Source organism: Azohydromonas caseinilytica (assembly GCF_012927045.1).
Lineage (GTDB): Bacteria > Pseudomonadota > Gammaproteobacteria > Burkholderiales > Burkholderiaceae_C > Azohydromonas > Azohydromonas caseinilytica.
The window spans coordinates 167612-281455 of record NZ_JABBFW010000004.1 but is presented as its reverse complement, the minus strand read 5'-3'; the positions used below and the strand labels follow the sequence as shown (position 1 = coordinate 281455).

Genomic DNA, 113844 nt, shown 5'->3' with positions numbered 1-113844 from the left:
CTGACGCTGAGCTACGAGGCGCTGGCCGAGGGCGTGACGGCGGACCAGATCATCGGGCGGCTGATGCAGAAGCTGCCCGCCCCCGACAAGCCGCTGGAAGCCCGCGTCCAGCTCGCCGCCAATGGCTGATCGCCCCGCCGCCACCCCGCCGCGGGCCGCCGGCGCGCCGGGCACGCTCGGCCTGCCCGGCGAGAACGCCGAGGCGCTGCTGCGGCGCCTGGAATGGAGCACCATCCGCCGCCTCGACGGCTGGCTGCAGGGCGACTACCGCACGCTGTTCCGCGGCGAGGGCCTGGACCTGGCCGACCTGCGCGAGTACCAGCACCACGACGACGTGCGCCGCATCGACTGGAACGTCACCGCGCGGCTGCAGGAACCCTACGTGCGCGAGTACACCGAGGACCGCGACATCGCCGCCTGGTTCCTGCTCGACCTCAGCCCCTCGGTGCACTTCGGCTCGCGCCGGCGCAGCAAGGCGCAGGTGGGCATCGAGTTCACCGCCGTGATCGCGCGGCTGCTGGCGCGCCGGGGCAACCGCGTCGGCGCCCTGCTCTACGGCAGCCGCGTGGACACCGTGATGCCCGCGCGCGGCGGCAAGCTGCAGGTGCTGGAGCTGCTGCAGCGGCTGATGAACCGCCCCGCGCCCACGGCCATGCCGCAGGGCACGCGGCTGAGCGAGCTGCTGCGCACCGCGCAGCAGCAGCTGCGCCGGCGCAGCCTGGTGTTCGTGCTGTCGGACTTCTTCAGCCAGCCCGGCTGGAGCGAGCCGCTGGCGATGCTGGCGCTGCGCCACGAGGTGATCGCGGTGCGGCTGTACGACCCGCTGGAGATGGAGCTGCCCGACCTGGGCATGGTCTACATCCAGGACGCCGAGACCGGCGAGCAGCTGATGGTGGACACCCATTCCGCCGCGTTCCGCAAGCGCTTCGCCGGCGCGGCGCGGCGGCGCGAGGCCGAGCTGCGCGACGGGCTGGCCCAGGCCGGGGTGGACACGCTGGAGCTGGCCAGCGACGAGGACCTGGCCACCTCCATCGTCCGCTTCGTGCACCTGCGACGCCAGCGCAGCCGCCTCACCGCGGGCAGCGTGGCGCCACGCGCCCATTACTAGAACCGCAAGGGACTGCTGGGAGCATTGATGATGAATTTCCTGTGGCCCTCGCTGCTGTGGACGCTGCTGCTGCTGCCGCTGCTGGTGCTGCTCTACCTGTGGCTGCTGCGCCGGCGCAAGCAAACCGTGCTGCCCTATGCCGACCTGGGGCTGGTGAAACAAGCCATGGGCCGTGGCGGGCGCTGGAAGCGCCACGTGCCGCCGCTGCTGCTGCTGCTGGCGCTGACCTCGCTGCTGCTGGCCTCGGCGCGGCCCACCGCCGTGATGACGCTGCCGCTGGCCGAGCAGACCATCATCCTGGCCATGGACGTCTCGGGCTCCATGCGCGCCGCCGACGTGCAGCCCACGCGGCTGGTGGCGGCGCAGAACGCGGCCAAGGCCTTCCTGTCGGACCTGCCGCGCGACGTGCGCGTGGGCGTGGTCAGCTTCGCCGGCACGGCCGCGGTGGTGCAGGCCCCCACCTTCAGCCGCGAGGACGTGGTCGCGGCCATCGACCGCTTCCAGCTCCAGCGCGCCACGGCCATCGGCAGCGGCATCGTGCTGTCTCTGGCCACCATCTTCCCTGACGCCGGCATCGACCTCAGCCAGGTCACGGGGCAGCGGGCCATGCCGCAGCCGCTGGGCGAGAACAACGGCAGCGACAACGGCAAGCCGCGCGACTTCAAGCCGGTGGAGCCGGGCAGCTACGCCTCGGCGGCCGTCATCCTGCTCACCGACGGCCAGCGCACCACGGGCCCCGACCCGATCGAGTCCGCGCGCATGGCCGCCGAGCGCGGGGTGCGCGTCTACACCGTGGGCATCGGCACCAAGGAGGGCGACACCATCGGCTTCGAGGGCTGGAGCATGCGCGTGCGCCTGGACGAGGAAACGCTCAAGACCATCGCCGACCTCACCCGCGCCGAGTACTTCTATGCCGGCACTGCCGCCGACCTCAAGAAGGTCTACCAGACGCTGTCCTCGCGCCTGGTGATGGAGAAGAAGGAAACCGAGATCAGCGCCCTCTTCGCCGCCGTCGGCGCCGCCCTGGCCGTGCTCGCGGCCGGGCTGTCGCTGTGGTGGTTCGGCAGGGTGATGTAGGCCCGGCTGCGGTTTCCCGGCTCCTTGAATGACGACGCGCCCCGAGGGGCGCGTCGGCGTTTTTGCAGGATTGCCCGGGAGAGGCAACGGCCTTACTGGCACTCGATTGTTCAGATGAACTGGACAACAGCTTCAAGCATTGCCGCGTTTATCCAATTTTCCTGACCAATCCGGGCGCAGCACCTGCGGAAAGCTCCCCGAACTCCTCAGCGCGGCAGCGTTTCCCGGTACGCCTTGGCCGCCTCGAAGTAGCGCTGCAGGTAGCCCTGCGTCTGCGCCTCCGACAGCGGCGGTGCGCAGCTCAGCAGCTGTCGGCAGTAGCTGAGCCAGTCGGGGCTGCGCAGCGCGCGCGCCAGCGCCTGGCGCAGCGCCTGCACCCGCTGCGGCGGCATGCCGGCCTGGGCCACCAGCGCGCGGAAGCTGCCGAAGGGCCGCAGGTCGAAGCCCAGCTCCTGCGCCGCGGGCACCTCCGGGAAAGCCGGATCGCGCTGCGCGGCCAGCACCGCCAGCGGACGCAGCTTGCCCTGCTCCAGCAGCTCGGCCACGTCGCCGGGCTCCTCGAACAGCAGTTCGGCGCGCTGGTTCAGCACCGCCGCCACGCGCTCGTCATGCTTGGACACCGGCAGGTTCAGCAGCCTCGCCCCGCGCGCGCCCAGGGCGCGGATCGCCAGCTCGTCACGCCCGCCCGCGCCGGAGCTGGCCACGCGCAGCCGGTACGGATTCGCCTGGGCGAAGCTCAGCACGTCCTGCAGCGTGCGGAAGGGGCTGTCGGCCGGCACGAACAGGAAAGACTCGAAGGTGGACACCACGCCCAGCACCTCGAACAGCCGCGGCTCCACCATGCCCGCGCCGCCGGCCCACACCCACACCGTGTTGCCGGCGATGATGGCCAGCGCGTTGGTCGGGTCGCCGCTGGCCAGCAGCCGCGTCAGCCCGGTGTTGCCCGAGGCGCCGGGCACGTTGGCCAGCTCGATGCCCGTGCCCAGCTCCGGCTCCAGCAGCCGCGCCAGCAGCCGCGCGATGCCATCCGGGCCGGAATTGAGGCCGTAGGGCACGGTCAGCTCGACGCTCTTGCGCACATCGCGCGCGCCGGCGGCCGGGCCGAAGAACAGCGCCATCACGTAGCTGATGCTGTCGCGCAGCGCGGGCGGCGCGTTGTCGCGCCAGGTGCGCAGGTAGTCCTCGAAGCTGCCGCCTGGCGCGTCGAGGTTGAGGTAGCCCAGCGCCTCCCACAGCTCCGGGTTCTCCTCGAACAGCGGCAGCAGCTGCGTGGCCACCACCTCGTTGCGGTTGCGGTCGTAGGCGCTGCCGCGCAGGCGCCGGGCGTTCTCGGCGTACCAGGCCGCCAGCGTCTGTCCCGGCGGCAGCTGGCGGTGCTTCTCGGCCAGGAAGCGGTCGGCGCTGGCCTGCAGCTCCTGCGCGTAGGCCTGCAGGCGCGGGCTCGGCGGCGCGATCTCCCATTCCGCGGCAAAGCGCTGCAGCGTGTACAGCGACGACACCTCGCACAGCGCCTCCTCGAACCACTGGTGCGCGTCGGCGGCCTGGAAGTGCGGATGGCGGTCGTAGTTGGCCAGCACGTGGCAGAACTCGTGGGCGAACTCGTAGACGTAGCCGGCCCAGCGGTCCCCGCTCACGGTGAGCTGCACCTGGTACTCGCCGCGCGGGCCGCGCTCGTACAGCGACAGCGGCGCGCGCGTGGAGTGCGACACCACGATGGGCGCCAGTGGCCGGCCGGGGATGCGCTCCTGCAGCTCGCGCGCCACGGCCACCAGCACGTCGCGGATGTCGCGCGTGTTGGCTTCGCCCCAGCCGCCCTCGCGCACGGTGATGGCCACGCGCGCGGCCGGCATCTCGCCCGGGCTGCGCGCGGGCTGCGGCAAGACGCGGCCCACCGGCGCGGCCAGCCCGCGCTCGCGCAGCACGGCGGGCGCCAGCTCCGCCTCCAGCGCGCGCGGCGCCAGGGTGTCCGAAGGCACCTGCCCCGCCTCGTGCAGGTAGGCCATGGTGCCGGCGATGACGCGGCGCGCCGCTTCATCGAACACGAAAGGCAGCGTCATGCGCGGCGCGCCCGCCGGGGTGCCCTCGGGCGCGGCGTAGAGCGCGTTCCAGAGCGTGGCCGCGTCGAAGCCGGCGGTCTGCGCCAGCGCCAGGCGCACGATCTCCTCGGCGTTGGCCGGATCGGCCAGGAAGCGCTGCGCGTCCAGCTCGGCCTGCAGCCAGGCGCGCGCCACGTCGGGACGCTGCTCCAGCAGCTGCGCGCGCATCAGCAGGAAGCCGCCGTCCTCCAGCCCGGACTCGCGCCCGCTGGCGATGCGCCGCGCCACGCCCTCCTGCACCAGCCGCGTGGCCACGGGCTCCCACACCGCCGCCGCGTCGATGCGGCCCGCGCGCAGGTTGCTGCTGATGAGCTCGATGTTCTGGCCCAGGTACACCGCCGGCGCCAGGCTGCGCCGGCGCAGCAGCTCGCGCGCGAATCGGTCGGCGCAGCTGTCGCGCGGCGCGGCGAGCTGGCTGCCTTGTAAATCCTGCAGGGTGCGCGGCCCGCCCACGCGCGCCAGCAGCACATGGCACTGGTCGTGGCCCAGGCCCAGCGCGGCCACCAGCCGCAGCGCATCGGGGCTGCCTTCGGAGCGCGTGGCCGCCACCAGCGCCGACACCGGGCCCATGTAGCCCAGCTGCACGCGGCCGGACTGCATGGCGGCGGCAATTTTGCGGCCCTGCAGCGCGGGCTCGAACTCCACCGTCGAGCCCTTGGGCAGGTAACGCTCGTGGAAGCGCTTGCCGCGCATCACCAGCGCGGACCAGGTGGCGGTGAAGTAAGGCTGGTAGCCCACCACCAGGGCCACCGGCTCGCCGGGGCGACCCAATCCGGCGGGCAGGCCCGCCGTACCCGAAGCCGCCGCGGCGACCGGGGTGGCCGCAGCCGTGGGAAGAGAGGGAGAGGAAAGCGGGGGGTCCGGCGCGGCCGCGGTGGCCGGCCGCAGGGGCGCGAGCAGGAGCAGCGCCGTGAGGAGGGAAGTCAGTACCGCGGCCAGCGGGCCGCTCAGCCAAGGCGGTGTCTGCATCGCCCCGCATTGTGGAACCCTGCCGGCGGCGGGAGTCGCGGGCAGGGTTTCAGGCCGGCGGCGGCGCCCATGGGGCGGGCGCCGCCGCGCCCGGTTCGGGTATCAGGCTCAGTAGCTGTCGGCCGGACCCTTGTAGACGCGGCCGATGTGGCTGTTCCAGCCCGGCTCCAGGCGCTGCACACCGTCGGCGTCGCTGTAGATCCAGCGGTCGCTGCGCATGGCGGCGTCGCGGTCGGCGGCGACGTCGGAACGGTTGGCCGGGCCGGAGCTGGTGCTGCCGTCATAGCGGCGGCCGGCCGCGCCGCTGTCCATGCCGGTGCCGCTGGTCATGGAGCTGCTGCCCGAGCCGTAGGTCGTGGTCGTGCCCGAGGGGCTGTTCATGGTGCTGCCCTGGCTGGTGCTGGAGCCGCCCGGGGTGTTGCCCATGGTGCCGGTCGCGCCCTGGCTGCTGTCCATGCCGCTGCCCATGGAGCCGGTGCCCGCGCCCGTGGTGGCGCCCATGGAGCCGCTGGTGCCGCCCATGCCGCTGCCCGAGGCGGCGCCCGTGGAGCCGCCGCTGTAGCTCCCCGCAGCGCCGCCGCTCGTGCCCGCGGCGCCGCTTTGCGCGATGGTGGTGGAGCTGTCGCCGGCCACGCCGTCGGAGGTGCCGCTGCCGTAGGGGCGACCCGCCGCGCCGCGGCCGCTGTTGCCGCTGTCATAGCTCTGGCTGCTGCGGTCCAGGCTGCTGCCGGCCGCCACGCTGGCCGAGTCCATGCCGGAGCCGGTGGTGGAGGCCGCCATCCCGGAGCTGGCGTCCGCCGCCGAGCTGGAGGCCGCCACGCTGGCGATCGGGTCGTAGCCGCTGCTGCCGGCCACGTTCAGGTTGCTGTGCTCGCGCCCGTAGTTCTGCGAGGACGCCGAGGTGGCCCACCAGGTACCGTAGTTCTGGTCGGTGCGCTCCAGCTCGCCGCCGGACATGGCACGGGCCAGGTCGGCCTTGACCTCCTCGCGGGTGAGCGGCTGGCTCTGCGCCATGGCGGCGGTGGAACCCAGGGCGGCGGCGATCAGCGTGGCGAGTACGGAAAGCTTCTTCATTGCGTTGCTCCTTAGGCAGGTCCGTGCGAGAGGACCCGGTAAAGCCATGCAGGCAGTTCCCATGCCCAACACCTTCCGGGAAGGCTTGTGAATGGGGCTGATCCCTAGGGGCAAATTCCGGGCCGCCCAGGCGGGCCATGCGGGCCTCAGGAGGGCTGCAGCTGCCCCTGGCTCAGGCGCAGCGCCTGGTCGCAGCGTGCGGCCAGGCGCTCGTCGTGCGTGACCAGCACGAAGGCCGTGCCGCGCTCGCGCGCGAGCTCCAGCATCAGCGCGAACACCGTGTCGGCGGTGTCGCGGTCAAGGTTGCCGGTGGGTTCGTCGGCCAGCACGCAGGCCGGCTGCGCCACCAGCGCGCGCGCGATGGCCACGCGCTGGCGCTCGCCGCCGGAGAGCTCGCTGGGCCGGTGCTGCGCGCGCGGCGCCAGGCCCACGCGCGACAGCATCTGCTGCGCCTGCGCGCGCGCCTCCTCCAGGCCCATGCGGCGCACGCGCAGCGGCATGGCGACGTTGTCCAGCGCGGTGAACTCGGGCAGCAGGTGGTGGAACTGGTAAATGAAGCCCAGGTGCCGGTTGCGCCAGCGGCCCTGCTCGGCCGCGCTCATGGCGGCGAAGTCGCGGCCCAGCAGCTGCACGCGCCCGCTGCTGGGCGCGTCCAGGCCGCCCAGCAGGTGCAGCAGCGTGCTCTTGCCCGAGCCCGAGGCGCCGACGATGGCCAGCGTGCGCCCGCGCGGCACCTGCAGCGTCACGTCGCGCAGCACCTGCACGTCCAGGATGCCGTCGTGGAAGCGCTTGGCCAGCGCGGTGCAGGCCAGCACCGCGCCATGGGCATCGAGAGCCTCACTCATAGCGCAGCGCCTCCGCCGGGTTGACGCGGCTGGCGCGCCAGCTCGGGTACAGCGTGGCCAGCAGGGCCAGCAGCAGGGAGATGAGGACGATGGGGACGATGTCGCCGCGCTGCGGGTCGCTGGGCATGTGGTTGATGACGTAAATGCTGCCGGGCAGGAAGTTGACGTTGAGCGCGCGCTCAATGGCCGGGACGATGGTGCCGACGTTGAAGGCCACCAGCAGCCCGCCCAGCGTGCCGCCGAGGGTGCCGATGATCCCGGCCGCGGCGCCCTGCACCACGAAGATGCCCATGATCGAGCGCGGGCTCGCGCCCAGGGTGCGCAGGATGGCGATGTCGGCGCGCTTGTCGGTGACCGTCATCACCAGCGTGGAGACCAGGTTGAAGGCCGCCACCGCGACGATGAGCGTGAGGATGATGAACATCAGCCGCTTCTCGATCTGCACCGCGTCGAACCAGGCGGCGTTGGTGCGGGTCCAGTCGCGCACGAGCAGGTTGGGCATGGCGGCGCCGAGCTGCTGGGCCACGGCGCGCGCCTCGTTGACGTCGGCCAGGCGCAGCTGCACGCCGGTGGGCCCGTCGGTGCGGAACAGCCTCGCCGCATCCTCGATGTGGACCAGCGCCAGCGCGCTGTCGTACTCGTAGTGGCCGGAAGCGAAAGTGCCCGCCACCGTGAAGGCGCGAAAGCGCGGCACCACGCCCGCGGGCGTGACCTGCCCGCCTGGGGCCACCAGCGTGACGCTGTCGCCCGGCGCCACGCCCAGCTGCCGCGCCAGCTCCTGGCCCAGCACGATCTGCCAGGCGCCGGGCTGCAGCCTGGCCAGCGCGGTGTCGCGCAGCTGCGCCGCCAGCGGCGTGACGGCGGCTTCCTCGGCCGGGTCGATGCCGCGCACCAGCAGGCCGCGCATGTTGTCGCCGCGCGCCAGCAGCGCCTGCGTGGCGATGAAGGGCGCCGCGCCCCGCACCTGCGGCTGCTGCCTGGCCTGGGCGGCGACGGCGCGCCAGTCCGGCAGCGCCGCGCCGGTGGGCTCCAGCACCTCGACATGCGAGATGACGCTGAGCATGCGTTCGCGCACTTCCTTCTGGAAGCCGTTCATCACGGACAGCACGATGATCAGCGCCGCCACGCCCAGGCCGATGCCCAGCATCGACACGCCGGAAATGAAGGAAATGAAGCGGTTTCTCCGCCCGGCCCGACCGGCGCGCGTGTAGCGCCAGCCGATCTGCCATTCGTAAGGCATTTTCATGAGCAGCGGATGCTAACTGCGCGGACCGGCACGGCTGGAGACGCAAGACAACCCGGCGCGGCTCGCGAGCGCCCCCACACCCCCACCCCGCCGTCGCGCCTGCGCCCCCCGGGATAATCCGGCCCATGCTCTTGCTGATTCCCTTTGCCGCGCCGCTGTCCGATGCCGGCCGGCAAGCCCTGCAGTCGCTGCAGCTGCCCCACCTGGATGCCCTGCTCTCCCACTGGCGCGAGGCCGGGCGCGACGCGGGCGACGAGGCCTCGCTCTCCCCGCCGCACGAGCGCGCGCTGGCCCGGGCACTGGGCTGGAGCGTGAGCGACGGGCTCATTCCCTGGGCCGCGCAGGACGCCGCCGCCGCCGGGCTGCCCGCCGACGCCGCCTGGGGCCGCCTCACGCCCGTGCACCTGCTCATGGGCAGCGACCACATCGGCCTGACCGACCCGCAGCTGCTGGGCCTCACCGAGGCCGAGTCGCGCGAGCTCTTCGACGCCGCCGCCGAGCTGTTCACCAGCGAGGGGTTCACGCTGCACTGGCATGGGCCGCTGAACTGGCTGGTGGCGCACCCGCTGCTGGAAGAGCTGCCCACCGCGGCGCCGGACCGCCTCATCGGCCACGCGCTGCACCGCGACCTGCCCGAGCAGCCGCGGCTGCTGCGCCGGCTGCTCAACGAGGTGCAGATGCTCTTCTTCACCCATCCGCTCAACGCGACGCGCGAGATGGCCGGCGAGCTGCCCGTCAACGGGCTGTGGCTCAGCGGCTGCGGCGCGGCGCAGCCGGTCACCGGCACCGCGCCGCGCGTGGACGAGCGGCTGCGCACGCCGGCCCTGAACGAGGACTGGGACGCCTGGCGCGAGGCCTGGGCCGCGCTGGACGCCGAAGTCATCGCCCCGCTGGCCGGCGGTGGCGAGGGGGACCTGGTGCTGTGCGGCGAGCGCACGGCGCTGACGCTGGAAGCCCAGCCCAAACGCTGGTGGCAGCGCTTCGCCGGCCCGCGCGCCGGCCGCGCCGCCGCGCTGCTGGAGACGCTATGACCGAACCCGTACTGGAGCCGCGCGACGTCCCGCCGCGCGCGGTGCACGCGCTGGAGCAGGCCGGGGTGCACCCGCTGCTGGCGCGCCTGTTTGCCGCCCGCGGCGTGCGCGAAGCCGAGGAGCTGGACGACGGCCTGAACCGCCTGCTGCCACCGGCCACGCTGCGCGGCAGCGCCGAGGCCGCCACGCTGCTGGCCGACGCCATCGAGGCGGGCCGGCGCATCTGCATCGTCGCCGACTACGACTGCGACGGCGCCACCGCCTGCGCCGTGGCCCTGCGCGGCCTGCGCATGCTCGGCGCCGCGCCCGACACGCTGTGCTACGTGGTGCCGGACCGGGCCGTGCACGGCTACGGCCTGAGCCCGACCATCGTGGACCTGGCGCTCCCGCTGCGGCCGGACCTGCTCGTCACCGTGGACAACGGCATCGCCAGCCTCGCCGGCGTGGCGCATGCGCGGCAGCTGGGCATCGACGTGCTCGTCACCGACCACCACCTGCCCGCCGTCGAGGGCGAGCGTGTGCTGCTGCCCGAGGCCAACGTCATCGTCAATCCCAGCCAGCCCGGCTGCGGTTTCGAGAGCAAGTCGCTCGCGGGCGTGGGCGTGATGTTCTACGTGCTGCTGGCGCTGCGCGCCGAGCTGCGCGCGCGCGGGCGCTTCGACGCCGCCACGCAGCCGCGCCTGGACGCCCTGCTCGACCTCGTCGCCCTGGGCACCGTCGCCGACGTGGTGAAGCTGGACCCCAACAACCGCCGCCTGGTGGCGCAGGGCCTCAAGCGCATCCGCGCCGGGCGCATGCAGCCCGGCCTCCTGGCGCTGTTCACCGCCGCCGGGCGCGATCCGCAGCGCGCCAGCGCCTTCGACTTCGGCTTCGCGCTGGGCCCACGCGTCAACGCCGCCGGGCGGCTGGCCGACATGACGCTGGGCATCGAGTGCCTGCTCACCGACGACAGCGCGCGCGCCCGCGAGCTGGCGCAGCAGCTCGATGCCATCAACCGCGAGCGCCGCGAGGTCGAGGCCGGCATGCGCGAGCAGGCCGAGCACCTGCTGGTGCAGCTCGCGCCCGAAGGCGAGGAGCAGGACTCGCCCGCCGCCGTGGCGCTGTACGACCCCGAGTTCCACGAGGGCGTGGTCGGCATCGTGGCCGGCCGGCTCAAGGAGCGGCTGCACCGCCCCACCTTCGTGTTCGCGCGCGGCCAGGACGGGCTGCTCAAGGGCTCGGGCCGCTCCATCCCCGGCTTCCACCTGCGCGACGCGCTGGACCTGGTCAGCAAGCGCGCGCCGGGGCTGCTGCTGAAGTTCGGCGGCCATGCCATGGCCGCCGGCTGCACGCTGAGCGAAGCCGACTTCCCGCGCTTCGCGCAGCTGCTGGTGGCGGTGGCGCAGGAGCAGCTCGACGCCGCGGCGCTGCAGCGCCGGCTGCCCGTGGACGGGCCGCTGCCGCCGCAGTACTTCGACGCCCCCACCGTGATGGCGCTGGAGGCGCAGGTCTGGGGCCAGGCCTTCGACGCGCCGCTGTTCTGCGACGAGGTGCAGGTGGTGGCGCAGCGCCTGGTGGGCGAGCGCCACCTCAAGCTGCGGCTGCGCGTGCACGGCGTGCTGCGCGACGCCATCTGGTTCAACCACGTCACGCCGCTGCCCGACACCGCGCGCCTGGCCTACCGGCTGGCGCTGGAAACCTGGCAGGGCCAGCAGCGGCTGCAGATGGTGGTGCAGGCGCAAGGCTGAGCCGCCGCCACACCGGGGTTTTCCCCAGCCCCCCTCGGGAGAAGGGCCGGGCGCCCGCTTGCTCGCGCCGGGCACGTCGAGTGCTGAAAAACGCATATCGAGCCGCCGCCACAGCAGCGGCTGGCCGATGCAGTTGCGTTCGGAACAAAGACGTCGTTGAGGTGCGTATGCGTGTTCAGCAAGGCGCGGGGGAACCCGTGCGCGCCGCGGATCGTTCGCGGCGCGAGGTGCTCAGCCGGCTGGCCGGCTGGGCGGGTGCGGCGGGCCTCGGCGGGCTGCTGCCGGCCTGCGGCGGCGGCGGCGATGCCGGCGGCGTCGAGCAGCCCGCGGCGCTGGAGCAGGCGGCCCAGGCCGCCCCGGCCGCCGACGGCGGGGCGGTGGCCGGGGCGGCGCTGCCGGTGGCGCGCACGCTGCGCGCCGGGCTCAACCATCCCTGGGGCCTGGCCTTCCTGCCCGACGGCTCCCTGCTCGTGACCGAGCGCGCCGGCCGGCTGCGCCGCGTCAGCGCCGACGGCGCCGGCATCGCCACTATCACCGGGCTGCCGCCGCGCCTCTTCGTCGGCGGCCAGGGCGGGCTGCTGGACGTGGCGGTGGACGTGGTGGGCGGCGACACCTGGGTCTACCTCAGCTATGCCGAGCGCGGCACCGGCCGGCGCTGGAATGCCACGGGCCTGGCGGTGGCGCGCGCGCGGCTGGCCGGCGGCAGCCTGCGCGACCTGCAGGTGCTGTTCCGCGCCCATCCCAAGGTGGGGCTGGGCATCAGCGACGCCCATTACGGCGGGCGCATCGCGCTGGCGCCCAATGGCAAGCTTTTCATCGCCATGGGCGAGCGCCGCGCCGACAGCGAGCGCATCAAGGCGCAGTGGCTCAGCCACCATCACGGCAAGATCGCGCGCATCAACCGCGACGGCAGCGTGCCCGAGGACAACCCCTGGGTCGGCCATCCCAACGCCCGGCCGGAGATCTGGAGCCTGGGCCACCGCAACCCGCAGGGGCTGGCGCTCAATCCCTTCACGGGCGAGCTGTGGGAGAACGAGCACGGACCGCAGGGCGGCGACGAGGTCAACGTCATCGAGCGCGGCCACAACTACGGCTGGCCGCGCATCTCCTACGGCTGTGAGTACGGCACCCAGCCCGAGAGCTGCACCCCGGTCGGCGGCCGGACCTCGGCGCCGGGCCTGGACCAGCCGCTGACGGTGTGGCGGCCGGTGTCCATCGCGCCCAGCGGCATGGCCTTCTACGACGGCGCGATGTTCCCGGAATGGCGCGGCAACCTCTTCCTGGGCGCGCTGGCGGGCACGGCGCTGTGGCGCCTCACGCTCAGCGGCCGCAAGGTCACCGGGCGCTTCATGCTCTACCACGGCCTGGGGCGGCGCATCCGCGACGTGCGCCAGGCCCCCGACGGCGCCCTGCTGCTCCTCACCGACGAGGACAACGGCCGCATCCTGCGCATCGCCCGCTGAAGGAGGGAGCGCCATGAACACGATGCAAGCTGCTCCCTCGCCCTGTCGGGCGCCCTCGGCCCCCGTGGGCGACGCCATCCCCACTCCCTTCCAGCGCCCCCTGCCCGGCCGCGTGCGGCGGCTCTGGCACGCCGCCCTGGCCCTGGGCGTGGCCGCGGCCGTGGCGGGCTGCGGCGGCGGGGGGTGGCGGCGGCACGGAAAGCGCAGCACCGGCACCAGCACCAGCACCGGCCCCCGCTCCCGCGCCGGCCGTGGCGCCCAAGGTGGTGCCGTTCCGCGACGGGCTGGTGCGCCCGTGGAGCCTGGCCTTCCTGTCCGACGGCTCGATGCTGGTGACGGAGCGGCCGGGGCGGCTGCGCCACGTCAGCGCCGACGGCGCCACGCTGTCCGCTCCCATCGCCGGGGTGCCGGCGGACGTCTTCGCCAGCTCGCTGAAGGAGGACCCGCCGCTGCAGGCCGGGCTGTTCGACGTGGTGCTGGACCCCGCCTTCGCCACCAACCGGCGCATCTACCTCAGTTACGTGCAACGCAACAGCGACAGCGACAGCAACGGCGTGGTGGTGTGGCGCGGCGAGCTGACGCCCGACCTGCGTAGCCTGGTCAACGGGCGCGTCATCTACACCGAGTCGCCCCGCATCGGCGGCGAGCGCAACTACGGCGGCAAGCTGCTGTTCGACCGCGGCGGCTACCTGCTGGTGACACTGGGCGACCGCTTCGAGCCCGACACGCGCGACCAGGCACAGCAACCCGGCAGCGGGCTGGGCAAGATCGTGCGCCTCACCACGGACGGCGCCCCGGCGCCGGGCAACCCGGTGGTCAGCGGCGGCACGCCGGGGCTCTGGAGCCTGGGCCACCGCAACCCGCAGGGCCTGGCGATCCACCCCGTCACCGGGCAGCTGTGGGAGAGCGAGCACGGCCCGCAGGGCGGCGACGAGATCAACCTCGTGCTCCCGGGCGGCAACTACGGCTGGCCGCGGGTGTCCTACGGCTGCGAGTACGAAACCCCGATCGAAAACTGCAAGCCCATCGGCGGCGGTACCTCGTCGGGCGACCAGAAGGCGCCGCTGACCTGGTGGGGCCCGCCCTCCATCGCGCCGGGCGGCATCGCCTTCTATACCGGCAAGGGCTTCCCCGAATGGCAGGGCAGCCTGTTCGTGGCCGCGCTGGCGGACAAGGCGCTGTGGCGCCTGACGCTCAACGGCAGCACCGTGCTCAAGCGCGAGCGGCTGCTCGACGTGGGCCGGCGCCTGCGCGACGTGCGCCAGGGCCCGGACGGCTGGCTCTACCTGCTCACCGACGAGGACGCAGGCCAGATCCTGCGGGTGCAGCGTTGAACGGCCCGCGCCTGGATTGTGGAACTGGGGTTGCCAGTCTTCCCATTCAATGCCGGCACATGTGGAGCTCGTGAACTCACAGGACACAATCCAGGCCCGGCTTGGTGCAGCCGCCCGCGATTCCGGGCCGTCCCAACAAGCGCTCGAATGGGGGGAAAAGCCCCGCTGCCTACAATCCCGGGGTGATTGAAGCCAACGAACTCAACGCCGACCTGCACTGCCATTCGGACGTGTCGGACGGCACCCTGACCCCGGAAGGCGTCGCCGCCCGGGCCCACGCCAACGGCGTGCAGCTGTGGTCGCTGACCGACCATGACGAGATCGGCGGCCAGCACCGCGCGCGGCGCGCGGCCCTGGAGCTGGGCATGCCCTTCCTCAGCGGCGTGGAGATCTCGGTGACCTTCCTGGGCAAGACGGTGCACATCGTCGGCCTGGGCTTCGACATCGACGACGCGGGCCTGCGCCAGGGCCTGGCCGCCACGCGCGGCGGGCGCGGCCAGCGCGCGCGCGAGATGGCGCAGGCGCTGGCGGAAGTGGGCATCGAGGGCGCCTACGAGGGTGCACTGAAGTACGTGGGCAACCCGGAGCTGGTGTCGCGCACGCACTTCGCGCGCTACCTGGTCGAGGCCGGCGTGTGCGCCAACACGCCCGAGGTGTTCCGCCACTACCTGGCCGACGGCAAGCCCGGCTTCGTGCCGCACCGCTGGGCGGCGCTGGGCGACGCGCTGCGCTGGATCAAGGGCGCCGGCGGCATGGCCGTCATCGCCCATCCCGGCCGCTATGGCTTCTCGCCCATCGAGGAGCACGCTTTCTTCACCGAGTTCAAGGAGCACGGCGGCGAGGGCGTGGAGGTGGTCACCGGCAGCCACCGGCCCGAGGAGTACGGCAAGTACGCCGACATGGCGCTGGAGTACGGCCTGTACGCCTCGCGCGGCAGCGACTTCCACAGCCCCGACGAGAGCCACACCGACCTGGGCACGCTGCCGCGGCTGCCCGCCAAGCTCATCCCGGCGTGGGAGCTGCTGGCCGAGCGCGTGCACACGCCCTGAGCCAAGGCCCTCGCAACACCGGAGCGAAAGCGGGGCGCGGCGGACAATCCACGCATGTCCCAGTACTTCGAACTCCACCCCGACGATCCGCAGCCGCGCCTGCTCAAGCAGGCGGCGCAGATCCTGCACGGCGGCGGCATCTGCGCCGTGCCCACCGACTCCAGCTACGCGCTGGTGTGCCACCTCGACGACAAGGCCGCGGCCGAGCAGCTGCGCCGCATCCGGCAGGTGGACGAAAAGCACCACCTCACGCTGCTGTGCCGCGACCTCTCCGAGCTGGCCAGCTACGCGCGCGTGGACAACCGCCAGTACCGGCTGCTGAAGCTGGCCACGCCCGGGCCCTTCACCTTCATCCTGGAGGCGACCAAGGAAGTGCCGCGGCGGCTGTCGCACCCCTCGCGCCGCACCATCGGGCTGCGCGTGCCGGAGCACCGCGTGACGCAGGCGCTGCTGGAGCAGCTGGGCCAGCCGCTGCTGGCCACCACGCTGATCCTGCCCGGCGAGGAGGAGCCGCTGAACGACCCGCAGGAGATTCGCGAGCGGCTGCAGAAGCAGGTGAAGGCCGTGCTGGACGCGGGCGCCTGCCCCATGGCGCCCACCACCGTGATCGACCTCTCCGGCGACGAGCCGGCGCTGGTGCGCCAAGGGCGCGGGGATGCGTCGGCGCTGGGGCTGGAGCTGTGAGCCCGCACTGAACCGCAAAACACAACGGCCGCCCCAGGGCGGCCGTTTTCACAGGTGAAGCACGCTCACAGCGCCGCCGTCACCACGATCTCCAGCTTCCAGTCCGGATTCGCCAGCGCGGCCTGCACCGTGGCGCGCGGGGGCGCGTGGCCGTCGGCCACCCACGCGTCGTAGACGGCGTTCATGGCCGGGAACTCGGCCAGGTCCTTGATGAAGATCTGCACCATCAGCAGGCGGCTCTTGTCGGTGTGGGCGCGCGCCAGCAGCGCGTCGATCTGGTCCAGCACCTGGCGGGTCTGGCCGGCCATGTCGGCGCTGGCGTCGGTCGGCACCTGGCCGGCGAGGTACACGGTGCCGTTGTGCACCGCCATTTCCGACAGGCGTGCGCCGACGTCGAAGCGTTGAACCATCACTTTGCTCCTTTGTGCTTGCGGTGCTTGGGCTGCGCATGCGAGGGCGCATGCTTGGCCGCCGCCGCGGACGAAGCCGCCGGCGCGGCCTTCTGGCCGATGCGGCTCTCGGTACCGGCCAGCAGCTTCCTGATGTTGCCGCTGTGGCGCCAGATCAGCAGCAGGCCCATCACCGCGATGGCCAGCGCCGTCATGCTGGGGCCCCAGATCAGCAGCTCGTAGAACGGGGCGAAGGCCGCCGCGACGATGGCGGCCAGCGAGGAGTAGCGGAAGAACCAGGCGATGATCAGCCAGGTCGCCAGCGTCGCCAGGCCCAGCAGCGGGTTGAGCGCCAGCAGCACGCCCAGCGCCGTGGCCACGCCCTTGCCGCCCTTGAAGTGGAAGAACACCGGCCAGAGGTGGCCGACGAAGGCGGCCAGCCCGGCGAAGGCGACGGTGCTGTCGCCCCAGCCCAGGCGCGGCGCCAGGGCCTGGGCGATGAGCACCGCGGCGCTGCCCTTGAGCGCATCGAACAGCAGCGTCAGCGCCGCGGCCTTGCGGTTGCCCGAGCGCAGCACGTTGGTGGCGCCCGGATTCTTGGAGCCGTAGCTGCGCGGGTCCGACAGGCCCATGAGCCGGCTCACGATCACGGCAAAGGACAACGATCCCAGCAGGTAGGCCCCGAGCAGGATCAGCAGGCTCGACAGCAGCTCCATGTCCCTTGTTTGCAGTGTGCAGGCAGTTGAAAGCCCGCCAGTGTAAGCGTCGGGACAGGCGCGGCCCTTGACATGGTGCCGGGCCATGCCTGCGTTTATCGGGCGCGTCAGTGAGGGCGGCTACAGTGGCGCGCTCGAAGTCCCCGCCCGCGCATGAACACCCTCACCGAATCCCTCGCCGCCACCGCCTGGCTGCCGCGCAGCCACACCGAGCTGCACGGCGAACTGCACGCCCGCCCCGCCCTGCCGGTGCGCACGCCCTGCGTGGTGTCGTCCTGGGCACAGTGGGGCATGAGCGTGGCGCAGGCCGAGGCCGCGCTGGTGGAGCTGTGCCGCGCCAGCGGCCAGCCCGAGCCGCCGCCGCAGGCGCGCCACCATGTGCTGCACACGCCGCGTTTCGAGCTGCGCTTCGAGCGCCATGGCGAGTTCGTGAGCTGGCAGGTCAACCGCCCGCTGCACCTGCCCGGCGGCACGCCCGAGGACGGCGACCTGGACGAGCTGCTGGAGCATGCCGCCGCCACCGAGCTGCTGCCCACCGCCTTCGTGCGCGCGCTGGCGCCGCCCGAGGGCACGCCCATGATCGCCGCCGCGCACGTGCTGCTGCTGCAGGCCGACGAGGACAACCTGCCGCGGCTGCGCCGGCGCATCGCCACCGCGTTGGGCAGCGGCAGCGACGGCGCGGGCGAGGACGGCGCGCCGCTGCTGGGCGCCGTCATCGCCGACGGCCAGGGCGTGGTCTTCACCGACCTGCGCCTGCGCGGCGACGGCTTCACGCGCTTCGTGCTGCTGGACATGGGCTTGCCGCCCGACCAGGCCGCGCGCGAGGCGCAGCGCCTGTGCGAGATCGAGACCTACCGCATGCTGGCCATGCTGGGCTTCCCGGTGGCGCAGAAGGAGGCGCAGGCGCTGGGCAGCATCGAGCGCACGCTGCAGCGCACCGTGGACGCCATGGCCAACGAGGACCAGCACGACGACGCCGCGGCCTTCGAGACGCTGACCAAGCTGGCCGCCGAGATCGAGCATGGCGCCGCGCGCACCCGCTACCGCTTCTCGGCCACGCGCGCCTACCACCAGATCGTGCAGCGCCGCCTGGCCGACCTGCGCGAGCGCCGCATCGAGGGCGTGCAGACGCTGTCGGGCTTCTTCGGCCGCCGCTTCGCGCCGGCCATGGCGCTGTGCGAGAGCACCGACGCGCGGCTCACCGACGTGGCCGACCGCATCAACCGCGCCGTCAGCCTGGCGCGTGTGCGGGTGGAGGTGCAGCGCGAGGCGACCAACCAGGAAGTGTTCAAGCTCTTCGCCCACCGCCAGCAGCTGCAGCTGCGCCTGCAGCAGACGGTGGAAGGCCTGTCGGTGGTGGCCATCAGCTACTACGCGCTGGGGCTGGTGGGCTACCTGGCCAAGGCCGCCAAGGGCCTGCCGGCACTGGCCGAGGTCATGCCGCCGGCCGATGTGGTGGTGGGCCTGGCCGTGGCGCCGGTGGTGGGCGGCGTGTGGTGGTTTCTCAAGCAGCTGCACCAGCGCCTGGGCGGCCACTGATTTCAAGCAGGCACCCCGAATGCTAGGGGGTTGACAGGACGGCAGTTCGCGTCCTGGAGACCCGCCATGCACAACAACAACGACGCAACGCGCAACCCGGTCCATGTCGCCTGTGCCCTGGCCGTGCTGGCCGCGCTGGTGCTCTCGGGGCTGGAACCCTACGGCCGCCTGCTCTGGCTGACCGAGGCCGGGCTGGTGGCCACCGTCACCGCGGTGCTGTGGCTGAGCTACCGGCGCTTTCCGCTGAGTACCTTGAGTTACCTGCTGCTGACGCTGTTCGCGCTGGTGGTGCTCACCGGCGCGGCCTACAGCTTCCAGCGCGTGCCGCTGGGCTTCTGGCTGGAGCATTGGCTGCAGCTCTCGCGCAACCCCTACGACCGCATCGGCCACTTCCTGCAGGGCTTCGTGCCGGCGATGGTGCTGCGCGAGCTGCTGCTGCGCCGCGGCTGGGTCAGGCACCGGGGTGCGGCCGCAGTGCTGGCGGCCTGCGCGGCGCTGGCGCTCAGCGCCCTGTACGAGATCGCGCAGTGGCGCGCCGCGTTGCTGTTCGGCAGCTCGCCGCAGGACTTCCTGGGCATGCAGGGCGACCCCTGGGACAGCCAGGCCGACATGCTCATGGCGCTGCTGGGCGCGGTGCTGGCGCTGGCGCTGCTGTCGCGGCTGCAGGACCGGCAGATGGCGGCGCCGGCCGAGGCCGCGGCCCCGGCGCGCCGGCCGGCCCAGGCGCGCACCGGCGACCGCCGCGCCGCCACCTGATCCGGGTTGGCCCGTGCAGCCGGCAGGCGGCTTGCCCCGTAGGCTGGCCGCGCCGCCGGCGCCTGCCGTCGCAGGGCCGCCGCAGTCCAACCCCGCGGCCAGGAGAACAACCCATGTCGAACCACGTCTACAAGCTCATCGATCTGGTGGGCTCCTCCACCACCAGCACCGACGACGCCATCCGCAACGCCATCGAGACCGCCGCGCTCACGGTGCGCCACATCGACTGGTTCGAGGTGACCGAGACGCGCGGCCATGTGGTCGAGGGCCGCATCGCCCACTACCAGGTCACGCTCAAGGTCGGCTTCCGGCTGGCGCCCGACACGCCCGACGGCGGCGATGCCAGCGCGACCGGCGGCGGCGCGCAGGCCGGCGGGGTCAGCGGCATCGGCACGGCCTGAGGCCGCTCAGGCCAGCGCACGCACGGGCGGCCACGGGGCCGCCTTTTTCGTTCATGCGCGCGCGGCGGGCGCGCCCTACAGCGCCATGCCGTAGCTCAGCCCGATGACGCGCGAGTGCTGGCTGGCGCCGCGCGCATCGGCGCCAGCCTCCAGCTGCCAGCCCTTCCAGCCCACGGACGCCAGGGCGCGGCGCTCGTGGAAGCGCCAGCCCAGCCCGGTGGTGACGCCGCCGGACCAGCGCTGCTGCAGTCCCACGGCCGGCAGCACGCCGTCGAAGCCGGGCAGCGTCTGCACGGACGCGCTCAGCAGCGTGTCGGGCCGCGCCTGCCAGGTGCCGCGCAGCGCCCAGCGCGCGCGCCAGTGCGTGGTGTAGGTGGGCTGGCTGTTGCGGCCCTGGATCAGCGGCTTGTAGACGAGGAAACCGTCGGCGTCGCGCTGCTGCGCGCTGGAGGACAGCTGCGCCTCCTCCTGCGGCAGACCCTTCCAGCGCAGCCAGCCGAGGTCGCGCACCGACAGCGCCACCGCCACGCCCTCGCCCTGCCAGCCCAGCTCCGCGCCGAACAGCAGCCCGGCGCCACGGGCCGCGAAGCTCCTTTGGAACGGGAAGTCCAGCTGGTCGTAGGCGGTGTGCAGGCGCAGGTCGAAGTCGAAGCTGTCACGCGCCGCGTCGTAGCGGACGGGGCCGCTGATGTCCCGGTGCTGCAACCGTCCCAAGGCCAGCGCCTGCGCCGACCAGCCCAGGCGCCAGGGTCCGCCCAGCGCCAGGCTGTGGCCGAGCTCCACGCCGGCGCCGTTGAAACCGCGCAGCCGCGCCGAGGTCTGCCAGCGCCGGTCGCCCTCGGCCGGACGGCCGGCGATCTGGGCCACGGCCTCGACGGCGTCGCGGTTGATCACCAGGGTGGCGCTGCTGCGCCCCACCAGGGCCAGGTGCCAGCCGCCGAAGCTGCGGCCCAGGCGCACCTCGTCCTCGACATAGACCAGGTTCTGCCGCCCGCGGGCGCGGGCGCGCTCGTAGGCCTCGTCGTCCACTTCGTCGAGCGTCAGCACGTCGCTGTGGTGGTCGGTGCGCACCTGGAGCTGCCAGGCCGGCTCGGCCTCGGCCGCGGCCTGGGCGCAGGTCCAGGCCAGGCCCAGGGGCACGAGCGGGAGCAGCACGCGGCGGGTCGCGGCACGTAGAGAGCGGGAGGTCATGGGTGGGAATGAAGGCGGCCCGCCCACACGGATCGGGCCAGGCCGTGATGCAAGTAAAAAGGCCGCCGCGGCGGCCCTTCGGGATGGGCCGGGACACCGTCCCCGGCCTCCCGGCGAAACGGCCCCCGCAGGGGCCAGGCGGCTCAGTAGAGCGACTCGAAGCTGCCGTCGACGTAGGTCATGCGGCCGTTGCGCTCCAGCCGGCCGATCACGCTGCCGTTGTTCAGCTTCAGGTCGGCCGTGGCGTCGTTCTCGGTCACGCTCATCGCCAGGCCGGCGGTGGCCTCGCTCAGGTTGAGCACCAGCGCACCGGCGTCGTTGCGGCTGGCCGAGACGCTGACCGCCAGCTTCGGCTTGCCGTTGACCACGCTGCGGTAGTCCACCACCACCACCGAGGGCACGCGCAGGTGGCTCTGCACCGAGGTCGCCACGCCCAGCTCCAGCTGCGGCCGGCTCGGGGCCGTGGCCTTGCCCTGCAGGCTGCCGGTGAGCGTGACGAAGTTGTCGGCGCCGTGGGGCTGCCGCTGGTCGTAGGCGGCCAGCCCGGCGAGGCCGAGCGTGAAGCTGCCGGCGAAGAACTCGGTCTTGCTGGCGCCGTTGACGGTGCGCAGCGCGCCGGCGATCTCCAGCCGGGTGGGCGCCAGCAGCGTCTGCGACTTGTCCCAGGCCGGCTCGGTGGCCGCGACGCGGCCCTCGAACTCCGCGCCCGGCGTGGCCCAGACCACGTTGAGCGTGGCCGCGCCCACCTCGGTGCCCGCCGCCGCCACGGCGGCGGAGCTGCCCGGCGCCACGATGTTGTCGGCGGCGTCACGCGCCACCGGCAGCTGCGTCACGCTGCCCGACTTGATCTGCAGCGTCGATTGCGTGCTGCCGTCGGCGTTGCGGGCCACCACCTCGCCGGAGAGGCTGTCCGTGACCGCCTGGGTGCTGGCCAGGCTGCGCGTGCCGCTGAGGTTCCAGCGGTGCGAGGTGTTGACCAGCGTCGTGCCGCCGCTGGCGAAGGCGCCCGGGAGCTCGCCGGTGATGCTGAAGCCGGTGACGCGGCCCTGGGCGTCGGCCGTGGTGGACACGTTGCCGCCGTAGAGGGCCGTGCCGGGCATGGTGGTGCTCGACGGCGCGCCCAGGGGACGGTAGCGGGAGCGCGACTGGTACGCGAACTGGCCGGCCGTGCTGGCCGGCGTCAGCGTGAAGCCGTGCGCGAAGTCGGCATAGGCATAGCTCGGGGTGAAGGAGGACGGCCCCACGTAGTAGCTGGCGCGGCAGCTGATGAAGTTGGCGTTGGCCGCCGTGGAGGCGACGGTCGCGCCGGCGCTGTCCTGGGTGAGCTGGCAGCTCACCGCGTTGTAGCCCGCGCTGGGCGAGTAGTAGCCGTAGTAGCCCGAGGCGAAGTTGTCCACGAAGGCGCCCGCGGCGCGGCCGCGCCAGGGCTGGGTCGTGCGGCCGGCCTTGAAGTCGTTGTAGAGGTCGATGCCCATCAGGATGACGCCGGCATCCTTCACCAGCATCTCCACCGGCGCCTGCACGCCGCGCATCGACTCCTCGAAGCGGCTGGCCTGCACCTCGAAGGCGGACGGGTTCGTGGCATTGCCCGACGCGAACAGCTCGCGCCAGTCGCTGCGCAGGCTGTTGAACAGCTGCTTGGCCGCGGCGATGGCCGGGCCCGTCGGATTGGCCGGGGGAACGGTGCCGGCATCGGCCGGCGCACAGCTGCTGCCGCTGCAGTTGAGCTTGGCCAGCACGTTGGCCAGCACCACGTCCGGCACCTTGCCGCCGGGATTGAGCTGCGGGCTGGCCAGCACGGCGCGGGCGGCGCGGGCCAGCGCGGCGGAAACGTCGGTGCTGCCCTGGGTCAGCTTGAGCGTGCCCGTGGAGCTGGCGGCGCCGAGCGCCTCCACCACGCAGCGGGTCTTCTCGGCGTCCGAGCCGGTGACGCAGCCCAGCGCGCCGTCATGCGCGAGCTGGGACACCGCGGTCAGCAGCACGCCGAGCTTCTGCTGCTCGACGGTCGTCGCGGCGCCGATGGTCTTGACGTCCACGGCAGTGGGATCGAAGCCCAGCAGCTGCACCACGTTCGAGCGCGCCTGCGCCACGTTGGCGCCGTTGAGGCCGCCCTGGGCCTTGGCCGCGGCCGCCACGGCCATTTCGCTGAACGGCGTCACGTTCATGCTGGTGCTCACGGTGCCGCTGCCGCTGGGCACGAACACCGAGCGCAGCGTGAAGCCGGCCGGCAGCGGCTTCCAGTCGTTGGCCACCTCGTCGAAGTGCATCGTGCCGGCCTTGGCCGTCACCTTGATGACATAGGGCTGTGCCTGCACGCCCTGGAAGCTCAGGGTGTAGCGGCCGTTGGCGTCGGTGGTGGTGCTTGCCAGCACGGCGCTGTCCACCGTGCCGTCGGCGCGCACGGCATGCGCGGTCACGTCCGCGTTGGCCATGAGGCCCTTGGCCGCCGTGCCGCTCATCTGGACGCTGAGCCCGGAGCTTCCCGGATTCGCCGGGGCCGGCGTCGGCTCGTCTCCTCCGCTGCCGCCGCAGGCAGCCAGCAGGCCGGCGCTCACCAGCGCGGCCCACAACCATTCACGTTGCATTTGTTTTCCTTATCCCGATTGAGCAACTTCGTTAATTGCAACGAAGTGCTTCTGAATTCTTAAGCAGGCGGCCCTGGGCCACGGGCCTGCCAAGGTTGCTAAGGAAAGGAACGTGAACGATTTCACGGCGCCAAAGCGACAGCTTTGCAACTTCAACGCTGTCCGCGCCACAGCCGTCCTGCGGCGTGGAGAGCCGGGGCGGCGCGTCCTGGCGCCGCGCCTCAGAGCGCGCAGTGCACCGCCGTGGCGTCCAGCAGCTGGGGCAGCAGCTTCGGGTCGAGGCCCACCAGGTAGCCGCGCTTGCCGCCGTTGATGCGGATGCTGGGCAGCTCCAGCACCGTGGCTTCCACGAACACCGGCATCGCCTTGCGCGTGCCGAAGGGGGAGGTTCCGCCCACCAGGTAGCCGCTGTGGCGCTGCGCCACCTCGGGCTTGCAGGGCTCCACGCTCTTGACGCCGATCTCGCGCGCCAGCGCCTTGGTGCTGACCTGGCGGTCGCCGTGCATGAGGACGATCAGCGGCTGCGCGCGCTCGTCCTGCATCACCAGCGTCTTGACTACGGCGTGCTCGTCCACGCCGAGCTGGCGCGCGGACTCGGCCGTGCCGCCATGCTCGACGTAGTCGTACAGGTGCTCGGTGAAGGCCACGCCGTGGCGGCGCAGGAACTGGGTGGCGGGCGTCTCGCTGACGTGTTTCTCTTTCTTCGCCATCTGCTGCGGCTGCCTCTTACTGCGCGGGGTCGCGGTGCGTCCAGCGGAGGTCGTCGATGGCGCGCAGCAGCTGCGGCGGCAGCTCGGTGCCCCAGGCGTCCAGGTTCTCGTCGAGCTGCGCCACGCTGGTGACGCCGACGATGGTGCTGGCCACGCGCCAGTTGCGGTAGCACCAGGCCAGCGCCATGCGCGTGGGCGTGAGGCCGTTGGCGCGCGCGAAGGCGTTGTAGTGGCGCGCGGCCTGCAACGCCTCGATGCGGCCCCAACGCTGCTGCTTCATGGACTCGAACTGCGCCAGCCGCCCCGGGTTGTCCACGTCGTTGAGGCCGCGCTGGTCGTACTTGCCGGTGAGCAAACCGAAACCCAGCGGCGAATAGGCCAGCAGCGAGACCTGAGCGTGGTGCAGCGCCTCGTCCAGGCCGTTGTCCACCACGCGGTTGACCAGGCAGTACGGGTTCTGGACCGTGGCGATGCGCGGCAGCCCGGCCTGCTCGGCGATGCGCACGAACTCGGCCACGCCCCAGGGCGTCTCGTTGGACAGGCCGATGGCGCGCACCTTGCCGTCGCGCACCAGGCGGTCCAGCGCCTGCAGCTGCGCCTCGATGCCGGTCACGGGCTGGAGCTTCCCGGGCTCGAAGTACACGCCGCCGAAGGCCGGCACGTGGCGCGCGGGCCAGTGGATCTGGTAGAGGTCGATGCACTCCACGCCCAGGCGGCGCAGGCTGTCGTCGCAGGCCTGGACGATCCGTTCCGGGCGCAGGTCGGGCACGCCGCCGCCGATCCAGTCGTAGCGCGAGGGGCCGGCCACCTTGGAGGCCAGCACCACGCGCTGGCGCACGCCGGGGTGCTTCCTGAACCAGCTGCCCAGGATGCGCTCGGTGTCGCCGTAGCGCTGGGCGCTGGGCGGCACGGGGTACATCTCGGCCGTATCGATGAAGTTGACGCCGCGCTCCAGCGCGCGGTCCAGGATGCGGTGGCTGGTGGCCTCGTCCACCTGCTCGCCGAAGGTCATGGTGCCCAGGCAGATGGGCGTGACGCGCAGCTCGCTGCGCCCCAAAGTGACGGTGGTGTCAAGCATGCGCATGAGTGTGCACCATTGGATTGAGGGGTGGAGCCCGGCCGCGCTCCTGCGCGCCAGCTTGGCCAGGCCCGGCGCACGGTGTTACGGACCGATCTCGCTGCCCGCGCCGCTGGAGACACCGTTGCCCTTGGCCGAGCCGGTGCTGTCGGCCATGGCCGAGGCACCGCCGCCCTCGCCGATCGGGATCTGGCGGCTGCGGTTGTGGCGCACCGGCATGTCGAAGCTCACGTCGAGCACGCCGTTGTGGAAGCTGGCCTGGGCGGTGTCGGGGTTGACGCCCTCGGGCAGCGGGATGGCGCGGCGGAACTGCCCGTAGGTGCGCTCGCTGCGGTAGTAGCCGCCGGGCTGGGTGGTGGTGCGCGTGGTGCGGCGCTCGCCCTGGACGATCAACTGGCCGTTGTCGAAGTGGATCTGCAGGTCCTCGCGGTGCAGGCCCGGCAGGTCGGCGGAGACGTGCAATTTGCCGCCGCGCTCGCAGAGCTCGACCTGCGGCAGCCAGCCCGAGGTCGCCATCGGCGCCACGGCGGAGGCGCCGGCACTGCCGCCGGCGGCCTCGGTCTGGGTCTCGTCGGTGCCGCCGCTGCTGCCGGCGGCGGGGGACGTGGGCATGTCCATGCCTTGTTCCATGCCGCCGCGCTCGCGCATGCGGCTGCGCAGCAGCTCGCGCCCGCCGCCGATGAACTGGTGGAACAGGCGCTCCACGTCCTCATCAAGCCGCTTGAGCAGCTCGAAGGGGCTGGTGCCGCGGCGGCTGAAGAAATCGGTGTAGGGATTGCCGCCACGCGGCGGCTGCTGCTCGCCGTAGCCGCCGCCCTGCGGGCCGCCCGTGGCGCCGCCCTGCTGCCCGCCGGCGCTGCCGCCCTGGTTCATGCCCGCCGCGCCACCTTGCTGGCCGGCGGAGGCGCTGCTGAACTGCTCCTGCTGGCTGCCGGGCGTACCGCCGGCGGACGCCTGCGTACCTTGCTGTTGAGACGACGACGGGGTGCTGGTGGACCCTTGCTGCTGGGAGTTTTCCATGGCGAAGCGCTCCTCATCCGTGATGCCGGCACGGCCGCCCCCTGCGGCGGGCTGGCGCCGGAGGCGGGCAGGAGACGTGCCCGCTTCCGGTCCGCCGCATCACGAGTCCGTCGAGCCGGCCGCCCGCGCCGCCTCCCTCTCGCGCAGCACCTTCCTCTGCACCTTCCCCGTCGTCGTCATCGGCAGCTGCTCGATGAACTCGATGTCCTTGGGATATTCATAGGGCGCCAGCCGCCCGCGCACGTGCTGCTGCAACTCGTCGATCAAGGCCGCGTCGCCCTGGTAGCCGGGCGCCAGCACCACGTAGGCTTTCACGACCGCGCCGCGCTCGGGGTCGGGCTTGGGCACCACGGCGGCATTGGCCACCGCCGGGTGTTTCAGCAGGCAGTTCTCGATCTCGCCCGGGCCGATGCGGTAGCCGGCGGCCTTGAACATGTCGTCGCTGCGCCCGCGATACCAGAGGTAGCCCTCGGCATCCATCTCCGCCATGTCGCCGGTGCGGCACCAGCTGTCGTCCGGGTCACCGGTGAACTTGGCGCGCGTGGCCTCCTCGTTGCGCCAGTAGCCCAGGAAGAAGATCGGGTCCGGGTCGCCATGCACGTCGCGCCGGTGCAGCGCCACGTCGCCCACCACGCCGGGCGGACAGACCTTGCCTTCGTCGTCGATAACGGCCACGCGGTGCCCGGGATAGCCGCGGCCCATGCTGCCCGGGCACGCCGGCCAGCCCTGCGCCGGGCGGCCGTCCGGCGTGGTGGGCGTGGCGCTGTTGCCCACGATGTAGTTCACCTCGGTCTGGCCGAACATCTCGTTCACCACCACGCCCAGCTCGTCGCGGCACCAGTTGAACACCGCGTCGCCGACGGCCTCGCCCGCGCTCATCAGCCCGCGCAGGCGCAAGTTGAAACGTTCGCGCGGCTGCGGCACGGCTTTCATCATGGCTTTCAAGGCCGTGGGGAACAGGAAGCTGTGCGTGACGCCGTGGTCCTGCAGCAGCTCGAAGGCGCGCACCGGGTCGAAGCGCCCCCGGTAGGCCAGCACCTCGCGGCCGAAGAACAGCGTGGGCAGCAGCACGTCCATCAGCCCGCCGGTCCAGGCCCAGTCGGCCGGGCTCCAGAACGGGCCGGGCGCGGGCGGCGCCGTGGCTGTTTCCGCTTCAGTGCCCTGCTCCAGTGCCGGCGGTCCCCAGGGTGCGCCGAGGTCAAAACCGTTCTGGCTGGCGACGAAGCCCGTGAGGTTGCCCAGCAGCGCCCGCTGCGGCAGCAGCGCGCCCTTGGGCGCGCCGGTGGTGCCGCTGGTGTAGATGAGGATGGCCGGGTCCTCGGCAGTGGTCGGTTCGCACTCGAAGGCCTCGGGGGCGGCGGCCAGCGCGGCGTCCCAGTCCACCGTGTCCGCCTCGCCGCGGCCCTGGGCGCGGCCAGCGGCCAGCAGCGTGTGCAGCCCCGGCACGGTGGCGCGCAGGCTGCGCAGCGCCTCGATGCCGGCCTCGTCGGTGAGCGCCAGCACGGCCTCGCTGTGCCGCAGCCGGAACTCCAGCGCCTCGGGGCCGAACAGCGTGGTCAGCGGCATGGCGATGGCGCCGAGCTGGTGCACGGCCATGTGCGCCACCGCGGTCTCGATGCGCTGCGGCAGCACGATCGCCACCCGGTCGCCGCGCGCCACGCCCAGGCGGCGCAGCGCGTGCGACAGGCGGTTCGCGTCGCGCTGCAGCTGCGCGTAGCTGCAGGTCTGAACGCTGCCGTCCGCGCTCACCTGCCGGATGGCAATGGCCTCGGGCGTGTCGCGCGCCCAGCGTCCGCAGCAGGCTTCGGCGAGGTTGAAGTCGGCGGGCACGCGCCAGCGCCAGGCCTGCACGAGGGCGGCGTGGTGGTCCGGGGTGGCGGAGGCCTCGGCCTCGGCGCGGGGGGTGTCAGGGTCGATCTGCATGGCGAGGCAGCTTAGGAGCGCCCAAGGCGCCCGCCAGCCCGGCGCAACCCGGGCTTGTGTATCGGTTCGGAACAGCGGCCCGGGCGCGGCCCGGGGCCCGGCTGCCGTCTCGCCTAGAGTGCGGCGCATGACTTACCAACCCCGCGTCCCGAGCACCAGCCGCTTCCTCGACATCCGCCGCCTGCGCTACCACGTGCAGAGCTGGGGCGACCCGGCGCTGGCCACGCCGCAGCGTCCGCCCCTGGTGCTGCTGCACGGCTGGATGGACGTGGGCGCGTCCTTCCAGTTCCTGGTGGACGCGCTCACCACGCCGCGCTGGGTGATCGCGCCCGACTGGCGCGGCTTCGGCCGCACCAGCGTGCCCGGCGCCGACAGCTACTGGTTCCCCGACTACCTGGGCGACCTGGATGTACTGCTCGACGCCTTCAGCCCCGACGCACCGGTGGACCTGGTGGGCCACAGCATGGGCGGCAATGTCGCCATGGTCTATGCCGGCGTGCGCCCGCGGCGCGTGCGCCGCCTGGTCAACCTCGAAGGCTTCGGCATGCCCGACAGCCGCCCGGCCCAGGCGCCGTCCCGGCTGGAGAAGTGGCTGGACGAGCTCAAGAGCCCGCCCCGGCTCAGCCCCTACCCCAGCCTGGAAGCGGTGGCGCGCCGGCTGCAGATGAACGACCCGTTCCTGGGCGTCGACAAGGCGCAGTGGCTGGCCGCGCACTGGGCCGAGCCCGACGGCGAAGGCCGCTGGCGGCTGCGCGCCGACCCGGCGCACAAGCAGGTCAACCCGGTGCTCTACCGCAAGGAGGAGGTGCTGGCCGCGTGGCAGCGCATCCAGGCGCCGCTGCTGTGGGTCGAGGGCGAGCAGACCGAGGTGCTGCGGCGCTGGGGCGCGGCCTACCCGCGCGAGGATTTCGAAGCCCGCATGGCCACGCTGCCGCGCCTGCAGCGCGCGCTGCTGCCCGACTGCGGCCACATGCTGCACCACGACCAGCCCCAGGCCGTGGCGGCGCTGCTGGAGGAGTTCCTGGACGCCGGGAGCTGAACCCATCCCGTTCGGACTGAGCCCGCGGCGGGGCTCATGCCGAAGGGGGCCACGGCCTCACAGCAGCGCGCTGAACAGCGCCGGCACGCCGATCACGACCAGGCTCACGAGCAGCAGCTCGGCGCCGCCCAGCCGGTCCATCAACCTCTCCAGCATGCGCATGTCGGCCTCCATCCAGGGTGCTTGCGGGACGCAGCCTAGGCGGCGCCGGCGGGCCCGGACTTGACCCATCTCAATTGACGACCGTCATGTCCGGGATGCCCCGGGGTGCCGCCAATCGCTCACCGCGGCCTGCGTCCGGGCCGCCGGCGCCCGGGTCAGCAGGCTCACCACCACGATGACGACGAAGCCCACCGGCACGCCCAGCACGCCGGCGGACACCGGGTGCAACCCCCACCACAGCTGCAGCGGCGCGTCGATGTGGAACACGCGGCGCAGCCAGGGCTGGGTCAGCACCATGTACAGCCCCGCGGTGAGCAGCCCCGCCACCATGCCGGCGCAGGCGCCCGCGCGCGTGGCGCGCCGCCAGAAGATGCCCAGCACCAGCGCCGGGAAGAAGGCCGAGGCCGCCAGCGAGAAGGTGGCCGAGACCAGGAACAGGATGTCCGCGGGCTTGTGCGCCGCCACCGCCGCCGCGCCCAGCGCCACCACCAGCAGCAGCGCCTTGGAAATCGTCACGCGCCGCGTGGTGGAGGCGCCGGGGTTGATGACGCGGTAGTAGGTGTCGTGGCTGAGCGCGTTGGAGATGGTCAGCAGCAGCCCGTCGGCGGTGGACAGCGCCGCGGCCAGCCCGCCGGCGGCCACCATGCCGGCGACGACATAGGGCAGCCCGGCGATCTCGGGCGTGGCCAGCATGATGATGTCGCCGCCGATCTTCATCTCGCCGAGCTGGAAGATGCCGTCGCCGTTGACGTCGGACACCGACAGCAGCCCCGGATCGACCTTGGACCAGTTGGCGATCCACGCCGGCAGCCGGTCGAAGGGCGTGCCCACCAGCACGTTGAAGATCTCGTACTTGACCAGCACCGCCAGCGCCGGCGCCGTGACGTAGAGCAGCAGGATGAAGAACAGGCTCCATGCCACCGAGGCGCGCGCCTCGCGCACCGAGGGCGTCGTGTAGTAGCGCGTGAGCACGTGCGGCAGCGCCGCCGAGCCCACCATCAGGCAGAACACCAGCGCCAGGAAGTTGCGCCGCGAGGCCTCGGGGCTGCCGCGCGCGAGCGGGTCGCCGTCGGGCTCGCCGGCAAAGGGCACGGCGTGCTCGGGCATGCCCGCCAGCGGGCGCGCGCGCGCCTCGTTGGCCGCCTTCTCCGCCTCCCACATCTGCCGGGCCTCGGCCTCGCTGTTGGGCAGCTGCGCCAGGGCGCGCTCCGCGGCATGGATCTCGGACTGCGGCGCGTTGGTCTGCTTCAGCCGCGCCACGCGCGCCTTGGCGGCATCGACCTCGGCCACCAGCGCCGCGGGCACGTTCTCCAGGCGGCGCGCGTAGGCGTCGGCGCGGCCCTGGAAGGTGGCGATCACCTCCTTCTCGCGCGGGTCGAGCTTCAGTTGCTGCTCGCGCTCGCTGACCTTCTCCAGCTGCACGCCGTACACCAGCAGCGGCAGCGGCACGCCCGTCTGCTTGGCCGCCAGCCAGCACACCGGCACCAGGTAGGCCAGGATCAGCACGATGTACTGCGCCACCTGCGTCCACGTCACCGCGCGCATGCCGCCCAGGAACGAGCACACCAGCACCCCGCCCAGGCCCACGAACACGCCCACCTCGAAGGGCAGCCCGGTGAGGCGCGCCGTGATCAGCCCCACGCCGTAGATCTGCGCCACCAGGTACATGAAGCTCACCAGGATGGCGCAGGCCGCGCCGATGAGCCGCGGCAAGTGCCCTTCGTAGCGCGCGCCCAGGAAGTCGGGAATCGTGTACTGGCCGAACTTGCGCAGGTACGGCGCCAGCAGCAGCGCGATCAGGCAGTAGCCGCCGGTCCAGCCCATGACGTAGGCCAGCCCGCCGAAGCCGCTGAGATACAAGGTGCCGGCCATGCCGATGAACGAGGCCGCGCTCATCCAGTCCGCGGCGGTGGCCATGCCGTTGTAGAAGGCCGGCACGCGCCGGCCCGCCACGTAGTACTCGGCCGGGTCGGTGGTGCGGCTCAGGATGCCGATGCCCGCATACAGCAGCACCGTCATGAGCAGGAAGCTGAAGCCGATCCAGCGCTTGGACAGCCCCGACACCTGCTCGGCTGCGCCCAGCAGCACCACGAACACGACGAAGCTCAGCGCGAAGGCCAGGTAGATGCGGTCGAGCCGGGCGCGGAAGAAGCGCTGCGATCGGGGCGCGCCCATCTCAGGCGTCCTCGTCCACGCCGGCCGCGGCGTCGATGCGCGCCATGACCCAGGCATAGACCACCACGATCGCCAGGAACACCAGCAGCGCGCCCTGCGAGGCCATCCAGAAGCCCAGCGGCCAGCCGAAGAAGCGCTGGCGCAGCTCCGCGGCAAAGAACACGGCCACGAAGCTGGCTCCGAACCACGCCAGCAGCAGCACCATGGTCAGCGTCCGGGTATGGCGCCAGTGCCGCGCCAGCGCGGGCTCGGGCGGTGCCGGCTCGGTGGCGGCGGCGGTGGGGGTGTCGGCCTGTGCTCGGCCCTGGCTGTGCATGTCTCCTCCGTGTGCGGCGGGCTTTGCGCCGGCCGCCGGGGCGCGATTGTCTTACAACGCCCGTACCGCCCGGCGCGGCACGGCGCGCGTGCGAAAATTCGCCCTTTCCCGCATCACCAACCGTGAGTCCCCACACATGGACATCGAACGCATCAACGCCATCGGCAGCCTGCTGACCGATCTGAGCGAGCGCACCCAAGCGCTAAGGGGGTATCTTTGACTACGACCGCAAAGCGCTCCGCCTGAACGAAGTCAACGCCGCGCTGGAGAACCCCAGCGTCTGGAACGAGCCCAAGCGCGCCCAGGAGCTGGGCCGCGAGAAGAAGACGCTGGAGACGGTGGTCGAGACCATCAACCACCTCGAGCGCAACCTGGGCGACAACCTCGAGCTCTGGGAGATGAGCAAGGCCGACGAGGACGTCGCCGCGCTGGAGCACATCGAGAGCGAGGCCCAGCAGCTCCAAGGCACGGTGGAACAGCTGGAGTTCCGCCGCATGTTCAACAACCCGGCCGACCCCAGCAACTGCTTCATCGACATCCAGGCCGGCGCCGGCGGCACCGAGGCCTGCGACTGGGCCAGCATGCTGCTGCGCCAGTACCTCAAGTACTGCGAGCGCAAGGGCTTCAAGGCCGAGGTGATGGAGGAGACCGAAGGGGACGTTGCCGGAATTCGAAGCGCAACGATCAAGGTCGAGGGCGACTACGCCTTTGGTCACCTGCGCACCGAAACCGGCGTGCACCGCCTGGTGCGCAAGAGCCCCTTCGACAGCTCCGGCGGGCGCCACACCAGCTTCGCGTCGCTGTTCGTCTATCCGGAAGTCGATGACTCGATCGAGATCGACATCAACCCGGCCGACGTGCGCACCGACACCTTCCGCGCCTCGGGCGCGGGCGGCCAGCACATCAACAAGACCGACTCGGCCGTGCGCCTGACGCACATCCCCACCGGCATCGTCGTGCAGTGCCAGAACGACCGTTCGCAGCACCGCAACCGCGACGAGGCCTGGCAGATGCTGCGCTCGCGCCTGTACGAGCACGAGATGCGCAAGAAGATGGCCGAGCAGCAGAAGCTGGAGGACGCCAAGACTGACGTGGGCTGGGGCCACCAGATCCGCTCCTACGTGCTGGATCAGAGCCGCATCAAGGACCTGCGCACCAACGTCGAGATCTCCAACACCCAGAAGGTGCTGGACGGCGACCTCGACAGCTTCATCGCCGCCAGCCTCAAGCAGGGCCTGTAAAGCCCGGCCCGGCGCGGGCGGCGCCTTGTGTGCCGGCCCGCGCGTCCCGACCGATCAACCGAGCAACACCGGGAGCACCCGCACATGCGCGAAGGCACCGCCCATCTGGTCCGCCGCGAGGACTACCTCGCACCGGCATACCGCATCCGCAGCGTCGATCTGTGCTTCGACCTGGAGCCGGCCAAGACGCTGGTCAGCTCCAGGCTGCAGATCGAGCGCGACCCGCAGGCCGCGCCGCAGCCGTTGCGCCTGCACGGCGAGGGCCTGACGCTGCTGCGCGTGCTGGCCAACGGCGAGAGCGTGAGCTTCCGCCACGAGGACGGCTCGCTCGTGATCGACCATCCGCCCGAGGACGCGAGCTTCACGCTGGAGATCCGCAACAGCTGCTGCCCCGAGAAGAACACCGAGCTCTCGGGCCTCTACACCAGCGCCAGCGGCTTCTTCACGCAGTGCGAGGCCGAGGGTTTCAGACGCATCACCTACTTCCTGGACCGCCCGGACGTCATGGCCGTGTACACGGTGACGCTGCGCGCGGACAAAGCCAAGTACCCGGTGCTGCTGTCCAACGGCAACCTGGTCGAGCAGGGCGAGCTCTCCGGCGGGCGCCACTACGCCAAGTGGCACGACCCGTTTCCAAAACCCAGCTACCTGTTCGCGCTGGTGGCGGCGGACCTGGTGGCGCGCGAGCAGCGCATCCGCACCCGCAACGGCCAGGAGCACCTGCTGCAGGTGTTCGTGCGCCGCGGCGACCTGGACAAGACCGAGCACGCGATGAACTCGCTCATCGCCTCGATCGTCTGGGACGAGACGCGCTTCAAGCTGCCGCTGGACCTCGAGCGCTTCATGATCGTGGCGGTCGAGGACTTCAACATGGGGGCCATGGAGAACAAGGGCCTCAACATCTTCAACACCAAGTTCGTCCTGGCCAGCCCCGCCACCGCCACCGACGTGGACTTCTTCGGCATCGAAAGCGTGGTGGCGCACGAGTACTTCCACAACTGGACCGGCAACCGCGTCACCTGCCGCGACTGGTTCCAGTTGAGCCTCAAGGAAGGCCTGACCGTCTTCCGCGACCAGGAGTTCTCGATGGACATGAGCGGCGGCGCCAGCGCCCGCGCCGTACGCCGCATCGAGGACGTGCGCCAGCTGCGCGCCTCGCAGTTCCCCGAGGACGCCGGCCCCATGGCGCACCCGGTGCGCCCCGACAGCTACGTCGCCATCGACAACTTCTACACCGCCACCGTCTACGAGAAGGGTGCGGAAGTCGTGCGCATGATGCACACGCTGGTCGGCCGCGAGGGCTTCGCCAACGGCATGACGCTGTACTTCCAGCGCCATGACGGGCAGGCCGTGACCTGCGACGACTTCGCGCAGGCCATCGCCGACGCCAACCCCGGCAGCGCGCTGGCCGTGCGCCTGGACACCTTCAAGCGCTGGTACGCGCAGGCCGGCACGCCCACCGTGACGGCGCGCGGCCACTACGACCCCGAGACCGGCCGCTACACGCTGACGCTTCAGCAGCGCTGTGCGCCCTCCCCCGGCCAGCCGGTGAAGCAGCCTTTCGTCATCCCGGTGGCGATGGGGCTGCTGTCGCACGACGGCACACCGTTGCAGCTGCAACTCGAAGGCGAGGACGCCTCCGCGGCCAGCGCCGAGCGCGTGCTGGTGCTGGAGGAGGCCGAGCAGAGCTGGACCTTCGTCAACCTCGGCGCCGTGCCGGTGCCCTCGCTGCTGCGCGGCTTCTCCGCGCCGGTGATCCTGGACGACGGCCTGAGCGACGCCGAGCGCCTGGTGCTGCTGGCGCATGACACGGACGCCTTCAACCGCTGGGAGGCCGGCCAGCGCCTGGCGCTGTCGCGGCTGTGCGCCGCCGCCTCGGGCCAGGCCCCGGCGCACCTGGACGACGCCTTCATCGAGGCCATGCGCGCGGTGCTGCGGCACCCGACGCTGGACGCCTCGTTCAAGGAGCTGGCGCTGCAGCTGCCCAGCGAGGGCTACGTGGCCGAGCAGCTGGCGGTGGTCGATCCGCAGCGCATCCACGCGGTGCGCGAGTCGATGCGCGCACAACTGGCGCAGCACCTGCATGCCGACTGGATGTGGGCCTGGGAGCACCACCAGGTGCGCGAGGGCTACCAGCCCACGGTGGCGCAGGCCGGCCGCCGCGCGCTGGCCAACCTGGCGCTGGCCATGCTGTGCCTGCACGCGCAGCGCAGCGCCGACCCGGTGTGGCCGGGCCGCGCCTACCAGCGCTTCAAGGACGCGGGCAACATGACCGAGCGCCTGGGCGCGCTCTCCGCGCTGGTGGAGTCGCACGCCGAGCTGGCCGAGCCCGCGCTGGCGCGCTTCCACGAGCTGTTCCAGGGCGACGCGCTGGTGCTGGACAAGTGGTTCGCGCTGCAGGCGCGCGCCCCCGAGCATGAAGGCCGCGTCTTCGCGCGCGTCAAGGCGCTGCTCAAGCATCCTGACTTCTCGTTGCGCAACCCCAACCGCGCCCGCAGCCTGCTGTTCTCGCTGACGATGTTCAACCCCGCCGCCTTCCACCGCCCCGACGCCGCGGGCTACGTGTTCTGGGCCGACCGGGTGATGGAGATCGACGCCATGAACCCGCAGCTGGCGGCGCGCCTGGCGCGCGTGATGGACCGCTGGCGCAAGCTGGCCGAGCCCTACCGCGAGGCCGCGCGCGCGGCGATCCAGCGCGTGGCGGCCAAGCCCGACCTGTCCAACGACGTGCGCGAGATCGTCATGCGCGCGCTGGCCGACGACGCGAGCGCCGCCGCGGCCGAGTGAACCGAATCATTTCTTCCTGGAGGCAGCACCCATGAGCAAGCGAGTCAGTCTGACCCAATACCTGGTCGAGCAGCAGCGCGAGCACGACAACATCCCGGCGCAGCTGCGGCTGCTGATCGAGGTGGTGGCGCGCGCATGCAAGCGCATCGCCATCGCCGTCAACAAGGGCGCGCTGGGCGAGGTGCTGGGCAGCGCCGGCTCGGAGAACGTGCAGGGCGAGGTCCAGAAGAAGCTGGACATCATCAGCAACGAGGTGCTGATCGAGGCCAACGAGTGGGGCGGCCACCTCGCGGCCATGGCCAGCGAGGAGATGGATGAGATCCACATCATCCCCAACCGCTACCCGCAGGGCGAGTTCCTGCTGCTGTTCGATCCGCTGGACGGCTCCTCCAACATCGACGTCAACGTCAGCATCGGCACCATCTTCTCGGTGCTCAAGAAGCCCACCAACCACGAGGGCGTGAGCGAGGCCGACTTCCTGCAGCCCGGCAACCAGCAGGTGGCCGCGGGCTACTGCGTCTACGGGCCGCAGACCACGCTGGTGCTGACCGTGGGCGCCGGCGTGGTGATGTTCACGCTGGACCGCGAGCTCGGCGGCTGGTTCCTGGTGGAGCAGGACGTGCAGATCCCGGCCGACACCAAGGAATTCGCGATCAACATGAGCAACATGCGCCACTGGGCCCCGCCGGTGAAGCGCTACATCGACGAATGCCTGGCCGGCACCACGGGCGCGCGCGGCAAGGACTTCAACATGCGCTGGATCGCCTCCATGGTGGCCGACGTGCACCGCATCCTCAGCCGCGGCGGCATCTTCATGTACCCCTGGGACGCGCGCGAGCCTTCCAAGCCCGGCAAGCTGCGCCTGATGTACGAGGCCAACCCCATGGCCTTCCTGGTCGAGCAGGCCGGCGGCGCCGCCACCAACGGCCAGCAGCGCATCCTCGACATCCAGCCCACCAAGCTGCACGAGCGCGTCAGCGTGATCCTGGGCTCCAAGAACGAGGTCGAGCGCGTGACGGCCTACCACGAGAAAGCCGGCAAGCCCTGACGCCCTGACCCGGGGGCGGCCGCACCATCGGCACGGGGCTTGCCGCGCGATGCGCCAACCGCATCGACGCCGCATCCACCCCGTGAGCACCCACCGCCGCCACCCCCGCCAGCACGGCTTTGAAAAATTTCAAGCGAAATGCTTGCAGCGCCCCTCAAACCCGTGCCATAATCTAGGTCTTGACGGCACAGCCGGTGTAGCTCAGTTGGTAGAGCAGCGCATTCGTAATGCGAAGGTCGGGAGTTCGACTCTCTTCACCGGCACCAATCACGAAAGCCCTGGTTCCTCACGGAACCAGGGCTTTTTCGTTTGTTGCGCCGCGCAACTTGCGCGCAACCGCCTGACAGCCCGAGGCTGCTGCGTCGCGATGAGCGGCTTCGGGGTGGCGTCACCCTCACTTCTTGAGGCTTGAGCACCATGCAGCCCGGACCCGACACCCTGCGCCTCGTCGGCGACGTGGGCGGCACCAACGCCCGCTTCGCCCTGCTCGACGACTTCGGCCACCTGCAGGCCGCGCGCACGCTGCCCACCGCCGATCACGCCGACCTGGCCGCGGCGGTGCAGGCCTACCTCGCGCCGCTGGGCACGCCGCCGCTGCGCGAGGCGGCCATCGCCATCGCCAATCCCATCGAGGGCGACGAGCTGCGCATGACCAACAGCCCCTGGCGCTTCTCCATCGAGGCCACGCGGCAGCAGCTGGGCCTCAGGCGCCTGTGCATGCTCAACGACTTCGAAGCCCTGGCGCTGGCGGTGCCGGCGCTCTCCGGCGCGCAGCTGGAGCAGCTCGGCGGCGGCAGCGCGGTGGAGGGCGCGCCCAAGGTGCTGATCGGCCCGGGCACGGGCCTGGGCATGGCCTCGCTGGTGCGCGGCCACGACGGGCGCTGGGTCGCCGTGCCCGGCGAAGGCGGCCATGCCACGGCGGCGCCCACCTGCGAGCGCGAGGCCGACATCCTGCGCGTGCTGTGGCGACAGCTCGACCACGTTTCGATCGAGCGCGTCGTCTCCGGCATGGGCCTGGAAAACCTCTACCGCGCCATCGCCACGCTCGACGGCGTGCCGGTGCAGCCGCTGGGCGCCGCCGAGGTCAGCCGCCAGGCGCTGGCCCACGGCGACGCGCAGTGCGTCGAGGCGCTGCAGCGCTTCTGCGCGCTGCTGGGCAGCGCCGCCGGCAACCTGGCGCTGACGCTGGGCGCGCACGGCGGCGTGTACGTGGGCGGCGGCATCGTGCCCAGGCTGGGGCCGTACTTCGCGGCCTCGCCCTTCCGCGGCGCCTTCGAGGCCAAGGGGCGCTACCGCGACTACCTCTCGCGCATCCCCACCTTCGTCATCCGTGCCGAGGAGCCGGCGCTGCTGGGCGCGGCGCAGGCGCTGGAGCGAAGCTGAGGCGCAAGCCGGGAGCCGTTGCATGCGCATCCTGATCGGCACCGCGTCCTGGACCGACAAGTCGCTCATCGATTGCGGGCGCTTCTATCCCAGGGAGGCCAACAGCGCCGAGGCGCGGCTGCGCTTCTACGCCTCGCGCTTCCCGCTGGTGGAAGTGGATTCCTCCTACTACGCCATGCCCTCCCCGGCCACGGCGCAGCTCTGGGCCGAGCGCACGCCCGCCGACTTCACGATGAACGTGAAGGCCTTCCGGATCTTCACCGGCCACCAGACGCAGCCCAAGGTGCTGCACGAGGACCTGCGCAAGGCGCTGGCCTGGCCCGAGGGCCGCAACCTGTACTGGAAGCATGTGCCGCCCGACATCAGGGCCGAGTTCTGGCGCCGCTTCCAGCAGGCGCTGCAGCCGCTGCAGTCGGCGGGCAAGCTGGGGCTGGTGCACTTCCAGTTCGCGCCCTGGGTGGTGTGCAACAAGGCGGGCATCGAGCAGGTGCAGGACTGCGCCGGGCACATGCCCGAGCACACCCTGAGCGTCGAGTTCCGGCACAAGAGCTGGTTCGACGACAAGCACCGCGCCGACACGCTGGCGCTGCTGCGCGACCTGAAGCTGGTGCACACCGTGGTGGACGGGCCGCAGGGCTTCAGCAACAGCGTGCCGGCATTGTGGGAGGCCACGCACCCGCGCGTGGCGCTGCTACGCCTGCACGGGCGCAACACCGAGAGCTGGAACGTCTCCGGCCCCACCACCGCCGCGTCGGACCGCTTCAACTACGACTACAGCGACGCCGAGCTGGCGCAGCTTGCCAAGCCGCTGCGCGGGCTGGCTGAGCAGGTGGCCGAGTGCCACGTGGTGTTCAACAACAACCACGAGGACCAGGGCCAGCGCAACGCCGCCACGCTGATGCGGCTGCTGGACCTCGCCCGGCCCTGAGCGCCTTCGGCGCCCCGGGCAGCTTGCAAACGCTGTTTCCGCAAGCAACGCCCACCGCCCGGCCAAAGGTCTAGAACGGGAGCCGCGGCAAGGGTGCCCTTGGAGGAGCGCGGCATGTTGCATCCCTTCGATCCCGGCGGCGTGAACGAGCCTTTTCGCAGCCTGTGCGCCGACTACCCCGGCCCGGAGGCCTATCCGGAGAGCCAGTTCCGGGTCGAATGGGGCCCGATCTTCCACCGCGGGCGCCTGGACGGCTCGGCCCGGGTGCTGGTGATCGGCCAGGACCCGGCGCAGCACGAAACCATCGTGCGCCGCATCCTGGTGGGCGAGGCCGGGCGGCGGGTGCAGGGCCTGCTGGCGCGGCTGGGCATCACGCGCAGCTACGTCTGCATCAACACCTACCTCTACAGCGTCTACGGCAGCGTCAGGGCCGCCACGCGCCGGGGCGCGGGCCTCGTGAGCTACCGCCACCGCTGGCTGCAGGCCGTGCTAGGCAGCGGCCAGGTGGAGGCCGTGATCACTCTCGGACAGGCGGCCCGCGAAGCCTGGGAGCTCTGGCAGGCGACGCCCGAGGGGCAGGCGGTGGCGGTGGCCTTCGCCGCGGTGACGCATCCCACGCAGCCGGAAAGTTCCGGCCACAACGCGGCCGAGGTGGCGCAGGCCACGGCCGCCCTGCTGCAGAACTGGAACGCCGCGCTGCAGGCCCTGGCGCCGGCGCTGCAGCATCCCGACACCCCCACCCCGCTCGCGCCCTACGGCACGGCCTGGGCCGAGGGCGACCGCCTCCCCATCCCCGAGGAGGACTTTCCCGCCGGCCTGCCGGCCTGGATGCACGAGAACGACGGCTGGGCCCGGCGCGTGGGCAGCGATGCCCTGGCCAAGCGGCGCAACATCACCCTCACGGTCCCTTCGGGGGTCCTGTCGTGAACGGGCGGCGCTGGTATCCCCTGGCCGAGCGCGGCGGCGAGGCGCAGGCCGCCACCGGGCTGGCCCGGGCCGCGGCGCCGCGGCCCATCGATGCGCTGACCGGCCCGAAGCTGGCGCTGGCCGGCCGCGTGGTCACCATGGACGCCGCCTTCACGGTCCTGAACGACGGCGTGCTCTACATCGACCGCGGCGCCATCGTCGCCGTGCAGGCGCGCGCGGCGCCGCCCCCGCCCGGCTTCGAGGCCGTGGCGCCGGTGCGCACCGAGGGCACGCTGCTGCCCGGCCTGATCGAGCTGCACAACCACCTCAGCTACAACGTGCTGCCGCTGTGGAGCCCGGTGCCGCGGCGTTTCGAGCACCGCGGCCAGTGGCCCGACCATCCCGACTACCGCCGCCTCATCAGCGGCCCGATGACCATCGTCGGCACCTGGCGCGACGCCCAGGGCCGGGCCGCGCTGCTGGCGCCGCTGGTGCGCTACGTCGAGTGCAAGTGCATCGTCGCGGGCGTGACCACCAGCCAGGGCATCATGCTCAACAGCAATGCCGGCGTGCAGCGCCACTACCGCGGCATCCTGCGCAACGTCGAGCAGACCGACGACCCCGACCTGCCCGAAGCCAAGGCCCGCATCGACGATGTGGAGGCGCGCAACGCCCAGGCCTTCCTGGCCCGGCTGAACAAGCAGGGCGAAAGCGGCTGCTTCCTGCTGCACCTGAGCGAGGGCGTGACCCCGGACGGGCAGGCCGACTCGCTGGCGCGCCGGCATTTCCTGGCGCTGCGCGTGGCCGCCGACACCTGGGCCATCAACCAGCGGCTGGCCGGCATCCATGCCGCCGGCCTGCTGGCCGAGGATTTCGCGGTGCTGGGCGGGCATGGCGGCGCGATGGTCTGGTCGCCGCTGAGCAACCTGCTGCTGTACGGCGCCACCGCGCGCGTGGACGCCGCGCGCCGGGCCGGCGTGCGCATCGGGCTGGGCAGCGACTGGTCCCCGTCGGGCAGCAAGAACCTGCTGTGCGAGCTGAAGGTGGCCTGGCTGGTGTCGCAGCAGCTGCTGGGCGGCCTGTTCAGCGCGCGCGACCTGGCGGCGATGGTCACGCGCGACGCCGCCGCCATCCTGCAGTGGGAGGCGGCCCTGGGCAGCCTGGAGCCGGGCAAGCGCGCCGACCTGCTCGTCATCGACGCGCACACCGGCGACCCCTACGAGGCGCTGCTCCGCGCCCGGGAGACCGACATCCACCTGGTGATGGTCAACGGCGTGGCGCGCTACGGCGTGCCCTCGCTGATGGCGGCGCTGGGCGCCGGCGGCGGCGAGACGCTGCGCGTGGGCGGCAGGACGCGCCGGTGGTTCCTGGCGCAGGACAGCGGCGATCCCGACGTGGCCCAGGTGTCATTGGCCGAGGCCCGGCGCCAGCTGCGCGCGGCGCTCCACGACCTGCCCCGGCTGGCCCGCGAGCTGGAGCAGGCCCCGGTGCGCCGGGCCACGCTGGCGCTGGACGCACCCGAGCCCGTGGTCTGGTCGCTGGCGCTGGACGAGATCCGCCCCACCGGCAGCGAGCTGCGGCCGCGGCTGCCCTTCGAGGCGCCGGACGACTTCACCGGCCCGCAGACGGCGCTGCGCGCCGCCGCGGCGCCGCTGTCCACGGTGCTGGCGCCGGTGCGGCTGGACCCGCTGACCGTGGCCGACGACCCCGACTACCTGGCCCGCATCGCGGCGCAACCCAACGTGCCCGTGCCCATCCGCAGCGGGCTGGCGGCGTTCTACGGTGTGCAAGCCACGCCGCCGCCGCAGGTAAATACCGGCCCGGGAGCACTGCCTGCCGCGCAGCCGCATTGAGGCGCTGGGCGAAGGCAGGCCGCCGGGCCGGGGCCCGGGCTTGTGCCGAGGCGCCCCGGGCACAGCCCTTGCCAATCCCCTGAATACGGCAATTTCGCCGACCGATCCGGGGTTCCCCATGGTGAACGTAGCAGTCCTCGTCCCGTCGGCCGGTGGCCGGCATCCACCCTTCGCAGAGCCGGCCGCCAGGGCGCGCCCGGCAATCACGCCGCACGAGCGGCTGAGCTTCGTGCCCTGCCGCACCGACGCGCGCCAGCACGAGCTGGCCTCGCACCGCGGCATCGCCCGGCGGCTGGCGGCGCTGATGGGCTGTGATTTCGCCGAAGGCGATGCCGCCGCCAGTTCCGGCGCGCTGGGCTACGTGGTGCCCAACGAAACGATCTTTTCGCTGGAGGCGGCGCGGCGCCTGGGCGTCTGCGGCGAGGAGGATCTGTTTGGCGGCGTGGTGCCGGCGCCCTTCGTCGCCACCAAGGTCATCACGCATCCGCTGATTCGGCCCGATGCCCCCGCGCCTGCCGGCTGGAGCGAGTGCTTCGGCCAGCGCGTGCGCGACAGCGTGCTGCCGGGCTTCTCGGTGTTCAGCGTGGAGGACGCGCGCGAGGCCGGCCGGCAGCTGCTGCAGGACGGGCCGGTGCGGCTGAAGCTGGCCTGCGGCATCGGCGGCTCGGGGCAGTCCGTGGCGCGCGACGCGCGCGAGCTGGCGGCCCAGCTGGACGCGCTGCCGGCCGACGTGCTCAGCCGGCACGGCCTGGTGCTGGAGCGCAACTTGGCCGACGAGGTGCACACGTACAGCATCGGGCTGCTGCGCCTGGGCACACTGGTGGCGAGCTACTTCGGCACCCAGCGCAACACGCTCAATCGCCAAGGCCAGGAGGTCTACGGCGGCTCCACGCTCACGGTGGTGCGCGGCGGCTTCGAGCGGCTGGAGCAGCTGGCCGCGGACGATGCCGGCGCGCGCCGCGCCGTGGCGCTGGCGCGCACCTACCACGAGGCGGCCTGCGACTGCTTCGAGGGCTTCCTGGCCTCGCGCGCCAACTACGACGTGGTGCAGGGCCGCGACGCCGCCGGGCGGATGCTGGCCGGCGTGCTGGAGCAGTCCTGGCGCATCGGCGGCGCCAGCGGCGCCGAGGTGGCGGCGCTGCAGGCGCTGTGCGACGACCCCGCGCGCGAGACGGCGCGCGCCTCGACCGTGGAGCTGCATGGCGAGCCGGCGGAGCTGCCCGAGGGTGCCGTCCTGTACTACCAGGGCGTGGACGAGCATGTCGGCCCCATCACCAAGTACGCCCTGCTGCACAGCGACGAAACCTGAGCGACACACTCCCTGGAGGACCATGAGCACACGCGAGCAAGCTCTGACCATCGCCGTCGATGACGCGAGCATCGAGGGCACCGTCATCACCCCCGGCACGGCCATGCCCGGCGTGCTGTTCGTGCACGGCTGGGGCGGCAGCCAGGAGCAGTACCTCACGCGCGCGCGCGAGATCGCGGCGCTGGGCTGCGTGTGCCTGACCTTCGACCTGCGCGGCCATGCCGACACCCGGGAGCAGCGCGAATCGGTCTCGCGCAAGAGCAACCTGCGCGACGTGCTGGCCGCCTACGACCAGCTCGCGCGCCATCCGCACGTGGACCGCGACGCCATCGCCGTGGTGGGCAGCAGCTACGGCGGCTACCTGGCGGCGATCCTGACCACGCTGCGCAAGGTGCGCTGGCTGGCGCTGCGCGTGCCCGCGCTCTACATCGACACCGGCTGGGAAGTGCCCAAGGTGCAGCTGCACAAGGACCAGGACCTCAAGGCCTACCGGCGCAGCTTCATCAAGGCCGAGGACAACCGCGCGCTGCGCGCCTGCGCCGATTTCGAGGGCGACGTGCTCATCGTCGAGTCCGAGCACGACGACACCGTGCCGCACCCCGTGATCACCAGCTACCGCGAGGCCTGCCTGCAGGCGCGCTCGCTGACCTACCGCTGCCTGGCCGGCGCCGACCACGGCCTGACCAGCGAGGCCTCGCAGCGCGCCTACACCGCGCTGCTGACGCAGTGGCTGGGCGAGATGCTGGCCGGCGCGCGGCGCGAGGGCGACCAGCTCGCCGCCACCGCCGTCAAGGGCGTGGCCAGCCAGCAGGCGGCGGCGCAGACCGCCGTGAGCGAGACCGAGCCCGAGGCGCCGCCGATGGCGCGCTGAGCCGGCCCGGCCTTCGGGCCCGCCCGCGCCTGCCGCCGGTGCGGCCGGCGCTCAATCCTTGCGCTGCAAGGCCGAGGTCAGATGGTCGATCAGGACCCGGCACTTGGAGACCATGAAGCTGTTCGAGGGGAACAGCAGGTAGGCCTGGCCGTGGTAGTTGGCCTGGAACGCCCAGTCGCCGAGCACGGGCACGATCAGGCCCCCGTCCAGCGCGTCGCGGGCCACGAAGTCCGGCACGCAGCCCACGCCCAGGCCGCCGAGCACGGCGTCCAGCCGGATCTCGCTGTGGTTGGCGACGTAGCGGCCCTGCACGATCACGTCCACCACCTCGTCGCCCTTGCAGAAGCGCCAGCGGTTGTCGCGCTCCTGCTCGCCCAGGTACAGGCAGCTGTGCGCCAGCAGGTCGCGCGGATGCCCGATGGCGCCCTTTTCCTTCAGGTAGCGCGGCGCGGCGCACAGCAGCTGCCGCACCGCCGTCAGCGGACGCGCCACCAGCCCCTGCGGCGGGTCGCTGGTCAGCCGCACCACCAGGTCCACGCCCTCGCGGATGGGGTCGATGTCGCGATCGGCCACGATGAGCTGGATGTCCACGTTCGGATAGCGCTCCAGGAAGGCCATCAGCAGCGGATGCAGCACGTGGCGCGCGAAGGCCTTGGGCGCGCTGACCCGCACCTGGCCGCGCGGCTCGTTCACGAACTGCTGCGCCACCTGCATCGTGGCCTGGGCCGCCGCCACCAGGTCGCGGCAATGCGCGAACGCCTCGATGCCCGGCTCCGACAGACGCAGCTGCCGCGTGGTGCGCTGCATCAGCTGCACGCCGAGCTCCTTTTCCAGCCGCGTCACCTGCCGGCTGGCCGCCGACGGCGTCATGCCGAGTTCGCTGGCGGCCGCCGAGAAACTCCCCAATTCAGCCACCCGCAAGAAGGTCACCATTTCAGGCAGGATTTTCAAGAAAGCATTTGTTCCCACGGCGCAACACTGTTGTTCTGACTCGACGGCTAGTCATTATTCCATCGATCCTTAATATCTCTACGTCCGCAACCAATCTTTATTGATACTCCATGAAATTCGGAAGAATTCGTAGTTTTGATGATCTGGATGTGGTGGCGCGTCACGCGCGCCATGTCCTGACGCTGTTCAGCGGCGGGCTGGACAGCAGCTACGTGCTCAAGGAACTGGCCGAGCGAAACTGCCGCGTCACCGCGCTGGCCATGGACGTCGGCGAGGGCGTGCACCAGAAGGACCTGCAGGAGATCGCGGCCCGCTTCGGCGCGACGCTGGAGCTGGTGGACATGCGCGAGGAATTCGCGCAGCAGGCCGTGCTGCCGGCCATCCGGGCCCAGGCCAGGTACCTGGGCATTTATCCCATCAGCTCGTCGCTGTCGCGCCCGATGCTGGCGCAGTGCGCGGTGGAAACCGCCGTCCGCCTGGGCTGCGACGCCATCATCCATACCGCCAACCAGTCGCAAAATAGTTTGCGTCGCCTCAACGGCGCCATTGCGCAATTGGGTTACGAGGGCTGGTACGGCACCCCCTATGAATTCTCGGCCATGACACGGGACGAGAAAATCAAAATCCTGTCCCAGGCCGGCCTGCCGCGTTTCCAGGCCCGGGGCATCAGCGGCGACGCCAACCTGTGGTGCCGTGAGTTCGAATCCGGCGCCCTGGAAAATCCCGAGGCCTTCTGGGTGCCGGAGTCGCTTTACGAGTGGACCGCGCCGCGCGACCTCGGCGCGCTGCCCCGGGAGCTGCGCGTGAGCTTCGACGCCGGCACGCCGGTGGCGCTCAACGACGAGCGGCTGCCCCTGCAGGAGCTCATTGCCCGGCTCAACCGGCTGGCGGGCGCCTTCGGCGTCGGCCGCTACTGCGGACTGGAGCACCTGGATTTCGGCGAGAAGGTGCTGGAGGTGCGCGAGGCGCCGGCGGCGCATGTGCTGATGGACGCCTACCGGCACCTGGAGACCGCCACGCTCGACGCCGAGCTGCTGCGCGAGAAGCTGGGCCAGGAGCAGGTGTGGGTGCGCGAAGCCATCGAGGGCCGCTGGTTCGGCCACTTGCGCGACGCGGCCGAGGCCTTCATCGCCCGCACGGCGCGCCATGTCACCGGCACGGTGGCCTACACGCTGCGCCCGGGCGCGGCCGACGTGTGCTCCATCCGGGCCGACAGGCCGCTGTACCTGTGCGACCGCGACGGCTGGGAAAAGCGCGTCGCCCGTGAACGCGCCCATACCCGCCTGAGCCACGACATGACGAGCACCCAGGAGATCTACGCATGAACGACACCGCCCTGATCGAGCGCCCCACGAGCCTGCGCTGCAACGAGACCGGCCCGCGCCCGGATGCTTCCGACATGCGCCTGGTGGAGGAGCTCCAGCGCCAGCGCTACGCCCTGATGCGGGGACCGGAAACGGCGGCGTGGCTGGACTTCCCCATGCGCGAGTGGCCGCGCTTTGGCGACTACTGGAACCGCCTGACCCTGGACCGCCACATGGGCGACGGCGGCACCTACCGCTTCCGCCGCTACGGCGAGCTGGAGCTGCAGTACCCCGACCAGCTGCGCCAGCTGCCCCACGGCCCTTATGAGCAGCCGCGCTACATCAACAAGCTCAATGGCGGCATCCAGCGCTGGTTCGATCCCCTGGAGCCGGAGTTCGTGCAGGAGGAGTCGCTGACGAAGCTGCTGATGAGCCTGGCCCGGGTGCTGGACCGGGTCGAGGGCGCCCGCCAGTGCTGGAACGTGCGGCTGCACCCCTACCGCATCCGCGCCTCGTCCGACACGGCCGGCCAGCCCACGCCGGAAGGCCTGCACCGTGACGGCGTGGACTACATCGTGGTCATGATGGTGCGGCGCCACAACGTGCGCGGCGGCGAATCCACCATCACCGACGCCGAGGGCCAGCCGCTGTTCGTGTGCAAGCTGGTGGAGCCGCTGGACTTCATGGTGCTGGACGACAACCGGACCATGCATGGCGTGACGCCCGTCCTGCCCGCCCCCGATGCCCTGGAGGCCTATCGCGACGTCCTCGTCCTGGCCTTCACGAAGAACGCGGGTTGAGCATGGCCCGCGACGACGGTATCCCGGCGCAGGGCTGGCGCCCGGGGGGCGGCGCGTGGCTGCGGGCCGGCATGGGCAGCGGCGAGCTGATGCTGCTGATGGTGGCCGCCATCTGGGGCAGCAGCTACGCCCTGGCCAAGCTCGCCACGCAGCAGATGCCGGTGCCGGAATTCCTGGCGCTGCGCTTCAGCCTGACGTTCCTGGTGCTGCTGCCCGCGCTCAAGCCGCTGTGGGGCGGCCATTGGCGCCAGGGACTGCAGGTCGGAGGGCTGCTGGGGGGCAACCTGCTGGCGATCTTCGTGTGCGAGACCTACGGCGTGTCGCTGACCACGGCCACCAACGCCGCCTTCCTCATCAGCCTGTGCGTGGCCTTCACGCCGCTGGTGGAGTGGCTGGTGCTGGGGCAGCGGCCACCGGCGCGCATGTTCTGGGCCGCGGGGGTGTCGGTGCTAGGCGCGGCGCTGCTGACCGACGGCGGCAGCGGCGCGGCCGCGCTGCCCGGCGGCCTGGGCGACGGGCTGATGGTGCTGGCGGCCCTGCTGCGGGCCCTCATGGTCTGCCTGACCAAGCGCCTGGCCGGGCGCCATGCCCTGCCCGCGCTGACGCTGACGGCGCTGCAGGCCGGCGTGATGGCCCTCGGCGCGCTGCTGCTGGCGCTGCTGCTGCGGCGCGGCGCCTGGCCGCCGCTGCCGACGGACCCGATGTTCTGGTTCAGCGTCGGCTTCCTGGTGCTGTTCTGCACCGTGTTCGCGTTCTTCGCGCAGAACTACGCCGCCGTGCGCACCAGCCCCTCGCGGGTGTCGATGCTCATGGGCTGCGAGCCCGTGTTCGGCGCGCTGTTCGCGCTGCTGTGGCTGGGCGAGGCGCTGACCTGGCGGGTGTGGAGCGGCGGCTCGCTGATCGTGCTGGCGACCTGGTGGGCAACGGCCCCCCGGCCGCAGCGGCGCTGAGCCGCTTCAGGCCCAGGCCGGCGCGACACCTTCGGGCTGTCGGGCCGGCCCCGGCCGGCCTCACTTCCTCCAGAACGACCTCGTGAACAGCACCAGGATGGAGAACAGCTCCAGCCGCCCCAGCAGCATGGCGACGGTGCAGACCCAGGTCTGGAAGTCGGTGAGCGGCTGGAAGGTGCCGGCCGGGCCGACCGTGCCCAGGCCGGGGCCGGTGTTGTTGAGGCTGGACAGCACCGCCGTGAAGGCCGTCACCGCCTCCAGCCCGGAGAACAGCAGCAGCAGCGTGGCACCCACCATCACCGCGCCGTAGACCAGCATGAAGGCCAGCACCGACTGCAGCACGTTGGCGTCCACCACCGCCCCGCCCAGCGTGATCGGCGCCACCGCGCGCGGGTGCACGATGCGCTTGAACTCGCGCTGCGCGCTCTTCATCAGCAACAGCGAGCGGATGAGCTTGATGCCGCCGCCGGTGGAGCCCGCGCAGCAGGTGAAGCAGGACATGAACAGCAGCAGCAGCGGCGCGAAGGGCGGCCACTGCGCGTAGTCCTTGGTGGCGTAGCCGGTGGTGGTGGCGATGGAGACGACGTGGAAGGCGGTGTGGCGCAGCGCCTCCACGAAGTCCGGGTACACCTGGTGCGCCATCAGGAACAGCGTCAGCCCCACCGTCGCCGCCGCCATCAGGAACAGGTACAGCCGCGCCTCCATGTCGCGCCACACCACCCACGGGTTGCGCCGGCGCCAGGCCACGAAGTAGAGCGGGAAGCTGATGCCCGCCAGCAGCATGAAGACGATGGCCACCGTCTCGATGGCCGGCGAATCGAAGGCGCCGAAGCTGGCGTCGTAGGCGGCGAAGCCGCCCAGGCTCACCGTGGTGCACATGTGCATGAAGGCGTCTGCGTAACCCATGCCGGCGAGGCGGTAGCCCAGGAAGCAGGCCAGCGCCAGCGCGAAGTACACGCTCCACAGCCCGCGCGCGGTCTCGGCGATGCGCGGCGTGAGCTTCTGGTCCTTCATCGGGCCGGGCGTCTCGGCCTTGAACAGCTGCGAGCCGCCCACGCCCAGCATGGGCAGGATCGCCACCGCCAGCACCAGGATGCCCATGCCGCCGATGAACACCATCAGGCAGCGCCAGACGTTGATGGACAGCGGCAGCTTCTCCAGCCCGGTGAGCACGGTGGCGCCGGTGGTGGTCAGGCCCGAGACGGCCTCGAAGTAGGCGTCGGTGAACGAGAGGCCGTCGATGTGGAACAGCAGCGGCAGCGCGCCGAAGGCCGGCAGCACCACCCACACCAGGCTCACCAGCAGGAAGCCGTCGCGCGGCAGCAGCTCGCGGCTGGAGCGGCGGCCCACCAGGTGCAGCGCCAGGCCGCAGAAGAAGGTGACGAGGATGGCGCCGTCGTAGGCGTACAGCGCCGCGTCGTCGCCGAAAAAGGCGAAGGCCAGCGGCACCAGCATCGTGCCGGCGAACAGCATCAGCACGCCGCCGAGGACGGCCAGGACGGGGAGCAGGCTCTGCAAGCGGGCCTCGCGCTCAGAGGAACATGGGCGAGACCTGGAACAGCTTCTGCACCTGGCGCACCTGTTTCTTGTTGGGCAGGAAGACGATGAGGTGGTCGCCGGCGCGCACCAGGGTGTCGTGGTGGGCGATGACGATCTGGGCCGACGACACGTCGCCGGCGGCGCGCCGCTCGCGCAGCGCCAGCCCGTCGCCGCGCCCGCGCCGCTCGCGCCGGGTCGTGACGGCCTCGCCGCGCTCGGGCAGGCCGCGCACGATGGCGCCGATCTGCGCCCCTTCGGGCAGCGGGATCTGCTCGATGCGCCGGCCCACGAGCTTGCTGGTGGCCTCGTCGCCGCTGACCACTGCCTCCAGCACCTCGGCCGTGCCGTGGCGCAGCGAGTGCACCGCCTCGACGTTGCCCCAGCGCACATGCGCCAGCAGCTCGCCGATGACGGCCTGGGCGGGCGAGAGCGCGATGTCGATGGTGGTGCCCTGCACCAGGTCGGCGTAAGCCTTGCGGTTGATGAGCGCCAGCACGTGGCGCGCGCCCATCCGCTTGGCCAGCAGGCAGGCCATGATGTTGTCCTCGTCGTCGCTGGTCAGGGCCAGGAACAGGTCCATGTCCTGCACGTTCTCGTCGCCCATGAGCTCCTCGTCGGTGGAGTCGCCGTTGAGGACGAGCACGTCGCCCGGCAGCTGCGTGGCGAGGTAGTCGCAGCGCGAGCGGCTCATCTCCACGATCTTCACGTTCACCTCGCCGCGCAGCTGCCGCGCCAGCCGCAGCCCCACGCGCCCACCGCCGGCGATCATGACGCGCCGCACCGGGCGGTCGCGCTCGCGCAGCGCGCCCAGCACGCGGCGCAGGTGCTCGGTGGCGCTGAGCACGAACACCTCGTCGCCGGGCTCGATGCGGGTGCTGCCGCAGACGTCGGCGACGGGCTTGTCCTGGCGGTAGATGGCGACGATGCGCATGTCGGCGCCGGGCACGAGCTGCGGGATCTCGTCGAGCCGGTGCCGCACCAGCGGGCCGCCGGCCACGGCGCGCACCGCCACCAGGCTCAAGCGCCCCTGCGCCAGCTCCAGCACCTGCAACGCCTCGGGGTAGCGGATGAGCTGCCAGATCGAGCGCATCACCGACTCCTCGGGGCAGATGACGCGGTCCACGCCGAAGCCCTCGCGCTCGGTGGTCAGCGGCGTGCCCTCCTGGAACTCCGGGCTGCGCAGCCGCGCGATGGTGGTGGGCACGTTGAAGAGCTGGTGCGCCAGCTTGCAGGCCACGAGGTTGGTCTCGTCGAGCTGGGCGCAGGCGATGAAGAGGTCGGCGTCGGCGATGCCCGCGTCGCGCAGCACCGAGGGCTGGATGCCGTTGCCCGCCACGCCCTTGAGGTCGAGCCGGTCCTGCAGCTGCGACAGCCGGGCCGGATCGGTGTCGATGACGGTGATGTCGTTGGCTTCCGAGGCCAGGCTCTCGGCCACGCTCTCGCCCACGCGGCCGGCTCCAAGGATGACGATGTTCATGGCGGCGGCATCTTCATGCGGGGCCCTGGACACGGCAAGCATCGCGCCGGCAGGGCGGCTGCAAGCGGTGACCGAAACGTGAGCTTTCCTTGAAGGCGGCGTGAAACGTGGCGACCAGAGTTGTCTGCACCAGCCCCGGCCCTGAACCCTCCCGCCGCGGCGCTGGACCCCTCTGGTCACCCCGTGAAAGGTTCGTCATGAAAGCCACCCTGATCACCACCGTCCTGGCCGCGGCATCGGCGGCGCTGCTGTCTTTCAACGTGCAGGCTGCCGAGGCCTCGGTGTACCTGCGCGAGTCGGGCCCGCCGAGCTTTTCCGACGGCGCCATGGGCAAGACGCGCGCGCAGGTGCGCGCCGAGCTGGCCGAGGCCGTGGCGCGCGGCGAGGTGTCCAACGGCGGCGTGCCGCCGCTGGCGCGGCCCTACGACCACATCTGGAGCGAGTCGGGCCCGGGGCCGCTGGGCGGGCCGGGCGGCAAGACGCGCGCGCAGGTGAAGGCCGAACTGGCCGATGCCGTCTCCCGGGGCGAGCTGGTGCTCAGCGGCGGCAACGGTTACCGGCGTGGGTATGGCGACGCTGGCGGGCCCTCGGGGGCGGCGGCGATGCGTTGAGGGCAGCGCGCGGGCCGGTCACTGATTCAGGCCCGCCCGCCCTGTACCAGTACCCGCTGCGGGCCGACCAGTGCCTTGAAGGACGCGTCGGCGCTGGACCAATCCAGCACATCGACCTTGAAGGGCAGGTCCGATTCCGCGAAGGCCTCGCACAACTCGGCATGCAGCGCGGACGGCAGGCGCTGCGTGCCGCCCACGGCCAGGTCCAGGTCCGACCAGGGCTTGCAGCGGCCCGTGGCGCGCGAGCCGAAGGCCCATACCGGGCGATCGGGCACCAGGCGCGCCAGGATCGCGCGCACGATGTCCCATTCCGCCGGCCCCAGCGCCAGCGCCGGCAGGGGCGATACGTCCGCTTTCATCCGATGCGCTCCGTCAGCCGCTGCAGCAGGTGGCGGGCCTCGTCCATGCTGTTTGCCGACAGCCGCGGCGGCCCCGAGGACATGACCTCCGCCCGCGAACCGCTGGCCTTCCAGCACGGCGACGTGCAGGAGGCCGCGGACACGCTGCAGGCTTTTGACGGCTGGTGCCGCGCCTCGGTGGGCTCATTGACCACGCTGAGCTACGGCGAGGAGTTCGGCCGCAGCGTGGGCGCGAGCCTGCCCACGCGCGGACGCTTCGGCGGCCCGCAGGCCCCGAACATCGAGAGCGACGACGGCCCCGGCGCCGGTCCCTTCGCCAGCCCCGAGCACGCGCGGCGCACGCTGCGCCTGGCGCTGGAGGCCATTGAGGCGCGCCAGTCGGGCTGGGTCGGCCAGGGCTCCATCCGCAGCTTTGCGGCCGGCACGACGATCCGGCTGGCCGATGCCGTGGAGGACATCGACAGCGGCGAGCCGCTGCGCGACGCGCGCTTCCTGCTCACGCGGGTGCGGCATGTGGGCCTCAACAACCTGCCCGCCAAGCTGGCCCGCACCCTCATCGACCGCCTGGGCGACGAGCCGGTGCTGCCGGTGCACGCCATCGAGCCCGAGCTACTGGCGCTGGCGGCGCAGCGCGGCTACGCGTGCGGCTTCGAGGCCATCCGCGCGGACAAGCCTTGGCGCCCCCTGCTGCTCGATGCCGACGGCGCGCGGGTGTTTGCCAAGCCCGAGCCGGGGCTGTTGCTGGCCACCGTGGTCGGCCCGGACGGCAGCACGCAGCCCCGGGGTGCCGACGAGGTGCACACCGACCGGCTGGGCCGGGTGCGCATCCGCTACGAGTTCCAGGGCGACCCGGACAACGCCGAGGGCACCAGTCTGTCGAGCTGCTGGGTGCGCGTGCTGCAGCCGCTGGCCGGCTCGGGCGGCCAGGGCGCCATGGGCACGCAGTGGACGCCGCGCATCGGCCACGAGGTGGTGGTACAGGCGCTGGAGGGCGACATCGACCGCCCGGTGGTGCTCTGCAGCCTCTACAACGGCCGCGGCGAAGGCGGCGTGCCGGCCACCCCGGGCGGCAAGGCCGACCCGGACGGGCCGCCGACGCTCAACGTGTTCGAACTCGGCAGCGACGCCCGCCCCGCCGGCCAGGGCAACCGCCGCGGTGGCGGCGCCAGCCCGGCCTGGCATGGGGCCAGTCCCACCCTGGTGGAGCATGGCGGCCAAGCCAATGCCGCGGCGCTGTCCGGCCACAAGAGCAAGGAGTTCGGCGGCCGGGGCTTCAACCAGCTCGTCCACGACGACACCCCGGGCCAGGAGCGGCTGCAATTCGCCACCACCCAGCACGCCAGCCAGCTCAACCTGGGCCACCTCATCCACCAGGCCGACAACCACCGCGGCAGCTTCCGGGGCCTGGGCTTCGAGGCGCGGACGGACGCCTACGCGGCGATCCGCGGCGCGTGCGGGCTGCTGCTCTCCACCTATGCCGCGAGTTGGGCCGAGCCGGCGCAGGAGAACGCGGCCGGGCTGGCGATGGGCAAGCAGTTCCAGGCGCTGGCGCAGGCGCTGCACCGCGCGGCGCGGGTGCACCAGACGGTGGGGCTGTCGGGGCTGCTGGGCAGCTTCAAGGCGGGCGCGAGCGTGGCCGATCCGGACTTGGCCCCGATCCCGGCCTGGCTGGCACAGGCGGCCGGCATGGGCAGCACGCGCGGCTTCGAGCAGGCCTTGGCCGACGCCCAGTCGGGAGAGACGCAGGCCGGCGAGGACACCGTGCCGCAGAGCAACGCCCCGACGCTGAGCCTGAGCGCGCGCGCGGGCTGCGCCATCACTGCGGCGCAGGACGTGGCGGTGGCAGCCGGCGAGAACGTGCACCTGGCCAGCGGCGCCGACATGGACGTCGTGGCCGGCGGCGCGGCCCGCCTCCACGCCGGGCAGGCCATCGGCGTGCTGGGCGGCGCGATCGAGCCCGGCGGCGAGGCGGCGGGCACGGGGTTGAGCCTCATTGCCGGCAACGGCGACCTGGAGCTGCAGGCGCAGTCCGGGACCCTGCAGGTCGCGGCGATGCAGGACGTCACCTTCCAGAGCGCCCGCGGCCCCATCGACTGGGCCGCCGCCAAGCGCATCGTCGTTTCCACCGCCGGTGGGGCGGCGCTGGTGTTCGAGAACGGGAGCGTGGACTTCATTGCGCCGGGGACGTTGACGGTGCGGGCGGGGGTGAAGCAGTTTTTGGGGGCGGCTCGCCACGAATACCCCATGCCGGTATTGCCGAGCCAGATTTGCGTGGAATGCCTGCTCAAGGCCCGGGCCAGTGGTTCACCGTTCGTGCTGCGTTGAAGGGAGAGCCAGCATGATGGAATTCAAGGCTTTTCTTCAGGCGATATCCGCGGCCAGTGCGCCGACAGACAGTCGGTTATATGCCTTGGTGGATCACGCCGGAGCACCCGGCCTGCTCAAGCGTTTACGGGAGCAGCCACAAACTCGCTGGACCAGCCTGTTCTCCGGATCGACGGAAGAAACCGCCATCGAGGCGGCTCCCTTGCTTCTGGATTTGAATACTATCAATCGAGAAGCCTGGCTGCGTTGGCTCCACCTGGCATGCGGCGAAAGCACCAGCCTGACGCTTTTGCATTCCTCCCTGGCTTTTGAAGCACTTGCACAGCGATTGAAATATCGCCTTGACGTGCTTCTACCCGACGGCCTGCCGGCCATGCTGCGGTATTTCGACACCCGAATTCTGGAGTCACTGATCCAGGTGCTGGAGCCCGACCAACGCAACCATTTCCTTGGCATTGCCTATTGCTGGCAATGGTTAGATCGTGGCGGAGACATGCGGGCATTCAAGGCATTGCCAATGGCAATCCGAGGACAGGCCTCAAACAGTTTGAAGCTTGGTGACGTCAGGTTGTTTTGTTGAATACAACCCAATCTTTACCCCTCACACAATCCTCCCCCCCAGCCTTTTCTGCAGCCGCCGCAATTCGTCCAGGAAGCGCGGCACCGCCGCCACCACGTCCGGGCCCATGGGCTCGTCGTTGTCGTGGCCGGTGTGGGCACGCAGGGCGTGCCAGGTGCGCCACACCGGCCAGTCGGCCGTGACCAGGCGCTGCTGGTGCGCCAGGCCGATCAGCGCCTCGGCGTCCATCGCCGCCACCGCGGCCGCGTCGTCGGAGGCCAGCGACAGGCAGCGCCTGATGGCCTTGAGCGCCAGGTCGTAGCCCAGCTCGAAGCGCTGCACCAGGCCGTCGCGGATCAGCAGGTCGCCCGGGTCCAGCAGGCAGCGGCGCAAGGCCTCGTCCAGCCGGTCGGCGGATCGTCCCAGCGGCTCGATGTACAGCTCCATGGCACTCCTCCTGCTGCGCGTGGCCGTGCGATTGTGCCGCCGCACCCGCGCCGCCCGCGTGCACTCATGCCGCCCCGGGTCTTCCACCCCCCGCTATCCTCCCGCCCTCGCGCGCGCGTGTGATCCTTCCTCTCTTCCAGCGGCCCGGCCGGTGAGCCGCACCCTCCGCACGGCGCGCTCCGCAGTACCCGATGTTGAGCCTCTGTTTTTCCAACCGCTTCCAAGCCCTGCAGGACAGCCTGCTCCAGGCCCTGGAGGCGGACACCGGCGGCGTCTTCGAGCCCGTGCACGTGGTCGTGCCCAGCAGCGCCGTGCGCCGCACGCTGTCGCTGGCCGTCGCGCGCGCCCAGGGCGTGTGCGCCAACGTCGCCTTCAGCTTCCTGGCCGAGTGGCTGTGGACGCAATCCGCGCGGCTGCTGCCGGGCGCGCCGGGGCTCGCCCCCTTCGCGGAGCCGGTGCTGGCCTGGCGCCTGTTCGGCCTGCTGGGCGACGCCGAGTTCGTGGCCGCGCAGCCTCGGCTGCAGGGTTACCTGGACCATGCCGACGAGCTGATGCGCTGGGAGCTGGCGCAGCGCTGCGCCGCGCTGTTCGAGCAGTACCTGACGTACCGCGGCGACTGGCTCGCCGCCTGGAGCGAGGGCCGCCCGGCCGACATCGAGGCCGACGCGCCCGATGAGCCCTGGCAGGCGGCGCTGTGGCGCCGGCTGCGCGAGGAGCTGGACATCTCGGCCCGCCACCCGGTGGAGCCCTTGCTGCACGCGCTGGAGCGGCTGGACGACGATGCCCTGCACGCCGCCGGGCTGCCGCGGTGCGTGCACGTGTTCGCGCTGCCTTCGGTGGCCCCCGTCTACATCAGCGTGCTGCAGGCGCTGTCGCGGCGCATCGACGTGCGGCTCTACGTGCTCAACCCCTGCCGCGAATACTGGTTCGAGGTGGTGGACAGCCGCCGCATCGCCCGGCTGGAGCAGCAGGGCCGCGCGCTCTACCACGAGGTCGGCCAGCGCCTGCTCGCCGCCTGGGGCCGCCAGACCCAGGCGCACCTGGACCTGCTGCTCGAAGCCGCCACCGAGGCCGAGATCGACGACAGCGCTTTCATCCCGCACGGCGCGCCCACCCTGCTGGGCCGGCTGCAGGATGCCGTGCTGGAGATGCGCGAACTCGATCCCGGCAGCGTGGCCCTGGCACCGGACGACCACAGCATCGAGCTGCATGTCGCCCACTCGCGCACGCGCGAGCTGGAGGTGCTGCACGACCGGCTGCTGGCGCTGTTCGCGGCGGACGACACCTTGCAGCCGGGCGACATCCTGGTCGTCACGCCGGACCTGAACGCCGCCGCGCCACTGGTGGAGGCGGTGTTCGGCACGGCGCCAGCCGAGCGCTTCATTCCCTGGACCCTGACCGGGCGCGCGCGCAGCGGCGTCAACGCGCCGGCGCGCGCGCTGCTGTCGGCGCTGGCCCTGGTGGGCTCGCGCTTCACGGCGCTGAACGTGTTCGAGCTGCTGCAGCAGCCGCCGGTGGCCCGGCGTTTCCACCTCGACGCCGCCGCGCTGGCGCAGGTGCAGGCCTGGCTCGGCGACGCGGCCATCCGCTGGGGCCTGGACGGCGGCCGCCATTCCTTCGGCGAAGGCCTCACCCGGCTGTACCTGGGCTACGCCCTGCCTTCGGAGATCAGTGAACCCTTCGGCGAACGCCTGCCCGCGGGCGACGGCGAGGGCGGCGACGCCCAGGCGCTGGGCACCTTCTGGCGCTTCACCAGCGTGCTGCGCCGGCTGGACGAGCGGCTGTCGCGGCCGATGGCCCCGGACGCCTGGCGCGGCGCCCTGCTCGATGCGGCCGAGGCGCTGATCGACCCGGACGCGGCGGAGCTGGAGGACTGGCGCGAGCTGCAGCTGGCGCTGGCCGCGCTGCACGAGCAGCTGCTGACGGCTGGCCTGGAGCAGCCGCTGTCGCTGCCGCTGATCCGCAACGCGCTGCAGGCGCAGCTGGACGCGGGCGCGCCCGGCGGCGTGCCCACGGGCCAGCTCACCTTCACCTCCATGGGCAGCCTGCGCAACCTGCCCTTCCGCGTGGTCTGCGCCTTCGGGTTGGACGACGGGGTGTTTCCCTCGCCGCAGCGCCCGGCCGAGTTCGACCTGATGGCGCTGGCGCCGCGCCGCGGCGACCGGCAGCGCCGCCAGGATGAGAGGAACCTGTTCCTGGACCTGCTGCTGTCCGCGCGCGATCGCCTGCTGCTGAGCCACACGGGCCGCAGCGTGCGCGACAACGCCCCGCTGCCGCCCTCGGTGCTGGTGGCCGAGCTGCTGGACGTGCTCGTTCCCGCCATCGCCACGGATGCCTCCCCGGCCGCGCTGGCCGCCGCGCGCGCGCGGCTGGTGGTGGAGCACCCGCTGCAGCCCTTCTCGCTGGAGGCTTTCGATCCCGCGGCCGACCCGCGCAAGCGCAGCTTCAACGCCGAGATGGCGCGGGCGCTGCGGCGGGCGCTCACCGGGCCGGCGGTGCCGCCGGGCCTGGTGTCAGCGCCGTCCCCGGACGGGGCGGACGAGGACGCGCCGGCCGCGGAATCCGCCAGTGCCTTCTTCAGCGCCCCGCTGACGCCGCCGAGTGAGGAAGAGCGCCAGGTGACGCTGGAGCAGTTGAGCCGCTTCTTCCGCAACCCCTGCCGTTACCTGCTGTCGCAGCGCCTGGGGCTGGAGTTGCCGCGCCCGGGGCCCGCGCTGGCCGAGGACGAGGATTTCCTGCCGGACCGCGCCGGGCGCCGGGCGCTGGCGCAGCGGCTGCTGCCGGTGCTGGAGCGCGGCGGCGACGAGTCCGCGCTGCTGCGCCTGGCGCAGGCCGGCACCGAGTACCCGTCCGGGCGGCTGGGCCGGCTGCTGCTGCAGCGCGAGCTCACGGCGCTGTCGGGCTACGCCGGTGCGTTGCGTGGCGAGGAGCCCCTGCCGCCGTGGAGCTGCACGCTGGAGATCGACCTGGACGGCGAAGCCTGGAGCGTGGCCGGCGCCTGCGCCGACCTGCGCCCGGAGGGCCTGCTGCGCGGGCGCTATGGCGACGCGGGGGCGCAGGACTTCATCGAGGCCTGGCTGCTGCAGCTGTGGCTGTGCGCCAGCCGGCCGGAGGGCGTGGCGCTGCGCACGCGCTGGCAGGCACGCGACGGGCAGTTCGAATTCGGCGAGGCGGAGCAGCCGCTGCGCACGCTGGCCGGGCTGCTGCGCCTGTACCGCGAGGGGCTGACGCGTCCGCTGCACTTCTTCCCGCGCGCGGCCTGGGCTTTCATCGAGGGCAAGGAGCTGATGAGCAAGGCGCAGGCGGCCTGGTACGGCGGCCCGCAGTGGGAAGGCGAAGGGGCGGACCCGGCGTACCGGCTGGCGCTGCGCGGCTGCACGGAGCCGCTGGACGCGGAGTTCGTGCGCAGCGCGCGGGCGGTGTTCGGGCCGCTGCGGCGGTGCTTGCGGGGCGAGCGCGCATGAGCCGCCCCGAGCTCGACCTCTTCGCCTGCCCGCTCGACGGCATCAGCCTGATCGAGGCCTCGGCCGGCACGGGCAAGACATGGAACATCTGCGGGCTGGTCATGCGGCTGCTGCTGGAGCGCGGGCTGGAGTTGCCGCAGATCCTGGTCGTCACCTTCACCAATGCCGCCACCGCCGAGCTGCGCGAGCGCATCCGCGTGCGCGTGGTGGAGACCTTGAACGTGCTGCAGGGCGGCACGCCCAACCCCGGCGACCCCTTCGTGCCCGGCCTGCTGCAGAGCCTGCGCCAGCGCCACGGGCTCGACGACGCCACGCTGGTGCAGCGCCTGACGCTGGCGCTGCAGTGCTTCGACGAGGCCGCCATCTTCACCATCCACGGCTTCTGCCAGCGTGCGCTGGCGGACGTGCCCTTCGCCGCCGGGCTGCCGCTGGCGCTGACGCCGCTGCCCGACGACACCGAGCTGCTGCAGCAGGCGGTCAACGACTTCTGGCGCCGCCATGTCGCCGGGGATGCGCTCGATCCGGCCCTGGCCGCCCATCTCGCCACCGGCAAGGACACGCCTGAAAGCTGGGCGCGGCTGCTGGCGCGGCGCCTCGGGAAGCCGCTGTCGCCCTGCCTGTGGCCGGCGGCGCTGGACGCGCAGGACAACGCGTCGGAATCCGAGCTGGCCGCTGCCTACGCCGCGGCGCGCGAGTGCTGGCTCAGCGAGCACGAGGCGGTAGCCCAGGCGCTGCGCGACGCCGCCCCCACGCTGCACGCCCACAGCTACGGCGCCGAAGGCATTGCCACCGCCCTGGCCGGCTGGCGGCGCTGGCTGCAGGCCGGCGACGCGCTGGCGCCCATCGACGTGGACGGCGACAAGCTGGCGCTGATGGGCGCCGCCACGCTCGCCCGGCGCACCCGCAAGGGTTTCGAGCCGCCCTTGCACCGCTTCTTCGCCCTGGCGGAGGACCTGCTCGCTGCCCGCAGCGGCGCGGAGCAGCAGTTGACACTGGCGCGGCTGCGGCTGCTGCGCCGGCTGTTCGAGGAAGGCGGCGCGGCGCTGCGCCAGCGCAAGCGCGAGCTGCGCGTGGTGGCCTTCGACGACATGCTGTTCAACCTGCACGAGCGGCTGCAGCAGGCGCCGGGGCTGGCGGCGGCGCTGCGCGCGCGCTTCCCGGCCGCGCTGATCGACGAGTTCCAGGACACCGACCCGCTGCAATGGGCCATCTTCGAGCGCGTCTGGGGCGACGGCGCCAGCCCGCTGCTGCTGGTCGGCGACCCCAAGCAGGCCATCTACAGCTTCCGCAACGCGGACCTGCACACCTACCTGCGCGCGCGGGAAAGCGCCTCGGCGGTCTACACGCTGCGCGAGAACCAGCGTTCCAGCCCGGCGCTGATCGAGGCGCTCAATGCGCTGTTCCAGGCCCACCCGCGCAGCTTCCTGATGCCGGGGCTGGACTACGTGCCGGCCGCGGTCGGCGCCCGGCCGCGGCCGGTGTTCCGGGATCTCACCGCGCCGGACGGCGCCGATGCCGGCGCGCTGCAGCTCTGGCTGCTGCCGCGCGGCGAGGACGGAAAACCGCTGCTGCGCGAGGACGCGCTGCGCGCCAGCGTGCAGGCAACCGCCGGCGAGATCGCGCGGCTGCTGCGCGAGGGCCGCGCCGGGCGCGTCACGCTGGACGGCCGGCCGCTGGAGGGCGCGGACATCGCCGTGCTGGTGCGCAGCCATGCCCAGGGCGCGCGGGTGCGCCACGCCCTGGCCGCGCTGGGCGTGGGCAGCGTCGCGCTGTCGCAGGCCAGCGTGTTCCACACGGCCGAGGCCGAGGAGCTGGAACGTGTCCTGGCCGCCGTGCTGGAGCCGGCGCAGCCCGGGCGGCTGCGCGCGGCGCTGGCGACCGAAGCGATGGGCCTGGACGCCGTGGCCCTCGCCGCGCTAGCCGCTGACGAATGGGCACTCAGCGAGCGCATGACGCATTTCGCCGAGTTGAAAAGCTGCTGGCTGGAACACGGCGTCGCGGCGCTGCTGCGGCGCTGGCTGCAGGAGGACGCGGTGGCCGAGCGGCTGCTGGCGCGCCCGGACGGCGCGCGGCGGCTCACGAACCTGCTGCACCTGGGCGAAGCGCTGCACGAGGCTGCCGGCGCGCATCCCGCACCGGAGGCGCTGCTGCGCTGGCTGGCACTGCAGCGCCTGGGCCGCGGCGGGGACGAGACGGCGCAGCTGCGGCTGGAGTCGGACCAGCATCTGGTGCGCGTCGTCACCATCCACAAGGCCAAGGGGCTGGAGTACGGCCTGGTGTTCTGCCCCTTCCTGTGGGACGCGCAGGTGCCGCCGCCCGCGCCGGGCGGCATGGTGGAAGTGCACGACGATCAGGGCCGCCCGGTGCTGGACCTGCGCGGCGGCCTGGACCCGGACGGGGACGAGGCGGCGTTGCGCGAGCGGCAGCGCGCCGAAGGCGCGGCCGAGACGCTGCGCCTCACTTACGTGGCGCTCACCCGCGCCGTGCACCGCTGCCACGTGGTGGTCGGCCCCTACGCCGCGCGCAGCGGCAAGGGCGTCACGCAGCACACCGGCAACCGCGGCTGGCTGAACTGGCTGGCGGCGGGCGACGGCTTCAGCGATGCCGCGCAGTGGTTCGGGCACCCGCTCGGCCCGGACGAGATCGAGGCGGCGTGGCGGCGGCTGGCGGCGCGCTGCGGCGCGATCCGGCTCTCGCCGCTGCCCATGGCGCCCGGCGAGCCGCTGCCGGCGGCCGAGACGCCGCGCATTGAAAGCCTGGCGCCGCCGCGGCACATCGCGGCGGGCTGGCGGCTGGGCAGCTACAGCGCGCTGAACCTGGACACCGTCGCGCACGAGCGCGCCGGCCGGGACCACGACGCGCGCGTGCGCGGCCGCACCGCCGGCCGCGCGGACGAGGCCGGGCTGCCGCGCGACGACATCCTGCGTTTCCCGGCCGGGCCGGCGGCCGGGGACGCGGTGCACGCCGCCTTCGAGCAGGCGGATTTCACCGACCCGGCCAGCTGGGAAACGGCGGCCTGGGCGGCGCTGCGCGCGCACCCGCAACCCGGCAGCACGGGCCACGAGGGGCGCGAGCGCGCACAGGCGGCCATGCTGCAGCGCCTGCTGCAGGACGTGCTCTCCACCGAGATCGCGCCGGGGCTGCGGCTGCGGCACCTGCAGCCCGGGCGGCGGCTGACGGAGATGGAGTTCAACCTGCCCGCCCCGGCGCTCAGCGCCGCCGCGCTCGATGAGGCGCTGCGGGCCCTGGGCCTGCGCGTGCCGCCGCTGGGCGAGGAAGCGCTGGGCGGCTACCTGCGCGGCTTCATCGACCTGGTGTTCGAGCACGAGGGCCGCTTCTGGCTGCTGGACTGGAAGTCCAACCTGCTGGGCACGAATCCGGCGGACTACGCACCCGAGGCGCTGGCGCAGGCCGTGGCCGAGCAGGGCTACGGCCTGCAACTGCTGCTCTACACCCTGGCGCTGGACCGCTACCTGCACCTGCGCGTGCCCGACTACCGCTACGAGACCCACTTCGGCGGCGCGCTGCTGTTGTTCGTGCGCGGCGTGCGGCCGCCCTGGCGCAACGCGGACGGCAGCGCCACCGGGGTGTTTCGCATGCGGGCGGCGGAGGCGGACCTGAGGCGGCTGCAGGCGTTGCTGGGCGCCTGAGGGCGAGTGCCGGCGCGTCGCCGTGCGGTACGCCGCCCCGGCGGCTGGGCCGGGTTGCCGTCTCCCTGGACATGGGCGCCGGCACGGGGCCGCGTCGCCTTACAAGTGATGCACCTGAAACACAATCACACAAACAAGTGCTAAATTTCCCCTTAATAAGGGGGTTAGGCATCATGGAAGTTGCTGCCTGGATGGTCGTCCTCGTTCTCGGACCAGCCGCCGTGCTGGGTGTGTTGTGGCTGGGCTGGAAGCTGCTCCCGTACTTCGTGGCGGTGAGCTGGGGCCTGGTGGCCGTGCTGGCGCTGGCCCGGCAAGGCGGCCCGGATGAGACCGCGTTCATGGCCGGGCTGGTGAGCCTCATTGCCATGCTGTGGATCGGCAAGCGCTGGTACAGGCGCTGAGCGCCGACCCGGGCTCGGCCCGCGGTTCGCACCTGCCTCGAGCCCTGCCGCGGCACGGCTGATCCCGCATGGCCGTGGCTGCGCGGCCCGGAGGCCCGTGCGCCCGGCGGCGCACGCGAGGTTGCGGCGGGGCACCTCATTCGGCATGCCCCTTGCCAAAGCGGCGCATCTCCGACTGAACGAGGCCGCCATGACGCCGCGCATTCCTTCCACCGCCCTGCTGCTGGCCGCCCTGCTGGCCGGCTGCGGCCAGCGCACCAACACGGAGGCTCCCACGGCGCCCGCCGCCCCGGCCGCCTCCACTCCCGCTTCCGCGCCGGCCAGCGCGGCGCAGACCGGCAGCATCGGCCCGCTGCCGGCCGGGGCCAACGACTTCACGGCGCTGGTGCGCAAGGTGGGGCCGTCGGTGGTCAACGTCACCACGGTGCAGACGGTGCGCGGGCAGCCCGGGCTGGGGCTGCCGCCGGGGCATCCGCTGTCCGATTTCTTCCGCCGCTTCGGGCCGCAGGGCGGGCCGCCGCCCGAGGAGCGCAGCCAGGGCGTGGGCTCGGGCTTCGTCATCGACGCCGAGGGCCACATCCTGACCAACGCCCACGTGGTGGCCGACGCCGACGAGGTCACCGTGCGGCTGGCCGACAGCAAGCGCGAGTACAAGGCGCGCGTGGTCGGCAGCGACCGCCAGACCGACGTGGCGCTGCTCAAGGTCGATGCCCAGGGCTTGCCGGTGGCGCCCATCGGCCACTCGGCGCAATTGCAGCCGGGCGAGTGGGTGGCGGCCATCGGCTCGCCCTTCGGCTTCGCCAACACCATCACCGCCGGCATCGTCAGCGCCACGCAGCGCTCGCTGCCTGACGAGACCTACGTGCCCTTCATCCAGACCGACGTGGCCGTCAACCCCGGCAACTCCGGCGGGCCGCTGCTGAACATGCGCGGCGAGGTGGTGGGCATCAACTCGATGATCTACAGCCAGTCCGGCGGCTACATGGGCATCTCTTTCGCGATCCCCATCGACATGGCCATGGAAGTAGCCCAGCAGCTGCGCGCCAACGGCCGCGTCACGCGCGGGCGGCTGGGCATCGGCATCCAGGAGGTGAGCGAGCCGCTGGCGCAGTCCTTCAAGCTCGACGGCACGCGCGGCGCGCTGGTCACGGCCGTGGAGCCCAACAGCCCGGCCGCGCGTGCCGGGCTGACGCCGGGCGACGTGATCCTGGGCTTCAACGGCCAGGCGGTGGCCGACGCCAACGCGCTGCCGCGCCTGGTGGCGGGCACCAAGCCGGGCACCGAGGTGCCCATCGAGGTCTGGCGCAACGGCGCCGGCACCACGCTCAAGGCCACGGTGGCGGAGGCGCCCAATCCGCAGGTGGCCGAGGCGAATCCGGCCGCCCGCAGCGCCGCCCCGAAGCCCACCTCGGTGCAGCTGGGCATCGCCGTGAGCGAGCTGCCGCCCTCGGCGCGGCGCGCGCTGGGCGTGGAGTACGGGCTGGTGGTCGAGGGGCTGCAGGAGGGCGCCGCGCGCAGCGGGCTGCGGCCGGGCGACGTGATCGTGGCCGTCAACGGCCAGCGCTTCGCCAGCCTGGAGGAGTTCCAGAAGCGCGTGACGCAGGCCCCCACCGGCGGCAGCGTCGCGCTGCTGGTGCGCCGCGGCGAAGGCAGCCTGTTCGTGGCGGTGCCGGCGGGCAAGGGGTGAGCGGCACGCCCGCGGCGCCACCCGGGTTGCCAACGGCATGGCCGACCTTCCCGCCCTGGACCTGGCCGACGGCTTCGCCCACCAGGTGCAGCAGTGGGCCCTGGAAGCCGGCGCGGAGCCCGAAGACGCAGCCCTGGCGGCCCGTGCCGCGCGGGCGCTGAGCCTGGCCACCAGCGAGGGCCATGTCTGCCTGCGCCTGGACGAGCTGGACGAGGCCGAGGCGCTGCGCGCGGGGCTGCGTGCCTCGCGCATCGCCGGCACGCCGCAGGCGCCGGGCTCGCTGCCGCTGATCCTCGACGGCGAGCGCCTCTACCTGCACCGCCACTTCGACTTCGAGCGCCGCCTGGCGCGCCGGCTGGCCCGCGCCCGCATCCCGGACCAGCCGGTGACGCCCCGGGCCCGCGCGCTGCTGCGCGAGCTGTTCGCGAGCGACGCCGCGCCGCCGGGCGGCGGTGCCGACTGGCAGCAGCTCGCCGCGGCGCTGGCGCTGCGCAGCCCGCTGCTGGTGGTCAGCGGCGGCCCCGGCACGGGCAAGACCACGGCGGTGGCGAAGCTGCTGGCGGTGCTACTGGCGCAGGCGCCGCAAGCCCGCATCGCGCTGGCCGCGCCCACCGGCAAGGCCGCGGCGCGGTTGAGCGAGGCGCTGCGCGAGCGCGGCATCGACCTGCCGCCCGAGCTGCGCGCGCGGCTGCCCGCGCAGGCCTCGACCGTGCACCGGCTGCTGGGCGCGCAAGGCCCCGGCCGCTTCACGCACCACGCCGGCCACCGGCTGCCCATCGACGCGCTGGTGGTGGACGAGGCCTCGATGCTGGACCTGGCGCTGGCCACGCGGCTGCTGGAGGCGGTACCGCCCGGCGCGCGCATCGTGCTGTTGGGCGACAAGGACCAGCTCGCCGCCGTGGAGGCCGGCGCGGTGTTCGCCGAGATCAGCGCCGACCCGGGTCTGAGCGAGGGCTGCATCCGCGAGCTGGCGGCGCTGTGCGACCTGGACCCGGCCGCCATCGCGCCGCCCGAAGCGCTGCTGCGCACCGGGCTGACCGACCGCGTGGTGTGGCTGCAGCACAACTTCCGCTTCGGCGCCGGCTCGGCCATCGGCCGCCTGGCGCAGGACATCAACGCCGGCCGGGTCGAAGAGGCGCTGGCGCTGTTGCGCCGGGCGGGCACACATGCCGAGGGCGCGCTGTGCTGGCTGCCCGACGCGCAGGCCACGCCCACTGAAGGCACGCGGCAGCGGCTGCTGGCGGGCTTTGGCCCGTACATCGAGGCGCTGCGCCGCGACCCGGGCGACGTGGCGGCGGTGACGGCGGCCTTCAACCGCTTCCGCATCCTGGCCGTGCTGCGCGAGGGCCCGCGCGGCGTGGCGGCGCTGAACCCGCTGGTGGCCGGGCAGGTGCAACGGGCGCTGGGCGCGGCGCCGCAGGCGCGCGGCGGCGCCTGGTATCCGGGCCGCGCCGTGCTGGTGACGCGCAACGACGAGATGCTGCGGCTGTTCAACGGCGACGTGGGCATCGCGCTGCCCGACGCGGACGGCGCGCTGCGGGTGATGTTCCCGGACGGCGCCGGCTTGCGTGCCGTCGCGCCGGCGCGGCTGCCGCCGCACCAGGATGCCTTCGCGCTGACGGTGCACCGGGCACAGGGCTCGGAGTTCGACGAAGTGGCGCTGGTGCTGCCCGAGCACACGGGCCGGGCGCTGAGCCGCGAGCTGCTCTACACGGGCCTGACGCGCTCGCGCGGGCGCGTCACGCTGGTGGGCAGCGCCGCCGTGATCGAGGCGGCCATCGCCTCGCCCACGCGGCACCACTCGGGGCTGATCGCGCGGCTGCGCGAGGAACTGGCCTGAAAAAGACCAACCCCGCACGAGGCGGGGCTGGTAAGGGAACGCTGGCAGCCGGGGCCGCGCCGAGCGCAGCGCCGGGGGCCCGGACGATTAGAAGCGCGAAGCGCTGTAGCCCTTGGGCGGGCGGGCCTGGGACTGGTGATCCAGCCGGTAGCGGGTGACTTCAGCGTCACGCCCGCCGTAGACCTTGGAATAGAACAGATCGCGCGCGGTCACCGGGCCGCGGCGCTGGGGTGTCTCACCCTGGCTGCAACGCTGGCACAGGTCGCCGAACGTCACGAGCTCGAAACAGCCAGGGGTCGTGCACCGGTGTTGCAACATGCCGTACTCCGCTTTGGCGTGGTCAAGGCCACCGATAGTAGGGGTGCCCGCCTGGCACCAGCACCGGGCCAACCCTTACCGGAAACTTTCAAAAACATGCTGCAGCGCAACAACTTACGCGGTTGCGCGCGCACTCATATGTGCGCTGCAACATGGCTGGCGATGGCCAGGCAGGCCGTGAGGCCAGGCGATTCGATGCCGAAGAGGTTGACCAGCCCGGGCACGCCGTGCTGCGCCGCGGCATCGATGCGGAAGTCGGCCGCGGGCTGGCCCGGCGCGCTGATCTTGGGGCGGATGCCGGTGTAGGCCGGAGACAGCGCCCCCTCGGGCAGCCCGGGCCAGTAGCGGCGAATGGCAGCTCCGAAGGCCGGGATGCGGCGCTCGTCCACGCGGTAGTCGAAGCCGGCCGGGTCGGCGTCGGGCAGCCACTCGGTGTCGGGGCCGAAGCGGGCTTGGCCGGCGAGGTCCAGCGTCAAGTGCACGCCCAGGCCGGCCGAGTCGTGCAGCGGGTAGACCAGCCGCGAGAAGGGGCTGCGCCCGCGCAGGCTGAAGTAGTGGCCCTTGCAGGCCCAGGCCCGGGGCACGTGCCGCGCGTCCAGTCCCCCGATGCGCCCGGCCAGGGCCGGCGCGCCGTGGCCGGCGCTGTTGACCACGCGGCGCGCCAGCAGCGCCATGGGCTGCTCGCCGCCGACCTGCAGCTCGATGCCCTCGTTCGTGACCCGCCCCGACAGCACCGGGCTGGCCAGGGCCAGCAGCGCGCCGGCGGACTGCGCGTCGCCCAGCAGGCTCAGCATCAGCGCGTGGCTGTCCACGAGGCCGGTGGAGGGCGACAGCAGAGCGGCCACCGCGCGCAGCTGCGGCTCCAGCGCGCGCGCCTGGGCGGCGTCGAGCCACTGCACGTCGTCCACGCCGTTGGCCAGGGCCTGGGCCTGCAGCGCGCGCAGCGCGTCGAGCTGTCCCTCGTCGGTGGCGGCGATGAGCTTGCCGCAGCGCCGGTGGCCCAGGCCGCGCTCGGCGCAGTAGGCGTACAGCCGCTCGCGCCCCTGCACGCACAGCCGCGCCTTGAGCGAGCCCGTGGGGTAGTACAGCCCGGCGTGGATCACCTCGCTGTTGCGCGAGCTGGTGCCGGTGCCGATGGCGGTGGCCCCTTCCAGCACCAGCACCTCGTGCCCGCGCTGCGCCAGCTCGCGCGCCACCGCCAGGCCCACCACGCCGGCGCCCACGACGACGGTATCGACGCGCTCGGTCATGGCCGCGCCTCCCGGCCGGCGGCCGCGGCTCGGGCATTCCGGGGAAATCCCGGGGAGAAACCGGCGGAAAGGGTATTCGCCGGGCGGCGGCGGGCCGCGTCGTGCAGGGAAGCTATCGGCATGGCGGTGTGCATGGAAAAAGTTACGTCAGGCGCCGCGCCGGCCGCGGCGTGCAGCGCCGCCGCCGCCCGGTCGCATGCGCAAGCATGCACCCGCGCGCGCCGCCGCGGCGCATCCGGCCCGCGCGCGCCACTGCACGCAGACGGCAAGTGCCACCCCGGCGGGGGCCGGCCGATGGTTGCCGCCGCCACCGAGCGATAGGCCGGACACGGCCACTGCCCTGCCTGCGGGAGCCCCGCGGGCGCGCCGCTTGCCATGGTTGTGTGCGCCACGGCCTGGGGCTGCCGCGGCGGGGCGAAAGCGGTGCCGCGGCCCGGCAGGGAGGCGGCACCGGCACTGGCGGACCCTGCTGCCCACGTCGAAATGGGCGGTTGCGTGCGCAACGCCACCGCGCGCTGGCCTACACTGGCCGTCCCTTCGGTAATGAATTGCGAGCCGCCCATGTCAACCCGTTCCAAGCCTGCTGCCCGTACTCCCCCGCCGGCGCTGGATGCGTTGCTCAGTCACCGGTTGCACGAGCTCTACAAGCTCAGCGACGCCTTCGGCAGCGGCAGCGGCCTGCGCGCCAGCGGCGTCGCGCCGGGCGACGCGCGCTGCCTGGCGGCCATCGGCGCCTTCGAGCCGCTGTCGGTGGTGGAGCTTGCCGCCAAGGCGCGGCTCAACAAGGCGCAGGCCAGCCGCGCCGCGCAGTCGCTGGCCGAGCAGGGCCTGGTGCGCAAGCAGGCCAACGCCGCCGACGCGCGCGGCGTGGTGCTCACGCTCACGGCCTCGGGCCGCGCCGCCTGGCGCCGCGTGATGGCGCTCATCGAGCGCCACAACGAGCAGGTCTTCGGCGTGTTCTCGCCCAACGAGCGCAAGCAGTTCGAGAAGCTGCTGGAGCGGCTGCTGGCCCACCACCGCGAGCAGGCCTGAGCGACTGCTGAGGCAGGCGGCCTCTGCGGCAGGCCACGGTCAGCCGCGAAGCGCCAAGCCCGTCAGCCTCCCCTCTCCCGCGACGCGGGAGAGGGGCTGGGGTGAGGGCTGCAGGCACCAAGGACAACGCCGCCTGCGGCAGCGCCCCCTGTCCTTCTCCCCCACTGCGCGGTGGCGAGGGGAAAACCCTGAATCGCGGTAACTGGGCGCCGTCTCAATGCGCCGCCGCCCGCGCGGCGCGGCGCTCGGCCAGGCGGCGCAGGTGCGCCATCGAGAGCTGGTGCGCGTGGATCAGCCGCAGCAGCCCGCTGCGCTGCAGCTCGGCCAGCGTGGCGTCGGGCAGCGCCAGCAGCTTCTCCTCGTCCACGGCCAGGAAGCCGTCCACGCGCAGCGTGGGGCCGTTGTCCTGGCTGATGTCCAGCCGCATCTCGCGCAGCAGGTCCAGCTCCATCAGCCGCTCGCAGCCGCGGCGCGTGCGCTGCACTTCCGCTTCCAGCTCGGGCAGCTGCTGCTGCATGCGCTGCACCAGCTCCGAGGGGCTGCCGTCGGCCTCGAACAGCGGCTCGCCCTCGGTCTCGGACAGCCCGGCGTAGGCGCGGTCGATGCACAGCGCCGCCTGCTCGGCATCGACCTGCGCCAGCGCGAAGGGATAGACCCGCAGCGCTGCGGGCAGGTACTGCGCGGCCCAGCCGCCGTCAGGCCGCAGGTACAGGTTCTCGTCGCGCGTGAGGCCCAGCACCGCCATGGGCGCGACGGCCGAGCGGCCCTCGGCATCGGCGCCGGCGCGCACGAACACGATCGGGTACTCCAGGCAGGCCTGCGCGAACTCCGCGCCGTGCAGGAAGCAGGCGTTGAGCGTGCCGGCCGCCGCGGCGAGGTCCACGGGCAGGCGCAGCCGCAGCGTGCGGTGGTGGTTGCGGTCCAGCGCCACGGGCTGGCGATGCAGGGCGGAATGGATCATGGGCGTCCTTGGAGTTGAACGCGGCGCCGCCTGGCGAGGCGGCCGCCGCGACGATGGTTTCAAACAGGGAAATCAGGTCCGGACGCTGTCCGGCTCGGCGGCAGGCGGCAGCGGGGTGGCCAGCACCTTGTCGATGCGCTTGCCGTCGAGGTCCACCACCTCGAAGCGCCAGTCGGCCCACTCCACCGTGTCGGCGGTCTGCGGCAGCCGGCCCAGCAGCAGCAGCACCATGCCGGCCAGGGTGTTGTAGCGGCCGCGCTCCTCCTCGGGCAGCTCCTTGAGCTCCAGGCGGTCCTTGAGCTCGGGCACGGGGATCAGCCCGTCGAGCAGCCAGCTGCCGTCCTCGCGCGGCACGGCCCAGGGTTGCTCGTCGGCGCCGTTGCCGGCGCTGAACTCGCCGGTGATGGCTTCGAGCAGGTCGCGGATCGTGATCACGCCCTGCACCTCGCCGTACTCGTCCACCACGAACACCATCTCCGCGCCCGAGGCGCGGAAGTGCTCCAGCAGCTCCATGCCCGAGAGCGTCTCGGGCACGAACACCGGCGGCGTGAGGTGGTCGGCGATGTTGAGCGCCTCGCCGTTGAGCACCTGGCGCAGCAGCGCCTGCGCCGCCACCACGCCCACCACGTCGTTGAGGTCGCCGCGGCACACCGGGTAGCGCGAGTGGCCGCCCTCGGCCAGCACCTGCTGCACCTCGGTGGCGGTGGCGGCGGCGTCCAGCCACTGGATGTCGGCGCGCGGGATCATCATCGAGCCGATCTGGCGCTCGTCGAGGCGGAAGACGTTGCGCACCATCTGGTGCTCCTGGGCCTCGATCACGCCCGTCTCCAGCCCTTCCTCGAGCTGCGCGGCGATCTCCTCTTCCGTCACGCTGCGGCTCACGGCGTTGCGGATGCCCAGCAGGCGCAGCACGGCGTTGGTGCACACCGACAGCAGCCACACGATGGGCCGCGCCACGGTGCTCAAGCCCTCCATGGGCAAGGCCACCAGCCGCGCCACCTGCTCCGGGAACATCTGGCCCACGCGCTTGGGCACCAGCTCGCCGAAGATGATGGTCAGGATGGTGATGAGCACCACCACCAGCGCCGTGGCGCTGACCCTGGCGGCATCCTCGGGGACATGCAGCGTCTGGATCAGCCACTGCGACAGCGGCTGCGAGAAGGCGTTCTCGCCCACGATGCCGTTGAGCACGCCGATGGACGTGATGCCGATCTGCACCACCGACAGGAACTTGGTGGGGTTGTCGTGCAGGTCCAGCGCGGCCTGGGCGCCCGGCTCTCCCGCCTCCACCATCACCGACAACCGCGTCTTGCGGCTGGCGGTGAGCGCCATCTCCGACATGGCGAACAACCCGTTGAGCAGGATCAGGAATACCAGTAACGCAAAGTCCATCGGGCAGGCGCGGCGCACCTGGACGGGGCCCGGGCCGGGGAAGAAGTGGCGGGTGAGCGTAGCAGAATCCCCCGAATGCACTATTTGATAGGCGACCTGCAGGGCTGCTGCGACGCGTTCGAGCGGCTGCTGGCCGAAATCGGCTTTTCCCCGTCCCGCGACCGGCTCACGGTGCTGGGCGATCTCGTCAACCGCGGCCCCGAGTCGCTGCGCACGCTGCGGCGGCTGCGCGAGCTCGGCGACGCCGCCGACGCGCTGCTGGGCAACCACGACCTGCACCTGCTGGCGGTGGCGCATGGCGTGCGCCCCGAGCACCGCAGCGACACGCTGCGCGAGATCCTGGACAGCTCCGAGCGCGAGGCGTGGATCGACTGGGTGCGCCAGCGCCCGCTGGCGCTGCGGCGCGAGGGCTGGCTGTGCGTGCACGCCGGGCTGCCGCCGCAGTGGGACGCGGCCCAGGCGCTGGCGCTGGCGGCCGAGGTGGAGGCCCTGCTGCGCGGCCCGGGGCTGCGCGACTTCCTGACCGTGATGTACGGCAACGAGCCCGCGCGCTGGCGCGACGACCTGCAGGGCGCCGACCGCTGGCGCTTCGTCATCAACGTGCTCACGCGCGTGCGCTTCTGCGCCGCCGACGGCACGCTGGACTTCAAGACCAAGGACGGCGCGCTGCAAGCGCCGCCGGGGCTGATGCCGTGGTTCGAGGTGCCCGGGCGCCGCAGCGCCGGCGAGCCGGTGGCCTTCGGCCACTGGAGCACGCTGGGGCTGCTGGAGCGGCCCGACCTGCTGGCGCTGGACACCGGCTGCGTCTGGGGCGGGCAGCTCAGCGCGGTGCGGGTGGACGGCGGGCGGCGCGAGCTCACGCAGGTGCGCTGTCAGCAGGCGCAGAAGCCGGGCCCGGTATGATGCGCGCCGCTTCAGGTGCCCCCGGTTCATCCCGGGGGTTGAACGGGAAGCAGGTGAAGCGGCGCGGCGGGATGTTCACACCCGATTGACGCCGCCCAGGCCTGCGCTGCCCCCGCACCGGTAGGCAGGCATGCCGCTCATCACGAGGCCACTGCGGGCACCGCGCCCGTGGGAAGGCGATGGACGGCGCGTGCGTGATGGCACCGCACGCGGCCCGCGAGCCCGGATACCGGCCTAGCAAGCACCGCCGCCGCGGCCCGATCGTGCCGCGGCTCCTTGCCACTGCAGCCTGCGGGGACGCTGGCTGCCGGAGTCCTTCCCGATGAAGTCCCTTTCCCACCGCCCCGCCGCACTGTGCGGCCTGGCCCTGCTGGCCCTCACTCCCATCGCGCGCGCGGCCGACGCCGCGGCGCAGCCCGTGACCGTGGCGCAGGCGGATCTGTCGGCGCAGCCGGTCGTGGTCACGGCCACGCGGCTGCCGCAGCCCGTGGCCCAGACGCTGGCCGACGTGCGCGTGATCGATGCGCAGCAGATCCGCAATGCCGGCGCCATGTCGCTCACCGAAGTGCTGCAGCTCCACGGCGGCGCCGAGATCTCCAGCAACGGCGGCGCCGGCCAGAACTCCAGCGTGTTCCTGCGCGGCACCAACAGCAACCACGTGGTGGTGCTGGTGGACGGTGTGCGCATCGGCAACGTCAGTGATGGCACCACGGCCTTCGAGCACCTGCCGCTCAACCAGATCGATCGCATCGAGGTGCTGCGTGGCCCGGCCAGCAGCCTCTACGGCGCCGACGCCATCGGCGGCGTGATCCAGATCTTCACCAAGCAGGGCGAGCACACCAGCGCCCGCGTGGGCCTGGGCAGCCAGCAGACGCGCGAGGCCTCGGCCAGCGTGGGCCGCCGCTTCGGCGACACCAGCGTCTCGCTGCGCGCGGGCTACGAGAAGACCGACGGCATCAACGCCACCAACCCGGCCAGCGGCTTCTATTACAACCCTGACCGCGACGGCTATCGCAACGCCAACCTCGGCGCAACCGTGGCGCACGACTGGGCCGCCGGCCACACGCTCACGGCGCGCGCCTGGGGCAGCGAAGGCCTCGCGCGCTTCGACAACGGCCTGGGCAGCACCGACGACCGCACGAAGCGCCGCCTCTCGGGCCTCTCGCTCGAGAGCAGCGACAAGCTCTCCACCACGTGGCGCAGCCTGCTGCGCCTGGCACGCGGCACCGACCACTACCGCACCGAGGGCAGCTCCCCGAGCCTGTTCCGTACGGACCAGGACCAGTTCACCTGGCAGAACGATGTCACCCTGCCGCTGGGCGCCCTGGCCGCCGGCGTGGAGTGGCGGCGCGAACGGCTCGACAGCTCCACGCGCTACACCCAGGACGAGCGCATCCTGCGCTCGGTCTTCGGCAGCTACGCCCTGACGCAGGGTGCGCATCAGGTGGAGGCTTCACTGCGCCACGACGACGACTCGCAGTTCGGCGGCCACAACACCGGGCGCCTGGGCTACGGCTTCCAGCTGGCACCGGCGTGGCGGCTGTCGGCCGCAGCCGGCACGGCTTTCAAGACGCCCACCTTCAACCAGCTTTACTGGCCGCTGTCCTTCGGCTTCCAGGGCAACCCCAACCTGCGTCCCGAGCGCGCGCGCAACGTCGAGCTCGCGGCGCGCTATGACGACGGCGCGCTGCGCGGCGGCCTGACGCTGTTCCAGAACCGCGTGCGCGACCTGATCGCCAGCACGCCGGACTTCAGCACCGTGGTCAACGTCAATCGCGCCCGCATCCGCGGCGCCACGCTCGATGCCGGCTACGTGACCAGGCTGTGGAGCGCGCGCGCGGAGTGGACGCAGCAGTCGCCCGAGAACGCCGACAACGGGCTGCAGCTCAACCGCCGCGCCCGGCATTTCGGCAGCGCCAGCTTCGACTGGACGCCGGGCGCCTGGCGCGCGGGCGCCGAGATCGTGGGCAGCGGCGAGCGCTTCAACGACGTCGCCAACCTCACCCGCCTGGGCGGCTACGCGCTGCTGAACCTGCGCGCCGCCTACGCGCTCACGCCCGAGTGGAGCCTGTCGGCCCGCGTCAACAACGTGGCCGACAAGCGCTATGAGCTGGCCTACGGCTACAACCGCCCCGGCCGCGAAGTCTTCGTCGCGCTGGAATACGCGGCCAAGTAAGCGCACCCATGCCCCGCGCCCTGCGCATCTGGCTGCTGCTGGCGCTGCTGGCCGCCGCCGCGCTGGGCGTGGCGCTGGCCAGCGGCAGCAGCGAGATCGCGCTGGCCGAGCTGCCGCGGCTGCTGTTCGCGCCCGACGACAGCCCCGCCGCGCAGGTGCTGCACGCGCTGCGGCTGCCGCGCGCGCTGTGCGCCTTCGCCAGCGGCGCGCTGCTGGCGCTGGCCGGCGCGCTGATGCAGGTGCTGCTGCGCAACCCGCTGGCCGACCCTTATGTGCTGGGCACCTCCGGCGGCGCGGCGGTGGGCGCGCTGGGCGTGCTGATGCTGGGCGGCGGCGCGCTGGCCCTGCAGCTCGGCGCCTTCGGCGGCGCGCTGCTGTCCACGGTGCTGCTCTTCGGCCTGGCGCAGCGCGCCTGGCAGCCGCAGCTCGGCGAAAGCGAGGGCAGCGTGCCGCGGCTGCTGCTCACCGGCGTGATGCTGGCGGCGCTGTGGGCAGCCGTGACGCTGCTGCTGCTCACGCTGGCGCCCGAGGCGCAGCTGCGCGGGATGCTGTTCTGGCTCAGCGGCGACCTCTCCGGCGCCGACGCCCCGGGCTGGCCGCTGGCGGCGCTGGCGCTGCTGCTGGGGCTGTCCTGGCCGCTGGCGCGCGAGCTGAACCTTCTGCTGCGCGGCGCGGCCGGGGCGCAGGCCCTGGGCGTGGGCGTGGCCTCGCTGCGCCGGCGCCTGTACCTGCTGGCCTCACTGGCCAGCGCGGTGGCGGTGGCCAGCGCCGGCACGGTGGGCTTCGTCGGGCTGGTGGTGCCGCATGCGCTGCGCCTGCTCATCGGCAACGACCAGCGCGTGCTGCTGCCGGCCTGCGCGCTGGGCGGCGGCACGCTGCTGCTGCTGGCCGACACCCTGGCGCGCACCGCCGTCGCCCCGCAGCAGCTGCCCGTGGGCGTGGTGATGGCGCTCATCGGCGCCCCCGCCTTCATCGCGCTGCTGCTGCGCGCGGAGACGCGGCGATGAGCGCGCTGCTGGAAGCCCAGGGGCTCGCACTGCGCGCGGGCGAGCGCACGCTGCTGGCGAACTTCGACCTGCGCATCGAGCCCGGCCAGTGCTGGGCGCTGCTCGGCCCCAACGGCAGCGGCAAGAGCACGCTGCTGCATACGCTGGCCGGATTGCGGCCGGCGCAGGGCGGCCAGGTGCGCCTGGAGGGCCGGCCGCTGGCGCAGTGGCCGCCGCTTGAGGCCGCGCGGCGGCGCGGGCTGCTGCCGCAGCAGCTGCACGATGCCTTCGCCGCGCCGGTGCTGGACGTGGTGCTCACCGGGCGCCACCCGCACCTGCCGCGCTGGGGCTGGGAGGGCGAGGACGACCGCCGCATCGCCCGCGCCGCGCTGGCCGCGGTGGACCTGTACGGCTTCGAGGCGCGCGACGTGCGCGGCCTCTCCGGCGGCGAGCGCCAGCGCGTGGGCATCGCCGCGCTGCTGGCGCAGGCCCCGCGCCTGCTGATGCTCGACGAGCCGCTGGCGCACCTGGACCTGCCGCACCAGGTCGCCGTGCTGGCGCACCTGCGCGCGCTGGCGCAGCGCGAGGAGCGCGCCGTGCTGCTGTCCATCCATGACCTCAATCTCGCGCACCGCTTCGCCACCCACGCGCTGCTGCTGGGCCGGCCCGGCGTCGCGCCCAGGGCCGGCGCAGCCGACGCAGTGATGAGCGCCGCGGCGCTGTCCGAGGCCTTCGGCCACCGCGTGCGCCGCGGCGAGCTGCAAGGCCGCACCGTGTTCGTGGCGGACTGATGCCGATGCCCCGTGCTCTCCACTCGAACAAGAGGACCGCGGCAGCCTGGACATTGGCGCTGCTGGCGCTGACGGGTACGCCCGCCCTCGCCCCGGCCGCGCAGCCCGCGGCCACGGCAGCCCCCTCCTCCGCCAGCCCGCTGCGCCTCAGCGACGACGCCGGCCAGGAGCTGGTGCTGGCGCGGCCGGCGCGGCGCATCGTCAGCGTGGCGCCGCACCTGACCGAGCTGCTGTTCGCCGCGGGCGCAGGGGAGCGGGTGGTGGGCGCGGATGCCTGGAGCGACTACCCCGCCGCGGCCCGGCAGCTGCCGCGCGTCGGCGACAGCACGCAGCTGGACCTGGAGCGCATCGTGGCGCTGCGGCCGGAGCTGATCGTGGTCTGGGCCGATGGCACTTCCGCACGCCAGCTGCAGCGGCTGCAAGCCCTGAAGCTGCCCATCTACCGCAGCCGGATGCAGCGCCTGGAGGACGTGGCCGCCACGCTGCGCCGCCTGGGCACGCTGGCCGGCACGGGCGCCGAGGCCGAGGCCGCCGCGCGCCGCTACGAGAGCGGCTTGCAGGCGCTGCGCGCCCGCTACGCCGGGCGGCGCGAGCTGCGGGTCTTCTACCAGATCTGGCGGCGGCCCCTGCTCACCGTTAACGGCCGCCACTTCATCAGCCAGGCGCTGCAGTTGTGCGGCGCGCGCAACGTGTTCGGCGCGCTGGACCCGCTCACGCCCACGGTGAGCGAGGAGGCGGTGGTGCAGGCCGATCCGGACGCGATCGCCGCCTCGCGCCAGGACAGTGGCGGCCCCGACCCGCTGGCGCGCTGGCGTGGGCTCGACAGCCTGCGCGCCACGCGCCAGGGCGCGCTGCTGCTGCTCGATGCCGACACCCTGCACCGCCCCACCGACCGCCTGCTGCAAGGCACGGCCGAGCTGTGCCGGCGGCTCGATGAAGTGCGCGCCCGCATGCCGTAGCCGTCCGCGGCGGAACGGGCCTTGGAAGATGCGACAATGCGCGCCTCTTCGCGTCGGCGCCGCTGCGCCGGGCAAAGCAGCACACAGGAAGCGTGGCCGAGCGGTTTAAGGCACCGGTCTTGAAAACCGGCGAGGGTTGATCCCCTCCGTGGGTTCGAATCCCACCGCTTCCGCCACCCGGACATCCCAGGGTGTTTCACGACCTCCCGCAAGTCGTTGTCCCAGAGGAGAAAAAGCCGATTCCCGGTCCGGGAAGTGTCACCGCACCGCATCAGCTCCGACGGTGCCCTCGACTTGACCGCGCACACTGACGGGCACGAGCCGACTGCCGAGCGCAGCTTCTGGCTGCTGACCTGCCCGGCAGGCCACAACACCTTCCTGGCCGCCTACGGCGCCATCGTCCCAGTGTCCTTGCGGCTCCCCTGTCCACCGATGCTGTGGACAACCTCGTTGGCAAGCGGTGCAGGGTCGCCGCAAGTCGTTGATGCGCCAGCGACGGGCTTGGGCTGCCCATAAAAGAGGCAACCGGACCGGGCGAGGAACGCTGCACCGGCACACGGGCCCGCAGGGGACACCGGCCATTCCGGCGCCCGAACGCGCGCCGATGCGCGGGCAACCACCAGCGCGCCAGTCATGGTTTTTCCGCGCTTGCCTCGCTCTGGCTGAAGCCGCTCAATGTCCGTAACAAGATGCGACATCGAGGGAGGGCCGCCGCGCCATGGAGCACCTGCTTCCCCATTACGAGGCCGAGCTGCGCCACCTGCACGCCGCGCTCGCGCACGCGGCCCGGGAGCATCCGGCGCTGGCGCGGCGGCTGCAGATCACCGGCGAGGGCAGCAGCGGCGACGCGCAGGTCGAGCGGCTGGTGCAGGCCGCGGCGCTGCTCAACGCGCGCGTGAGCCGGCGCATCGAGGACCGCTTCCCGCGCTTCACCGCTCCCCTGCTGCAGATGCTGGCGCCGCAGTTCCTGCAGCCCTTCCCGTCGTGCTCGATCGCGGCCTTCGATGCCGAGGCAACGGCCCTGCCCTCGGGCCGGCCGGTGCTGCTGCCCCGCGGCACGCTGCTGGGCGCGCCGGCGCTGCGCGGCGTGAGATGCAGCTTCCGCACCGCCTTCGACGTCGTGCTGCAACCGCTGCGCGTGGTGGACCTGCGCTTTGGCGCCGCCAACGCGGCCCCGGGTGCGTCGCTGCCCGGCGGCGCCACCGCGCGGCTGTCGCTGCGGCTGGCGCTGACCGCCAAGGAGGCGGCCTGGTCGCTGCAGGCACCACGGCCGTTGCGGCTGCACCTGACGGGCGAACCAGCGCTGGTGGCGGCGCTGCGCGAGGCGCTGTGCGGCTGCGTCACGGCCGTGCGGCTGGACGGGGCCGGCCCCTGGCGCAGCGACGCGCAGGCGCTGCCGCGCCCGGTGGGCTTTGCCGACGACGAGGCGCTCATCGACGCCGGCCCGCAGGGCCGGGCCGCCCACCGGCTGCTGAGCGAGTACTTCGCTTTCCCCGGGAAATTCGACTTCGTTGACCTGCCCTGGCCGGCCGAGCTGTCGGCCGTAGCCACTCGCGAGATCGAGCTGCACTACGCGCTGGTCGGCATCGCCGCCGGCAGCGCACAAGCGCAGCAGCTGCAAGCGCTCACGGCGGACCACCTGGTGCCCGGCTGCACGCCGGTGGTCAACCTGTTGCGGCAGCGCGCCAAGGCGGTCCCGGCCGGCGCACCGGCGAGCTACAGGGTGCTGGTCGATGCCGGGCACCCCGACGCCGGCACGGTGTACGGCATCGACCGGGTCTGGTGCACGCAGGCGCAGCCGGGCGAGCCGGTGCCCGATATCCCGCCGCTGTTCTCGTTCCGGCATGCCAGGACGGACGCCACGGCGCGGTACTGGCTGCGGCACTACGCCGACACGCCGGCCGAGCCCAGCCCGGACCAGGAGCTGTGGATCTCGCTGGTGAACGCGCAGGGCGAGCCCGCGCCGCTGGAGGCCGCGAGCCTGGGCCTCGAGGTCACGGCCACGCATGGGGACCTGCCGCGCGAGCTGGCCATCGGCCGCCCCGGAGGCGACCTGGTGCTGCAGGGCGCCGGCGTGGTGTGCCGCGTGCGCCTGCTGTATCCGCCCACGCCGAGCCGGCGCTTCGAGCTCGACGGCGACATGCCCTGGCAGCTGATCTCGCTGCTGTCGCCCAACCACCTCTCGCTGTGCGGCCCCGGCATCGAGGCCTTCAGGGAGATGCTGTGCCTGCTCGACCCGTCGCGCAGCCCGGCGCACCGGCACCGGGTGCAGGGGCTGCTCGCTATCGAGGCCAGGCCCGTCACGGCCTGGCGGCAGGCCCCGTCGCCGCGGCTGGTGCGCGGCACCGAGGTGTGTATCCGCGTGGACGAGCCGCGCTTTGCCGCCACGGGGCTGCGCCTCTTTGCGCAGCTGCTGGAGCGCTTCCTGGCGCTGTACGTGCACGCCAACAGCTTCACGCGGCTGCGGCTGCTCTCGGCCCGGGACCAGCGCCCGCTCTTCGTCGGCGAGCCCCGCGACGGCCTGCGCCCGCTGCTGTAGCCCCCGGCTTCGCCATCTCTCCAGCGTCTGACCTTTGTACCGGCCATGAACCTTCACGACCTCGCCCGCGATCCGCTGGAGCGCTTTCTGGACCAGGGCCGGCGCCCGATCCGGCTGCGCTTCGGCCAGCCCGTGGCGCCGCACTTCAACGGCGTGCTGCTGCCGCAGCAGCTGCACGTGAGCGAAGGCCTGTGCGAGGGCCTGCGCGCCGACATCACCTGCCTGACCACGCGCGCGGACCTCGACGTGCAGGCGCTCATCGGCCTGCCCGTGGAGGTGGGGCTGGTCACCGACCGCGGCGGCCTGCGGCGCTTTAGCGTGATCGTCACCCAGGCGCGGCTGGGCCAGGGCGACGGCGCGCTCACCGCCGTGCAGCTCGGCGCTCGCGACCTGCTGGGCGTCATGGAGCAGCGGCGCGGCAACCGCGTCTTCCTCGACAAGAGCGTGCCGGAGATCGCGCGCCTGGTGCTGGAGGGCTGGCAGCGGCGCTGCCCGGCGCTGGCGCGCTGCTTCGACTGGACGCTGCTGCTCGACGAGGCGCGCTACCCGCGGCGCGCCTGCACGCTGCAGCTGCACCAGAGCGACGCGGACTTCCTGCGCGGCCTGCTCGCGCGCGAGGGCATCGGCTGGTTCTTCCGCCCCGGCGCGGACGGCCACGGCGCCACGCCGCGGCAGGAACTGGTGCTGTTCGACGACGCCGGCCGGCTTCCCGCCAACGCCGCCGGGCCGCTGCGCTACCACCACAGCCGCGGCACCGAGCAGCGCGACAGCATCGAGCTGCTGGTGCCCACGCACGAGCTGGTGGCCGGCAGCGTGCGCCGCGCCAGCTGGGACCACGAGATGGCGCGCGTGGACATCGCCGGCGCCGAGGGCGGCGTGGACCAGGGCGCGGCCGGCAACGCCCTGGCCGCGGCGCTGCACGACGCGCGCATCGAGCTGCCCCATGCCGGCGCGGACCTGGCCGACTTCGACCGCCTGACGCGCGTGGCGCTGCACCGCCACGCCGGCCGCGCGCAGCTCCTGCACGGCGTGGGCAGCGTGCGGGAGCAGGCGGTAGGCGAATACAACCGCATCGACGGCCACCCGCAGCTCGACACCCGCGAGCCGCGCCAGCGCGAACTCCTCACCGTGCGGCTGCAGCACTGGGCGCGCAGCAACCTGCCCAAGGAGCTCGACGATCGCGTGCAGGCGCTGCTGGGCGCCAGCACGGCACGAGTCCCCGGCTGGGCCGACACGCCACCGCCTTGCGACGCGGACGAGCGCTATGTCAACCGCTTCACGGCCGTGCAGCGCGACGCGCCGCTGGCGCCGGCCTGGGACCCGCGCTTCGACCTGCCTGCCATGCCGCTGATGACGGCCAGCGTGGTGGGCGTGGGCAACGTGCCGGTGTGGTGCGACGAGCTCGGCCGCGTCAAGGTGCAGTTCCATGGCCTGGACCCCGAGGACCACGAGCACGCCCAGGGCGCGGGTACCAACGGCAATGCCGGCGACAGCGCCTGGGTGCGCGTCAACGGACTGTGGTGCGGGCCGGGCTTCGGGGTGGTGTTCCCGCTGCGTCCGGGCATGGAGGTGAGCATCGGCTTCGAAATGGGCGACCCCTCGCGCCCGGTGATCATGGGCAGCCGTCACCACGCGGCCAACCCGCCGCCGCGCTTCGACGCCCTGACCGGCCTGCCGCACAACCATGCCCTGAGCGGCATCGTCACGCGCGAGCTCGAAGGCAGCCGCCAGCAGCAACTGCGCTTCAACGACACGCGGGACCACATCAGCGTGCAGCTCGCCAGCGACCATGCCGCCAGCCAGCTCAACCTCGGTGACCTGGCCACGCCCATGCGCCAGGGCCGCACGCAGCCCCGCGGCGAGGGCGCCGAGCTGCGCAGCGACGCCACCACCGCCGTGCGCGGGGCGCAGGGCGTGCTGATCTCCTCGGCGGCGCAGCCCGAGGCCGGCGGCCACCACCTGGCGCGCGAGGAGCTGCTGGGGCTGCTGCGCGCGCTGCACTCGGCCGTGGAACAGCTCGGCGCGCTGGCCGACACGCACCAGGCCGGCGCCACCGATCCCAAGCGGCTGGAGCGGCTGGTGCGGCTGCTGCAGGACTGGGACAAGGGCTCAAACATCGATCCCAAGGCCGCGGGCGGCGGCGCGGGCGTGGTGGCGGTCAGCGCCGCAGCCGGGGCGGCCATCGCCAGCCAGGACAACCTGCTGCTGGGCGCGCAGACGCACATCGACAGCGTCAGCGTGGGCCACACCCAGCTCAGCGCCGGCGGGCAGATCCGCCAGCGCGCCGTGGCCGGGCTGAGCAGCTTCGCGCACCAGGGCGGCATCGAGACAGTGGCGGCGCAGGGGCCGGTGAGCGTGCAGGCGCACGACGGCGACATCGAGCTGCTGGCCGCGCGCAGCCTCCGGCTCACGGCCGGCGCCAAGGTCGTGATCCAGGCCCCGGAGATCGAGCTGGTGAGCCAGGGCGCGGCCACGCGCTGGGGCGGCGGGGCCATCTACGAGCAGGCGCGCGAGGCGTACGTCGTGAAGTCGATGACGTTCACGCACAGCAGCGGCGGGGACGGGGTGCCGGCGGGGGTGAAGGCGCCGGGGAGCGGGCTGAAGTTCGATCAGCAGGTGGTGATGCGCTGGACCGGCACCAACGAGCCCATGGCCCACCAGCGCTACCTCGTCCGCACCGCCTCCGGCGCGACCTTCGAGGGAGTCACGGATGGCAACGGGCTGACGCAGCGCTTCCCGCTGGCCGAGCCCTACGAGTCCTACACCGTCGAGCCGCAGTACGACTGAATGGGCTTCTCTTCACTCCAGACCTCCACCACGTCCTCAAGCCATGGCGACCGGCCTTCACCTTCCCGTCGATTCCAGAACCCGGGGCAACCCCCAGCCTGCCGGCTTCGGCACGCCGCAGCAAGACCGCGCCCAGCAGGTGGCGCATTTCGCACCGCGGCGCGTGCTGCCGATCGTCTTCCTGCCCGGGATCATGGGCTCGAACCTGCGCATTACCTCCGCCGAGCGCATGCGACAACTGGGGCGCACGAATCCGGAGGACAACATTGCCTGGCGGCCTGATTCGCTTGGCGCAGGAAACGTGTATGGCGAGTCCAAGCTCAGTGCGCGTGAGCGGCAACTGCAGTTGGATCCCGATACCACGGCCGTGGACGTCTACAACCCTCAAAGCCCCAATCCAGACCTGGACGGTGACGAACGGCACGCCAACGTGGAACTGGCGGAAGGATTCCGCTCCCCTTACCTCGCCGACGATCCGCCGACCCAGCCGGGTGGCCGCACGGCCGTCCAGAAAGCACGGCAGCGCGGCTGGGGCGAGGTCTACTTCAAGAGCTATGGGGTGCTGCTCCAGTACCTGGAGGGCCGGCTCAACAACGTGTTCACCGACGGCCGGTTGCGGCCTGTCTGGCGCGATGTGGTGGGTGTTGATCCGGTACGGTGGATGGCCGACGAAAGCCTGCCTCAGAAGGCGCTGACCGAAGACGAGCTCAGGCAGGTCGTCAACGGCTGCTGGTTCCCGGTGCATGCCATTGGCTACAACTGGCTCCAATCAAACGACATCAGTGCCAAGGCTGTCGCCGAACGGATCGAAGCCATCATCAAGAGCTACGCCGAGGCGCGTGATGACAACAACCGACCCCGGTACGAATGCAAGCAGGTCATCGTGGTCACGCACAGCATGGGTGGGCTCGTTGGGCGTGCCCTGGTCCACCCGGACATCGGTGGCTTGCAGGACAAGGTCTTGGGGATCGTGCACGGGGTACAGCCGGCCATTGGCGCCCCCGCTGCCTACAAGCGCATGCGGGCCGGCTTTGAAGATCCGGGCGTCATGCATGGTCCCGAAACGAGTATTGGCGCCAAGGTGGCTGGCAACTACGGGGACGAGGTGACGGCTGTACTGGCCAACTCGCCCGGCGCACTGCAGTTGCTGCCCAGCAAGGCGTATGGCGAGGGCTGGCTGCAAATTAGACACAGAAATCGCACGCTGCTGAGCCTGCCGAAGAAAGACTTAAAGACTGGGGAGGCCGATCCCTATGAGCAAATCTACAAGTTGCGTGGCAAGTGGTATGCGTTGATCCCCAACGAGCGTTGGCTCAATCCTGCAGGTCTCACTGCGAGGCAGGGTGGTGGAACTTATGATCGGACCGCCAAATATCTGAATAAAGCTCGGCAGCTGCACACCACAATTGAAGGCACATACCATAGGTGCACTTATGTCCACTACGGCGATGATCGTGAACGCCTGAGTTTCGGTAGCGTCACATGGGAAATCAGTGCATTTTGTCCCGATCCATCAGGATGGGAATCATGGCCCATCCTTGCCGATACCCGGCAAGGACAAATCGATCTTGTGCGTTACGACACCAGCAGAACATATAAGGAGCAGGAAAAATTGTTCGGGCCAAGGGTAGGTGCCACGGTTCCTGCCCCTATCAAGGCGATCCTGCTGCCTCCGGACGAGCCCGGCGACCTGACCGTCCCGGCACGCTCGGCCGAACACCAGAAAAGCAGGGGCAAATGCAAGGCGGTATTCCGGCAAAGCGGCTACGAGCATCAGGGGAGCTATCAAGATACGCGCGCCGTTGCCTCCACGCTTTACAGCATTGTGCGCATCGCGCAGCAAGCAAAATGGGAGAAACGCACATGAATCTGTTTACACGACTGCTCGTCACCATGCGTTTGCCGACCATGTTGTTGGCCGCCACCGCCGTATTGACGGCCTGTCATGCTCACCCCGTTTCCCAAGAAAAGGCGAATATGGTCAATCTGAGCCCAAGCTTGCAGCCGCTGTTCGAGAAGACGAAAACGGTGTGCTTTGGGCGTTTCATGATTGATCTGCCGGAACAAACTCGGGTGGTCTGGGGTGATGTCGCCGTGCCGCTGAGCGTGTGGGTGGAAAAGGGCCAAGCTGACGAGATATCAAATCGCGTTGCTGAAGTCGAGGCCCACTTAAAGTCAGAAATCAGGTTTCCTAGAACAGAGAACCTGACACTCTATTTCGAAACGATTAGCGGTGCTGTGCCAGGGATGCGACACATCATCAGCCAGCGGGATGCAGGCAGCGACGGCCTGTTGCGCATCAACTCCTTTTTTGCGATGAGCAATAACCTGGTGGGAATGCAGGCGCTCCCCTTGGCCAACGACAAGGACGGAACGATCGATGAAATTAACGACATGGCGCGCCGCCTGCGCCCACGTCATGAAACCGAGGTGCCGACCGAGCCGGGGACCTGCATTGAAAATGCCTTCCTGGCGGAAGCCCCGGGCACGAAACCCGAGGACGTCAATGAGCACATCCGGGTGGGATTCCGGCTCAAGGAGTTCCCGGATGTGCATCTGTCAATTTACATTGGCCCTGCCAATGAGATGCGTTGGTCGTTGGAGCAGCAGTTGGATATTTCCGTGGAACGTGCCCGCAAGGCTGGCCGACCCGAGCCTTTCCGAATGCTCACCGTTTTCCGGCGCGCCAAGCGTGAAATCAATGAATGGAAAACGGGTTTCGAATACCTGACACGCACGCCGAACGAGGATAAATCGTATGCCCACCACGATTTCTGGATGAAGTTCACCGGAACGCCCGGAAACCCTCTGCAACCCTATGCAGATATCGATTTCAAGACTGGCGTGGGCGAAAACTCCGCAGGCGCCGTCAAGCCCAGCCTCAGCGACGAGGAAGCGATCGCGCTGTGGGACAAACTCACCGGCTCTATCCGCATTCGTCCGACCGGCAATGCCAAGACCAGCCAGACCGCGCCCGTGAAAGCGCCCCTGGGCGAACGCCACGTCACCGGCCACCGCTGCCCGCAGGCCGGCTGGTGGGAGTGCGACGACGAGCTGAACTTGGCGCAGCCCAAGGGCTTGTGGCTGAACGAGGGCGATCTCGTGCCGATGGCGCTGGTGTGGGCCCAGCCCACGCTCTGGCAGCAGTTCAGGGGCGAACGCCCGCGCGGCAAGGTGCCCGCCGTGTGGCGCTTGGCGGCGTACGAGGCGCCACCGGATACGGCGCCCGCGAAGCCGGCCCAAGCAGGAGAAGACGCATGAGCTCCAGCGCCGGAGGCTGAAGCCATGTCCAGGAAGATCATCCGGCTGGGCGACCCGACCGACCATGGCGGCAAGGTGATGAGCAGCGGGGCGCCGCAATTCACGGTGGACGGCATCGCAGTGGCGCTCCAGGGCGATGCCTGCAGCTGCCCACGGCGGGGCCACGGCGGCTGCACCATCGCCGAAGGCGACCCGAGCCACACCATCAACGGCATCCCGGTGGCCTACGAGGGCCACAAGACCACCTGCGGCGCCACGCTCATCGCCACGGCGGGGCGATTCACCAAGGGCCAGGGCTGACGGCCTGGCTCGGACCAGCGGGCTGTCCGGGCCGAACTTTCGAGCGCCGTTTCCCTGCCTCGCGGCGCAAGGCCTCGTCCAGCATGGCCTGCATCCGCGCGGCTGGTCACCACGAGGCAGGCGGGCACGACAGGAGCCGCCCGGTGCCTGGTCAACTCGGCATCAGGCCTTTGCCAGCCCGCGCAATTCCTTGAGCAGGGCACCGAAGCGCCCGGGCAGCGCGGGCGTCCAGAACGCGCTGACTTCGTAGCGCGGCAGCCCCTCGCGCAGCGGCAGCCTCACGAGCTCGGCCTGCACCGGGTCGGACAGCAGCGCCGGGTGCGGCAGCGTGCACAGCAGCTCGCTGTGTGCCACCAGGTTCAGCAGTGCGCCGTAGTCGGCGCACTGCGCCAGCACCCGCGGCAGCGGCCAACCGCGCACGCGATGCGCCTCCTCGATGGTGTTGCCGGCGGTGCCCACGCGCCCGGCCACCGCCCAGCCCGCCCGCGCGATTTGCTCCAGCGACTCGGCCTGCGCCAGCGCATGGCCACGCCGCGCCACCACGAAAGGCGCGCTGGTGTGCAACAACTGGCTGCGCAACCCGGTGGCACGCCAACCGCGCGGGCGCGGCACGATGGCCAGCTCCAGCTCCCCGCGCTCCAGCGCCGCGAACTGCTCCTGCGCCGTGCCGCCGACGATGCGCAACAAGCCGTCGGGCTCCAGCATGCGCCAGTGGCGCTCGATCGCCGGCGCGTACAGCAACGCCGCCGCCGGCGCCATCCCTACGCGCAGGCGCGGCACGCCCGGTGCCAGCAGGCTCGCGTCCCATGCGCCGGGCAGCGGCGCCGCACCGTGCTGCAGTTCGGCAGCACGCCGTGCGGCTTGCAGCGCTGCCGCCGTGGGCAGCTTGCGCCGACCGGCCGACTCGAACAGCACGCAACCCAGCTGCCGCTCCAGCGCCTGCATCGCTTGCGCGATGGCGCTCTGGCTCACGCCGGCCGCTCGGGCCGCGGCCGCTTGGCTGCCGTGCTGGATCACGAGCTGCAGGTACTGCAGGTGTTTCAGATACATCAGTTCGGCTTATACATTCGGTCCCGCGCAGGGTTGTGACGGCCACATCGCAGGCTCAGCATTTGAGCCAGCACAAGCCACGAGGCACCTCGCGGTGCCAGGAGACAAGCCATGACCCAACTCTCGCGCCGCCGCCTGCTGGCGGCCACGGCCCTGAGCCTGCTGGCCGGCGCGGCCCAGGCGCAGGCCTGGCCCTCGAAGCCGATCACGCTCGTCGCGCCCTTTCCCGCCGGCGGCCCGCTCGACGTGGTGGCCCGCGCCGTGGCCGAGCAGCTGAGCGCCGGCCTGAAGCAGACCGTGGTGGTGGACAACCGCGCCGGTGCCACCGGCAACATCGGGGCGCAGGCGGTGGCCCGCGCCCCGGCCGACGGTCACACGCTGCTGATGACCATCGACACCAGCCTCACCGCCAACCCCACGCTCTACGGCAAGCGCATGGGCTTCGACGCCGAGCGGGACCTGCGCCCCGTGGCCACGACGGCGAGCTTCAGCCAGATGCTGGTGGTCAACCCGTCCAGCGGTATCCAGGATTTCAAGGGCTTCATCGAGCGTGCCCGCAAGGGCCTGAACTACGGCTCCGCCGGCAATGCCAGCCCGGGCCACCTGACGATGGAGGCGCTGGGCTCGCTGATCGGCGGCCAACTCAACCACGTGCCCTACCGCGGCAACGCCCCGGCCGTGACGGACTTGCTCGGCGGCCAGATCCCCGCCGGTTTCGTGGCCATTCCCTCGGTGGCCCAGCACGTGGACGGCGGCAAGCTCAAGGCCCTGGCCGTCTCGGGCAGCAAGCGCTCGCCGCTGGCGCCCCAGGTGCCCACCGTGGCCGAACTCGGCCATGCCGGCGCCACCACCGACTTCAGCTTCGTGCTGATGGCGCCCGCAGGCACGCCCGACCCGGTCGTGAAGCGGCTGCACGAGGAAACCGTGCGCGCGCTGGCGCAGGAGCCGGTGGCGCAGCGGCTGCGCGCGCTGGACCTCGTACCCGTGGGCGCCGGCCCCGAGCAGACCGCCACCCTCTTGCGCGAAGGCCGCGCCCGCTGGGCCCGCGTCATCCAGGAACGCCGCATCACCGCCGACCAGTGAACCCCGCCATGACCACCAAGCGCCCCAACTTCGTCTTCATCCTGGCCGACGACCTCGGCTGCGCCGACCTGGGCTGCACCGGTGCGCGCGCACCCGTGTCGCCCCACCTGGACCGCATGGCGGCCGAGGGCCTGCTGTTCACCCACGGCTATTCCAATTCGCCCGTGTGCTCGCCCACGCGCTTCGCATTGATCACGGGCCGCTGGCAGTACCGGCTGCGCGGCGCGGCCGAGGAGCCCATGACCGGGCGCTACCGCGGCGACAAGATCGTGGGCCTGCCCCCCGAGCACCCCACGCTGCCCTCGCTGCTGCGCGACGCGGGCTACCGCACCGCGCTGGTGGGCAAGTGGCACCTGGGCTACCCGCCGCACTTCGGCCCGCTCAAGAGCGGCTACCAGGAGTTCTTCGGCCCGTTGTCGGGCGGCGTCGATTACTTCAACTACACCGACAGCATCGGCAAGCGCGACCTGTGGGAAGGCGAAACGCCGGCCGAGGACCACGGCTACCTCACCGACGCGCTCAGCGACCGCGCGGTGCGCTTCATCGAGGACATGCCCGAAGAGCAGCCCTTTTTGCTGAGCCTGCACTACACCGCGCCGCACTGGCCTTGGGAGACGCGCGAGGACCATGCCGAGTCGCAGCGCATCGGCGGGCGCATCAACCACGTGGACGGCGGCTCGCTCGCCACCTACCGCCGCATGATCCAGCAGATGGACGAAGGCATCGGCCGGGTGCTGGCGGCGCTGGAGGCCAAGGGCGTGGCCGAGGACACGCTGGTGGTCTTCACCAGCGACAACGGCGGCGAGCGCTTTTCGGACAACTGGCCCTTCGTGGGCCAGAAGATGGACCTGCTCGAAGGCGGCATCCGCGTGCCGCTGATCGCGCGCTGGCCCGCACGCATCGCACCGGGCAGCACCAGCGCCACCCCCGCGATGACCATGGACTGGTGCCCCACCATGCTCGAAGCCGCCGGCGTGGCGCCGCATCCCGAGTACCCGCTGGATGGCATCAGCCTGCTGCCGCTGTTCGCCGATCCGGCCTGGAACCCGCGGCGGCGCCTGTACTGGCGCATGCTGCACCGCCAGCAGGCGGCGCTGCGCGACGGTGCCTGGAAATACCTCGCCATGGACGGCCACGAGTACCTGTTCGACCTGGCCCTGGACGAGCGCGAGCGCGCCAACCAGGCCCGGCGCGAGCCCGAACGCCTGGCCGCGATGCGCCAAGCCTGGCAGGATTGGGCGGCGCAGCTGCCGCCCATCCCGGCCGAGGCCCGGGCCACCCTGGTGTTCGGCGACGCCGACATCCCGCGGGCTTCCCATTGAGCCCATGACGCCTTCGCGACGCTGCGCTGCCGCACAGTGGCCCGTTCCGATGCCCGGCCAGTGGCGCTCTATCGACGATCAACCAGAAATTGGCCGAAGAACGCGGCGAGCTCGTCATGCGCGTCCAGCGGCAGGATGTTGGAAACGTACTGGTCAGGACGGACCACGACCATCGCCCCGTGCGCGCGGTCGATGCAGCGCAGATCGAAGATGTCGGGGCCTTCCTTCAGGTCGGGGCAATAGGCCTTCTCGTAGTCGATGAGACCGAAGCATCCCTTGCGCGGAAGCAGGATGCTCGGCAGCTCCTCGACCCTGAGGTCGCGGTGCGACTGCTGGAAGACCGCGCGCACGTCGATGACGCTGTCGATGTCGGCCCCCGCCGGGGTGAAGCGACGAATGGGCGAATTCGGCGATTCCGCCAGGAAGGTGGCGAGCTCGCGCAGCCGCTCGCCGTTGGCATCGGCGAACGCGTAGATGCGCCAGGCACCATCGGCCCGCGCGACGTGGCCCAGGTGCATCGGCTTGGCGTCGGCCAGGCGGACAACGGGCGCCGAGTGGAAACGCATGCCGATGGTGAATCCCTTGGCGAGGTGCTGGTGGGTGGCCTGCGCTGTGAGCGCCGTCGTCGGCGTATAGCGCGTTGCCACGCCAGCCGTGTAGCGGCCCGACTTCACGAAGTACGCCTGCAGCTCCTGCGGATCGACACCGCCGAGCTCCGGTCGCTCCGGGTCCTTCGGCGCCGACGCCATGATCTTGGACCACTCCTTGTCGAAGTCGATGAGCTCCTGTGCGATCGCATGGCGCTCGACGGAGTAGGTGCGCAGCAACTCGGGCCTGGCACGGCCGTCAAGGACGGCGGCGAGTTTCCAGCCGAGGTTGAACGTGTCCTGCATCGAGACGTTCATGCCCTGGCCGGCTTTCGCGCTGTGCGTGTGGCAGGCGTCGCCTGCGATGAAGACGCGCGGCAGGCGAGTTCCGACCTGGTCCACGGGGACATCGTCGAACCGGTCGGTCACGCGCTGGCCGACCTGGTACACCGAGAACCACACCACGCTCTTCACGTCGAGCGTGTACGGGTGCAGCACACGCCGGGCGACCTCGATGACCTTCTCCTGCGTGGTGTCCCGGAAGGCTTCGCGATGGTTCGGGTCGATGTCCCCGAGGTCCACGTAGAGCCGCACCATGTAGCCGCCTTCGCGCGGAATGAGCAGGATGTTGCCTTCGTCCCCGGACTGGATCGCGGCCTTGAGCCGGATGTCCGGAAAGTCGGTGACGGCCAGCATGTCCACGACGCCCCAGGCGTGGTTGGCGAAGTCGCCGCGCGGCACGGCCCCGATCGAATCCCGCACCAGGCTGCGCGCACCATCGCAGCCGACGACGTACTTGGCGCGGACGGTGGTCTGCGAACCCCTGGCCACGTCGCGCAGCGTGACCACGACCGGATACTCACCCGCGGGCTCGACCTCCAGGGTGACGAATTCCAGGCCGTAGTTGGCCTCAAGCCGCGTCGGCGACATGCGCATGTAGTCGAGCAGGTACTGCTGCAGGCGGGCCTGGTTGACGATGAGGTGCGGGAACTCCGACAGGCCGTCCTCGGTGTCCTGGACGCGGCCGGTGCGCTCGATCCGCGTGCGGTCCTGCTTCGATGGACGCCAGAACACGGTCTCGTTGACCCAATAGGCCTCGCGAACAAGCTTGTGCGCCAAACCAAAGGCCTCGAACATTTCAACCGTGCGGCATGCGACGCCGTCCGCCTGACCGACCTGGAGCGGGCCATCGCGACGCTCGATCAGCCGTGTGCTGATGCTGGGGAAATTCGACAGCTGTGCGGCCAGCACTGCCCCGGCGGGTCCGCTGCCGATGACGAGCACATCGACGGCGTCAGGAAGCTTTTCCTTGTGAATGTCAGGATCGCCGGGCACGTAGCCATTCAGGTAGAACTGCATGTCGTCTCCTTTGCTGGGCGTACCGACCACGCTGGCGCAGCGCTGGGCGAGGGGCGCACTAACCGATGCGCGAGAGGTCGTGCCGCCGCTCCGGAGTCTGGTCCAGCAGCGGTTGACCGTGCAGCTTCGACAGCGTGGACGCCAGCGTCACGCCCAGTGCCTCGATCGTGGCGCGCTGCTTGTCGTTGACCATGCCGCCTTCCGGTGCAAAGGCCTCGTGCGCCTTGGGCACCGCCACCTGGTCGGGCAGCACGATCGCCCCGATGCCCGACAGCACGGTGCGCAGGTGCGGCAGCGCGCGCAATCCGCCAAAGCCGCCGGGCGAGGCGCTCATGAGCACGACGACCTTGTTGCGGTAGGGCGCCAGTCCGTCCTGGCCGTCCACGGGGCGGGAGCACCAGTCGATGACGTTCTTGAGCAGCGGCGACACCGAGCCGTTGTACTCGGGCGAGGCGATGAGAAAGCCCTGGTGACCCAGCAGCAGCTCGCGCAGCCGCCGCACGTTGTCGGGGAATCCTGCGGCCTCGATGTCGCCGTCGTAGATGGGCAGCGGGTAGTCCTTGAGATCGATGAGCGTCACCTCGGCGCCGGCTTGGCGTGCCCCTTGGGCCGCCACCTGCACCAGCTTCCTGTTCAGCGACTGCTGCCGGGCGCTGCCGGCAAACGCCAGGATCTTCGGACGTTGGTCCATGCGCGACTCCTTCGGAGGTACGGGAAACGATTCCCGATACCGCAATGCAGCAACGCGCGGTCCCATGGCGTAAGTACCCGTGTTCCGGCCGCCGCGACACCAGCCTTGTTCGAGGACACCTCTTTCCGCCGGCCGGGCACCCCGGATTGCGTCAAGGGGTGAACCGCCTCTGCCCCCGCGAATCCCCTGCCCCGCCCCGTCTGAACCCTCCCTTCGTCACGGGCTCCGGACCAATGCCGTGTTCCGGCCTGGCTTGGTCATGCCACGATGGTTTGGACCGCCGCACCACAAGGCGGTAAAGGGAGAAGCATGAGACACCCAGCTCAAGACGTACGCCCGGCACGGCGGCGCGCTCACGACGACCCCGCCGTGGGGATCGTGTTGTGGCTGTACCTGGCGGTGATGCTGATGCCGGTCGTGCACTTTCTGTGGAGAGGCTTCACATGACCCATCCGCGTTGAGCCTCGCCGCCGGGCCGTCCGCCGGCCCGGCAGGCCCGCCGCGCTTGCCTGTCGCGGCGGGTCCTTGAAGGCCGCGCTCAGCCCGCCGCGGCGTGCGGCGAGGACGCGGCGGCGTTGCCCGCCACGCCCATCCACGCCGCCTTGCGCGGCAGCACGATCTGCTGCAGCCAGCGCTCCAGCTCGCTGGCCAGGCAGGGACGGCTGAACAGGTAGCCCTGCATGATGCTGCAGCCCAGCCGGTTGAGCACCTCCATCTGGCGCAGCGTCTCCACCCCTTCGGCCACCACGCGCAGCTTGAGCGTGCGCGCCAGCGCGATGATGGCCGTCACCACCGCCGAGCTCTGCGGCGTGATGCCCAGGTCACGCACGAAGCTGCGGTCGATCTTGAGCTCCGAGATCGGCAGCGTCGTCAGGTAGGCCAGCGAGGAATAGCCGGTGCCGAAATCGTCGATGGCGATCTGCACGCCGATCTCGTTGAGGCGGTGCAGCGAGGGAATCACCTCCTGCAGGTCCTTCATCAGCCCGGTCTCGGTGATCTCCAGCTGGATGGCGTCGGTCTTGACACCGAACTCGGCCACCGCGCGCTCGATGTGCTGCACCAGGTCGGAGCGCTCGAACAGCCGGTTGGGCAGGTTCACGGCGATGGCGTCGCTGAAGCCGAAGCTCAGCTCCCAGCGCTTGGCCTGGCGCGCCGCCTCGTGCAGCGCCCATTCGGACATCGGCACGATCAGCCCGGTTTCCTCGGCCAGCGGAATGAACTCCGCCGGCGACACCAGCGTGCGCCCGCGCTGCCAGCGCATGAGCGCCTCCACGCCCACCATGGCCGCGTTGCGCACGTCCACCTTGGGCTGGTAGTACATCACCAGCTCGTCGCGCTCAATGGCCTTGTGCAGCGCGCTCTCCAGCTCCAGCTTCTCGCGCCCGCGCCCGGCCAGCATGGGGCTGTAGCTCGACGCGGCGTTGCGCCCCTGCGCCTTGACCGCGTACATCGCCACGTCGGAGTTGCGCATCAGGTCGGCCACCGTGGCGCCGTCGCGCGGGTACATGGCGATGCCCACGCTGGCGGTGACGAAGCACTCCTGGCCGCCGACGAAGATGGGCTCGCGCATCACCTCCAGGATGCGGTCGGCCACGCGCTGCGCGTCGCTCTCGTCGAGCACCTCCGGCAGCAGCGCGATGAACTCGTCGCCGCCCAGCCGCCCCACGGCCTCCAGCGAGCGGTGCGAGCGCGAGCCCACGGCCTCCAGCGTGCCTTCCTGCACGGTGTCGCAATGGCGCACGCAGGCCTTCAGGCGGCGGCCCACTTCCACCAGCAGCTCGTCGCCGGCGGCATGGCCCAGGGTGTCGTTGATGACCTTGAAGCGGTCCAGGTCGATGAGCAGCAGCGCCGCCGCGTGCCCCAGGCGGCGGCCGTGCTCGATGGCCCGGTCGGCCCGCCACAGCAGCTGGCGCCGGTTGGGCAGCCCGGTGAGCGCGTCGAAATTGGCGAGATGGCGGATCTTGTCCTCGGCCTGGCGGCGGTCCGTCACGTCCTGGACGATGCCGGTATAGCCCGTGGACACGCCATGCTCGTTGAACTCCGGCTCGGCCTCGATGTGCAGCACGCGCGGGCGCCCGTCGGGCAGCGTCACCGACACGTCGGTGGTCAGCACCTTGCCGTGCGCCGTCACGTCGCGCAGCAGCCGCAGCAGCCCGGCCCGGTCGGCGCGCTGGGCCAGGCGCAGCAGCTGCAGCAGGCCCGGCCGGTCGCCGTGCGCGTAGCCGAACACGCGCAGCCCCTCGGGCGAGAGCAGCAGCGCACCGGGCTGGCCCTCGACCGGGTGCTTCCAGTCGAAGCTGCCCATGCGGGCGATGTCCTGCGCGCGCGCCAGCCGCGCCTGGCTGCGCTCCAGCGCGCGCCGGGTGCGGGCGCTGCGCAGCAGGTACTGCAGCCGCCCGGCCAGCAGGCTCCATTGCCCGCTCTTGACGTAGAAGTCAGTGGCGCCGGCCTGGTAGGCGCGGCTGATGGAGGCATCATCGTTGAGCCCGGTGAGCATGAGCACGGGCATGTGCTCGAAGCCCGGGATGGCGCGCAGCCGGTGGCAGGTCTCGAAACCGTCGATGTCGGGCATCAGCGCGTCCAGCACCACGATGTCGAACGGCACCTCGGTCAGCATGCGCAGCGCCGCGGCGCCGCCGTCGGCCTCGGTCACGGCAAAGCCGCGCTGGCGCAGTGCCGCGCCGGTGAGCATGAGCTGCACCTTGTCGTCGTCCACCAGCAGCACCCGGGGCTGCTCAGGGCCTTCGTCCGCGTCCAGCGGCAGCGGCAGGCTCATCGGCTCAGGCGTCAGGCAGCAGCGGCTGCAAGGTGTTCAGCAGCTGCCGGCACTCGGATTCCAGGTCGTCGAGCAGCGCCGGCAGGCCCTCGGTGCGCTGCTCGCGCAGGCGCTGCTCGGCGTCGGCGCACAGCTGCGACAGCCGCAGCGCGCCCACGCTCATCGAGGAGGACTTCAGCGTATGCGCCACCATGCGCTGCCCGTCCAGGTCGCCCGCGGCGCGCGCGGCCACCAGCTGCTCCAGCAGCCGCCGCGAGGAGCTGTCGAAGGTCCGCAGCACCTTGGGCAGCAGGCCATGGCGACCGCCGGGATCGAGTTCGTTGAGCCGCTGCAGGGCCTGGGCGTCCAGCGGTGGGCTCAGCGCGGCCAGCAGGGCCTGCGAGGGATCGTTTTCGGTCATGTCGGGCGCTTGCTTGGCGTGTTGCACTGCATTCTGCCGTGCCGGGCGGCAAAGCAGGCAACGGCAAGATTGCGGCCTACTCCGCGGCGCGCCGGGCCACCGGCCGCCACGCGCCGCGCCGCGCCCGGGATCAGCCGCCGATGTAGTTGAACAGCGAGAGCTTCTGCACCGCCGCGTAGGTCTGCAGCGCCATCTCGTAGTTGGTCTTCTGCAGCTGCAGGTCCGCGATGGCCTGGACCGGGTCCAGGTCTTCCGCGACGCTGCGCTGATCCTCGGCCTGGAGCTTGAGGTCGGCGCTGCGATCCTCGGCCGCGTCGGCACGGTTGAGCGCCAGGCCCACGCGGCTGCGCAGCCCGCTCAGCGCGTTCTCCGAGGCCGTGAGCCCCGTGAGCGCGTCGCCCAGCGTCTGGCTCACCTGGGCGTTGGTGCGCCCCGTGGTCTTGAGCTCGGCGATGGCGCGGTCCAGCGTGTCGAAGATGCTCTGCGAGGGCTGCGACATGCGCACGTCGAAGGTGTCGCCGTCGGCGGGCGTGCCGCCGATGCCCAGGCTCATGCCGTCGAACTCGATGCTCTTGGCACCGGAGCCGCTGCCGGTCCAGGTCTGCGCCGGCCCCATGGCCGCGCCGTCCTTGGACACGGTGTAGGTGGTGACGCCACCGACGACGCTGAACTGCACCTGGTAGGTCGTCGTCGGCGCGGTCTGGGCGAAGAAGGTGGACGGGTCGGTGACACGGCCGCCATCGGACGAGGCGGTGGTGCTGTTGGCGTTGGTGGCCTTGAAGAACCCGTTGCCGTCCGGCGCCCGCAGCCAGGCCGACTGCCCGTCCAGGCTCAGCGGCAGGCCCTCGGTGGCGGTGGTCTGGCTGCCGGCCGTGCCGTGGAAGACCACGCCCGCGGCGCCGTCCGTGAACGGCGGCGTGCTCGAGCCCTGGCCGCCGAACAGGAAGTTGCCCGCGCCGTCGTCGCTGTTGGCCAGCGCCAGCAGCTGGTCGCGCAGCGATTGCAGCTGCTGTGCCGTGACGGCGCGCTCGGCGTCGCTGTGGATGCCGTTGCCCGCGCCCACCAGCGTCTCGCGCACCTGGGTCAGCAGCTCGGTGACGTTGCCCAGCGCCGAGTCGGCCTGGTTCATGGCGGCGCGGCTGGCGTTCACGGCACGCTGCTGCGACTCGCTTAGCGCCGCGCGCGCGCGGGCCCGCTCGGCCTGCGCGGCGGCCACCGGATCGTCGCTGGCGCGCAGCACGCGCTTCTGGCTGTCGAGGTGCTCCTGCGCCTCGTTCAGGCGGCGCTTGCGCTCCTGCAGCGAGTTGACGCTGCTCTGGTGGGCGGTAAGGGTGGCGATCCTCATGGCTGGCTCCTGGCCGCGCGGCCGGCGGCGCGGGTGTCGTGGTTCATGTCGAAGTCAAGGGCGATACGGTGGGCGCGAGCGAGGCGGCGCGTCAGCGTCCCGAGGTGGCGTCCAACAGCGCGTCGAACACCGCCTGCGCCGTCTGCAGCACCTTGGCCGCGGCCTGGTAGCTCTTCTGGAATTCCAGCAGCCGCGCCGCCTCCTCGTCGAGATCGACGCCGCTGACCGAATCGCGCCGCTCCAGCGCGGCCGTGGCCGCGGCGGAGGAGATGTCGCTGGCGAACTCCGCGCTCTGCACCCGCGTGCCCACGTCCGCCAGCGCCGCGGCGTAGGCGTCCGTGGCCGTGGCGCCGCCGGTGTTGCCGCCGCTGGTCCAGTCGCGGCCCACCAGCGTTTCGGTGCGCAGCGCGGTCAGCGCCTGCGCGTTGCCGTTGTTCCTGCCGGGGTAGGGGGTGGTCGCGATGCCGATGGTGTCGCCGGCCTTGGGGCTGCCCGAGAGCTTGAGCTCGGCGAAGCCGTCCAGGTCCACGGCCTTGCCGCTGGCCCAGGTGCCCGAGGCCGTGCCGCTGGCCACCACCGTGTTGCTCGCATCCAGCTGCTGCCAGTCGTAGGTGTAGCCGCCGCTGTCGTCGGTGAAGGTCACGGTGCCCTGCAGCTTGCGCGTCGGGTCGAAGCTGCTGGCGGTCACGGTGAGCGAGCCCACCGTGGCGGTGCCGGTGTTGCCGGCCGTGGCCGTGGCCGTGATGGGCGCGGACGCGGCCAGGCCGCGCGGGTTGTCGAGCACGCGGCGGATGTTCAGGGCCGACTGCCCCACGGGCTGCAGCAGGAAGCGGTCGCCCGGCGCCGGAGGGCCGCTGATGGCCAGCGTGAAGCCGGGGTGGAAGTCCGAGGTCGCCGGCGGCGTGACCGTCGCGCGCGTGAAGCTGGAGCCGTCGGCGGAGAGGAAGCGCTCGCCGTCGCTGCCGCGGGTCATGACGAAGCTGCCGTCCGCCTGCGTCTCCAGCGTGTACTCCGCGGCCTCCAGCAGCGAGGCGTCGTCGATGTGGATCTCGACCGTGGCAACGGGGTTGCCCGAGGCGTCGCGGCTGTTGCGCGTGTCGGGCCGGCCCGTCAGCGCGCCGCTCTGCGACTGCTGTACGAAGTCGGTGAACAGCGCCTGCCCGGCGCCGGAGGGGCTGCCCAGGTCCAGGCCGCGGGCCTGCTGCTGGTTCATGCGCGCCGACAGCGCCGTGGCCATCTGGCCCAGGCTGTTGCGCGCGGCCACCAGGTCCTGGTTCTGGAAGCGCAGCATCGCGCCCACGGAGCCGCCGGCCGACAGCGCCGTGCTGTCGAGCCGGATCACGGTGCCGTTGGCCTCGCGCAGTCCCAGCGTGGCGCGCGAGGGGTCCAGGCTGTCGGACTGCACTTCCAGCTTGGCGGCCTCCTTGCCCAGCACCAGGCGCTGGCCGCCGGCGGTGAACACGCCCACCGAGCCGTCGTCCGCGGCGATGGTGGTGATCGGCAGGAAGCCGCTGAGCTCCTGGAGCATCTGGTCGCGCTTGTCCAGCAGGTCATTGGGCGCCTGGCCCTGCGCCTGCAGCCCGGCAATTTCCTGGTTGAGCCGGGCGATGTTGCCGCTGAGCTGGTTGATGCTGCTCACCGAGTTGCGCAGGTCCGTCACCACGCCGGACTGCAGCGCGTCGATGTGCTCGCCGGCGGTGGCGAAGCGCTGGGCCAGCTCGTCCGCGCGCGCCAGCACTGCCTCGCGCGCGCTGGTGTCGGCGGGATAGCTCGCCAGGTCGGAGAAGGCGCTGAAGAGATCGGTCACGGCCTGGCCCACGCCGCCTTCGCCGGTGGGGAAGGCATCCTCCAGGCTCGACAGCAGCTCCAGGTGCGTGCTGTCCAGCGCGGCCAGCGAGGTCGAGGACCGGGCCTCGCGCGTGAGGAACTCGCTGTGCGCGCGGCTGACGGTCGTGACGTTGACGCCCGCGCCGATGAAGCCCGCGCCGGCGCGCCTGCCCATCACGGCCTCCTGTTCCACCCGCTGGCGCGAATACCCCTGCACGCTGGCGTTGGCGACGTTGTGGCTGGTGGTCTGGAGGGCGGCGTAGCTGGCGCTCATCGCGCGCCCGGCAATGGAGAACAGGGAGATGGCCATGCGGGGGTTCCGTTCTTGTTCGGTTGTGCTGTCAGATCAGCGCGCGCTGCAGCCGCAGCGTGGTGTTGATGACGCGGCCGAGCTTGTCGGCGTAGGCCGGGTCGGTGGCGTAGCCCGCGCGCTGCAATCCCTGCGCGAAGCCCTGGGCGCTGCCGGCATTGGCCAGCACCGGCGCGTAGCGCGGGCTCGTCTTCATCAGGCGCGCGTAGTCGGCGAAGGACTCCTCGCGGCTGGCGTAGGCGCGGAAGCGCGCCACCACCGAGCGCGGCTGCCCGTCCACGTATTCCGTGGTGCGCACTTCGGCCACCGCACCCTTCCAGCCCGGGCCGGCCTTGATGCCGAACAGGTTGTTCGAGGCGCTGCCGTCGGCCATGCGGATGTCGCGCCGGCCCCAGCCGGTCTCGTGCGCGGCCTGCGCGATCATGAACGCCGCCGGGATGCCGGTGCTGGCCTCGGCCGCGCGCGCGGCGTTGAGGTTGGCGGCCACGAACTCCTGCGCCTTGGCGTTACCGGACACGGCGTCGCCCGGCGTCGCGGCGGCGGCGTTGCCGTCGCGCACTGGCGCGCCGGCCGCCCGCGCGGGCAGCGGCGCGGCCACGGCGCCGCTGGCGTCCTGCGCACGCGACAGTCCCATGCCGCGCTCGATCTGGCGCGCGATGGCGTCGGCCAGCCCGCCGGGCAGCCCGCTGACCTGGGTCGCGATCTGCTTGTCCAGCAGCTCGTTGCCGAGCTGCGTGCCCTCGTTGTCGAGCAGCCCGCTGGCCTCGGTCGAGGCGCGCATGCTCTTCATGAGCTCCTGCATGAACAGGGCCTCGAACTGCTTGGCCACCGCCTTGGCCGCGCCGCGCGGGTCGCGCGCGGCGCTGCTGCGCAGCGAGTCCAGGGAGCGCGAGTCGGCGGCCAGCCCCACGGGCGCGGCGCTGCTGGGCGGAAGGGCCATCAGGCGTTCCCCCCGGCGACGGATGCGCGGCTCGGATGCATCAGATCACCTCCAGTTCGGCATTGAGGGCGCCGGCCGTCTTCATGGCCTGCAGGATGGCCAGCAGGTCCTGCGGCGTGGCGCCGAGCAGGTTGAGGGCCTTGACCACGTCGGCCAGCCGCGCCCCCGCGGGCAGCTCCACCAGCGCCCCGCCCTGCTGCGTGATGGAGATGTCGGACTTCTGCGTCACCACCGTCTGGCCCTGCCCGAACGGGTTGGGCTGGCTCACCTGGGGCGTGGTGTTGATGGTCACCGACAGGCTGCCGTGCGCCACGGCGCAGGCGCCCAGCGTCACGGCCTCGTTCATCACCACCGAGCCGGTGCGCGCGTTGAGCACCACCTTGGCCGCCGGCCGCGCCAGCTCGACCTGCAGGTTCTCGATGTCGGCCAGGAAGGCCACGCGCGCGTCGGGGCTCACGGGCATGCGCACGCGCACCACGCGGCCGTCCAGCGCCTGCGCCGTGCCCTCGCCCTTGGCGCGGTTGATGCTGCGCGCCACCTGGCGCGCGGTGTCGAAATCGGCCGCATTGAGGCCCAGGTGCAGCGCGTCGCCCTGCTGCAGCGGCGTGGCCACCTCGCGCTCGACGGTGGCGCCCTCGGGGATGCGCCCGGCGCTGAGGTGGTTGATCTGCACCTTGGAGCCGTTGGCCGAGGCGCCGGCGCCGCCCACCACCAGGTTGCCCTGCGCCAGGGCGTAGATCTGGCCGTCGGCGCCCTTGAGCGGCGTGGCCACCAGCGTGCCGCCGCGCAGGCTCTTGGCGTTGCCCATCGAGGAGACGTTGACGTCGATGGCCTGGCCCGGCAGCGCGAACGGCGGCAGCACCGCCGTCACCATCACCGCCGCCACGTTGCGCAGCTGCATGTTGGTGCCCGGGGGCACCGTCACGCCCATCTGCTGCAGCATGGCGTTGAGGCTCTGCGTGGTGAACGGCGTCTGCGTGGTCTGGTCGCCGGTGCCGTCCAGGCCCACCACCAGGCCGTAGCCCACGAGCTGGTTGTTGCGCACGCCCTGCACGGCGGCGATTTCCTTCAGGCGCACGGCCTGGGCCGCGTGCGGCAGCGCCAGCAGCAGCGCGCCCAGCAGGGCCGTGGCGGGCAGCAGGCGCTGCAGCGGGCGGAAGAGGTGGAACATCACGACAAGGCTCAGAAAGGCAGCACGCTGAGGAAGAAGCGACCCAGCAGCCCCATGAGCTGCGCGTCGGCCTGCTGGCCGCGGCTGCGGTGCTCCAGGCGCACGTTGGCGATGCGCGAGCTGGGCACGACGTTGCCGGCCAGGATGGCGCGCGGATCGACCTGGCCCGAGAAGCGCAGCACGTCCACGTTGGCATTGACGCCGATCTGCTTCTCGCCCGTGATCAGCAGGTGCCCGTTGGGCAGCACGCCCGTGACCATGGCGGTGATGGTCCCGGAGAAGTCGTTGCTGCTCTCGGTGGCGCCCTGGCCGGCGAAGGTGTTGCTGGAGTTGGCCCCGGCGCCCAGCCGGCCCAGCAGCGGCGAGTCGCGGTTGATCAGCGGCAGCGAGCTCACGCCGGCGCTGACCTGCCCGCTCTTGTCCACGGAGCTGGTGGACTTCTGGCTGGCGCTGACGGCCTCGACGATCTGCACCGTCAGCGTGTCGCCGGGCAGCCGCGCGCGGTGGTCCTCGAACAGCGGCCGGTAGGCGCCGGCCTGGAAGATGGCGCCGTTGGCGGTGGCCGGCGGCGGCGCCACCTGGGGCAGCACCGGGTGGGTGTCGGGCATGTCCACGCGCGGGGCGCGGTACTCGTCCACCGAAGCGCAGCCCGCCAGCGCCAGCAGCGCGACACCGGGCCAGTGGCGCAGGTACTTCATGAATCGGCCTCGTGCGGACAGGCGCATCAGCTTCAGAGCTGGGACAGCTTGGCCAGCATCTGGTCCGAGGTCGAGACCGCCTTGGAGTTGATCTCGTAGGCGCGCTGGGTCTGGATCATCGTCACCAGCTCCTCCACCACGCTGACGTTGGAGGTCTCGACGAAGCCCTGCTGCAGCCCGCCCAGGCCGTTGCCGTTGGGCGCGCCGGTGGTGGGCGTGCCCGAGGCGGCCGTCTCGACGAAGAGGTTCTGGCCCTGCGGCTCCAGTCCCGGCGGGTTGACGAACTGCGCCAGCTGCAGCTGCCCCAGCTGCTGCGGCGCGGCCTGGCCCGGGATGGTGGCGCTGACGATGCCGTCGGCCGAGATCGAAACCTTGGTGGCGTTGGCCGGCACGGTGATGCCGGGCTGCACCGGGTAGCCGTCGTTGGTGACGATCTGGCCGTTGGCGTCGAGCTGGAAGGCGCCGTCGCGCGTGTAGGCCGTGGTGCCGTCAGGCATCTGGATCTGGAAGAAGCCCCGGCCCTTGATGGCGATGTCCAGGTCCCGGCCGGTGTCCTGCAGGTTGCCCGTGGTGAAGTTGCGCACCGTGGCCACCGGGCGCACGCCCAGGCCGAGCTGCAGCCCCGTGGGCAGCTGCGTCTGCTCGGTGCTGGCCGCGCCGCTCTGGCGCAGGTTCTGGTACATCAGGTCCTCGAACACGGCGCTGGTGCGCTTGTAGCCGTTGGTCGAGACGTTGGCCAAGTTGTGCGTGATGACGTCCAGCCGGGTCTGCTGGGCTTCCATACCGGTCTTGGCGATCCACAGCGAACGGATCATGGGAAGTTCTCCTCGAAGGTGCGGGCGATCTTCCCGCGCCGGCGGCCCCGGGCAGCGTGCGAAAAGGGCCGTGTTTGCTCTGCATATCGGCCGCGCCGCGCCCTTCTTGAGCCGGGGCGTGAACTGCGCACGCCTACGAAGCGCGAACGCCGCCCGGCGGGGGCGGCGTGGCGGCGCGCGGCGCGGCGCGGCGCGGGTCGGACGGCGCTCAGCCGCCGCTGCTGGACAGCAGCTTCTGCGCCGTCTGCTCCTGGCGCTCGATGGTCTGCATCAGCTTGAGCTGCTGCTCGAACTGGCGCGAGGCGGCGATCATGGCCACCATGGTCTCCACCGGGCTGACGTTGCTGCCCTCCAGCGCCCCGTCGGCGAGCCGCGCGCCGGGGTCGGCGGGTAGGTCGCCGGCGGCGCCGCGGAACAGCCCGTCGGTGCCGCGCACCAGCGGCGCATCGGGCGTGACCAGCTTGAGCCGGCCCACCGTGGTGGTGCGCCCGTCGGTGCCGGTGGCGCTGATCGTGCCGTCGCTGCCGATGGCCAGCGTGGTGTCGGGCGGCACCGTCACCGGGCCGCCGTCACCCAGCACGGGCAGGCCGTTGCGGGTGACGAGCGTGCCCTGCGCATCCACCTCCAGCGAGCCCGCGCGGGTGTAGGCCTCGGTGCCGTCCAGGCCCTGCACCGCCAGCCAGGACTGGCCCACCATGGCCACGTCCAGGTTGCGCCCGGTGGTCTGCACCGGGCCCGGCTCGGGGTTGTAGCCCACGGTGGTCTCCAGCGCCGGCACGCGGGTGCTGGCGCCGTCGCCGTTGATGGGCACCGCGCGGAAGGCGGCCATTTCGGCGCGGAAGCCGTTGGTCGAGACGTTGGCCAGGTTGTTGGCCAGCACCTCGTGGCGCTGCAGCGCCGCCTTGGCTCCGGACATGGAGAGATAGATCACGCGGTCCATGCCGGCGCCTTCCTTTGTGTTGCTGTGCTTGCGGTGCGGGCTTCAGCGCTCAGCGCAGGTTGACCAGCGTCTGCATGATCTGGTCCTGCGTCTTGATCGTCTGGGCGTTGGCCTGGTAGGCGCGCTGCGCCGTGATCATGTTGACCAGCTCGTTGGCGATGTCCACGTTGGACTCCTCCAGCGCGCTGGCGCGCAGCTTGCCCACCACGCCGTTGCCCGGCACGCCGCGCACGGGGTCGCCCGCGGCCGGGGCCGCGGCCCACAGGTTGCCCGACATCGGCTGCAGGCCCTGCGGGTTGCGGAACTTGGCCAGCTCCAGCTGCCCCACGGCCAGGCTCTTGCCGTTGGTGTACTGCGCCAGCACCGTGCCGTCGGCCTGGAAGCTCACGCCCGAGAGGCTGCCCGGGGCGTAGCCGTCCTGCACCGGGTCGTTGACCGAGAAGCTGGAGGACTGCTGCCGGAAGCCCGAGAGATCGAACTTGCTCAGGTCGATCTGCATCGTCGCCGGCGTCGTGCCGCTGGCGGGCACGGCAGCGATGGTCAGCGGGGTCGCGGCCGTGACGGCGGGCCAGCTGGTGCTGGCGACCGCGGTGCCGTCGGCGGTGAACGTCATCGTCCCCAGCTGCCCCGTCCCCGCCGCGCCGTCGAATTTCTGGCCGTTGGCGGTCAGGTACACATCCCACTCGTTGGCCACGGGCGTCTTGCGGAAGTAGTAGTTCAGCGAAACGGCCTCGCCCTTGGCGTCGTAGATCGTCTGCGAGGTGGCGTTGGTGTAGGTGCTGGGATCGGTGGGATCGAAGGTCGTGGCGGCCGGGACCGCGGTCGCGCCCGACTTCAGGTTGCCCGCCAGCGTGATCTCGGTCGTGGCGCGGGCCGCCAGGGGGGCCGTGGGCAGGCGCAGGGCCTGGAGCGCGCCGGGCACGATCTGGCCGGTGGCGTTGGCCGGGTAGCCCAGCAGGTTCAGGCCGTCGTTGTTGACGATCTCGCCGTTGTCGTTGACCTTGAACTGGCCGTTGCGGGTGTACATCACCGGGTTGACGCCGTCGCTGACCTGGAAGAAGCCCTCGCCGCTGATGGCCAGGTCGGTCGGCACGCCGGTGTCGGAGATGTTGCCCTGCGTGAACTGCTGCGACACGGTGTCCACGCTCACGCCGGCGCCCACCTGCGTCATCACGGCACTGCCCAGCGCCGAGGTGTACATGTGCGAGAACTCGGCACGCGAGGTCTTGGCCCCGTAGGTGCCGGCGTTGGCAATGTTGTTGCCGATGACTTCCAGGTTCTTGCTGGAGGCATTGAGGCCGGAGAGGCCCTGTTGGAAGCTGCTCATGGCGTTTCCTTGTTCTTCAGTTGAAGGCCTTGACGGCGTCGTAGTTCACGGTCCCGCTGCGGGTGAGCTGGAGCTGCAGCGTCTGTCCGCTGGTGCTGACCGACTCCACCAGGTCGCTCATGAGCGCCGTGGTGGTCACGTTGGCGGCACCGCTGGTGGCGGTGACGCGGAAGCTCTCGGCACCGACGATGCCGGCGGTATTGGCCCACTGGAAGGTGTGGCGCCCGGCGGCCTGCGTGCCCAGCTGCATCGTCGCCAGCACATGGCCGGCGCCATTGAGGATGTCCACCTTCACCTGGTCGGCCGCGCTGCCTATTTCGAAGCCGCCTTCGAACTGGGTGCGCTCGGTGTTGACGGCGGTGAGCTTGTTGCCCGCCACCACCACGGTGTTGCCCACCAGGCTGGCGCCCTGCAGCGCCTGCATGCGCATGAACTGCGCATTCAGCGCGGCAATGGAGTCGTTGACCTTCTCCAGCCCCGTGACGGTGTTGATCTGCGCCATCTGGCTGGTGATCTGCGCGTTGTCCGTCGGGTTGAGCGGGTCCTGGTTCTGCATCTGCGCCACCAGCAGCGTCAGGAAGCGGTCCTGGCTGCCGGCTTCCATGTTCTTCTTGGTGGAGGAGCTGGAGCTGGTGCTGCTCTGGGACAGGGCCGCGAACGGGTTGGTGGCGGTGGTGGTGGCGGTGGTGCTCATGCGGGGCGGGCCTCGGGCGTTGCCGGTGGCGAAGGTGGCGGGGTCAGGACTGGCCCAGCTGCAGCGTCTTGAGCAGCAGGCTCTTGGCGGTGTTCATGACCTCGATGTTGTTCTGGTAGGAACGCGAGGCCGAGATCATGTTGACCATCTCCTCCACCGGGTTGACGTTGCTGAAGGTCACGTAGCCCTCGCCATCGGCGGCCGGATGCTTGGGGTCGTAGACGCGGCGCCCGGGCGTGTCGTCCTCGGTGACGGAGCTCACGCGCACGCCGGCGTTGCCCTGCGCGCCCAGCAGCTCGGTCTGGAACGTCACCATGCGCGCCTTGTAGGCCTTGCCGTCGGGGCCGGCCACGGTGTCGGCGTTGGCCAGGTTGGAGGAGACGACGTTCAGGCGCTGGCTCTGCGCACTCACGGCGCTGCCGGCCACGTTGAGGATGTTGAGCAGGCTCATGCGACGGTTCTTGCGGCGATGTGGAAAGGATGCGGACGCAGCGGGCAGGAGCCGCTCACTGGCCCTTGATGGCGTCGAGCGTGGTGCGCACGCTGGAGTTGATGAAGCGCAGCGTCGCCTCGTACTTGATGCTGTTGTCGGCGAAGGCCGCGCGCTCGCGGTCCATGTCCACGGTGTTGCCGTCCAGGCTGGTCTGCGAGGGCGTGGCATAGCCGAGCCGGCCTTCGCGGCCCAGGGTGCTGGTGACGACGTCGCCACGCAGGTGCCCCAGCGCCGTGGTGCTCAGCTGCAGCGTGGAGAAGGTGGTGGACGCGCCCTGGCCGGTGGCTTCGCGCAGCGCCTGCGCGAAGTTCATCTCGCGCGCCTGGTAGCCGGGGGTGTCGGCATTGGCAATGTTGCTGGCCAGCACGCGCTGGCGCTCGGAACGCAGCACCAGGGCCTCGGATTGGAAATTGAGGGTGTCGGTGAGGCGGTTGAGCATGGGCGGGCGCGGGTCTTCGAGTGCGTCGCATTGTGGGCAGCCCCTTCGTGGCCCACCGGCGGAATAAGCGGCAGGAACCGGGCGCAATTCCGGCTCATGTTTTCGGCGAGGCGGCCATACAGTGGCTTCGTGAACATGCTGCGCCCCCTCCTGCTCGTCGCCTTCGGCCTGTCGGCCGCGGCCGGGGCCTGGGCGCAAGTGCCCGCGCCGGCCACGGCGTCGGTGCTGGACCCGGCGCTGCTGGAGCGCGTGCGCGGCCTGGCGCAACAGGGGGCGCAGGCCGGCGCGGCCGAGGTGCCCGGCGCGCGCGTGGTGGTGGAGCTGGGCACGCTCGATCCGCGCCTGCGCCTGGCGCCCTGCGCCCAGGTGCAGCCCTACCTGCCCAACGGCCAGCGCATGTGGGGCCGCGCCCGCATCGGGCTGCGCTGCACGCAGGGCGCGGCGTGGAACGTGTTCCTGCCAGTGAGCGTCAAGGTGTTCATGCCCTCGCTGGTGCTGACCCAGTCGCTGCCCGCGGGCACGCTGCTGGACGCCACGCACCTGGGCAGCGAGGAGGTGGACGTGGCCGCCGGCAGCAGCCCCGCCGTGACGCGGGCCGAGCAGGCGCTGGGGCGCACCCTCACCCGCGCCATGGGCGCCGGGGACGCGCTGCGCCGCGCCGACCTGCGCGCGCGCCAGTGGTTCGCCGCCGGCGACACGGTGCGCGTGGTGGCCCAGGGCGACGGCTACAGCGTCAGCGGCGAGGCCCAGGCCATGGGCCCCGGCCTGGAAGGCCAGGCCGTGCGGCTGCGCACCGACAGCGGCCGCATCGTCAGCGCCATGCCCGTGGCGCCGCGCCAGGCCGAGGTGACGCCATGAGCCGGCCCGCATCCGCCACCCTCTTGCGTCCTGGTGGCGCGCCCGGCGCATTGGCCCTGCTGCAGCGGGCCATGGCCGAGCCACCTAAAGTTCTCCGGGTTGAATCCGATACAACGGATATGTTGTATGGGCCCACCCTGGCCCGTACCCGGAGACGCACCATGAAAATCGGCCCTTTCGCTAACTCGTCCGCCCGTTCCGTCACGACCGGCGAGCGCCCGGCTGCGCGTCCGACCTCCGCAGCCAAGTCCTCCGATCCCACATCCGGCAGCACCCAGGTGGCGTTGTCCGAGTCCGCCGCCTCGCTGCTCGACGTGGCGGACACCAGCTTCGACGCCGAGAAGGTGGAGCGCATCGCGCAGGCCATCCGCGACGGCTCCTTCCGCATCAACGCCGGCGCGATCGCCGACAAGCTCCTCGACAACGCCCAGGAACTACTGGTGCGTTCCCAGCACTGACCCACCTCCGCAGCACCCATGAACAGCCCCATCGCCGACCACACGTCCACCGCCGCTGAGCTTGAAGGCACGCTGGCCGTGCTGGAGGCGAACCTGATGGGGTTGAGCGACTCCCTGCGCGACCACGACGCCGCCGCGATGGAGCGCCAGGCCGAGCAGCTGCACCAGGCGCTGGCCACCGCCGTGCATCGCTTCGCCCAGGCCGCGCGCAGCGGCGCCAGCGTGCCCCCGGCCCTGCGGCTGCGTCTGGCGCGCGCGGGCAGCCAGGTGGCGGCGCAGCGCGAAGCGCTGGCGCGTGCCACCGCCGCGCTGGACCGGGCCATCGACGTGCTGCTGCCCGGGCTCAACACCGGCTCCGTGTACGGCACCAGCGGCAGCGCCGACCGTCCCGGGCGCAGCGGCATGGTCCAGGCCTGAGCCGCCGCGGGCCGCCCGGCCCGGCTCTGCTTCCACGAGAAAGGCCCGCATCCGCGGGCCTTTTTCATGGCGGGCCCGGGCGACCCGACACCCCGACTTCCCGGCGGCCTCATTCCAGCCCTTCTTTGCTTGTGAAATGACCCGTTCGTCCTGAGGTATCGAAGGACGAATCCGACAGGCTGCGATGGCGGCACCACGGTAGGGGCCGTTCATCCTTCGATACCTCAGGACGAACGGAATACTTCACTGACAAGCGAAAGTTCATTCACTGCGACGGCGGCACCAGCCGCCAGACCTGCGTGCGCACGTCGTTGTGGTTGTTGTCGCTGGAGGTGCTGATGTAGAGCGCGCCGTCGCTGCCCTGTGCCAGGTTGCGCAGCCGCACGTCGAGGCCCTCCAGCAGCGGCGTGACCGCGCGCACGGCGTTGCCCGTGCCGGTGAGCTGCAGCACCAGCAGACGCCGCCCCGACAGCTGCCCGATCACCAGCGCGCCGCGCCAGTCCTTCCAGGCCGCTCCGGTGAGGAAGGCGCCGCCGCCCGTGCCGCGCGCGGGCAGGCCCGAGCGCCAGGCCGGGCGCAAGGCCTCGGGGTAGAGCCGGGTGTCGGTCATGTTGGTGCCGGCGTAACCACAGTAGGTGAGCACCTGGCCGTCGGGACAGCGCGCGTCCGGGCTGTCCAGCGGGCGCGGGCGCGGGTCCCAGCCGCCGTTGCCCGCACGCAGCGGCGTGACCTCGTCGTTGCTGCCCGGGCCATGCTCGATCAGGTAGGGACGCGCCGTGCCCGGCTGCACCGCCAGGCCCTGCGGGTTGCGCAGGCCCAGCACCCAGATGCGCGGATCGGCCCCGGCCGGCGCCTGGCCGGCCGCCGCCGGGCGCCCTTCGCGATCCACGCGCAGCACCTTGCCGCCCAGCGAGCCCGGGTCCTGCGGCACCGGGCCCGCGCGCAGGTCGCCCGTGGAGATGAGCAGGTCGGTGCCGCTGAAGGCCAGCGCGCCGCCCGAGTGCTGGCCCACCAGCCCGGGCTCGCTCTGGAACGGGATGCCGGTGACGATGTCCTTGCGCGACTCCACGCCGCTCCAGTCCGGCTTGACGCGCAGGCGCACCACGCGGTTGTCGCGCGTGCCGCCGGCATCGGAGGCCATGAACACGTAGAGCCGGCGGTTGCGGACGAAATCCGGGTCCAGCGCCAGTCCCAGCATGCCGCTGTTGGTGGCGCTCACGAAATCGCGCGGCGCGAACAGCCTGCGGCGCTGGCCATCGGGCATGCGCGCCCACAGGCCATGGCCACGCTCGGTGTAGAGCAGCACGCCCTCGGGGGCGAAGGCCATGGCCCAGACCTCGAAGACGCCGCGCATGAACACCTCGCGCACCAGCGCCGGCGCGCCCGGCGGCAGCGCCTGGGCGGACAGCTGCAGCCCGGCGAAGCCCGTGGCCTGCACGTCCATCGTCTGCTCGCCTTCGGCCGGGCCCAGGGTCCAGCGCCCCGGGCTGGCGCGGCCCTTGGCGTCGCTGACGGCGCTGGCGCGCTCGATGCGCCCGCCGTCCTGGACCGTGAAGCTCACCGGCACGCCGGCCACCGGCCGGCCGTCGGCGTCGAGCACGTACACCGCGGGCGGCCTCGGCAGCGCGGAGGACACCGGCGCCATCTGGTGGTCGTTGGCCTCGGGCACTTCGAGCCGGGCGCCGTCGGACAGCGCGGTGGCCCGGATCACGGCCTCGGGCAGGCCCGGCGTGCTGGCCGACAGGCGCTGGCGTCCGGGCAGCGGCCCCAGCGTCCAGCTGCCCAGCCGGGCATTGCCCTGGTCGTTCGTGCGCACGTAGGCGCCGGTGATCGTGCCCCCGCCGTCCACCACCCGGAAGCGCACGGGCACGCCCACCACGGCCACGCCGGCGCTGTCCACCACCCGCACCATCGGCGCCACGGGCAGCCGGGTGTTCACCGGCGCGCCCTGGCCCTGGCCCTGCACCACGCGCAGCAGCGCCGGCACGCCGGCGGCCTCGGCCACCAGCCGCCAGGCCTGGGTGCAGTCCGCGCTCAGGGCCTGCGCCAGCGCCGGCGCACCATCGGCATCCTCGGCCGCCGCCAGCGCCTGGCCGTCGAGGCTCGACACCAGCCGCACCCAGCCGTCGCCCAGCGGCTGCAGCCGCACGCGCTGGCCGGGCAGCTCGGCCCAGGGCTCCTGGCGGAACCCCGCCGGCACCGCGCCGCCGTCCAGCGCCAGCTCGCTGTGCTGCGCCGTGAGCCGGTAATCGCCGCCGGGCAGGCGCTCCAGGCGCCAGCGCTGCTGCGCCAGCGACTGCCAGCGCCCCAGTTGCAGCGCCGCCTGGGGCTGGGTGGCGCCGTCGCGCACCTCCAGCACACGGGCGCTGCACTGGTTCTCCAGCCGGTACAGCCCATCCGCGGGCGCGACGGCATCGGCGGGAACCGCCGGAGATGCAGGAATTGCCGCAGCGACTGCCGCGGGCTCATGAGCCGGATCGCCGCCCGCGCCGGCCGTGCCCGCGGCAGCCACGGCGCCGGTCAGCACGAGAACGACGCGCGGCCACGCCTGCCAGTGCCCAGCGAAACGCATGCCATGCCCCCAGAACCCCATTGCGGACAGGGGCAGGCGGCAAGGTGTGTGCCGCGCGCGGAGTCCGGCACGCCCGAAAGGGGGGCGGCCCGGCCTCCAGGTCGCCCGGGCGTTGACATGGGCACGGCAGCGGCGCCGGCGGCCGCGGCGGGCCGGACGGTGCGGTCCGGCGCGGGCCTTACCAGTCGCGCAGCTTGGCGCGCAGCCGGGCGATGCTCTGGCTGTGGAGCTGGCACACGCGCGACTCGGTGACGCCGAGCACGGCGGCGATCTCCTTGAGGTTCATGTCGTGCTCGTAGTACATGCTCATCACGTACTGCTCGCGCTCGGGCAGGTTCTCGATGGCGGCCACGAGCGCCTCGCGCATGCGGCGGTCCTGCAGCCGCGCCATGGGGTTGGCTTCGGCATCGCCGACATGGCGGTCCAGGAACTCGTCCTCGCCGTCGCCGCCGCCGCTGCTCATGTCCTCCAGGTACAGCAGCTGCGTGCCGCGCACCTTGCCCAGCAGCTCCTGGTACTCGCCCAGCGGCAACCCCATCTCGGCGGCGATCTCGCTCTCCAGCGGCGGGCGCCCGAGGCGGTGCTCCAGGCGGTGCACGGCCGTCTCGATCTCGCGCTGCTGGCGGCGGTTGCCGCGGCTCATCCAGTCGGCCCCGCGCAGCTCGTCGAGCATGGCGCCGCGGATGCGCTGGGTGGCGAAGGTCTCGAACTGCACGCCCTGGTTGGCATCGAAGCGCCCCAGCGCGTCGTTGAGGCCCATCATGCCGACCTGGATCAGGTCCGCGACCTCGACGTTGGCAGGCAGCTTGGCGATCATCTGGTGCGCCAGGCGGCGCACCAGCGGGCTGTACTGCACGAGCAGCTGGTTGTGCTCCAGGTGGCCTTTGGCGGTGTACATCTTGGCGTTGCGGGGCGTCATAGGTTGCGCGCGGGAGAGGTCACCGCCCGGTCGGCACCACCGCCGCCCAGGGGCCACTTCCCTGTCTCCAGTTCTTCTTGCTCCAGCAGCGCCGCGGCCAGCCGCGCCAGGGCCGCGGGTACGGCGCCGGGCGGCATGTCGCGCGCCGGGTCCACGGCCACGCCTTCGCGCAGCCCCATGCCGAGCCGGGTGCGCGCGCAACCGGCAAGGTGGCGCGCCGCACGCGCGGCCTGCGGCGACGAGACGGGCGTGCCCAGCAGCAGGTCGAACTGCGTGCAGTGGTGGCGCGAGGCCAGCAGCCGCAGGCTCGCCAGCGCGTGCGTGAGGCTGTCGGCGTCCTCGGCGGCCAGCACCAGCGGCTGCAGCGCGCGGCCGTCGAAAAAGCGGCTGAGCTCGGCCGCGCCGGCATGCACCAGCAGCACGTCGGCCTGCGGCGTGGCCGCGGCCAGCTGCAGCAGCCACTGCGCCGCGTTGCGCGGCGTCTGCGCCAGGCGCGGCGGCAGGCCGCGCGCGCCCAGGTACGACAGCGCGTCGCTGAGCCGCTCGATGCCCAGCGCCGGGTCCTCCAGCACCGCCGGCGCGGGCGTGGGGGCGTTGTCGGCCGCGTCCACCACCAGCGTGTGGCAGCCTTGCGCCGCCAGGGCCGCGGTGAGCCGCTCCAGCAGCACGCCGGCGCTGAGCACATGCGGATTGGCGGCCACGGCCACGTGGCGCTGGTGGGTGCCGCCGCTGAAGAGGCGGCGCAGCCCGGCGGCCTGGTCGGTACGCTCGCTCAGCGTCTGGGGGGGGCGGGCAACCATACTGCGCATCCCGCGGGCTCCTTCAAGCCATCGCCGGCGCCGGCCCCGCGCTGCCCGCGCCCGAGAACACCAGGTTCACGTCGTCGGCCTGCATGCGGAACACGCCCGCGCCGCCGGCACGCAGCGCGCGCTGCACCAGCGACTGCGCCGACAGGCGATGCCAGTCCTCGGGCACGCGCTGCCCGTTGGCCACGCCCATGACGCGCATGCGGTGGCGGATGAGCGCGTCCAGCGCCGGCGCGAGCTTCACCGCCTCGTCGAGCTTGGACAGGATCACGCCGTGGCACTGCGCCGCGCGCCAGGCGTACATCACGTCGTCGATGGTCTCGGCCTGCGCCGCGGCGTTGACCACCAGCAGCCGGCGGATCGACGGATGCACCAGCATCTCCAGCAGCTCGCGCGTGCGCTCGTCGCGCTGCGCCATGCCCGCGGTGTCGATGATCACCATCTTCTTGCCGCCCAGCAGCGACAGCAGGTCCTCCAGCGAGGCCCGGTCATGCGCCGTGTGCACCGGCACGCCCAGGATGCGGCCGTAGGCGCGCAGCTGCTCGTGCGCGCCCACCCGGTAGGCATCGAGCGTGATCAGCCCCAGCTGCCCCGGGCCATGGCGCGTGGCGCAGGCCGCGGCGAGCTTGGCGGTGGTGGTGGTCTTGCCCACGCCGGTGGAGCCGATGAGCGCGTACACGCCCCCCGTCTCCTCCAGCGGCACCTCGGCCTCGGGGTCGCGCAGGTTGCGCTGCAGCACGCCCGCGGCCCAGGCCAGCGGGTCGGCCACGTCCTGCGGCAGGCCCTGGGTGAGCTTGCGGATCAGCGCGGGCGAGAAGCCGCAGTCCAGCAGCCGCTGCGTCAGGGCCGACTGCGCCGGGCTGCGCTGGAGCTGGTCGGCGAAGGCCATGGCGTCGAAGCGCTGCTCGATGATGCCGCGCATGGAGCGCAGCTCGTTGAGCACCTCCATCTGCTCGCGGCGCAGGTCGGCCACGTCGGGCAGCTCGGCCAAGTCCAGCGCGGGCCGCGGCGCGGGCGTGGCCGGCTGCGGCCGCAGCGCCTCGGCCACCGGCACCGCGCGCGGCATCGCGGCCGCGGCCAGCATCCGCACCGGCATGGCCGGCAGCTGGGCCGCGAAGGCCGGCGCCGGGGCCGCCATCGGCACGACCGAGGCCGAGGGCACGGCGGCGGCCGCGGCCCGGGCCGACACCGCCGGCGCGGCCGCCGGGACCGCAGCCACCGGGCGTCCCATCTCGGCCTGGCGGCGCTTGAGCATGCGCTCGCGCACGTAGTCCTGGAACGACAGCGTGCTCATCGAGGCCACGTCGGGCTGGGCCGGCTCGCCCTGGGGCTGCGCCGCCTGGGCCTGCAGCGGCGGCTGCGCGGGCGCGGGCGCGGCGGCCTCGGGCTCGGTCCGGGCCGGCAGCCCGGGGGTGAAGGTTTCGAGCTGGCGCACGGTCTCGTGCGGCATGGCCAGCATCTCCACGCCTTCGGCGCAGGGCCGCGTGGACAGCACCACG

The 113844-nt window shown here is 72.0% G+C and carries 92 protein-coding genes, 2 tRNA genes, 1 pseudogene and 1 riboswitch (2 of these 96 only partly in view); of the genes and pseudogenes, 52 read left to right on the top strand and 43 right to left on the bottom strand.

What is annotated here, in order from left to right; all coding sequences use genetic code 11:
• The 3 genes in view from HHL10_RS08365 to HHL10_RS08355 are tightly spaced (at most 30 nt apart) and all read left to right on the top strand, a layout consistent with a single transcriptional unit that may run on beyond the window.
• Positions 1-129 carry the 3' end of an AAA family ATPase gene (locus HHL10_RS08365; RefSeq protein ID WP_235971192.1) on the top strand. Its footprint begins 879 nt before the window's first position, so 129 of the gene's 1008 nt are visible here — the last part of the coding sequence; its start codon lies off the left edge, out of view; the stop codon is at positions 127-129.
• Complete coding sequence (locus HHL10_RS08360; protein WP_169159888.1) at positions 122-1108, top strand: DUF58 domain-containing protein; 987 nt, start codon at positions 122-124, stop codon at positions 1106-1108. Before HHL10_RS08365 ends, HHL10_RS08360 begins: the two co-directional genes overlap by 8 nt.
• 30 nt (positions 1109-1138) lie before the next feature.
• Positions 1139-2185 carry a VWA domain-containing protein gene (locus tag HHL10_RS08355; RefSeq protein WP_169159887.1) on the top strand — a complete coding sequence of 349 codons (1047 nt, stop codon included), beginning with the start codon at positions 1139-1141 and terminating at the stop codon, positions 2183-2185.
• 206 nt (positions 2186-2391) lie between these two features.
• Here the strand turns inward: HHL10_RS08355 and HHL10_RS08350 are convergent, their stop codons facing one another.
• From HHL10_RS08350 to HHL10_RS08335, 4 genes are all read right to left on the bottom strand, one after another.
• The gene (locus tag HHL10_RS08350) at positions 2392-5250 is read right to left on the bottom strand and encodes a tripartite tricarboxylate transporter substrate-binding protein (protein ID WP_169159886.1); all 2859 of its coding nucleotides are present in this window, start codon (positions 5248-5250) and stop codon (positions 2392-2394) included.
• 108 nt (positions 5251-5358) lie between these two features.
• The gene (locus HHL10_RS08345; RefSeq protein WP_169159885.1) at positions 5359-6324 is read right to left on the bottom strand and encodes a DUF4148 domain-containing protein; all 966 of its coding nucleotides are present in this window, start codon (positions 6322-6324) and stop codon (positions 5359-5361) included.
• Between the two features lie 146 nt (positions 6325-6470).
• Positions 6471-7169 carry a lipoprotein-releasing ABC transporter ATP-binding protein LolD gene (lolD, locus tag HHL10_RS08340; protein WP_169159884.1) on the bottom strand — a complete coding sequence of 233 codons (699 nt, stop codon included), beginning with the start codon at positions 7167-7169 and terminating at the stop codon, positions 6471-6473.
• On the bottom strand, positions 7162-8415 hold the full coding sequence (locus HHL10_RS08335) for a lipoprotein-releasing ABC transporter permease subunit (protein WP_169159883.1): 1254 nt from the start codon (positions 8413-8415) through the stop codon (positions 7162-7164). The genes lolD and HHL10_RS08335 overlap by 8 nt, the downstream gene beginning before the upstream one ends.
• A gap of 125 nt (positions 8416-8540) precedes the next feature.
• On the opposite strand from HHL10_RS08335, the gene HHL10_RS08330 reads away from it, so the two are divergent.
• From HHL10_RS08330 to HHL10_RS08305, 6 genes are all read left to right on the top strand, one after another.
• Positions 8541-9446: a hypothetical protein gene (locus HHL10_RS08330; protein WP_169159882.1), complete on the top strand. Its 906-nt coding sequence runs from the start codon at positions 8541-8543 to the stop codon at positions 9444-9446.
• The gene (gene recJ, locus HHL10_RS08325) at positions 9443-11173 is read left to right on the top strand and encodes a single-stranded-DNA-specific exonuclease RecJ (RefSeq protein ID WP_169159881.1); all 1731 of its coding nucleotides are present in this window, start codon (positions 9443-9445) and stop codon (positions 11171-11173) included. The genes HHL10_RS08330 and recJ overlap by 4 nt, the downstream gene beginning before the upstream one ends.
• Positions 11174-11340: 167 nt before the next feature.
• The gene (locus tag HHL10_RS08320) at positions 11341-12636 is read left to right on the top strand and encodes a PQQ-dependent sugar dehydrogenase (RefSeq protein WP_169159880.1); all 1296 of its coding nucleotides are present in this window, start codon (positions 11341-11343) and stop codon (positions 12634-12636) included.
• A gap of 251 nt (positions 12637-12887) precedes the next feature.
• Positions 12888-13970, top strand: a complete 1083-nt coding sequence (locus tag HHL10_RS08315; protein WP_310734551.1) for a PQQ-dependent sugar dehydrogenase — start codon at positions 12888-12890, stop codon at positions 13968-13970.
• Positions 13971-14152: 182 nt separating this feature from the next.
• Complete coding sequence (locus HHL10_RS08310) at positions 14153-15019, top strand: 3',5'-nucleoside bisphosphate phosphatase (RefSeq protein WP_310734550.1); 867 nt, start codon at positions 14153-14155, stop codon at positions 15017-15019.
• A gap of 54 nt (positions 15020-15073) precedes the next feature.
• A complete protein-coding gene (locus HHL10_RS08305; RefSeq protein ID WP_169159879.1) occupies positions 15074-15703 on the top strand; it encodes an L-threonylcarbamoyladenylate synthase in 630 nt (209 codons plus the stop codon).
• A gap of 65 nt (positions 15704-15768) precedes the next feature.
• Here HHL10_RS08305 and HHL10_RS08300 read toward each other — a convergent pair whose 3' ends face one another.
• Both HHL10_RS08300 and plsY read right to left on the bottom strand, forming a co-directional pair.
• A complete protein-coding gene (locus HHL10_RS08300) occupies positions 15769-16113 on the bottom strand; it encodes a RidA family protein (protein WP_169159878.1) in 345 nt (114 codons plus the stop codon).
• On the bottom strand, positions 16113-16808 hold the full coding sequence (gene plsY / locus HHL10_RS08295) for a glycerol-3-phosphate 1-O-acyltransferase PlsY (RefSeq protein WP_169159877.1): 696 nt from the start codon (positions 16806-16808) through the stop codon (positions 16113-16115). The genes HHL10_RS08300 and plsY overlap by 1 nt, the downstream gene beginning before the upstream one ends.
• A gap of 153 nt (positions 16809-16961) precedes the next feature.
• Between plsY and HHL10_RS08290 the strand changes: the two genes are divergently transcribed.
• The 3 genes and pseudogenes from HHL10_RS08290 to HHL10_RS08280 all read left to right on the top strand — a co-directional run.
• Positions 16962-18347, top strand: a complete 1386-nt coding sequence (locus HHL10_RS08290; protein WP_169159876.1) for a DUF3422 domain-containing protein — start codon at positions 16962-16964, stop codon at positions 18345-18347.
• Positions 18348-18413: 66 nt separating this feature from the next.
• A complete protein-coding gene (locus HHL10_RS08285) occupies positions 18414-19103 on the top strand; it encodes a DUF2238 domain-containing protein (RefSeq protein WP_169159875.1) in 690 nt (229 codons plus the stop codon).
• Between the two features lie 113 nt (positions 19104-19216).
• Positions 19217-19426: pseudogene (locus HHL10_RS08280) on the top strand (dodecin); the annotation flags it as partial.
• A gap of 153 nt (positions 19427-19579) precedes the next feature.
• Here HHL10_RS08280 and HHL10_RS08275 read toward each other — a convergent pair.
• The 6 genes from HHL10_RS08275 to HHL10_RS08250 all read right to left on the bottom strand — a co-directional run bounded on the left by HHL10_RS08275 (position 19580) and on the right by HHL10_RS08250 (position 28011).
• Positions 19580-20659, bottom strand: a complete 1080-nt coding sequence (locus tag HHL10_RS08275; RefSeq protein WP_169159873.1) for a hypothetical protein — start codon at positions 20657-20659, stop codon at positions 19580-19582.
• A 179-nt stretch (positions 20660-20838) separates the two neighbouring features.
• Positions 20839-23280 carry a hypothetical protein gene (locus tag HHL10_RS08270; RefSeq protein ID WP_169159872.1) on the bottom strand — a complete coding sequence of 814 codons (2442 nt, stop codon included), beginning with the start codon at positions 23278-23280 and terminating at the stop codon, positions 20839-20841.
• A gap of 221 nt (positions 23281-23501) precedes the next feature.
• Complete coding sequence (gene ybaK, locus HHL10_RS08265; protein WP_169159871.1) at positions 23502-23990, bottom strand: Cys-tRNA(Pro) deacylase; 489 nt, start codon at positions 23988-23990, stop codon at positions 23502-23504.
• Positions 23991-24006: 16 nt separating this feature from the next.
• Complete coding sequence (locus tag HHL10_RS08260) at positions 24007-25074, bottom strand: aldo/keto reductase (protein WP_235971189.1); 1068 nt, start codon at positions 25072-25074, stop codon at positions 24007-24009.
• Positions 25075-25152: 78 nt separating this feature from the next.
• On the bottom strand, positions 25153-26088 hold the full coding sequence (locus HHL10_RS08255; protein ID WP_169159870.1) for an Hsp20/alpha crystallin family protein: 936 nt from the start codon (positions 26086-26088) through the stop codon (positions 25153-25155).
• A 99-nt stretch (positions 26089-26187) separates the two neighbouring features.
• A complete protein-coding gene (locus tag HHL10_RS08250) occupies positions 26188-28011 on the bottom strand; it encodes an acetate--CoA ligase (protein ID WP_169159869.1) in 1824 nt (607 codons plus the stop codon).
• A 127-nt stretch (positions 28012-28138) separates the two neighbouring features.
• On the opposite strand from HHL10_RS08250, the gene HHL10_RS08245 reads away from it, so the two are divergent.
• Positions 28139-29050 carry an alpha/beta fold hydrolase gene (locus tag HHL10_RS08245; RefSeq protein WP_169159868.1) on the top strand — a complete coding sequence of 304 codons (912 nt, stop codon included), beginning with the start codon at positions 28139-28141 and terminating at the stop codon, positions 29048-29050.
• A 246-nt stretch (positions 29051-29296) separates the two neighbouring features.
• Here the strand turns inward: HHL10_RS08245 and HHL10_RS08240 are convergent, their stop codons facing one another.
• Together HHL10_RS08240 and HHL10_RS08235 are read right to left on the bottom strand one after the other, a co-directional pair.
• Positions 29297-31387 (bottom strand): VC_2705 family sodium/solute symporter, encoded by a 2091-nt coding sequence (locus tag HHL10_RS08240; RefSeq protein ID WP_169159867.1) that lies wholly within the window; start codon positions 31385-31387, stop codon positions 29297-29299.
• Position 31388: 1 nt separating this feature from the next.
• Complete coding sequence (locus HHL10_RS08235) at positions 31389-31703, bottom strand: DUF4212 domain-containing protein (RefSeq protein WP_169159866.1); 315 nt, start codon at positions 31701-31703, stop codon at positions 31389-31391.
• Between the two features lie 46 nt (positions 31704-31749).
• Between HHL10_RS08235 and HHL10_RS08230 the strand changes: the two genes are divergently transcribed.
• The 11 genes from HHL10_RS08230 (at position 31750) to HHL10_RS08180 (ending at position 44029) form a co-directional block, all read left to right on the top strand.
• Complete coding sequence (locus HHL10_RS08230) at positions 31750-31923, top strand: hypothetical protein (protein ID WP_169159670.1); 174 nt, start codon at positions 31750-31752, stop codon at positions 31921-31923.
• Positions 31840-32944 (top strand): peptide chain release factor 2 gene (prfB, locus tag HHL10_RS08225; protein WP_169159865.1). Its coding sequence is split into 2 segments (ribosomal slippage): positions 31840-31920 and positions 31922-32944, totalling 1104 coding nucleotides; the frame shifts between segments, so codons are not numbered across the junction. Before HHL10_RS08230 ends, prfB begins: the two co-directional genes overlap by 84 nt.
• Before the next feature lie 84 nt (positions 32945-33028).
• Positions 33029-35731: an aminopeptidase N gene (gene pepN / locus HHL10_RS08220; protein WP_169159864.1), complete on the top strand. Its 2703-nt coding sequence runs from the start codon at positions 33029-33031 to the stop codon at positions 35729-35731.
• Positions 35732-35762: 31 nt separating this feature from the next.
• Positions 35763-36779 (top strand): class 1 fructose-bisphosphatase, encoded by a 1017-nt coding sequence (locus HHL10_RS08215; RefSeq protein ID WP_169159863.1) that lies wholly within the window; start codon positions 35763-35765, stop codon positions 36777-36779.
• Between the two features lie 190 nt (positions 36780-36969).
• Positions 36970-37045: transfer RNA gene (locus HHL10_RS08210), tRNA-Thr, on the top strand.
• A gap of 151 nt (positions 37046-37196) precedes the next feature.
• On the top strand, positions 37197-38162 hold the full coding sequence (locus HHL10_RS08205; protein WP_169159862.1) for a glucokinase: 966 nt from the start codon (positions 37197-37199) through the stop codon (positions 38160-38162).
• A gap of 22 nt (positions 38163-38184) precedes the next feature.
• The gene (locus tag HHL10_RS08200; RefSeq protein WP_169159861.1) at positions 38185-39090 is read left to right on the top strand and encodes a DUF72 domain-containing protein; all 906 of its coding nucleotides are present in this window, start codon (positions 38185-38187) and stop codon (positions 39088-39090) included.
• A gap of 114 nt (positions 39091-39204) precedes the next feature.
• The gene (locus tag HHL10_RS08195) at positions 39205-40017 is read left to right on the top strand and encodes a uracil-DNA glycosylase family protein (protein WP_169159860.1); all 813 of its coding nucleotides are present in this window, start codon (positions 39205-39207) and stop codon (positions 40015-40017) included.
• Positions 40014-41849 carry an amidohydrolase family protein gene (locus HHL10_RS08190; RefSeq protein WP_205832951.1) on the top strand — a complete coding sequence of 612 codons (1836 nt, stop codon included), beginning with the start codon at positions 40014-40016 and terminating at the stop codon, positions 41847-41849. Before HHL10_RS08195 ends, HHL10_RS08190 begins: the two co-directional genes overlap by 4 nt.
• A 118-nt stretch (positions 41850-41967) precedes the next feature.
• Entirely contained in the window at positions 41968-43158 is a 1191-nt protein-coding gene (locus HHL10_RS08185) for a DUF3182 family protein (RefSeq protein WP_169159859.1), read from the top strand.
• Between the two features lie 22 nt (positions 43159-43180).
• Positions 43181-44029, top strand: coding sequence for an alpha/beta hydrolase family protein (locus tag HHL10_RS08180; protein WP_169159858.1), 849 nt, complete (start codon positions 43181-43183; stop codon positions 44027-44029).
• 51 nt (positions 44030-44080) lie between these two features.
• On the opposite strand, the gene HHL10_RS08175 is transcribed toward HHL10_RS08180, so the two are convergent.
• The gene (locus HHL10_RS08175; RefSeq protein ID WP_169159857.1) at positions 44081-44998 is read right to left on the bottom strand and encodes a LysR family transcriptional regulator; all 918 of its coding nucleotides are present in this window, start codon (positions 44996-44998) and stop codon (positions 44081-44083) included.
• 92 nt (positions 44999-45090) lie between these two features.
• Here HHL10_RS08175 and HHL10_RS08170 point away from each other — a divergent pair, with 92 nt between their 5' ends.
• Genes HHL10_RS08170 through HHL10_RS08160 form a run of 3 tightly spaced genes read left to right on the top strand, consistent with a single transcriptional unit; the run spans position 45091 to position 48034 of the window.
• Positions 45091-46305: an argininosuccinate synthase-related protein gene (locus tag HHL10_RS08170; RefSeq protein ID WP_169159856.1), complete on the top strand. Its 1215-nt coding sequence runs from the start codon at positions 45091-45093 to the stop codon at positions 46303-46305.
• Positions 46302-47084, top strand: coding sequence for a 2OG-Fe dioxygenase family protein (locus tag HHL10_RS08165; protein ID WP_235971187.1), 783 nt, complete (start codon positions 46302-46304; stop codon positions 47082-47084). Before HHL10_RS08170 ends, HHL10_RS08165 begins: the two co-directional genes overlap by 4 nt.
• Positions 47085-47086: 2 nt before the next feature.
• Complete coding sequence (locus HHL10_RS08160) at positions 47087-48034, top strand: DMT family transporter (protein ID WP_169159855.1); 948 nt, start codon at positions 47087-47089, stop codon at positions 48032-48034.
• A 60-nt stretch (positions 48035-48094) separates the two neighbouring features.
• Here HHL10_RS08160 and HHL10_RS08155 read toward each other — a convergent pair whose 3' ends face one another.
• Entirely contained in the window at positions 48095-49552 is a 1458-nt protein-coding gene (locus HHL10_RS08155; protein WP_235971186.1) for a TrkH family potassium uptake protein, read from the bottom strand.
• A 13-nt stretch (positions 49553-49565) separates the two neighbouring features.
• Positions 49566-51050 (bottom strand): Trk system potassium transporter TrkA, encoded by a 1485-nt coding sequence (gene trkA / locus HHL10_RS08150; RefSeq protein ID WP_169159854.1) that lies wholly within the window; start codon positions 51048-51050, stop codon positions 49566-49568.
• Positions 51051-51247: 197 nt separating this feature from the next.
• Here trkA and HHL10_RS08145 point away from each other — a divergent pair, with 197 nt between their 5' ends.
• Complete coding sequence (locus tag HHL10_RS08145) at positions 51248-51661, top strand: DUF4148 domain-containing protein (RefSeq protein WP_169159853.1); 414 nt, start codon at positions 51248-51250, stop codon at positions 51659-51661.
• Between the two features lie 26 nt (positions 51662-51687).
• Here the strand turns inward: HHL10_RS08145 and HHL10_RS08140 are convergent, their stop codons facing one another.
• Entirely contained in the window at positions 51688-52020 is a 333-nt protein-coding gene (locus HHL10_RS08140) for a nucleotidyltransferase family protein (protein WP_169159852.1), read from the bottom strand.
• A 45-nt stretch (positions 52021-52065) separates the two neighbouring features.
• Between HHL10_RS08140 and HHL10_RS31140 the strand changes: the two genes are divergently transcribed.
• A complete protein-coding gene (locus HHL10_RS31140; RefSeq protein WP_169159851.1) occupies positions 52066-54345 on the top strand; it encodes a type VI secretion system Vgr family protein in 2280 nt (759 codons plus the stop codon).
• A 13-nt stretch (positions 54346-54358) separates the two neighbouring features.
• Entirely contained in the window at positions 54359-54925 is a 567-nt protein-coding gene (locus HHL10_RS08130; protein ID WP_169159850.1) for a DUF4123 domain-containing protein, read from the top strand.
• A 21-nt stretch (positions 54926-54946) separates the two neighbouring features.
• On the opposite strand, the gene HHL10_RS08125 is transcribed toward HHL10_RS08130, so the two are convergent.
• On the bottom strand, positions 54947-55351 hold the full coding sequence (locus HHL10_RS08125) for a nucleotidyltransferase substrate binding protein (RefSeq protein WP_169159849.1): 405 nt from the start codon (positions 55349-55351) through the stop codon (positions 54947-54949).
• A gap of 191 nt (positions 55352-55542) precedes the next feature.
• On the opposite strand from HHL10_RS08125, the gene recC reads away from it, so the two are divergent.
• The 5 genes from recC to recD all read left to right on the top strand — a co-directional run bounded on the left by recC (position 55543) and on the right by recD (position 66393).
• Positions 55543-58815: an exodeoxyribonuclease V subunit gamma gene (recC, locus tag HHL10_RS08120; RefSeq protein WP_169159848.1), complete on the top strand. Its 3273-nt coding sequence runs from the start codon at positions 55543-55545 to the stop codon at positions 58813-58815.
• Positions 58812-62465 (top strand): exodeoxyribonuclease V subunit beta, encoded by a 3654-nt coding sequence (gene recB, locus HHL10_RS08115; RefSeq protein WP_169159847.1) that lies wholly within the window; start codon positions 58812-58814, stop codon positions 62463-62465. The genes recC and recB overlap by 4 nt, the downstream gene beginning before the upstream one ends.
• Positions 62466-62638: 173 nt before the next feature.
• Positions 62639-62866, top strand: coding sequence for a hypothetical protein (locus tag HHL10_RS08110; RefSeq protein WP_169159846.1), 228 nt, complete (start codon positions 62639-62641; stop codon positions 62864-62866).
• A gap of 190 nt (positions 62867-63056) precedes the next feature.
• On the top strand, positions 63057-64553 hold the full coding sequence (locus tag HHL10_RS08105; RefSeq protein WP_169159845.1) for a DegQ family serine endoprotease: 1497 nt from the start codon (positions 63057-63059) through the stop codon (positions 64551-64553).
• A gap of 37 nt (positions 64554-64590) precedes the next feature.
• Positions 64591-66393, top strand: coding sequence for an exodeoxyribonuclease V subunit alpha (gene recD, locus HHL10_RS08100; protein ID WP_169159844.1), 1803 nt, complete (start codon positions 64591-64593; stop codon positions 66391-66393).
• A gap of 87 nt (positions 66394-66480) precedes the next feature.
• Here recD and HHL10_RS08095 read toward each other — a convergent pair whose 3' ends face one another.
• Together HHL10_RS08095 and HHL10_RS08090 are read right to left on the bottom strand one after the other, a co-directional pair.
• Positions 66481-66711, bottom strand: coding sequence for a hypothetical protein (locus HHL10_RS08095; RefSeq protein ID WP_169159843.1), 231 nt, complete (start codon positions 66709-66711; stop codon positions 66481-66483).
• Positions 66712-66845: 134 nt separating this feature from the next.
• Complete coding sequence (locus HHL10_RS08090) at positions 66846-67961, bottom strand: NAD(P)/FAD-dependent oxidoreductase (RefSeq protein WP_169159842.1); 1116 nt, start codon at positions 67959-67961, stop codon at positions 66846-66848.
• Between the two features lie 561 nt (positions 67962-68522).
• Between HHL10_RS08090 and HHL10_RS08085 the strand changes: the two genes are divergently transcribed.
• On the top strand, positions 68523-68993 hold the full coding sequence (locus HHL10_RS08085; protein WP_169159841.1) for a MarR family winged helix-turn-helix transcriptional regulator: 471 nt from the start codon (positions 68523-68525) through the stop codon (positions 68991-68993).
• A gap of 214 nt (positions 68994-69207) precedes the next feature.
• Here HHL10_RS08085 and HHL10_RS08080 read toward each other — a convergent pair whose 3' ends face one another.
• Positions 69208-69954: a SapC family protein gene (locus HHL10_RS08080; protein WP_169159840.1), complete on the bottom strand. Its 747-nt coding sequence runs from the start codon at positions 69952-69954 to the stop codon at positions 69208-69210.
• Between the two features lie 72 nt (positions 69955-70026).
• A complete protein-coding gene (locus HHL10_RS08075) occupies positions 70027-71346 on the bottom strand; it encodes a hemolysin family protein (RefSeq protein ID WP_169159839.1) in 1320 nt (439 codons plus the stop codon).
• 75 nt (positions 71347-71421) lie between these two features.
• On the opposite strand from HHL10_RS08075, the gene HHL10_RS08070 reads away from it, so the two are divergent.
• From HHL10_RS08070 to HHL10_RS08020, 11 genes are all read left to right on the top strand, one after another.
• A complete protein-coding gene (locus HHL10_RS08070; RefSeq protein WP_169159838.1) occupies positions 71422-72249 on the top strand; it encodes a symmetrical bis(5'-nucleosyl)-tetraphosphatase in 828 nt (275 codons plus the stop codon).
• Positions 72245-72501, top strand: a riboswitch (cobalamin riboswitch). It overlaps the preceding gene by 5 nt.
• Positions 72502-72571: 70 nt before the next feature.
• Entirely contained in the window at positions 72572-74425 is a 1854-nt protein-coding gene (locus HHL10_RS08065) for a TonB-dependent receptor domain-containing protein (RefSeq protein WP_169159837.1), read from the top strand.
• An 8-nt stretch (positions 74426-74433) separates the two neighbouring features.
• Entirely contained in the window at positions 74434-75432 is a 999-nt protein-coding gene (locus HHL10_RS08060; RefSeq protein WP_169159836.1) for a FecCD family ABC transporter permease, read from the top strand.
• Positions 75429-76202 carry an ABC transporter ATP-binding protein gene (locus tag HHL10_RS08055; protein WP_169159835.1) on the top strand — a complete coding sequence of 258 codons (774 nt, stop codon included), beginning with the start codon at positions 75429-75431 and terminating at the stop codon, positions 76200-76202. The genes HHL10_RS08060 and HHL10_RS08055 overlap by 4 nt, the downstream gene beginning before the upstream one ends.
• Before the next feature lie 5 nt (positions 76203-76207).
• The gene (locus tag HHL10_RS08050; protein WP_169159834.1) at positions 76208-77161 is read left to right on the top strand and encodes a cobalamin-binding protein; all 954 of its coding nucleotides are present in this window, start codon (positions 76208-76210) and stop codon (positions 77159-77161) included.
• Between the two features lie 86 nt (positions 77162-77247).
• Positions 77248-77337: transfer RNA gene (locus tag HHL10_RS08045), tRNA-Ser, on the top strand.
• A 542-nt stretch (positions 77338-77879) separates the two neighbouring features.
• Positions 77880-79700, top strand: coding sequence for a type VI secretion system baseplate subunit TssF (tssF, locus tag HHL10_RS08040; protein WP_169159833.1), 1821 nt, complete (start codon positions 77880-77882; stop codon positions 79698-79700).
• Between the two features lie 45 nt (positions 79701-79745).
• A complete protein-coding gene (locus HHL10_RS08035) occupies positions 79746-82487 on the top strand; it encodes a type VI secretion system Vgr family protein (RefSeq protein WP_169159832.1) in 2742 nt (913 codons plus the stop codon).
• Between the two features lie 43 nt (positions 82488-82530).
• Positions 82531-84354, top strand: a complete 1824-nt coding sequence (locus tag HHL10_RS08030) for a Tle4 family T6SS lipase effector (RefSeq protein ID WP_169159831.1) — start codon at positions 82531-82533, stop codon at positions 84352-84354.
• Positions 84351-85748 (top strand): T6SS immunity protein Tli4 family protein, encoded by a 1398-nt coding sequence (locus HHL10_RS08025; protein WP_169159830.1) that lies wholly within the window; start codon positions 84351-84353, stop codon positions 85746-85748. Before HHL10_RS08030 ends, HHL10_RS08025 begins: the two co-directional genes overlap by 4 nt.
• Positions 85749-85772: 24 nt before the next feature.
• Entirely contained in the window at positions 85773-86048 is a 276-nt protein-coding gene (locus HHL10_RS08020; RefSeq protein ID WP_169159829.1) for a PAAR domain-containing protein, read from the top strand.
• A 162-nt stretch (positions 86049-86210) separates the two neighbouring features.
• Here the strand turns inward: HHL10_RS08020 and HHL10_RS08015 are convergent, their stop codons facing one another.
• Positions 86211-87098, bottom strand: a complete 888-nt coding sequence (locus HHL10_RS08015) for a LysR substrate-binding domain-containing protein (protein ID WP_169159828.1) — start codon at positions 87096-87098, stop codon at positions 86211-86213.
• Between the two features lie 111 nt (positions 87099-87209).
• On the opposite strand from HHL10_RS08015, the gene HHL10_RS08010 reads away from it, so the two are divergent.
• Together HHL10_RS08010 and HHL10_RS08005 are read left to right on the top strand one after the other, a co-directional pair.
• Positions 87210-88181 carry a Bug family tripartite tricarboxylate transporter substrate binding protein gene (locus HHL10_RS08010; RefSeq protein ID WP_169159827.1) on the top strand — a complete coding sequence of 324 codons (972 nt, stop codon included), beginning with the start codon at positions 87210-87212 and terminating at the stop codon, positions 88179-88181.
• 8 nt (positions 88182-88189) lie between these two features.
• Complete coding sequence (locus HHL10_RS08005; protein WP_169159826.1) at positions 88190-89503, top strand: sulfatase family protein; 1314 nt, start codon at positions 88190-88192, stop codon at positions 89501-89503.
• Between the two features lie 68 nt (positions 89504-89571).
• On the opposite strand, the gene HHL10_RS08000 is transcribed toward HHL10_RS08005, so the two are convergent.
• The 15 genes from HHL10_RS08000 to flgB form a co-directional block, all read right to left on the bottom strand.
• Positions 89572-91449 (bottom strand): FAD-binding monooxygenase, encoded by a 1878-nt coding sequence (locus HHL10_RS08000; RefSeq protein WP_169159825.1) that lies wholly within the window; start codon positions 91447-91449, stop codon positions 89572-89574.
• 58 nt (positions 91450-91507) lie between these two features.
• Positions 91508-92140 carry an NADPH-dependent FMN reductase gene (locus tag HHL10_RS07995; protein WP_169159824.1) on the bottom strand — a complete coding sequence of 211 codons (633 nt, stop codon included), beginning with the start codon at positions 92138-92140 and terminating at the stop codon, positions 91508-91510.
• A 538-nt stretch (positions 92141-92678) separates the two neighbouring features.
• Complete coding sequence (locus tag HHL10_RS07990) at positions 92679-94916, bottom strand: putative bifunctional diguanylate cyclase/phosphodiesterase (protein WP_169159823.1); 2238 nt, start codon at positions 94914-94916, stop codon at positions 92679-92681.
• Between the two features lie 4 nt (positions 94917-94920).
• Positions 94921-95316, bottom strand: a complete 396-nt coding sequence (locus HHL10_RS07985; RefSeq protein WP_169159822.1) for an Hpt domain-containing protein — start codon at positions 95314-95316, stop codon at positions 94921-94923.
• A gap of 130 nt (positions 95317-95446) precedes the next feature.
• On the bottom strand, positions 95447-96661 hold the full coding sequence (gene flgL, locus HHL10_RS07980) for a flagellar hook-associated protein FlgL (protein ID WP_169159821.1): 1215 nt from the start codon (positions 96659-96661) through the stop codon (positions 95447-95449).
• Positions 96662-96752: 91 nt separating this feature from the next.
• A complete protein-coding gene (gene flgK / locus HHL10_RS07975) occupies positions 96753-98798 on the bottom strand; it encodes a flagellar hook-associated protein FlgK (RefSeq protein WP_169159820.1) in 2046 nt (681 codons plus the stop codon).
• Positions 98799-98829: 31 nt separating this feature from the next.
• Complete coding sequence (gene flgJ, locus HHL10_RS07970; protein WP_169159819.1) at positions 98830-99738, bottom strand: flagellar assembly peptidoglycan hydrolase FlgJ; 909 nt, start codon at positions 99736-99738, stop codon at positions 98830-98832.
• A gap of 40 nt (positions 99739-99778) precedes the next feature.
• The gene (locus HHL10_RS07965; protein ID WP_169159818.1) at positions 99779-100909 is read right to left on the bottom strand and encodes a flagellar basal body P-ring protein FlgI; all 1131 of its coding nucleotides are present in this window, start codon (positions 100907-100909) and stop codon (positions 99779-99781) included.
• 11 nt (positions 100910-100920) lie between these two features.
• On the bottom strand, positions 100921-101607 hold the full coding sequence (locus tag HHL10_RS07960) for a flagellar basal body L-ring protein FlgH (RefSeq protein ID WP_169159817.1): 687 nt from the start codon (positions 101605-101607) through the stop codon (positions 100921-100923).
• 32 nt (positions 101608-101639) lie between these two features.
• Entirely contained in the window at positions 101640-102422 is a 783-nt protein-coding gene (gene flgG / locus HHL10_RS07955; protein WP_169159816.1) for a flagellar basal-body rod protein FlgG, read from the bottom strand.
• Between the two features lie 208 nt (positions 102423-102630).
• Positions 102631-103362, bottom strand: a complete 732-nt coding sequence (gene flgF, locus HHL10_RS07950; protein WP_169159815.1) for a flagellar basal-body rod protein FlgF — start codon at positions 103360-103362, stop codon at positions 102631-102633.
• A gap of 49 nt (positions 103363-103411) precedes the next feature.
• Complete coding sequence (flgE, locus tag HHL10_RS07945) at positions 103412-104689, bottom strand: flagellar hook protein FlgE (protein ID WP_169159814.1); 1278 nt, start codon at positions 104687-104689, stop codon at positions 103412-103414.
• 16 nt (positions 104690-104705) lie between these two features.
• Positions 104706-105383: a flagellar hook assembly protein FlgD gene (locus tag HHL10_RS07940; RefSeq protein WP_169159813.1), complete on the bottom strand. Its 678-nt coding sequence runs from the start codon at positions 105381-105383 to the stop codon at positions 104706-104708.
• Positions 105384-105426: 43 nt separating this feature from the next.
• Positions 105427-105834: a flagellar basal body rod protein FlgC gene (gene flgC, locus HHL10_RS07935; RefSeq protein ID WP_169159812.1), complete on the bottom strand. Its 408-nt coding sequence runs from the start codon at positions 105832-105834 to the stop codon at positions 105427-105429.
• A 55-nt stretch (positions 105835-105889) separates the two neighbouring features.
• Complete coding sequence (flgB, locus tag HHL10_RS07930) at positions 105890-106315, bottom strand: flagellar basal body rod protein FlgB (protein WP_169159811.1); 426 nt, start codon at positions 106313-106315, stop codon at positions 105890-105892.
• Between the two features lie 135 nt (positions 106316-106450).
• Here flgB and flgA point away from each other — a divergent pair, with 135 nt between their 5' ends.
• From flgA to HHL10_RS07915, 3 genes are all read left to right on the top strand, one after another.
• Complete coding sequence (gene flgA / locus HHL10_RS07925) at positions 106451-107173, top strand: flagellar basal body P-ring formation chaperone FlgA (RefSeq protein WP_169159810.1); 723 nt, start codon at positions 106451-106453, stop codon at positions 107171-107173.
• A 161-nt stretch (positions 107174-107334) separates the two neighbouring features.
• The gene (flgM, locus tag HHL10_RS07920; RefSeq protein WP_169159809.1) at positions 107335-107631 is read left to right on the top strand and encodes a flagellar biosynthesis anti-sigma factor FlgM; all 297 of its coding nucleotides are present in this window, start codon (positions 107335-107337) and stop codon (positions 107629-107631) included.
• An 18-nt stretch (positions 107632-107649) separates the two neighbouring features.
• On the top strand, positions 107650-108048 hold the full coding sequence (locus HHL10_RS07915) for a hypothetical protein (protein ID WP_169159808.1): 399 nt from the start codon (positions 107650-107652) through the stop codon (positions 108046-108048).
• 265 nt (positions 108049-108313) lie between these two features.
• Here HHL10_RS07915 and HHL10_RS07910 read toward each other — a convergent pair whose 3' ends face one another.
• From HHL10_RS07910 to flhF, 4 genes are all read right to left on the bottom strand, one after another.
• Entirely contained in the window at positions 108314-110620 is a 2307-nt protein-coding gene (locus HHL10_RS07910; protein WP_169159807.1) for a PQQ-dependent sugar dehydrogenase, read from the bottom strand.
• Between the two features lie 178 nt (positions 110621-110798).
• Entirely contained in the window at positions 110799-111518 is a 720-nt protein-coding gene (locus HHL10_RS07905; RefSeq protein WP_169159806.1) for an RNA polymerase sigma factor FliA, read from the bottom strand.
• Between the two features lie 17 nt (positions 111519-111535).
• Positions 111536-112339 carry a flagellar biosynthesis protein gene (locus HHL10_RS07900; RefSeq protein ID WP_169159805.1) on the bottom strand — a complete coding sequence of 268 codons (804 nt, stop codon included), beginning with the start codon at positions 112337-112339 and terminating at the stop codon, positions 111536-111538.
• Positions 112340-112361: 22 nt separating this feature from the next.
• Positions 112362-113844, bottom strand: partial view of a flagellar biosynthesis GTPase FlhF gene (gene flhF / locus HHL10_RS07895; protein ID WP_169159804.1) — the 3' portion only. The gene runs 77 nt beyond the window's last position; the window shows 1483 of its 1560 coding nt (coding positions 78-1560); the start codon falls outside the window, past its right edge — the gene reads right to left on this strand; the stop codon is at positions 112362-112364.

What these genes read in the sequence shown, in the direction of transcription:
- HHL10_RS08360 (WP_169159888.1), top strand. Translation starts at nt 122, where the DNA reads ATGGCTGATCGCCCCGCCGCCACCCCGCCGCGGGCCGCCGGCGCGCCG.
- HHL10_RS08355 (WP_169159887.1), top strand. Translation starts at nt 1,139, where the DNA reads ATGAATTTCCTGTGGCCCTCGCTGCTGTGGACGCTGCTGCTGCTGCCG.
- HHL10_RS08350 (WP_169159886.1), bottom strand. Translation starts at nt 5,250, where the DNA reads ATGCAGACACCGCCTTGGCTGAGCGGCCCGCTGGCCGCGGTACTGACT.
- HHL10_RS08345 (WP_169159885.1), bottom strand. Translation starts at nt 6,324, where the DNA reads ATGAAGAAGCTTTCCGTACTCGCCACGCTGATCGCCGCCGCCCTGGGT.
- lolD (WP_169159884.1), bottom strand. Translation starts at nt 7,169, where the DNA reads ATGAGTGAGGCTCTCGATGCCCATGGCGCGGTGCTGGCCTGCACCGCG.
- HHL10_RS08335 (WP_169159883.1), bottom strand. Translation starts at nt 8,415, where the DNA reads ATGAAAATGCCTTACGAATGGCAGATCGGCTGGCGCTACACGCGCGCC.
- HHL10_RS08330 (WP_169159882.1), top strand. Translation starts at nt 8,541, where the DNA reads ATGCTCTTGCTGATTCCCTTTGCCGCGCCGCTGTCCGATGCCGGCCGG.
- recJ (WP_169159881.1), top strand. Translation starts at nt 9,443, where the DNA reads ATGACCGAACCCGTACTGGAGCCGCGCGACGTCCCGCCGCGCGCGGTG.
- HHL10_RS08320 (WP_169159880.1), top strand. Translation starts at nt 11,341, where the DNA reads ATGCGTGTTCAGCAAGGCGCGGGGGAACCCGTGCGCGCCGCGGATCGT.
- HHL10_RS08305 (WP_169159879.1), top strand. Translation starts at nt 15,074, where the DNA reads ATGTCCCAGTACTTCGAACTCCACCCCGACGATCCGCAGCCGCGCCTG.
- HHL10_RS08300 (WP_169159878.1), bottom strand. Translation starts at nt 16,113, where the DNA reads ATGGTTCAACGCTTCGACGTCGGCGCACGCCTGTCGGAAATGGCGGTG.
- plsY (WP_169159877.1), bottom strand. Translation starts at nt 16,808, where the DNA reads ATGGAGCTGCTGTCGAGCCTGCTGATCCTGCTCGGGGCCTACCTGCTG.
- HHL10_RS08290 (WP_169159876.1), top strand. Translation starts at nt 16,962, where the DNA reads ATGAACACCCTCACCGAATCCCTCGCCGCCACCGCCTGGCTGCCGCGC.
- HHL10_RS08285 (WP_169159875.1), top strand. Translation starts at nt 18,414, where the DNA reads ATGCACAACAACAACGACGCAACGCGCAACCCGGTCCATGTCGCCTGT.
- HHL10_RS08270 (WP_169159872.1), bottom strand. Translation starts at nt 23,280, where the DNA reads ATGCAACGTGAATGGTTGTGGGCCGCGCTGGTGAGCGCCGGCCTGCTG.
- ybaK (WP_169159871.1), bottom strand. Translation starts at nt 23,990, where the DNA reads ATGGCGAAGAAAGAGAAACACGTCAGCGAGACGCCCGCCACCCAGTTC.
- HHL10_RS08260 (WP_235971189.1), bottom strand. Translation starts at nt 25,074, where the DNA reads ATGCGCATGCTTGACACCACCGTCACTTTGGGGCGCAGCGAGCTGCGC.
- HHL10_RS08255 (WP_169159870.1), bottom strand. Translation starts at nt 26,088, where the DNA reads ATGGAAAACTCCCAGCAGCAAGGGTCCACCAGCACCCCGTCGTCGTCT.
- HHL10_RS08250 (WP_169159869.1), bottom strand. Translation starts at nt 28,011, where the DNA reads ATGCAGATCGACCCTGACACCCCCCGCGCCGAGGCCGAGGCCTCCGCC.
- HHL10_RS08245 (WP_169159868.1), top strand. Translation starts at nt 28,139, where the DNA reads ATGACTTACCAACCCCGCGTCCCGAGCACCAGCCGCTTCCTCGACATC.
- HHL10_RS08240 (WP_169159867.1), bottom strand. Translation starts at nt 31,387, where the DNA reads ATGGGCGCGCCCCGATCGCAGCGCTTCTTCCGCGCCCGGCTCGACCGC.
- HHL10_RS08235 (WP_169159866.1), bottom strand. Translation starts at nt 31,703, where the DNA reads ATGCACAGCCAGGGCCGAGCACAGGCCGACACCCCCACCGCCGCCGCC.
- pepN (WP_169159864.1), top strand. Translation starts at nt 33,029, where the DNA reads ATGCGCGAAGGCACCGCCCATCTGGTCCGCCGCGAGGACTACCTCGCA.
- HHL10_RS08215 (WP_169159863.1), top strand. Translation starts at nt 35,763, where the DNA reads ATGAGCAAGCGAGTCAGTCTGACCCAATACCTGGTCGAGCAGCAGCGC.
- HHL10_RS08205 (WP_169159862.1), top strand. Translation starts at nt 37,197, where the DNA reads ATGCAGCCCGGACCCGACACCCTGCGCCTCGTCGGCGACGTGGGCGGC.
- HHL10_RS08200 (WP_169159861.1), top strand. Translation starts at nt 38,185, where the DNA reads ATGCGCATCCTGATCGGCACCGCGTCCTGGACCGACAAGTCGCTCATC.
- HHL10_RS08195 (WP_169159860.1), top strand. Translation starts at nt 39,205, where the DNA reads ATGTTGCATCCCTTCGATCCCGGCGGCGTGAACGAGCCTTTTCGCAGC.
- HHL10_RS08185 (WP_169159859.1), top strand. Translation starts at nt 41,968, where the DNA reads ATGGTGAACGTAGCAGTCCTCGTCCCGTCGGCCGGTGGCCGGCATCCA.
- HHL10_RS08180 (WP_169159858.1), top strand. Translation starts at nt 43,181, where the DNA reads ATGAGCACACGCGAGCAAGCTCTGACCATCGCCGTCGATGACGCGAGC.
- HHL10_RS08170 (WP_169159856.1), top strand. Translation starts at nt 45,091, where the DNA reads ATGAAATTCGGAAGAATTCGTAGTTTTGATGATCTGGATGTGGTGGCG.
- HHL10_RS08165 (WP_235971187.1), top strand. Translation starts at nt 46,302, where the DNA reads ATGAACGACACCGCCCTGATCGAGCGCCCCACGAGCCTGCGCTGCAAC.
- HHL10_RS08160 (WP_169159855.1), top strand. Translation starts at nt 47,087, where the DNA reads ATGGCCCGCGACGACGGTATCCCGGCGCAGGGCTGGCGCCCGGGGGGC.
- trkA (WP_169159854.1), bottom strand. Translation starts at nt 51,050, where the DNA reads ATGAACATCGTCATCCTTGGAGCCGGCCGCGTGGGCGAGAGCGTGGCC.
- HHL10_RS08145 (WP_169159853.1), top strand. Translation starts at nt 51,248, where the DNA reads ATGAAAGCCACCCTGATCACCACCGTCCTGGCCGCGGCATCGGCGGCG.
- HHL10_RS08140 (WP_169159852.1), bottom strand. Translation starts at nt 52,020, where the DNA reads ATGAAAGCGGACGTATCGCCCCTGCCGGCGCTGGCGCTGGGGCCGGCG.
- HHL10_RS31140 (WP_169159851.1), top strand. Translation starts at nt 52,066, where the DNA reads ATGCTGTTTGCCGACAGCCGCGGCGGCCCCGAGGACATGACCTCCGCC.
- HHL10_RS08130 (WP_169159850.1), top strand. Translation starts at nt 54,359, where the DNA reads ATGATGGAATTCAAGGCTTTTCTTCAGGCGATATCCGCGGCCAGTGCG.
- HHL10_RS08125 (WP_169159849.1), bottom strand. Translation starts at nt 55,351, where the DNA reads ATGGAGCTGTACATCGAGCCGCTGGGACGATCCGCCGACCGGCTGGAC.
- recC (WP_169159848.1), top strand. Translation starts at nt 55,543, where the DNA reads ATGTTGAGCCTCTGTTTTTCCAACCGCTTCCAAGCCCTGCAGGACAGC.
- recB (WP_169159847.1), top strand. Translation starts at nt 58,812, where the DNA reads ATGAGCCGCCCCGAGCTCGACCTCTTCGCCTGCCCGCTCGACGGCATC.
- HHL10_RS08110 (WP_169159846.1), top strand. Translation starts at nt 62,639, where the DNA reads ATGGAAGTTGCTGCCTGGATGGTCGTCCTCGTTCTCGGACCAGCCGCC.
- HHL10_RS08105 (WP_169159845.1), top strand. Translation starts at nt 63,057, where the DNA reads ATGACGCCGCGCATTCCTTCCACCGCCCTGCTGCTGGCCGCCCTGCTG.
- recD (WP_169159844.1), top strand. Translation starts at nt 64,591, where the DNA reads ATGGCCGACCTTCCCGCCCTGGACCTGGCCGACGGCTTCGCCCACCAG.
- HHL10_RS08095 (WP_169159843.1), bottom strand. Translation starts at nt 66,711, where the DNA reads ATGTTGCAACACCGGTGCACGACCCCTGGCTGTTTCGAGCTCGTGACG.
- HHL10_RS08090 (WP_169159842.1), bottom strand. Translation starts at nt 67,961, where the DNA reads ATGACCGAGCGCGTCGATACCGTCGTCGTGGGCGCCGGCGTGGTGGGC.
- HHL10_RS08085 (WP_169159841.1), top strand. Translation starts at nt 68,523, where the DNA reads ATGTCAACCCGTTCCAAGCCTGCTGCCCGTACTCCCCCGCCGGCGCTG.
- HHL10_RS08080 (WP_169159840.1), bottom strand. Translation starts at nt 69,954, where the DNA reads ATGATCCATTCCGCCCTGCATCGCCAGCCCGTGGCGCTGGACCGCAAC.
- HHL10_RS08075 (WP_169159839.1), bottom strand. Translation starts at nt 71,346, where the DNA reads ATGGACTTTGCGTTACTGGTATTCCTGATCCTGCTCAACGGGTTGTTC.
- HHL10_RS08070 (WP_169159838.1), top strand. Translation starts at nt 71,422, where the DNA reads ATGCACTATTTGATAGGCGACCTGCAGGGCTGCTGCGACGCGTTCGAG.
- HHL10_RS08065 (WP_169159837.1), top strand. Translation starts at nt 72,572, where the DNA reads ATGAAGTCCCTTTCCCACCGCCCCGCCGCACTGTGCGGCCTGGCCCTG.
- HHL10_RS08060 (WP_169159836.1), top strand. Translation starts at nt 74,434, where the DNA reads ATGCCCCGCGCCCTGCGCATCTGGCTGCTGCTGGCGCTGCTGGCCGCC.
- HHL10_RS08055 (WP_169159835.1), top strand. Translation starts at nt 75,429, where the DNA reads ATGAGCGCGCTGCTGGAAGCCCAGGGGCTCGCACTGCGCGCGGGCGAG.
- HHL10_RS08050 (WP_169159834.1), top strand. Translation starts at nt 76,208, where the DNA reads ATGCCCCGTGCTCTCCACTCGAACAAGAGGACCGCGGCAGCCTGGACA.
- tssF (WP_169159833.1), top strand. Translation starts at nt 77,880, where the DNA reads ATGGAGCACCTGCTTCCCCATTACGAGGCCGAGCTGCGCCACCTGCAC.
- HHL10_RS08035 (WP_169159832.1), top strand. Translation starts at nt 79,746, where the DNA reads ATGAACCTTCACGACCTCGCCCGCGATCCGCTGGAGCGCTTTCTGGAC.
- HHL10_RS08030 (WP_169159831.1), top strand. Translation starts at nt 82,531, where the DNA reads ATGGCGACCGGCCTTCACCTTCCCGTCGATTCCAGAACCCGGGGCAAC.
- HHL10_RS08025 (WP_169159830.1), top strand. Translation starts at nt 84,351, where the DNA reads ATGAATCTGTTTACACGACTGCTCGTCACCATGCGTTTGCCGACCATG.
- HHL10_RS08020 (WP_169159829.1), top strand. Translation starts at nt 85,773, where the DNA reads ATGTCCAGGAAGATCATCCGGCTGGGCGACCCGACCGACCATGGCGGC.
- HHL10_RS08015 (WP_169159828.1), bottom strand. Translation starts at nt 87,098, where the DNA reads ATGTATCTGAAACACCTGCAGTACCTGCAGCTCGTGATCCAGCACGGC.
- HHL10_RS08010 (WP_169159827.1), top strand. Translation starts at nt 87,210, where the DNA reads ATGACCCAACTCTCGCGCCGCCGCCTGCTGGCGGCCACGGCCCTGAGC.
- HHL10_RS08005 (WP_169159826.1), top strand. Translation starts at nt 88,190, where the DNA reads ATGACCACCAAGCGCCCCAACTTCGTCTTCATCCTGGCCGACGACCTC.
- HHL10_RS08000 (WP_169159825.1), bottom strand. Translation starts at nt 91,449, where the DNA reads ATGCAGTTCTACCTGAATGGCTACGTGCCCGGCGATCCTGACATTCAC.
- HHL10_RS07995 (WP_169159824.1), bottom strand. Translation starts at nt 92,140, where the DNA reads ATGGACCAACGTCCGAAGATCCTGGCGTTTGCCGGCAGCGCCCGGCAG.
- HHL10_RS07990 (WP_169159823.1), bottom strand. Translation starts at nt 94,916, where the DNA reads ATGAGCCTGCCGCTGCCGCTGGACGCGGACGAAGGCCCTGAGCAGCCC.
- HHL10_RS07985 (WP_169159822.1), bottom strand. Translation starts at nt 95,316, where the DNA reads ATGACCGAAAACGATCCCTCGCAGGCCCTGCTGGCCGCGCTGAGCCCA.
- flgL (WP_169159821.1), bottom strand. Translation starts at nt 96,661, where the DNA reads ATGAGGATCGCCACCCTTACCGCCCACCAGAGCAGCGTCAACTCGCTG.
- flgK (WP_169159820.1), bottom strand. Translation starts at nt 98,798, where the DNA reads ATGGCCATCTCCCTGTTCTCCATTGCCGGGCGCGCGATGAGCGCCAGC.
- flgJ (WP_169159819.1), bottom strand. Translation starts at nt 99,738, where the DNA reads ATGGCCCTTCCGCCCAGCAGCGCCGCGCCCGTGGGGCTGGCCGCCGAC.
- HHL10_RS07965 (WP_169159818.1), bottom strand. Translation starts at nt 100,909, where the DNA reads ATGTTCCACCTCTTCCGCCCGCTGCAGCGCCTGCTGCCCGCCACGGCC.
- HHL10_RS07960 (WP_169159817.1), bottom strand. Translation starts at nt 101,607, where the DNA reads ATGAAGTACCTGCGCCACTGGCCCGGTGTCGCGCTGCTGGCGCTGGCG.
- flgG (WP_169159816.1), bottom strand. Translation starts at nt 102,422, where the DNA reads ATGATCCGTTCGCTGTGGATCGCCAAGACCGGTATGGAAGCCCAGCAG.
- flgF (WP_169159815.1), bottom strand. Translation starts at nt 103,362, where the DNA reads ATGGACCGCGTGATCTATCTCTCCATGTCCGGAGCCAAGGCGGCGCTG.
- flgE (WP_169159814.1), bottom strand. Translation starts at nt 104,689, where the DNA reads ATGAGCAGCTTCCAACAGGGCCTCTCCGGCCTCAATGCCTCCAGCAAG.
- HHL10_RS07940 (WP_169159813.1), bottom strand. Translation starts at nt 105,383, where the DNA reads ATGAGCACCACCGCCACCACCACCGCCACCAACCCGTTCGCGGCCCTG.
- flgC (WP_169159812.1), bottom strand. Translation starts at nt 105,834, where the DNA reads ATGAGCCTGCTCAACATCCTCAACGTGGCCGGCAGCGCCGTGAGTGCG.
- flgB (WP_169159811.1), bottom strand. Translation starts at nt 106,315, where the DNA reads ATGCTCAACCGCCTCACCGACACCCTCAATTTCCAATCCGAGGCCCTG.
- flgA (WP_169159810.1), top strand. Translation starts at nt 106,451, where the DNA reads ATGCTGCGCCCCCTCCTGCTCGTCGCCTTCGGCCTGTCGGCCGCGGCC.
- flgM (WP_169159809.1), top strand. Translation starts at nt 107,335, where the DNA reads ATGAAAATCGGCCCTTTCGCTAACTCGTCCGCCCGTTCCGTCACGACC.
- HHL10_RS07915 (WP_169159808.1), top strand. Translation starts at nt 107,650, where the DNA reads ATGAACAGCCCCATCGCCGACCACACGTCCACCGCCGCTGAGCTTGAA.
- HHL10_RS07910 (WP_169159807.1), bottom strand. Translation starts at nt 110,620, where the DNA reads ATGCGTTTCGCTGGGCACTGGCAGGCGTGGCCGCGCGTCGTTCTCGTG.
- HHL10_RS07905 (WP_169159806.1), bottom strand. Translation starts at nt 111,518, where the DNA reads ATGTACACCGCCAAAGGCCACCTGGAGCACAACCAGCTGCTCGTGCAG.
- HHL10_RS07900 (WP_169159805.1), bottom strand. Translation starts at nt 112,339, where the DNA reads ATGGTTGCCCGCCCCCCCCAGACGCTGAGCGAGCGTACCGACCAGGCC.